This is a genomic window from Streptomyces sp. NPDC051555, from assembly GCF_044454405.1.
Taxonomy (GTDB): domain Bacteria; phylum Actinomycetota; class Actinomycetes; order Streptomycetales; family Streptomycetaceae; genus Streptomyces.
The window spans coordinates 648,287-763,629 of the sequence record NZ_JBITDP010000002.1 but is presented as its reverse complement, the minus strand read 5'-3'; the positions used below and the strand labels follow the sequence as shown (position 1 = coordinate 763,629).

Annotated in this window: 53 protein-coding genes (1 of these 53 cut by a window edge); 36 read left to right on the top strand and 17 right to left on the bottom strand. The window is 71.6% G+C overall.

What is annotated here, in order from left to right:
* The 13 genes from ACIBEA_RS07405 to ACIBEA_RS07345 form a co-directional block, all read left to right on the top strand.
* On the top strand, positions 1–8,244 hold the 3' portion of the coding sequence (locus ACIBEA_RS07405; RefSeq protein ID WP_399259059.1) for a type I polyketide synthase. 2,844 nt of this gene lie to the left of the window's left edge; the window shows 8,244 of its 11,088 coding nt (coding positions 2,845–11,088); its start codon lies off the left edge, out of view; it ends in the stop codon at positions 8,242–8,244.
* 77 nt (positions 8,245–8,321) lie between these two features.
* Positions 8,322–18,590 carry a type I polyketide synthase gene (locus ACIBEA_RS07400; RefSeq protein WP_399258847.1) on the top strand — a complete coding sequence of 3,423 codons (10,269 nt, stop codon included), beginning with the start codon at positions 8,322–8,324 and terminating at the stop codon, positions 18,588–18,590.
* Between the two features lie 48 nt (positions 18,591–18,638).
* Positions 18,639–35,408: a type I polyketide synthase gene (locus ACIBEA_RS07395; protein ID WP_399259058.1), complete on the top strand. Its 16,770-nt coding sequence runs from the start codon at positions 18,639–18,641 to the stop codon at positions 35,406–35,408.
* A complete protein-coding gene (locus tag ACIBEA_RS07390) occupies positions 35,405–41,191 on the top strand; it encodes an SDR family NAD(P)-dependent oxidoreductase (protein ID WP_399258846.1) in 5,787 nt (1,928 codons plus the stop codon). The genes ACIBEA_RS07395 and ACIBEA_RS07390 overlap by 4 nt, the downstream gene beginning before the upstream one ends.
* Before the next feature lie 75 nt (positions 41,192–41,266).
* A complete protein-coding gene (locus ACIBEA_RS07385) occupies positions 41,267–46,216 on the top strand; it encodes a type I polyketide synthase (protein WP_399258844.1) in 4,950 nt (1,649 codons plus the stop codon).
* A 69-nt stretch (positions 46,217–46,285) separates the two neighbouring features.
* The gene (locus ACIBEA_RS07380; RefSeq protein ID WP_399258843.1) at positions 46,286–56,452 is read left to right on the top strand and encodes an SDR family NAD(P)-dependent oxidoreductase; all 10,167 of its coding nucleotides are present in this window, start codon (positions 46,286–46,288) and stop codon (positions 56,450–56,452) included.
* A 167-nt stretch (positions 56,453–56,619) separates the two neighbouring features.
* Positions 56,620–57,822: a macrolide family glycosyltransferase gene (locus tag ACIBEA_RS07375; protein ID WP_399258842.1), complete on the top strand. Its 1,203-nt coding sequence runs from the start codon at positions 56,620–56,622 to the stop codon at positions 57,820–57,822.
* A 1-nt stretch (position 57,823) separates the two neighbouring features.
* Entirely contained in the window at positions 57,824–58,810 is a 987-nt protein-coding gene (locus tag ACIBEA_RS07370) for an NAD-dependent epimerase/dehydratase family protein (RefSeq protein WP_399258841.1), read from the top strand.
* A complete protein-coding gene (locus ACIBEA_RS07365) occupies positions 58,807–60,042 on the top strand; it encodes a glycosyltransferase (RefSeq protein WP_399258840.1) in 1,236 nt (411 codons plus the stop codon). Before ACIBEA_RS07370 ends, ACIBEA_RS07365 begins: the two co-directional genes overlap by 4 nt.
* A gap of 53 nt (positions 60,043–60,095) precedes the next feature.
* Positions 60,096–61,220: a DegT/DnrJ/EryC1/StrS family aminotransferase gene (locus ACIBEA_RS07360; RefSeq protein WP_399258839.1), complete on the top strand. Its 1,125-nt coding sequence runs from the start codon at positions 60,096–60,098 to the stop codon at positions 61,218–61,220.
* Between the two features lie 13 nt (positions 61,221–61,233).
* Entirely contained in the window at positions 61,234–62,298 is a 1,065-nt protein-coding gene (locus ACIBEA_RS07355; RefSeq protein ID WP_399258838.1) for a glucose-1-phosphate thymidylyltransferase, read from the top strand.
* The gene (gene rfbB / locus ACIBEA_RS07350; RefSeq protein ID WP_399258837.1) at positions 62,295–63,278 is read left to right on the top strand and encodes a dTDP-glucose 4,6-dehydratase; all 984 of its coding nucleotides are present in this window, start codon (positions 62,295–62,297) and stop codon (positions 63,276–63,278) included. The genes ACIBEA_RS07355 and rfbB overlap by 4 nt, the downstream gene beginning before the upstream one ends.
* Positions 63,275–64,666: an NDP-hexose 2,3-dehydratase family protein gene (locus ACIBEA_RS07345; protein WP_399258836.1), complete on the top strand. Its 1,392-nt coding sequence runs from the start codon at positions 63,275–63,277 to the stop codon at positions 64,664–64,666. Before rfbB ends, ACIBEA_RS07345 begins: the two co-directional genes overlap by 4 nt.
* 21 nt (positions 64,667–64,687) lie before the next feature.
* On the opposite strand, the gene ACIBEA_RS07340 is transcribed toward ACIBEA_RS07345, so the two are convergent.
* Complete coding sequence (locus ACIBEA_RS07340) at positions 64,688–65,293, bottom strand: acyltransferase (protein ID WP_399258835.1); 606 nt, start codon at positions 65,291–65,293, stop codon at positions 64,688–64,690.
* Between the two features lie 183 nt (positions 65,294–65,476).
* Between ACIBEA_RS07340 and ACIBEA_RS07335 the strand changes: the two genes are divergently transcribed.
* The 14 genes from ACIBEA_RS07335 to ACIBEA_RS07270 all read left to right on the top strand — a co-directional run bounded on the left by ACIBEA_RS07335 (position 65,477) and on the right by ACIBEA_RS07270 (position 78,994).
* Entirely contained in the window at positions 65,477–66,508 is a 1,032-nt protein-coding gene (locus ACIBEA_RS07335; RefSeq protein ID WP_399258834.1) for a ketoacyl-ACP synthase III family protein, read from the top strand.
* Positions 66,502–67,272, top strand: coding sequence for a thioesterase II family protein (locus ACIBEA_RS07330; protein WP_399258833.1), 771 nt, complete (start codon positions 66,502–66,504; stop codon positions 67,270–67,272). Before ACIBEA_RS07335 ends, ACIBEA_RS07330 begins: the two co-directional genes overlap by 7 nt.
* An 82-nt stretch (positions 67,273–67,354) precedes the next feature.
* On the top strand, positions 67,355–67,633 hold the full coding sequence (locus ACIBEA_RS07325) for an acyl carrier protein (RefSeq protein ID WP_399258832.1): 279 nt from the start codon (positions 67,355–67,357) through the stop codon (positions 67,631–67,633).
* A complete protein-coding gene (locus ACIBEA_RS07320; RefSeq protein WP_399258831.1) occupies positions 67,630–68,751 on the top strand; it encodes an acyl carrier protein in 1,122 nt (373 codons plus the stop codon). Before ACIBEA_RS07325 ends, ACIBEA_RS07320 begins: the two co-directional genes overlap by 4 nt.
* Positions 68,752–68,756: 5 nt before the next feature.
* Entirely contained in the window at positions 68,757–69,011 is a 255-nt protein-coding gene (locus ACIBEA_RS07315) for an acyl carrier protein (RefSeq protein ID WP_354384042.1), read from the top strand.
* The gene (locus ACIBEA_RS07310) at positions 69,008–70,186 is read left to right on the top strand and encodes an acyl-CoA dehydrogenase family protein (protein ID WP_399258830.1); all 1,179 of its coding nucleotides are present in this window, start codon (positions 69,008–69,010) and stop codon (positions 70,184–70,186) included. Before ACIBEA_RS07315 ends, ACIBEA_RS07310 begins: the two co-directional genes overlap by 4 nt.
* The gene (locus tag ACIBEA_RS07305; protein WP_399258829.1) at positions 70,179–71,261 is read left to right on the top strand and encodes an acyl-CoA dehydrogenase family protein; all 1,083 of its coding nucleotides are present in this window, start codon (positions 70,179–70,181) and stop codon (positions 71,259–71,261) included. Before ACIBEA_RS07310 ends, ACIBEA_RS07305 begins: the two co-directional genes overlap by 8 nt.
* Positions 71,258–71,950 (top strand): 4'-phosphopantetheinyl transferase family protein, encoded by a 693-nt coding sequence (locus tag ACIBEA_RS07300; protein WP_399258828.1) that lies wholly within the window; start codon positions 71,258–71,260, stop codon positions 71,948–71,950. Before ACIBEA_RS07305 ends, ACIBEA_RS07300 begins: the two co-directional genes overlap by 4 nt.
* Positions 71,943–72,908 (top strand): hypothetical protein, encoded by a 966-nt coding sequence (locus tag ACIBEA_RS07295; RefSeq protein ID WP_399258827.1) that lies wholly within the window; start codon positions 71,943–71,945, stop codon positions 72,906–72,908. Before ACIBEA_RS07300 ends, ACIBEA_RS07295 begins: the two co-directional genes overlap by 8 nt.
* The gene (locus ACIBEA_RS07290) at positions 72,898–74,478 is read left to right on the top strand and encodes an amino acid adenylation domain-containing protein (RefSeq protein ID WP_399258826.1); all 1,581 of its coding nucleotides are present in this window, start codon (positions 72,898–72,900) and stop codon (positions 74,476–74,478) included. Before ACIBEA_RS07295 ends, ACIBEA_RS07290 begins: the two co-directional genes overlap by 11 nt.
* Positions 74,475–76,037 carry an AMP-binding protein gene (locus ACIBEA_RS07285; RefSeq protein ID WP_399258825.1) on the top strand — a complete coding sequence of 521 codons (1,563 nt, stop codon included), beginning with the start codon at positions 74,475–74,477 and terminating at the stop codon, positions 76,035–76,037. Before ACIBEA_RS07290 ends, ACIBEA_RS07285 begins: the two co-directional genes overlap by 4 nt.
* On the top strand, positions 76,034–77,287 hold the full coding sequence (locus ACIBEA_RS07280; protein ID WP_399258824.1) for a type III PLP-dependent enzyme: 1,254 nt from the start codon (positions 76,034–76,036) through the stop codon (positions 77,285–77,287). Before ACIBEA_RS07285 ends, ACIBEA_RS07280 begins: the two co-directional genes overlap by 4 nt.
* Positions 77,280–77,744: a cobalamin B12-binding domain-containing protein gene (locus ACIBEA_RS07275; protein WP_399258823.1), complete on the top strand. Its 465-nt coding sequence runs from the start codon at positions 77,280–77,282 to the stop codon at positions 77,742–77,744. Before ACIBEA_RS07280 ends, ACIBEA_RS07275 begins: the two co-directional genes overlap by 8 nt.
* Positions 77,741–78,994, top strand: coding sequence for a methylaspartate mutase (locus ACIBEA_RS07270; protein ID WP_399258822.1), 1,254 nt, complete (start codon positions 77,741–77,743; stop codon positions 78,992–78,994). The genes ACIBEA_RS07275 and ACIBEA_RS07270 overlap by 4 nt, the downstream gene beginning before the upstream one ends.
* Positions 78,995–79,067: 73 nt before the next feature.
* On the opposite strand, the gene ACIBEA_RS07265 is transcribed toward ACIBEA_RS07270, so the two are convergent.
* Complete coding sequence (locus ACIBEA_RS07265) at positions 79,068–79,553, bottom strand: VOC family protein (RefSeq protein ID WP_399258821.1); 486 nt, start codon at positions 79,551–79,553, stop codon at positions 79,068–79,070.
* A gap of 321 nt (positions 79,554–79,874) precedes the next feature.
* Between ACIBEA_RS07265 and ACIBEA_RS07260 the strand changes: the two genes are divergently transcribed.
* Positions 79,875–81,407, top strand: coding sequence for an FAD-dependent oxidoreductase (locus ACIBEA_RS07260; protein WP_399258820.1), 1,533 nt, complete (start codon positions 79,875–79,877; stop codon positions 81,405–81,407).
* A gap of 140 nt (positions 81,408–81,547) precedes the next feature.
* Here the strand turns inward: ACIBEA_RS07260 and ACIBEA_RS07255 are convergent, their stop codons facing one another.
* Together ACIBEA_RS07255 and ACIBEA_RS07250 are read right to left on the bottom strand one after the other, a co-directional pair.
* Positions 81,548–82,405, bottom strand: coding sequence for a hypothetical protein (locus ACIBEA_RS07255; RefSeq protein WP_399258819.1), 858 nt, complete (start codon positions 82,403–82,405; stop codon positions 81,548–81,550).
* A gap of 150 nt (positions 82,406–82,555) precedes the next feature.
* Positions 82,556–83,617: a helix-turn-helix transcriptional regulator gene (locus ACIBEA_RS07250; RefSeq protein WP_399258818.1), complete on the bottom strand. Its 1,062-nt coding sequence runs from the start codon at positions 83,615–83,617 to the stop codon at positions 82,556–82,558.
* A gap of 130 nt (positions 83,618–83,747) precedes the next feature.
* Between ACIBEA_RS07250 and ACIBEA_RS07245 the strand changes: the two genes are divergently transcribed.
* Together ACIBEA_RS07245 and ACIBEA_RS07240 are read left to right on the top strand one after the other, a co-directional pair.
* Positions 83,748–84,212 (top strand): GNAT family N-acetyltransferase, encoded by a 465-nt coding sequence (locus ACIBEA_RS07245; protein ID WP_399258817.1) that lies wholly within the window; start codon positions 83,748–83,750, stop codon positions 84,210–84,212.
* A 76-nt stretch (positions 84,213–84,288) separates the two neighbouring features.
* The gene (locus ACIBEA_RS07240; protein ID WP_399258816.1) at positions 84,289–85,017 is read left to right on the top strand and encodes a GNAT family N-acetyltransferase; all 729 of its coding nucleotides are present in this window, start codon (positions 84,289–84,291) and stop codon (positions 85,015–85,017) included.
* A 6-nt stretch (positions 85,018–85,023) separates the two neighbouring features.
* On the opposite strand, the gene ACIBEA_RS07235 is transcribed toward ACIBEA_RS07240, so the two are convergent.
* Positions 85,024–85,425, bottom strand: coding sequence for a VOC family protein (locus ACIBEA_RS07235; protein WP_399258815.1), 402 nt, complete (start codon positions 85,423–85,425; stop codon positions 85,024–85,026).
* Positions 85,426–85,541: 116 nt separating this feature from the next.
* Here ACIBEA_RS07235 and ACIBEA_RS07230 point away from each other — a divergent pair, with 116 nt between their 5' ends.
* From ACIBEA_RS07230 to ACIBEA_RS07220, 3 genes are all read left to right on the top strand, one after another.
* The gene (locus ACIBEA_RS07230; protein WP_399258814.1) at positions 85,542–86,306 is read left to right on the top strand and encodes a TetR/AcrR family transcriptional regulator; all 765 of its coding nucleotides are present in this window, start codon (positions 85,542–85,544) and stop codon (positions 86,304–86,306) included.
* 176 nt (positions 86,307–86,482) lie between these two features.
* The gene (locus ACIBEA_RS07225) at positions 86,483–87,769 is read left to right on the top strand and encodes a ClC family H(+)/Cl(-) exchange transporter (RefSeq protein ID WP_399258813.1); all 1,287 of its coding nucleotides are present in this window, start codon (positions 86,483–86,485) and stop codon (positions 87,767–87,769) included.
* A gap of 185 nt (positions 87,770–87,954) precedes the next feature.
* On the top strand, positions 87,955–88,437 hold the full coding sequence (locus ACIBEA_RS07220) for a DedA family protein (RefSeq protein ID WP_399258812.1): 483 nt from the start codon (positions 87,955–87,957) through the stop codon (positions 88,435–88,437).
* Positions 88,438–88,567: 130 nt separating this feature from the next.
* Here the strand turns inward: ACIBEA_RS07220 and ACIBEA_RS07215 are convergent, their stop codons facing one another.
* The 3 genes from ACIBEA_RS07215 to ACIBEA_RS07205 all read right to left on the bottom strand — a co-directional run bounded on the left by ACIBEA_RS07215 (position 88,568) and on the right by ACIBEA_RS07205 (position 91,241).
* Entirely contained in the window at positions 88,568–88,975 is a 408-nt protein-coding gene (locus tag ACIBEA_RS07215) for an FKBP-type peptidyl-prolyl cis-trans isomerase (protein ID WP_399258811.1), read from the bottom strand.
* A 169-nt stretch (positions 88,976–89,144) separates the two neighbouring features.
* A complete protein-coding gene (locus ACIBEA_RS07210) occupies positions 89,145–90,215 on the bottom strand; it encodes a tetratricopeptide repeat protein (protein ID WP_399258810.1) in 1,071 nt (356 codons plus the stop codon).
* Positions 90,216–90,401: 186 nt separating this feature from the next.
* Positions 90,402–91,241, bottom strand: a complete 840-nt coding sequence (locus tag ACIBEA_RS07205; RefSeq protein WP_399258809.1) for an SDR family oxidoreductase — start codon at positions 91,239–91,241, stop codon at positions 90,402–90,404.
* A gap of 94 nt (positions 91,242–91,335) precedes the next feature.
* On the opposite strand from ACIBEA_RS07205, the gene ACIBEA_RS07200 reads away from it, so the two are divergent.
* Positions 91,336–91,707, top strand: coding sequence for a winged helix-turn-helix transcriptional regulator (locus ACIBEA_RS07200; protein ID WP_399258808.1), 372 nt, complete (start codon positions 91,336–91,338; stop codon positions 91,705–91,707).
* A 72-nt stretch (positions 91,708–91,779) separates the two neighbouring features.
* On the opposite strand, the gene ACIBEA_RS07195 is transcribed toward ACIBEA_RS07200, so the two are convergent.
* The gene (locus ACIBEA_RS07195) at positions 91,780–92,529 is read right to left on the bottom strand and encodes a TetR/AcrR family transcriptional regulator (protein ID WP_399258807.1); all 750 of its coding nucleotides are present in this window, start codon (positions 92,527–92,529) and stop codon (positions 91,780–91,782) included.
* A gap of 111 nt (positions 92,530–92,640) precedes the next feature.
* Between ACIBEA_RS07195 and ACIBEA_RS07190 the strand changes: the two genes are divergently transcribed.
* Complete coding sequence (locus tag ACIBEA_RS07190; protein WP_399258806.1) at positions 92,641–93,774, top strand: FAD-dependent oxidoreductase; 1,134 nt, start codon at positions 92,641–92,643, stop codon at positions 93,772–93,774.
* A gap of 46 nt (positions 93,775–93,820) precedes the next feature.
* On the opposite strand, the gene ACIBEA_RS07185 is transcribed toward ACIBEA_RS07190, so the two are convergent.
* From ACIBEA_RS07185 to ACIBEA_RS07150, 8 genes are all read right to left on the bottom strand, one after another.
* Positions 93,821–94,708, bottom strand: a complete 888-nt coding sequence (locus ACIBEA_RS07185) for a DUF4436 family protein (RefSeq protein ID WP_399258805.1) — start codon at positions 94,706–94,708, stop codon at positions 93,821–93,823.
* A 74-nt stretch (positions 94,709–94,782) separates the two neighbouring features.
* Positions 94,783–96,402: an alpha/beta fold hydrolase gene (locus ACIBEA_RS07180; RefSeq protein WP_399258804.1), complete on the bottom strand. Its 1,620-nt coding sequence runs from the start codon at positions 96,400–96,402 to the stop codon at positions 94,783–94,785.
* Positions 96,403–96,452: 50 nt separating this feature from the next.
* On the bottom strand, positions 96,453–98,003 hold the full coding sequence (locus ACIBEA_RS07175) for an alpha/beta fold hydrolase (RefSeq protein ID WP_399258803.1): 1,551 nt from the start codon (positions 98,001–98,003) through the stop codon (positions 96,453–96,455).
* Positions 98,004–98,290: 287 nt separating this feature from the next.
* The gene (locus tag ACIBEA_RS07170) at positions 98,291–99,037 is read right to left on the bottom strand and encodes a thioesterase II family protein (RefSeq protein ID WP_399258802.1); all 747 of its coding nucleotides are present in this window, start codon (positions 99,035–99,037) and stop codon (positions 98,291–98,293) included.
* A gap of 52 nt (positions 99,038–99,089) precedes the next feature.
* Positions 99,090–100,343, bottom strand: a complete 1,254-nt coding sequence (locus ACIBEA_RS07165; protein WP_399258801.1) for a glycosyltransferase — start codon at positions 100,341–100,343, stop codon at positions 99,090–99,092.
* 77 nt (positions 100,344–100,420) lie between these two features.
* Positions 100,421–101,158 carry an NAD-dependent epimerase/dehydratase family protein gene (locus ACIBEA_RS07160; RefSeq protein ID WP_399258800.1) on the bottom strand — a complete coding sequence of 246 codons (738 nt, stop codon included), beginning with the start codon at positions 101,156–101,158 and terminating at the stop codon, positions 100,421–100,423.
* Positions 101,158–102,183, bottom strand: coding sequence for a Gfo/Idh/MocA family protein (locus ACIBEA_RS07155; protein WP_399258799.1), 1,026 nt, complete (start codon positions 102,181–102,183; stop codon positions 101,158–101,160). The genes ACIBEA_RS07160 and ACIBEA_RS07155 overlap by 1 nt, the downstream gene beginning before the upstream one ends.
* Complete coding sequence (locus ACIBEA_RS07150) at positions 102,180–103,685, bottom strand: NDP-hexose 2,3-dehydratase family protein (protein WP_399258798.1); 1,506 nt, start codon at positions 103,683–103,685, stop codon at positions 102,180–102,182. The genes ACIBEA_RS07155 and ACIBEA_RS07150 overlap by 4 nt, the downstream gene beginning before the upstream one ends.
* Positions 103,686–104,276: 591 nt before the next feature.
* Between ACIBEA_RS07150 and ACIBEA_RS07145 the strand changes: the two genes are divergently transcribed.
* Positions 104,277–115,295 (top strand): type I polyketide synthase, encoded by an 11,019-nt coding sequence (locus ACIBEA_RS07145; protein WP_399258797.1) that lies wholly within the window; start codon positions 104,277–104,279, stop codon positions 115,293–115,295.
* The last annotated feature ends 48 nt before the right edge of the window (positions 115,296–115,343 follow it).

Genomic DNA, 115,343 nt, shown 5'->3' with positions numbered 1-115,343 from the left:
TCGTACGTGGAACTGATCGAGGACGAGCTCGCGCAGGTGCTGGGCGGGACCTCTCCCGTGTCGTCGCGCGTGCCGTTCTACTCCACCGTGACCGGCGGGGCGATGGACACCGCGGAGGCGGATGCCGGGTACTGGTACCGCAACCTGCGCCAGACCGTGCGCTTCGAAGACACGGTGGGCGCTCTCGTCGAGGCGGGGAACACCGTCTTCGTCGAGGTGTCGCCGCACCCCGTGCTGGCCGTCGGGGTCCAGGACACGGCGGAGTCCCGTGGCGCCGAACAGACCTGTGTGGTCGGTTCGTTGCGCCGCGACGAGGGTGGCCCCGAACGCTTCCTCACCTCGCTCGCCGAGGTCTGGGTCCACGGTGTGGACGTGGACTGGGCGCGGGCCTTCGAGGGGACGGGTGCGTCCCGGGTGGACCTGCCGACGTACGCGTTCCAGCGGCGTCGCTACTGGCTGGAGGCCCCGGCGGCAGCCGCACGTCGTGCGGAGGCGGCCGTCGCCGGGTCGGTCGACGAGGTCGACGCGCGGTTCTGGGAGGCCGTGGAGAGCGAGGACCTGTCCGCGCTCCTCAGCACGCTCGACGTGTCCGGGGAGCAGCCCTTCAGCGCCGTCCTGCCCGCGCTCTCCGCCTGGCGCAAGGGCCGGCGGCAGCAGTCGGAGCTCGACGGCCGACGGTACGACGTCGCCTGGAAGCCGCTGTCCAGCGGATCGAATCGCGCATCGAATTCCGCATCGAATCCCGTGCTGACCGGGACCTGGCTCCTCGTGGTGCCGGCCGGTCCCGCCGACGACGCGTGGCTGACGGCCGTACTGGGCGGGCTCGCGGCGCGGGGCGTACGCACCCTGCGGCTCACGGTGCCCGCCGACACGGACCGGGCCGGTCTGACCCGGTCGGTGTTCGAGATCGTGGAGGGCGCCGCGGAGCCGGTCGCCGGCGTGTTGTCCTTCCTGGCGTTGGACGAGTCGCCGCACCCGACCCACGGGGGAGTGTCGGCCGGAGTCGCCGGGACCCTGGCCCTCGTACAGGCCCTCGCCGGTGCCGGCGTCGAGGCCCGGCTCTGGTGCGCGACGCGCGGAGCGGTGGCCGTGACGCGCACGGAGCGGCTCAGCGGTACGTCCCAGGCGCAGGTGTGGGGTCTGGGCCGGGTCGTGGCACTGGAGCACCCGCAGTCGTGGGGCGGTCTGGTCGATCTGCCGCAGGTCCTGGACGGTCGCGTGGTGGAGCGCCTGTGCGGCGTGCTGTCCGCGGCGGACGGCGAGGACCAGGTCGCGGTGCGGGCCTCCGGGGTCCGGGTGCGCCGTGTGGTGCGTGCCGCTCGTCCCTCCGGGGCGGCGGACGGTTGGTCCCCGCGGGGGACGGTCCTGGTCACGGGCGGTACGGGCGCTCTGGGCGGGCACGTCGCCCGCTGGCTCGCCGCTCGTGGGGCGGAGCACGTGGTGCTCGCCTCGCGGCGTGGGCCGCTGGCGCCGGGGGCCGACGTCCTCGGGGCCGAGCTGACGGATGCGGGTGTCGGGGTCTCGGTGGTCGCGTGTGACGTGGCCGACCGCGATGCGGTGGCCGGGCTGCTCGCCTCGTTGGGCGAGCGGTCGGCGAACGGTGAACTGCCGCCCCTGGCCGGTGTCGTGCACACCGCGGGCGTCCTCGCCGACGGTGTGATCGAGACGCTGACGCCGGAACACCTGGCGCACGTACTGCGCTCGAAGGTGGACGGCGCACGGCACCTGGACGAACTGACGCGGTCCCTGGACCTCGACGCCTTCGTCCTCTTCTCCTCCGTCATCGGCGTATGGGGCAACGGCGGCCAGGCCGCCTACGCGGCGGCCAACGCCACCCTCGACGCACTCGCCCACGAACGGCACGTCGACGGGCTGCCCGCGCTGTCCCTCGCATGGGGCACGTGGAGCGGCGGCGGCATGGCCGACGCCGAGACCGACGAGCGGATGAGCCGGCGCGGACTGGTCGCCATGGCACCGGAGAGCGCCGTGACGGCCCTCGCCGACGCGGCCGGGCACGACACGCCGTTCCTCGCCTTCGCCGACGTCGAATGGGACCGCTTCGTCGCGCAGTTCTCCGCGACCCGGCGCAACCGGCTCTTCGACGAGATCCCCGAGGTGGCCCGCACGGCCGCCGGCACGACCGCGGGCGACACCACACCGGACACCGACCTGCCCGAAAGGGATCTGGCCCGGCAGCTCGCCGGGCTCGCCCCCGGCGAACAGGAGCGGATGCTCGCCGAGCTGGTGCGCACGCACGCGGCGGCGGTGCTCGGTCACTCCGGCGTCGACGCGATCGCGACGGGACGCGCCTTCAAGGAACTCGGCTTCGACTCCATGCGGGTCATGGAACTGCGCAACCGCCTGAACGCGGCCACGGGGCTACGGCTGGCCACCGGGGCGGTCTTCGACCACCCCACGGTCACGCTCATGGCCCGCCACCTGCGCGCGGAACTCGTGGGGACACACGAGGACGCGGCCTCCGAGTCGCTCGCGGCGCCCCTTGCCGCCCCCCTTGCCGCACCGCAGCTCACCGCGGCCGACGATGACGACCCGATCGCGATCGTCGCGATGGGTTGCCGCCTGCCGGGGGACGTACACACACCGGAGCAGCTCTGGCAGCTCCTCGACGAAGGACGGGACGTCGTCTCCGGCTTCCCGACGGACCGCGGCTGGGACCTGGACAACCTCTACGACCCCGACCCGGACCGGCCGGGACGGAGCTACGCGCGGGAGGGCGGCTTCCTCCACGAAGCCGCCGCATTCGACCCGGCGTTCTTCGGGATCTCGCCGCGCGAGGCCCTGGCCATGGACCCGCAGCAGCGACTGCTGCTGGAAACGGCCTGGGAGACCTTCGAGCGGGCCGGGATCGACCCCGCACGCCTGAAGGGCAGCATGACCGGCGTCTTCGCCGGCATGACCTACCAGGACTACGGCGCGCGACTGCACGAAGCCCCGGAATCGGTGGAGGGGTACCTCCTCACGGGCAAGTCCTCCAGCGTCATCTCGGGCCGCATCTCCTACACCCTGGGCCTCCAGGGCCCCGCGGTGACCGTGGACACGGCCTGCTCCTCGTCCCTGGTGGCCATGCACCTGGCAGCGCAGGCGCTGCGCTCGGGCGAGTGCACCCTGGCCCTCGCGGGCGGCGTGACGATCATGCCCGCGCCCGGCATGTTCATCGAGTTCAGCCGACAGCGCGGGCTGGCGGCGGACGGACGCTCCAAGGCGTTCTCCGACGCGGCCGACGGCACCTCGTGGGCCGAGGGCGCCGGCCTGCTCCTCCTGGAGCGGCTGTCGGACGCGCGGCGCAACGGGCACCCGGTCCTCGGACTGCTGCGCGGCTCGGCGGTGAACCAGGACGGCGCGAGCAACGGTCTCACCGCGCCCAACGGGCTGTCCCAGCAGCGGGTGATCCGCGCCGCGCTGGCCAGTGCGGGGCTGTCGACGGCCGATGTGGACGTCGTGGAGGCGCACGGCACGGGCACGTCGCTGGGCGACCCGATCGAGGCCGAGGCGCTGCTGGCCACCTACGGGCAGGACCGTCCGGCCGATCGGCCGCTGTGGCTCGGCTCGCTGAAGTCCAACATCGGGCACACGCAGGCCGCCGCAGGCGTGGTCGGCGTGATGAAGATGCTCGTCTCCATGCAGAACGGGGTGCTGCCGCGGACGCTGCACGTGGGTGAGCCGTCGTCGAAGGTGGATTGGTCGGCGGGCGCGGTGGAGCTGCTGACGCAGGCGCGCGAGTGGGCGCAGGACGAGGGGCGTCCGCGTCGTGCGGGCGTGTCGTCGTTCGGTGTGAGCGGTACGAACGCCCACGTCATCCTTGAGCAGGCGCCGCAGGGCCAGGAGGCGGCCGAGGAATCGGAGCCCGTGGCTCCGGCCGTGGTGCCGTGGGTGGTCTCCGGCCGCGGCGTCGACGGACTGCGCGCGCAGGCCGCGCGGTTGGTGTCCCGGGTCGAGGGTGACGCGGAGCTGTCACCGGTGGACGTGGGCTGGTCGCTGGCTTCGGGGCGGTCGGAGTTCGAGAACCGCGCCGTGGTGACGGCCGCTTCGTCCGACGAGCTGACGGACGCCCTGAGCGCCCTGGCACGGGGCGAGTCGGCGCCTGGTCTCGTCGAGGGTCCGGGTGGCGTCGTCGGTGAAGGCCAACTGGCCGTGTTGTTCTCGGGTCAGGGTTCGCAGCGGGTTGGTATGGGGCGGGAGTTGTACGAGCGTTTCCCGGTGTTCGCGGGGGCGTTCGACGAGGTGTGTGCCGTGTTGGACCGGGAGTTGTCCGGTCATGTGGTGGGTGGGGTGCGTGAGGTCGTCTTCGGTGAGGGTGGCGCTGAGGGTGCGCTGGACGAGACGGTGTTCACCCAGGCGGGCTTGTTCGCTGTGGAGTGGTCGCTGTTCCGGCTGATCGAGTCGTGGGGTGTGCGGCCCGAGTTCGTGGGCGGTCACTCGATCGGTGAGCTGGTTGCCGCGTGTGTGGCGGGGGTGTGGTCGTTGGTGGACGCGGCGCGGCTGGTGGCTGCGCGTGGGCGTCTGATGCAGGCGTTGCCTGCGGGTGGCGCGATGGTGGCGGTGCAGGCTTCGGAGGCGGAGGTTGCGGAGCTGCTGGTCGATTGCGCGGATCGCGTGTCGATCGCCGCGGTGAACGGTCCTTCGGCGGTGGTGCTGTCCGGTGACGAGGATGCCGTGCTGGAGGTGGCGGCGGTCCTGAAGGCCCGGGGTGGTAAGACGAAGCGGCTGGTGGTCTCGCACGCGTTCCATTCGCCGCTGATGGACGCGATGTTGGAGGAGTTCCGCGAGGTCGCGGCGGGTTTGACGTATGGCGCGCCGGTGATTCCGGTGGTGTCGAACGTGACGGGTGCGGTGGCGTCGGCGGAGGAGTTGTGTGCGCCGGAGTACTGGGTTCGGCACGTGCGGGGTGCGGTTCGTTTCGCGGACGGTGTCGAGGCCCTCGCGGGCCAAGGCGTCTCGGTGTTCGTGGAGTTGGGTCCTGATGGTGTGTTGAGCGCGATGGGTGCGCAGTGCGTGTCGGACGGTGTGTTCGTTCCGGTGCTGCGTGCGGGTCGCGATGAAGAGCGTTCGTTCGTTGCCGGTGTGGCGCGTGCGTGGACGCACGGCGTCGCGGTCGACTGGGCCCGGGCGTTCGAGGGGACGGGTGCGTCCCGGGTGGACCTGCCGACGTACGCCTTCCAACGCCAGCGATACTGGCTGGAGACGGGAGCCGGCACGTCCGACTCGGTCTCGGTCCTCGGGATGGAGCCGACCGCGCACCCCTTGCTGGGTGTGGCCGTCGAGCTGCCGGACTCGGGCGCGGTCGTGTTCGCGGGTCGGTTGTCGCTGCGCACGCATCCCTGGCTGGCGGACCACGCCGTCTCGGACACCGTGCTGCTGCCGGGAACCGGCTTCGTGGAGCTGGCCGTGGCCGCCGGTGACCAGGTCGGATGCGACACCGTCGAAGAGCTGACCCTCCAGACGCCGCTGGTCCTTCCGGAGACGGGGGGCATCCGCCTGCGGGTCGAGGTCGGCGGTCCGGACGACTCCGGCCGACGCGACGTGACCATTCACTCGCGGACGGACGACTCCGAATTCGGCGAGGAGTGGACGCGCCACGCGACCGGTGTGCTCGTCGTGGCCGAGGGGCGGACGCCTCCCGCGCACGACCTGACGGTATGGCCTCCGGAGGGTGCGCTGGCCGTCGCGACGGACGACCTGTACGAGGACTTCGCCGACACCGGCTACGACTACGGCCCGGTGTTCCGGGGCGTACGGGCGGCATGGCGACGCGGCGACGAGGTCTTCGTCGAAGCCGCACTGCCCGAGGAGCAGCAGGCCGAGGCGGCCGCCACGGCGCTGCACCCGGCGCTGCTGGACGCGGCACTGCACGGGCTCCGGCTCGGCGACTTCTACCCCGACCGGACCACGGTACGGCTGCCGTTCGCGTGGCGCGGAGTGTCCGTGCGCGCCGTCGGCGCGTCGAGGGTGCGTGTGGCGCTGGCCCCGGCGGGCGGTGACGCCGTCTCGGTGACGGTGGCCGACCACACGGGTCAGCCCGTGGCGGGAATCGACTCACTGGTCCTGCGACCGGCCGAGCCGGGTCGGCTCGATGCCGGCCGGCGCGGCGAGGACCTGTTCCGCGTGGAGTGGGCACCGTCGCGACGGACCCCGACGACGGCGAACGGGACCGGGACGAGCGGGACCGGGACGAGCGGGGCGGTCGCCCTGGTCGGCCCCGACGAGTTCAAGCTGTGCGTCGAGCTCGGGGAAGCAAGTGGCCCGTACGCGGGTCTCAAGGCCCACGCCGACCTCGCCTCGCTGGTCGAGGCGGTCGAGGCGGGTACGGCGACCGTGCCGGACGTGGTGCTGCTCGCCTGCGTCAGCGGGCACGGCGCCGGTCACGGCACCGCACGCGGCACCGCAGCGGACGGCGAGCGGACGGCGGCGGACGTGCGTACGGCCGTGGCCGACACCCTGACGGCCATGCGGGGGCTGCTGGCGGACGACCGCTTCTCGGAGACCCGACTGGTCCTCCTCACCCGGCACGCCGTCGTGGCGCGCCCGGGCGAGCGTCCTGACCTGACGAACGCCCCGCTGTGGGGTCTGGTCCGGTCGGCACAGGCGGAGAATCCCGGCCGCTTCGTCCTCGTCGACTTCGACGACGCCGAAGCGTCCTACCTGGCCCTGCCGGGTGCGCTGACGACCGACGAGCCGCAGTTGGCGGTGCGTGACGGCGAAGTGCTGCTCCCGCGAGTGGCCCGGATGACCCCGTCGCCGGCACAGCAGTCCCCGGCCCAGGGGGCACGGGGTGCCGGGAACGGGGGCCTCGCCCTCGATCCGCTGGGCACCGTCCTGATCACCGGAGCCACCGGTGCGCTCGGGGCGATGTTCGCACGGCACCTGGTCTCCGAACACGGCGTACGGCAGCTCCTGTTGCTCAGCCGTCGCGGCCTCGCGGCCGACGGCGCCGCCGAACTCCGGGCGGACCTGACAGCCCGGGGCGCGGCGGTGACGTTCGCCGCCTGCGACGTCGCCGACCGCGAGGCGCTCGCAGACGTGCTCGCCGCGATTCCCGCCGAGCATCCGCTCACGGCGGTCGTGCACGCGGCCGGGGTGCTGGACGACGGGGTCATCACGACCATCACCCCGGCGCAGATCGAGCGGGTGCTGCGGCCCAAGGTCGACGCGGCCCTCCACCTGCACGAGCTGACGCAGGGCATGGACCTGTCCGCGTTCGTCCTGTTCTCCGGCGCGGCGGGCACGCTGGGCACGGCCGGCCAAGGCGTCTACGCCGCGGCCAACGTGTTCCTCGACGCCCTGGCCCACCACCGCCACACGCTCGACCAGCCGGCCCAGGCACTCGCCTGGGGCCTGTGGGCGGAGCGGAGCGGCATGACGGAGCGGCTCGGCGAGGGCGCCGTCCAGCGCCTGGCCCGCATGGGCATCGGCGCGCTCGACTCCGAACGGGGGTTGGCGCTGTTCGACGCGGTCGCGGGGGCGAGCGACCCGGTGGTCCTGCCGATGCGACTGGACATGGCCGCACTGCGCGCAGGCGCGCAGGGGCAGTTGGTTCCGGCGGTCCTGCGGGACCTGGTGCGCCGGCCCGGCGTGTCCGGGTCGGCCGCGAACGGCGACGGCCGCGCCGCCTCCGGTGCCGGTTCAGCTTTCGGTGCGGTTCCGAGGACGGGTGCCGGGGCGGCAGCGGGAGGCGCGGACGGCTTGAAGCAGCGGCTCGCGGAGCTCGGTGAGGACGAGCGGCGACGCGTACTCCTCGACCTGGTACGGACCCACGCGGCCTCGGCCCTCGGCCATGCCACACCGGCCGGGGTCGAGGCGGGACGGCACTTCAAGGACCTCGGCTTCGATTCGCTGACGGCGGTCGAACTGCGCAACCTGCTGAACGGAGCCACCGGGCTGCGGTTGCCCGCGACCCTGATCTTCGACTACCCGAACCCGGGAGCTCTGGCTTCCTACTTGACGGCAGAGCTCAGCCCGCCCGACGCGATGACGCCGGCCGAACTCGGACTCCGAGAACTCGACGAGCTGGAATCCGTACTGACGGCGCTGACCGAAGACGATCCGTTCCGAGGGCGCATCCAGTCCCGATTGCAGGACCTGCTGGCGCGGTGCGGCGCCGGCACGACGGGTGGTGGAAGCCACGCCACCGCGGTGACGTCGGAGCCTTCCGCCGCGTCCGTGGCCGATCAACTCGACTCGGCGAGCGACGACGACCTGTTCAGCTTCATCGACGAACAGATGTGAGCTCCGGCGTTGCTGGGCCGCTCGGGTCAACTTCCGGCGCGGCATCAAATCTTGAAACACTGAGAGGGACGACGGGGATGTCGAACGAGGAAAAGCTTCGGACCTACCTGAAGCGCGTCACAGGGGATCTGCACCAGGCCCGGCAGCGACTGCAGCAGATGGAGGAGGAGAGCACCGAACCCATCGCGATCACCGCGATGAGCTGCCGCTACCCGGGCGGCGTGGAGTCGCCCGGTGACCTCTGGGACCTCGTGGCCGCCGGCGGCGACGCCGTGACCGGATTCCCGGACAACCGCGGCTGGGACCTCGACGGCCTGTACGACCCGGACCCCGAGCACAAGGGCACGTCCTACACCCGCGAGGGCGGCTTCCTCCGCGACGCGGACCAGTTCGACCCGGCGTTCTTCGGCATCAGCCCCCGCGAAGCCATGACCATCGACCCGCAGCAGCGACTGCTCCTCGAAACCTCCTGGGAGGTCCTCGAACGGGCCGGGATCGACCCGGTGTCGGTGCGCGGAAGCCGGGCGGGCGTGTTCGCGGGAGTGATGTACGACGACTACGGCGCGGCGCGCATCTACGGCGGCACCGCCGACGAGTTCGAGGGCTACCTCATCAACGGCAGTGCCGGCAGCATCGCTTCGGGCCGGGTCGCGTACACGTTGGGCCTCGAGGGCCCCGCGGTGACGGTGGACACGGCGTGTTCGTCGTCGCTGGTCGCGCTGCACCTGGCGGTGCAGGCCCTGCGGAGCGGTGAGTGCACGCTCGCGCTCGCGGGTGGCGTGACGGTGCTGTCCACGCCGTCGGTGTTCGTGGAGTTCAGCCGGCAGCGCGGGCTGGCCGTCGACGGCCGCTGCAAGTCCTTCTCCGACGGCGCGGACGGCACCGGTTGGGGCGAAGGCGTCGGCATGCTGTTGCTGGAGCGGTTGTCTGACGCCCGGCGCAACGGTCACCCTGTGCTGGCCGTGATCCGTGGCTCTGCGGTGAATCAGGACGGTGCGAGCAACGGTCTGACGGCGCCGAACGGTCCTTCGCAGCAGCGTGTCATCCGGGCGGCCCTCGCGAATGCGGGTGTGTCCGCGGTGGACGTGGACGTGGTGGAGGCGCACGGTACGGGTACGACGTTGGGCGACCCGATCGAGGCGCAGGCGCTGCTGGCCACCTACGGCCAGGACCGTCCGGCCGAACGGCCCCTGTATCTCGGCTCGTTGAAGTCGAACATCGGTCACTCGCAGGCCGCGGCCGGTGTGGGTGGTGTGATCAAGATGGTGCAGGCGATGCGCAACGGCGTGCTGCCGCAGACCCTGCATGTGGGTGAGCCGTCGTCGAAGGTGGATTGGTCGGCGGGTGCGGTAGAGCTGCTGACGGAGTCGCGGGAGTGGTCGCGGGACGAGGAGCGTCCGCGTCGTGCGGGCGTGTCGTCGTTCGGCGTGAGCGGTACGAACGCCCACGTCATCCTTGAGCAGGCGCCGGAACCCGCGGCTGCGGTGGAGCCGGGCGAGCCGGTGGAGCTGGTCGTGCCGGTGGCGGTGCCGTGGGTGGTCTCCGGGCGCGGGGACGACGCGTTGCGGGGGCAGGCGGCGCGTCTGCTGTCGTGCGTCGAGGGCGACGACGGGCTGTCGCCGGTCGATGTGGGGCGGACGCTGATATCGGGCCGGGCCGCGCTGGAAGACCGCGCTGTCGTGGTGGCCCCCGGCCGCGAGGGCCTGATCGAGGGCTTGGGCGCGCTGGCCGGCGGCCTGCCGAGCTCCGGTCTGGTCGAGGGCTCCGTCGCTGCTGGTCGTGACCGGGTGGTGTTCGTGTTCCCGGGTCAGGGATCGCAGTGGGCTGGGATGGCGGTGGATCTGCTGGATTCCTCGCCGGTGTTCGCCGGGCGGATGGCCGAGTGCGGTCGGGCGTTGGCGGAGTTCGTGGACTGGGATCTGCTCGATGTGGTGCGCCAGGTTGAGGGCGCGCCGTCGTTGGAGCGGGTGGATGTGGTCCAGCCGGTTTCGTGGGCGGTGATGGTCTCTCTCGCGGAGTTGTGGCAGTCCTTCGGTGTGAAGCCGTCCGCTGTGGTGGGTCATTCGCAGGGTGAGATCGCTGCGGCTTGTGTGGCGGGCGGGTTGTCGTTGCAGGATGGTGCTCGTGTGGTGGCGCTGCGGTCGCAGGCCATTGCGGGAAGCCTGGCCGGGTTCGGCGGGATGATGTCGGTGGCGTTGCCGCTGGTGGAGGTCGAGTCCCGTCTGGTGCGTTGGGCGGGTCGGTTTGAGGTCGCGGCCCTGAACGGCCCCACCTCCACCGTCGTGGCCGGTGAGCCGGAGGCGTTGGACGAGCTCCTCGCCGAGTGCGAAGCGGAAGGCGTGCGGGCCCGCCGGGTTGCGGTGGATTACGCCTCGCACACCTCCCACGTGGAGCGGATCGAGGGCGAGCTCGCGGAGGTGCTGGCGCAAGTGCGGCCCATGGCTGCGCGGGTGCCGTTCTTCTCCACGGTGAACGGTGACTGGCTGGACACGACGACGCTCGATGCCGGGTATTGGTATCGGAACCTGCGTCAGACGGTTCGCTTCCAGTCGGCTGTGGAGGCGTTGGGTGAGCAGGGTTTCGAGGCGTTCATCGAGGTCAGTGCGCATCCGGTGCTGACGATGAGCGTGCAGGACCAGGCGGAGTCCGCTGTTGCGGTGGGCACGTTGCGCCGTGGTGAGGGCGGCCTGGACCGCTTCTACGCGTCGCTCGCCGAGATGTGGGTTCAGGGTGTGGAGGTGGATTGGGCGCGGGCGTTCGAAGGGACGGGTGCGTCGCGGGTCGAGTTGCCGACGTATGCGTTCCAGCGGCGTCGCTACTGGCTCGACGCCCCGGCCGGAGCCCGCGGTGACATGGGATCGGTCGGCCTGCTGTCGACGGAGCACCCCATGCTCGGAGCGGCGATGGACCTTCCCCATTCCGAGGGAGCCGTCTTCACCGGTCGGCTGTCGCTGCGCACGCACCCGTGGCTCGCCGATCACGCGGTCGGTTCCACCGTGCTGCTGCCGGGGACGGGCTTCCTGGAGCTCGCCGTCCGGGCGGGCGACGAGGTCGGTTGCGGGGTCGTGGAGGAGCTGACGCTCGAAGCCCCGCTCACCCTCCCGGAGAGCGGTGGCCTACACCTGCGGGTGACCGTCGCGGAGCCGGACGGGTCCGGACGACGTGCGGTGAGCGTGTACTCGCGCGGCGATTCGGCGTCCTTCGAGGAGACGTGGACCTGCCACGCCACCGGTGTCCTGGCGGCGGGCGGTTCGCAGCCCTCGGTGGATCTGGCGACCTGGCCCCCGGCCGGTGCCGTCCCGGTGGACACCGCGACGCTGTACGACGACCTGGCCGAGGCCGGGCACGGATACGGCCCGGTGTTCCGGGGCGTACGGGCGGCGTGGCGGCGCGGGACCGAGGTGTTCGCCGAGGTCGCGCTCCCGGAGGAGGCACAAGGGGACGCCGGTCGGTTCCGACTGCATCCGGCGCTGCTGGACGCGGCGTTGCACGGTCTGCGACTGGGCGGATTCTTCCCCGACGGCCTGGCACGGCTGCCGTTCGAGTGGCGCGGTGTGTCGCTGTACGCGGCCGGCGCGTCCGCCCTCCGCGTCCGTCTGGCGCCTGCGGGCGCCGGCGCCGACACGGGCGCCGTGACCGTGGCGGTGGCCGACGGCGCCGGCCACCCGGTGGCATCGGTCGATTCGCTGCTCACCCGGTCCGTCGACCCCCAGCAGCTCGCCGCCGCGCAGAGCGCGCAGCGCGACGCGTTGTACCGGGTCCAGTGGACCCCGGTGCAGCAGGGGGTGCCGGCCGGCGCCGGGGCCGGGAGCCGCGCAGGATGGGTCTTCATCGGTGCTGCCGCGTCCGGGACGAGTGCGTCGTACGGAGACTTCGCCCTGCTGGCCGAGGCGGTGGGAGCGGGCGCCGCGGTGCCCGACACCGTCGTGGCACGTCTCGGAGCCCCGGCCGGCGAAGCCGGCGCTTCGGCCGGCTCGGCCCGCACCGCCCTGCACCACGCGCTGGCGCTGACGCAGGCGTGGCTCGCGGACGAGCGGTTCGCGGTCTCCCGGTTGGTCCTGGTCATGCGTGGCGCGGTCACCACCGGGCCCGACGACATCGCACCCGACCCGGCGACCGCCGCGGTGTGGGGCCTGCTGCGCGTGGCGCAGACGGAGAACCCGGGCCGGTTCGTGCTCGTGGACGCGGACACGGACACGGACACGGACGGGGAGGAGCTCTTCGGCGACGTCCTGGAGCAGGTGCTCGCCGCTGACGAGCCGCAGGTCGCCGTGCGCCGCGGGGCGGGGTACGCGCCCCGCCTCGTGCCGGCCTCGCTGCCCGCGCGGGAAGCCCTCGAAGACGAAGCCCCGTGGTGGGGCGCGTCGGACGGAACGGTCCTTCTCACCGGTGCCACCGGAACCCTCGGTGGTCTGGTCGCCCGGCACCTCGTCGCGGAACACGGTGTCCGGCACCTGCTGCTCGTCAGCCGCCGCGGCGATGCGGCTCCGGGCGTGGCGGACCTGGTGGCCGACCTGTCCGGGCTGGGGGCGGACGTCTCCGTGGCCGCGTGTGACGTGGCGGACCGTATCGCCCTGGCCGACCTGCTGGACCGGATCCCGTCCGAGCATCCGCTGACCGCGGTCGTGCACGCGGCAGGTGTGCTCGATGACGGACTGGTCCCCGCGCTGACTCCCGAGCGGGTCGACCGCGTATGGGAGCCGAAGGCCGACGCGGCGTGGAACCTGCACGAGCTGACGCGCGGCATGGGCCTGTCGGCCTTCGTCCTGTTCTCCTCGGCGTCAGGTGTGCTGGGAACCGCGGGGCAGGCCAACTACGCCGCTGCGAACGCCTACTTGGATGCGTTGGCCGCCGTACGGCATGCCGAAGGGCTGCCTGGCACGTCGCTGGCGTGGGGCTTCTGGGGACAGCGCAGTGCGATGACGGGCCGGCTCGCCGAGACGGACCTCGCCCGCATCGCACGCTCCGGCCTGGTCGCCCTGTCCTCGGAGGACGGACTCGCGCTCTTCGACGCCGCGGTGGTGACCGGCGAGCCGCTGCTGTTGCCCGTGCGCTTCGACGTGGCCGCGTTGCGCGCCGCGGACGCCCCCGTGCCTCCGGTGCTGCGTGATCTGGCCCGGGGACCGGTGCGCCGACGCCGGGCCGCGGAGGCCGGCGAGGCCGCCACCGGCTTGGCCCGGCGGTTGTCGGGGCTCCCGGAGGACGAGCGAGAGCGCGTGCTCGCAGAACTCGTGCACGGGCACGTCTCGACCGTGCTGGGACGGGGCCCGTCGGACGCGGTGGCGCAGGACCGCCCGTTCAAGGAGCTCGGATTCGATTCGCTGATGGCCGTCGAACTCCGGAACCGGCTGAACGCGGCGACCGGGCTGCGACTCCCGGCCACGCTGGTCTTCGACCACCCCACGTCGGCTGTTCTGGTGCGCCATCTGCTCGCCGAACTGGCGGAAGTAACGGACGGAACATCAACTCCCTCATATGTGAGTGCTGTTACCTCCTCGGGGGTCGCCGCGGATGACGACCCGATAGCCGTCGTCGCGATGAGCTGCCGATTCCCCGGTGACGTCGCGACGCCCGACGAGCTGTGGGACCTGGTCATGGCGCGTACGGACGCGATCACGCCGTTCCCGATGGACCGCGGCTGGGACCTGGAGAACCTGTACGACCCCGACCCGGACCACCAGGGCACGAGCTACGTCCGTGAGGGCGGCTTCCTGCACTCCGCAGCGGAGTTCGACCCGGGGTTCTTCGGGATCTCGCCGCGCGAGGCCCTCGCCATGGACCCGCAGCAGCGGCTGCTCCTGGAGACCTCGTGGGAGGCCTTCGAGCGGGCGGGGATCGCCCCGGGCTCCGTGCGGGGCAGCCGGGCGGGCGTCTTCGCCGGCGTGATGTACAACGACTACGGCTCGCGGATCCGGGTCGCCCCCGAAGGGTTCGAGGGCACCCTCGGCGCGGGCAGCGCCGGCAGCGTCGCCTCGGGTCGTGTCGCCTACACGTTGGGCCTTGAGGGCCCCGCGGTGACGGTGGACACGGCATGCTCGTCGTCGCTGGTGGCGCTGCACCTGGCGGTGCAGTCGCTGCGCAACGGTGAGTGCACGCTCGCCTTGGCGGGCGGCGTGACCGTGATGTCCACGCCATCGGTCTTCGTGGAGTTCAGCCGGCAGCGCGGGCTGGCGACGGACGGGCGCTGCAAGTCCTTCTCGGACACGGCCGACGGTGCCGCTTGGGCCGAGGGTGCGGGAATGCTGCTGCTGGAGCGGCTGTCGGATGCCCGGCGCAACGGGCACCCGGTGCTGGCCGTGATCCGCGGCTCTGCGGTGAATCAGGACGGTGCGAGCAACGGTCTGACGGCGCCGAACGGTCCTTCGCAGCAGCGGGTGATCCGGGCGGCCCTCGCGAGTGCGGGTGTGTCCGCGGCTGATGTGGACGTGGTGGAGGCGCACGGTACGGGTACGACGTTGGGTGACCCGATCGAGGCGCAGGCGCTGCTGGCCACCTACGGCCAGGACCGTCCGGCTGAACGGCCGCTGTATCTGGGGTCGTTGAAGTCGAACATCGGTCATACGCAGGCTGCTGCGGGTGTGGCCGGTGTGATCAAGATGGTGCAGGCGATGCGCAACGGCGTGCTGCCGCAGACCCTGCATGTGGGTGAGCCCTCGTCGAAGGTGGATTGGTCGGCGGGTGCGGTCGAGCTGCTGACTGAATCCCGCGAGTGGGTGCCCGGTGCTGTTGACCGGGTCCGTCGTGCGGGTGTGTCGTCGTTCGGTGTGAGCGGTACGAACGCCCACGTCATCCTTGAGCAGGCTCCAGAGGTTGAGGTTGCCGAACGGGTGGCGCCGGTGGCGCCGATGGCGGTGCCGTGGGTGGTGTCCGGCCGTGGTGTCGAGGCGCTGCGCGGCCAGGCGGCGCGCTTGTCGGCGCTCGTCGAGTCCGGCGGTGCGGGTCTGTCGCCGGTGGCCGTGGGCTCGTCGTTGGCATCCGGACGGAACGCGTTCGAGGAGCGCGCCGTGGTGATCGGTCGTTCCCTCGCTGAACTCAACTTCGACCTCGGCGCGTTGACTCGGGGCCTGCCGGCTTCGGGTCTGGTGGAGGGTGTGGTTTCAGGGTCCGGTGGCCGGGTGGTGTTCGTGTTCCCGGGTCAGGGTTCGCAGTGGGCTGGGATGGCGGTGGATCTGCTGGATTCCTCGCCGGTGTTCGCCGGGCGGATGGCCGAGTGTGGTCGGGCGTTGGCGGAGTTCGTGGACTGGGATCTGCTCGATGTGGTGCGCCAGGTCGAGGGCGCGCCGTCGCTTGAGCGGGTGGATGTGGTCCAGCCGATTTCGTGGGCGGTGATGGTCTCTCTCGCGGAGTTGTGGCAGTCGTTCGGTGTGAAGCCGTCTGCGGTGGTGGGTCATTCGCAGGGTGAGATCGCCGCGGCTTGTGTCGCGGGCGGGCTGTCGTTGCAGGATGGTGCTTGCGTGGTGGCCCTGCGGTCGCAGGCGATCGCGGGAAGCCTGGCCGGGTTCGGCGGGATGATGTCGGTGGCGTTGCCGCTGGCGGAGGTCGAGTCCCGTCTGGTGCGTTGGGCGGGTCGGCTGGAGGTCGCGGCCCTGAACGGTCCGACCTCCACCGTCGTGGCCGGTGAGCCGGAAGCGTTGGACGAGCTTCTCGCCGACTGTGATGCGGAGGGTGTTCGGGCCCGCCGGGTTGCGGTGGATTACGCCTCGCACACCTCCCACGTGGAGCGGATCGAGGGTGAGCTCGCGGAGGTGTTGGCGCAAGTGCGGCCGGTGGCTGCGCGGGTGCCGTTCTTCTCCACGGTGAACGGTGACTGGCTGGACACGACGACGCTCGATGCCGGGTATTGGTATCGGAACCTGCGTCAGACGGTCCGTTTCCAGGGTGCGATCGAGGACCTGGTCGCGCAGGGGCACGGCACCTTCATCGAGGTCAGTGCGCACCCCGTGCTGACGATGAGCGTGCAGGACCAGGCCGAATCCGCCATCGTGGCGGGCACGCTGCGCCGCAATGAGGGCGGTCTGGACCGCTTCTACGCCTCGCTTGCCGAGGTGTGGGTCCAGGGCGTTGACGTGGACTGGGCGCGGGCGTTCGAGGGGACGGGTGCGTCGCGCGTCGAGCTGCCGACGTACGCGTTCCAGCGGCGTCGCTACTGGCTCGACGCCCCGGCAGCTGCTGAGGTGGTCGTGGACCAGGCGGAGGCCGCCTTCTGGGAGGCGGTCGAGGGCGGGGACCTGACGGCATTGGCATCTGCGCTGGAGGTGTCCACCGACGAGCCCTTGAGCGCCGTGTTGCCCGCGCTGTCGTCGTGGCGGCAGCAGCGACGCGAGCGATCCCGGCTGGACGGCTGGCAGTACCGGGCCGATTGGCAGCCGCTGTCGAAGGAGTTGCCGTCGCGTACCTCGGGGGACTGGCTGCTGGTGGTGCCCGCAATCGGGGACGAGGCAGCCGAGCTGGTGACGCCCGTGGTGGAGGAGCTGACCCGGCGCGGCGCCCGTGTGAGGACGATGCAGTGGGACACGGCCGGCGTCGACCGGGCGGAAATGGCCCGGTCGCTCTCCGAGGCCGTGCGCTTCTGCGACGGCCGGCTCACCGGTGTGTTGTCGTTGTTGGCGTTGGACGGGTCGTCGTCGGGTGGGGTGGGTGGTGGTCTGGCGGGTTCGTTGGCTTTGGTGCAGGTGTTGGTGGGTGCTGGGGTCGAGGGGCGTTTGTGGTGTGTGACGCGTGGTGCGGTGGGGGCGGGTGAGCGGGTTTCGGCTCCGGTGCAGGCGCAGGTGTGGGGTTTGGGGCGGGTGGTGGCGTTGGAGCATCCGGAGTTGTGGGGTGGTCTGGTGGATCTGCCTGTGGTCCTGGATGGGCGTGTGGTGGAGCGTTTGTGTGGGGTGTTGTCGGGTGTGGATGGTGAGGATCAGGTCGCGGTGCGGGCTTCTGGGGTTCGTGTGCGGCGTGTGGTGCGTGCGGGGCGGGTGTCGGGGTCGTCGGGTGGTTGGTCGGGTGGTGGGACGGTTCTGGTCACGGGTGGTACGGGTGCGTTGGGTGGGCATGTGGCGCGTTGGTTGGCTGGGCGTGGGGTGGAGCATGTGGTGCTTGCGTCGCGTCGTGGGCCTTTGGCGCCGGGAGTTGATGTTCTTGGTGGTGAGCTGACGGATTTGGGTGTTGGGGTCTCGGTGGTTGCGTGTGATGTGGGTGATCATGGTGAGGTGGCCGGGTTGCTCGCCTCGTTGGGTGAGCGGTCGGTGTCGGGTGAGTTGCCGCCGTTGTCGGGTGTGGTGCATACGGCCGGTGTTCTTGATGACGGTGTGATCGAGTCGTTGACGCCGGAGCGGTTGGCTTTCGTTTTGCGGTCCAAGGCGGATGCTGCGCGGCACTTGGATGAATTGACGCGGGGTTTGGACCTGTCGTTGTTCGTGATGTTCTCGTCGATGGCGGGGGCTGTGGGTGGCGCTGGGCAGGGTAACTATGCCGCGGCCAATGCGTTCTTGGACGCGTTGGTGGAGCAGCGTCGCGGGCTCGGACTCCCCGGCACCTCCATCGCCTGGGGCGCATGGTCCGACGGCGGTCTGGCCGCGGGCGTGGGCGAGGAGCGACTCCAGCACGGCGGCATCCTTCCGATGGCGCCGGATGACGCGGTGACCCTCCTGGGCGAGGCCCTGGAGCGGGACGAGGACTACCTCATCGTGGCGGACGTCGACTGGAAGCGGTTCGCTCCCAGGCTCGCGACGGGCCGGCCGGCACCACTGATCACCGGGATTCCCGAAGCCCACAGCACCCTGCAGGCGATGGACGCCCAAGGCGCCGTCACCGATGCGGAACCGAGCGGGGCGCTCCGCGCCGAACTGGCCGGCCTCACGTCCGCCGAGCAGGACCGCAAGGTGCTCAACCTCGTGAGCGCACAGGTCGCAGACGTACTCAGCCATCCCAACTCCGATGCGATCACGGCCGATCGGGCCTTCAAGGACCTCGGCTTCGACTCCCTGGCCTCCGTCGAACTCCGCAAGCGCCTCAACCGGGTGACCGGACTGCGACTGGCGGCCACGATCGCCTTCGACCATCCCACCCCGCGAACCCTTGCCGACCACCTGCGGAGCGAACTGAAGCTCGGCGGTGGCCCCAAGCGCTTCGACACCGTGCTCGGGGACCTCGACCGGCTCGCCTCCGAGCTGACCGAGCTCGTCCCGGAATCCGAGGAGTCCGCCCGTGGCGAGATCTCGCTCCGGCTGAAGGCACTGCTCCAACTGTGCAGCGGTGCGACGGACGAAACCGTCACCGATACCTCAGCGGCGGAGAAGTTCGCCTCGGCCTCGGACGACGACGTCTTCGACTTCATCAGCAATGAGCTCGGCATCTCCTGACCTCGATCGAGGTCACCCCTTTGAACTGCGTGAAGACTTTCTGAACCCCTGGAGTGGTACGGCGTGACGAACAGCAGCGAGGACAAGCTTCGGTATTTCCTGAAGCGAGTGACCGGTGAGCTCCACGAGGCACGACAGCGCCTCCAGGAAGTGCAGTCGGGAGAGCACGAGCCGATCGCGATCATCGGCATGGGCTGCCGGTACGCCGGAGGAGTGACCTCCCCCGAGGAGCTGTGGGACCTCGTGGCGTCGGGTGGCGACGCCTTCACCCAGTTCCCCACCGACCGGGGCTGGGACACCGAGGGCCTGTACGACCCGGAGCTGTCGAGGCCGGGTACCTCGTACGTCCGCGAGGGCGGATTCCTGCATGACGTCGGCGAGTTCGACCCGGCGTTCTTCGGGATCTCGCCCCGCGAGGCACTGGCGCTCGACCCGCAGCAGCGGCTCCTGCTGGAGACGTCCTGGGAGGCGATCGAGAGGGCGGGCATCGACCCGTCGTCGCTGAAGGGCAGCCGTACCGGTGTGTTCGCCGGCACCAACGGGCAGGACTACGCGGCCCTGCTGCGCCGGGCGCCCAAGCAGTCCGAGGGCTACCTGGCCACCGGTATCGCGGCCAGCGTGGTCTCGGGTCGGCTCTCCTACACCCTCGGCCTCCAGGGGCCCGCGGTCAGCGTGGACACGGCCTGCTCGTCGTCCCTGGTGACCCTGCACCTGGCGGCGCAGGCGCTGCGGAACGGTGAGTGCACGCTCGCCCTCGCGGGTGGCGTGACGGTGATGTCCACGCCGGAGATCTTCGTCGAGTTCAGCCGGCAGGGCGCACTGTCCCGCACCGGCCGGTGCCGGCCGTTCGCGGACGGCGCCGACGGGACGGCATGGGGCGAGGGGTCGGGCGTACTGCTGCTGGAGCGGCTGTCGGACGCGCGCCGCAACGGCCACCCGGTCCTCGCGGTGGTCCGTGGTTCGGCCGTCAACCAGGACGGTGCGAGCAACGGCCTCACGGCGCCCAACGGCCCCTCCCAGCAGCGTGTCATCCGCGCCGCACTGGCGAGCGCCGGACTGACCACCGCCGAGGTCGACGCGGTGGAGGCGCACGGCACGGGCACGTCGCTCGGCGACCCGATCGAGGCCGACGCGCTGCTCGCCACTTACGGACAGGGCAGGCCCGAGGACCGGCCGCTGCTGATCGGCTCCTTGAAGGCGAACATCGGCCACACCGCGGCGGCCGCGGGCGTGGCGGGCGTGATCAAGATGGTGCAGGCGATGCACCACGCCACACTCCCGAAGTCGCTCTACGTGGACGAGCCGTCGTCCGAGGTCGACTGGTCCGCGGGTGCGGTCGAGGTCCTCGCCGAGGCGCGGGAGTGGCCGGCGGTCGAGGGACGTCCGCGTCGTGCGGGCGTGTCGTCGTTCGGCGTGAGCGGTACGAACGCCCACGTCATCATCGAGCAGCCGGTGGAGCAGCCGGCCGAACAGCCGGCGGAGCGCCCGGCCCCGCAGAGCAGCCCCTCGGTGACGCCGTGGGTGGTCTCCGGCCGCGGGGTCGACGGATTACGTGCGCAGGCCGCGCGCCTGGTGTCCCGGGTCGAGGGTGACGCGGACTTGTCGCCGGTGGATGTGGGCTGGTCGCTGGCTTCGGGGCGGGCGGAGTTCGAGAACCGCGCCGTGGTGACGGGCGGTTCGTCCGATGAGCTGATGGCCGCGCTGAACGGTCTGGCCCGAGGGGAAGCCGTCCCGGGGCTCGTCGAGGGCCCGGAGGGCGGCGTCTCCACTGGTGGTCCTGCCGTGTTGTTCTCGGGTCAGGGTTCGCAGCGGGTCGGTATGGGGCGGGAGTTGTACGAGCGTTTCCCGGTGTTCGCGGGGGCGTTCGACGAGGTGTGTGCCGTGCTGGACCGGGAGTTGTCCGGGCATGTGGTGGGTGGGGTGCGTGAGGTCGTCTTCGGTGAGGGCGGTGCTGAGGGTGCGCTCGACGAGACGGTGTTCACCCAGGCGGGTCTGTTCGCTGTGGAGTGGTCGCTGTTCCGGCTGATCGAGTCGTGGGGTGTGCGGCCCGAGTTCGTGGGCGGTCACTCGATCGGTGAGCTGGTCGCGGCGTGTGTGGCGGGGGTGTGGTCGTTGGAGGATGCGGCGCGGTTGGTGGCTGCGCGTGGGCGTCTGATGCAGGCGTTGCCTGCGGGTGGCGCGATGGTGGCGGTGCAGGCTTCGGAGGCGGAGGTTGCGGAGCTGCTGGTCGATTGCGCGGATCGCGTGTCGATCGCCGCGGTGAACGGTCCTTCGGCGGTGGTGCTGTCCGGTGACGAGGATGCCGTGCTGGAGGTGGCGGCGGTCCTCAAGGCCCGGGGTGGTAAGACGAAGCGGCTGGTGGTCTCGCACGCGTTCCATTCGCCGCGGATGGACGCGATGTTGGAGGAGTTCCACGAGGTCGCGAAGGGTTTGACGTATGGCGCGCCGGTGATTCCGGTGGTGTCGAACGTGACGGGTGCGGTGGCGTCGGCGGAGGAGTTGTGTGCGCCGGAGTACTGGGTTCGGCACGTGCGCGGCGCGGTTCGTTTCGCGGACGGTGTCGAGGCCCTCGCGGGCCAAGGCGTGTCCGTGTTCGTGGAGTTGGGTCCTGATGGTGTGTTGAGCGCGATGGGTGCGCAGTGCGTGTCGGACGGTGTGTTCGTTCCGGTGCTGCGTGCGGGTCGCGGTGAGGAGCGTTCGTTCGTTGCCGGTGTGGCGCGTGCGTGGACGCACGGCGTCGCGGTCGACTGGACGCGGGCGTTCGAGGGGACGGGTGCGTCTCGGGTGGACCTGCCGACGTACGCCTTCCAACGCCAGCGCTACTGGCTGGAACCCTCCGGTGACCTCGCGGGCGCCGGCTCCGTGGCCGGCCTCGGACTCGGGTCGGCGGAGCACCCCCTGCTGGGCGCCGCCGTGGAGCTGGCCGGCGCCGACGGACTGCTGCTGACGGGACAGCTGTCGCTGCGGACCCACCCCTGGCTGGCGGACCACGCGGTCGCGGGCACGGTGCTGTTCCCGGGCACCGGCTTCGTGGAGCTGGCCGTACGGGCCGGTGACCAGGTCGGATGCGACACCGTCGAGGAGCTGACCCTCCAGACGCCGCTCGTCCTGGCCGAGGGCCGCGTCGTACAGCTCCAGATCATGGTGGGCGAGCCCGACGAAGCGGGGCGCCGCACGCTGACCGTCCACTCTCGTGACGAGGAGACGTCGGCGGCCGGAGAGTGGACCTGCCACGCCATGGGTGTGCTGGCGGCCGGCGGTGTGCAGCCGGCTGCCGACCTCGTGGAGTGGCCGCCGGCAGGCGCCGAGGACGTGCCCGTCGACGACATGTACGAGCGTTTCGAGGCCGACGGCTACGGCTACGGCCCGGCGTTCCAGGGCGTGCGCGCGGCATGGCGGCGCGGCGACGAGGTCTTCGTCGAGGTGGCGCTCGACGCGGAGCACCAGGAAGCGGCCGGTCGCTTCGGCATGCACCCGGCACTGCTGGACTCGGCGCTGCACGGAGTGCAGCTGGGCAGCTTCTTCGCCGACGGACGCGCACGGCTGCCGTTCGAGTGGCGCGGTGTGTCGCTGCGGGCGGCGGGTGCGTCGATGCTGCGGGTCCGCCTGGCACCGGCCGGTACGGACACCGTCTCGGTGACGGTGGCCGATGGTACGGGGCAACCGGTCGCGACGGTGGAGTCGTTGGTCTGCATGCCCGTGGACCGCGAACAGCTGGCAGCGGCCGCGGGCAAGCTGCCCGAGCACGACGCGCTGTTCCGCATCGATTGGACCACGGCGGCCACCGGGACCCCGGCGCCCCATGACGCCACCCGTGCCCCCGGCATCGCTCGGATCGGCACCTCCGTGGAGGTCCAGGGCGCAGCCGCGTACCCGGACCTGGCAGCCCTCGGCGAGGCGGTGACGGCCGGCGCCGAGCTGCCGGACGTCGTCGTGGTAGCGGTTCAGGATCCCGCGGACCCGCCGCAGCAGACCGACGGGCCGGCGACGCCGTCGGCCGCGCACGCGGCGAGCCATCGCGCGCTGGCGCTGGTCCAGGCGTGGCTGGGGGACGAGCGGTTCACCGGTGCCCGGCTGGTGGTGCTGACGCGGGGCGCGGTGGCGGCCGGCTCCGACGGCGACGTGACGGACCTGACGGCGGCCCCCGTCTGGGGACTGCTGCGATCGGCGCAGACCGAGAACCCCGGCGCGTTCGTGCTGATGGACTCGGACGGCACACCCGAGTCCCGAGAGGTGCTGGCGACGGCACTCGCCTGGGCGGCGACCCACGACGAACCGCAGCTGGCACTGCGGGCCGGCGAGGTGCGGGTCCCGCGCGTGGCACGCCTGGCGCACGGCGACGGAATGCTGGTTCCGCCGGCGGGTGCGTCGGCGTGGAGCCTGGAGATCCCCCAGAAGGGATCCTTCGCCAACCTCGAACTGCTGGAGAGCCCGGCGGCCGAGCAGCCGCTCGAAGCCGGCCAGGTGCGGGTGCAGATCCGCGCGGCCGGCATGAACTTCCGGGACGTGGTGCTGGCCCTGGGCGTCGTTCCCGACCAGCAGGTCATGGGCAACGAGGGCGCCGGCGTCGTCACCGAAGTCGGTTCCGGCGTGACCGATCTGGCGCCCGGCGACCAGGTCATGGGCGTCTTCTCCGGCTCGTTCGGCCCCTTCGCCGTCACCGACCGGCGGATGCTGGCGCCGATGCCCAACGGCTGGTCGTACGTGCGGGCCGCCTCCGTGCCGGTCGTCTTCCTGACCGCCTACTACGGCCTGCGCGACCTCGCCGGAGTGCAGCCCGGGGAATCCGTGCTCGTGCACAACGCCGCGGGCGGCGTCGGCATGGCCGCCGTACAGCTCGCCCGGCACTGGGGAGCCGAGGTCTTCGGCACGGCCAGCGAGGGCAAGTGGCACGCCCTGCGCGGCTCCGGGCTGGACGATGCGCACATCGCCTCCTCCCGCACGCTGGACTTCGAGGACACGTTCCGCGACGCCACCGGTGCCCGGGGCATGGACGTGGTGCTCGACGCGCTCGCCGGTGAGTTCGTGGACGCGTCGCTGCGGCTGCTGCCGCGCGGCGGGCGGTTCCTGGAGATGGGCAAGACCGACAAGCGCGACCCCGCCGAGGTCGCCGCGGCGCACCCGGGCGTCGCCTACCAGGCGTTCGACCTCAATGAGGCCGGCCTGGACCGCACCCAGGAGATCCTGCTGGAGCTCCTGGACCTCTTCGAGCAAGGGGTGATCACACCCCTGCCCGTCGCCACGTGGGACATCCGACGGGCCCCCGACGCCTTCCGCTACGTGAGCCAGGCCCGCCACATCGGCAAGGTCGTGCTGACCGTACCGGCCCCGCTGGCCGGCGCCGGGAACGGCACCGCCCTCGTGAGCGGAGCGACCGGAACGCTCGGCAGGCTCGTCGCCCGTCACCTCGTGGAACGACACGACGTGCGGGAACTGCTGCTCGTCAGCCGCCGCGGGCCGGAAGCCGACGGCGCGGCGGAACTGGTCGCGGAGCTCGCCGGGCTCGGCGCCCGGGCGCGCGTGGTGGCCTGCGACGTCGCCGACCGAACGGCGCTGCAGGGGCTCCTCGCCGGCATCCCGGCCGAACACCCCCTGACCACGGTCGTCCACACGGCCGGCGTGCTCGACGACGGAATGATCCACGCGCTCACCCCCGAGCGGATCGACGGAGTGCTGAACCCGAAGGTCGACGCCGCGTGGAACCTCCACGAACTGACGCGTGACCTGGACCTGTCGGCCTTCGTCCTCTACTCCTCCGTCTCCGGTGTCCTCGGCAATGCCGGACAGGGCGGCTACGCGGCGGCGAACGTCTTCCTCGACGCCCTGGCGGCGGTCCGTCGCACCGAGGGCCTGCCGGCCACGTCGCTGGCATGGGGCCTGTGGGAGCAGAGCAGCACGATGACCGGCGAGCTGGGCGAAGCGGATCGCACCCGCATCGCACGCTCCGGACTGACCGCGCTCTCGTCCGACGAGGGCCTGGCGCTCTTCGACGCCGCCGTCGCGACCGCCGAGCCGCTCCTGCTGCCGGTGGGGCTCGACCCCGCCGCACTGCGGACCTCCGGCACGCCCGTACCCGCGCTGCTGCGCGGCCTCGTCCGGGGCCCCGTACAGCGCGCCCGGGCCACGGCGTCCACCGGCACCTCGGCCGCGCCCACCGGGCTGGCCCGGCAGCTGGCCGGCCGGTCCGAAGCCGAACAGCTCGTGGAACTCTCGGAGTTCGTGCGCGGCCACGTCGCGGTGGTCCTCGGCCACGGATCAGCGGCAGCGGTCGAGGAGAGACGCGCCTTCAAGGAGCTCGGCTTCGACTCCCTGACCTCGGTGGAACTGCGCAACCGGTTGAACGCGGCGACCGGGCTGAGGCTGCCCGCCACGCTCGTCTTCGACCACCCCACGCCGGCCGCGCTCGCGCGACACCTGCGCGAGGAACTGCTCGGCGCCCGGTCCGGGGCCGACGCCACAGCGGTCCTGCCGTACGCGTCCGCCGCGCGGGCGGACGACCCGATCGCCATCGTCAGCATGAGCTGCCGCTTCCCGGGCGACGTCGCGTCCCCGGAGGCGCTGTGGGACCTGCTGGCCGCGGGCGGCGACGGCATCACCGACTTCCCGACCGACCGCGGCTGGGACCTGGACGCGCTGTACGACGCCGACCCCGATCGTCCCGGCAAGTCGTACGTCCGCAGCGGCGGCTTCCTGCACACCGCCGCCGACTTCGACGCGGGCTTCTTCGGGATCTCGCCGCGCGAGGCCCTCGCCATGGACCCGCAGCAGCGGCTGCTCCTGGAGACCTCGTGGGAGGCCTTCGAGCGGGCGGGCATCGACCCCGCCGCCGTGCGCGGATCCCGGGCGGGCGTGTTCACCGGAGCCGCGGCACAGGGCTACGCCTTCGGCATGGAGCAGTCCGGCGAAGGCAGCGAGGGGTACTACCTGACCGGCAGCACCACCTCGGCGATCTCGGGTCGTGTCGCCTACACGCTGGGTCTTGAGGGCCCCGCGGTGACGGTGGACACGGCATGCTCGTCGTCGCTGGTCGCGCTGCACCTGGCGGTGCAGTCGCTGCGCAACGGTGAGTGCACGCTAGCCCTCGCGGGCGGCGTGAACGTACTGGCCACCTCGATGGTCTTCGTGGAGTTCAGCCGCCAGCGCGGACTCGCGCCGGACGGCCGCTGCAAGTCGTTCTCGGACGGCGCGGACGGTACGGGCTGGGCCGAGGGCGCCGGCGTGCTCCTGTTGGAGCGGCTGTCGGACGCGCAGCGCAACGGCCACCCCGTCTTGGCGGTGGTGCGTGGTTCCGCGGTGAATCAGGACGGTGCGAGCAACGGTCTGACGGCGCCGAACGGCCCTTCGCAGCAGCGCGTCATCCGTGCGGCCCTGGCCGATGCCCGGGTCTCCGCGGCGGACGTGGACGCGGTGGAGGCGCACGGCACCGGTACGACGCTGGGCGACCCGATCGAGGCGCAGGCACTGATCGCGACGTACGGCCAGGACCGTCCGGCCGAACGGCCTCTGTACCTCGGGTCGTTGAAGTCGAACATCGGGCACGCGCAGGCCGCGGCCGGTGTGGGTGGCGTGATCAAGATGGTGCAGGCGATGCGCCACGGGCTGCTGCCGGAGTCGCTGCATGTGGGTGAGCGGTCGTCGAAGGTGGATTGGTCGGCGGGTGCGGTCGAGCTGCTGACGGAGGCGCGCGAGTGGGTGCCGGGTGCTGTTGACCGGGTCCGTCGTGCGGGTGTGTCGTCGTTCGGTGTGAGCGGTACGAACGCCCACGTGATCCTTGAGCAGGCTCCTGAGGTTGAGGTTGCCGAACCGGTGGCGCCGGTGGCGCCGGTGGCGCCGATGGCGGTGCCGTGGGTGGTGTCCGGCCGTGGTGTCGAGGCGCTGCGCGGCCAGGCGGCGCGCTTGTCGGCGCTCGTCGAGTCCGGCGGTGCGGGTCTGTCGCCGGTGGACGTGGGTTGGTCGTTGGCCGCCGGGCGGGCGGAGTTCGAGAACCGTGCCGTGGTGATCGGTGGTGCGCTGGGTGAACTTGCCTCTGGTGTGGGTGCGTTGAGGGATGGTCTGCCGGCTTCGGGTCTGGTGGAGGGTGTGGTTTCGGGCTCTGGTGGCCGGGTGGTGTTCGTGTTCCCGGGTCAGGGTTCGCAGTGGGCTGGGATGGCGGTGGATCTGTTGGATTCTTCGCCGGTGTTCGCCGGTCGGTTGGCCGAGTGTGGTCGGGCGTTGGCGGAGTTCGTGGACTGGGATCTGCTCGATGTCGTGCGCCAGGTTGAGGGCGCGCCGTCGCTTGGGCGGGTGGATGTGGTCCAGCCGGTTTCGTGGGCGGTGATGGTCTCGCTCGCGGAGTTGTGGCAGTCCTTCGGTGTGAAGCCGTCTGCGGTGGTGGGTCATTCGCAGGGTGAGATCGCCGCGGCTTGTGTCGCGGGTGGGTTGTCGTTGCAGGATGGTGCTCGTGTGGTGGCCCTGCGGTCGCAGGCCATCGCGGGAAGCCTGGCCGGGTTCGGCGGGATGATGTCGGTGGCGTTGCCGCTGGCGGAGGTCGAGTCCCGTCTGGTGCGTTGGGCGGGTCGGCTTGAGGTCGCGGCCCTGAACGGCCCCACCTCCACCGTCGTCGCCGGTGAGCCGGAAGCGTTGGACGAGCTCCTCGCCGAGTGCGAAGCGGAAGGCGTGCGGGCCCGCCGGGTTGCAGTGGACTACGCCTCGCACACCTCCCACGTGGAGCGGATCGAGGGTGAGCTCGCGGAGGTGTTGGCGCAGGTGCGGCCCATGGCTGCGCGGGTGCCGTTCTTCTCCACGGTGAACGGTGACTGGCTGGACACGACGACGCTCGATGCCGGGTATTGGTATCGGAACCTGCGTCAGACGGTCCGTTTCCAGGGTGCGATCGAGGACCTGGTCGCGCAGGGGCACGGCACCTTCATCGAGGTCAGCGCGCACCCCGTGCTGACGATGAGCGTCCAGGACCAGGCCGAATCCGCCATCGTGGCGGGCACGCTGCGCCGTAACGAGGGTGGCCTGGACCGGTTCTACGCCTCGCTCGCCGAGGTGTGGGTCCAGGGCGTGGACGTGGACTGGGCCGGTGTGTTCGAGGGGACGGGTGCGTCGCGCGTCGAGTTGCCGACGTATGCGTTCCAGCGGCGCCGGTACTGGCTCGACGCCGGTGGCGCCGGGGACGCCGGGCTGTCGGGCCTGGGTCTGGGCCTGGCGGTGGCGGGCCATCCGCTGCTCGACGCGGCGGTGGAGCTGCCGGATTCCGCGGGTGTGGTGTTCACGGGGCGGTTGTCGCTGCGCACGCACCCGTGGTTGGCGGACCACGCGGTCGCGGGCACGGTGCTGCTGCCGGGAACCGGCTTCGTGGAACTCGCGGTCCGCGTGGGCGACGAGGTCGGCTGCGACGTGGTCGAGGAGCTCACGCTCCAGGCCCCGCTGGTGCTGCCCGAGAAGGGTGGCGTCCAACTGCGCATGACCGTCGCCGAGTCGGACGAGCAGGGTCGGCGTACGTTCAGCGTGTACTCGCGAGTGGCCGATGCGTACACCGACACGGAGTGGACCTGCCATGCGACGGGTGCGCTGACGACCGGTGCCGCCCAGCCCGTGGCCGATCTGGCGGTCTGGCCGCCGGAGGGTGCCGTGGCGCTGGACACCGACGGCATGTACGAGGACTTCGAGGCCGACGGCTACGGCTACGGGCCGATGTTCCAGAACGTACGGGCGGCCTGGCGCCGCGGCGACGAGGTGTTCGCCGAAGCGGTGCTGCCCGAGGACGCGCAGGAGGACGCCGCCCAGTTCGGGCTGCACCCGGCGCTGCTGGACGCGGCGTTGCACGGTCTGCGGCTGAGCGGGATCTTCTCCGACAGCCGGCCGAGGCTGCCCTTCGCGTGGCGCGGTGTGTCCCTGTACACGAGCGGCGCGGCGGCCCTGCGGGTGCGCCTCGCGCCCGCCGATGCCGACGATTCGGTGTCGGTGACGGTCGCCGACAGCACCGGGCAGCCCGTCGCGGCGGTCGAGTCCCTCGTCCTGCGGCCCATGGACCCCGACCAGATCGCGAACGCGGCCCGTAGCGGGACGGACGAAGCGCTGTTCCGGGTCGACTGGGCACAGGCACCGCAGGTGACCACGCACGAAGCCGCCTTGGCGGCCCGGCGCGGACCGTGGGCGGTGATCGGGGCTCCGGGTACGGAGACCGGACTCGGAGTTCCCGGGGCCGAGGTGCACGCCGATCTCGCGGCGCTGAGCGCGGCCGTCGAGAACGGTGCTGCGGTCCCCGACGTCGTGCTCGTCCCCTTCCTCTCACGGACCGGCGAGACCGGCGGGACCGGCGGGACGGACGGGACCGGCGGGACCGCTCGGGCCGCCCACGAGGCCGTGCACCGCGCCCTGGCGCTGGCGCAGGCGTGGCTCGCGGACGAGCGGTTCGAGGAGGCCGGATCGCGCCTGGTGCTGGTGACGCGCGGTGCGGTGGCGGCCGGCCCCGAGGAGACGGTGACCGATCTGGGCGCGGCTCCGGTCTGGGGGCTGTTGCGCTCGGCGCAGACGGAGAACCCCGGTCGGTTCGTGCTCGTCGACACCGATGGAGCCACCGGGCTGCCGGATGGGCTGCTGTCCTCCGACGCGCCGCAGCTGGCCGTGCGCGACGGTGTCGTGCGCGTGCCGAAGCTGCTGCGGGCGACCCCGCCCGCACCGCAGGAGGCGCGGGAATGGGACCCGGCCGGCACGGTGCTGCTGACCGGTGCCACCGGGACGCTCGGCGGCGTGGTGGCCCGGCACCTGGTGGTGGAGCACGGAGTGCGGCACCTGCTGCTGGTGAGTCGCAGTGGGGGAGACGCCCCCGGTGCGGCGGAGTCGGTGGCGGAGCTGGAGGCGCTGGGCGCGCGGGTGTCGGTGGCCGCGTGCGACGTGGCCGATCGGGACGCGCTGGCCGGGGCACTGGCGGGAGTCGCGGCCGAGCACCCGCTGACCGCGGTCGTGCACGCCGCGGGCGTGCTGGACGACGGGCTGATCACGGGCCTGGACGTCGAGAGCGTGGAGCGGGTGCTGCGTCCGAAGGTGGACGCGGCGTGGAACCTGCACGAGCTGACCCGTGACCTCGACCTGTCGGCGTTCGTGCTGTTCTCCTCGGCCTCGGGCGTGCTGGGCAGCGCGGGCCAGGGCGGATACGCCGCGGCGAACGTGTTCCTGGACGCGCTGGCGACCGTACGGCGTGCCGAGGGCCTGCCGGCCACCTCGCTGGCATGGGGGCTGTGGCAGCAGAGCAGCGGGATGACCGGTGAGATGGGCCGGGCGGATCTGGCGCGCGTGGCGCGTTCGGGCCTGGTGGCCTTGTCCTCGCAGGACGGTCTGGCGCTCTTCGACGCCGCTCTCGCGGCGGACGAGGCGCTCCTGCTGCCGGTGCGCTTCGACCAGGCGGCGCTGCGCGAGCTGGGCGCCGAGGTGCCGGGCGTACTGCGCGGGCTGGTCCGCGGGCCGGTGCGCCGGGCACGAGCGGCGGAGCAGGGCGGGGCCGCGAAGGAGCTGGTCCAGCGGCTGTCCGGGATGCTCGAAGGCGACCGGACGCGTGCGCTGTCGGAGTTCGTGCGCGGACTGATCGCGACCGTTCTCGGGCACGGTTCGGCGGACGCGATCGAGGACGGGCGGGCCTTCAAGGAGCTCGGTTTCGACTCGTTGACGGCAGTGGAACTGCGCAACCGGCTCAATGCGGCGACCGGGCTGCGGCTCCCCGCCACGCTCGTCTTCGACCACCCGTCACCCGGTGCTCTCGTCACCCACCTGAACGCCGAACTCTTCGGTGCGGGACACTTCTCGACCGCATCGGCGGGCGTGCTCGTGCCGTCCTCGGCGAGCGACCTCGACGACCCGATCGTGATCGTGGGAATGGGCTGCCGCTATCCCGGCGGCGTCGACTCTCCCGAGGCGCTGTGGGACCTGGTCGACGGTGGCGTGGACGCGATCTCGGAGTTCCCGACGGACCGGGCATGGGACTCGGACCTCTACGACCCGGACCCGGAGCGGCAGGGCAAGACGTACACCCGGGAAGGCGGCTTCCTGCACGCGGCAGCGGAGTTCGACCCGCAGTTCTTCGGGATGTCGCCGCGCGAGGCACTGGCCACCGACCCCCAGCAGCGACTGCTCCTGGAGATCGCGTGGGAGGCGATCGAACGCGCGGGCGTGGACCCGAAGTCGCTGCGCGGCAGCCGGACCGGTGTCTTCGCCGGCGTGATGTACAACGACTACGGTTCGCGGCTGCGGACCGTGCCGGAAGGGTTCGAGGGCTTCCTCGGCAACGGCAGTGCGGGCAGCGTGGCTTCCGGCCGCCTCTCGTACACCTTCGGCCTGGAGGGCCCGGCCGTCACGGTCGACACCGCGTGCTCGTCGTCCCTGGTCTCCCTGCACCTGGCCGCCCAGGCGCTGCGCGCCGGTGAGTGCACGCTCGCCCTGGCCGGCGGCGTGACGTTGATGTCCACGCCGATGACGTTCGTCGAGTTCAGTCGGCAGCGGGCGCTGTCCCCGGACGGCCGCTGCAAGTCCTTCTCGGACGGTGCGGACGGCACCGGATGGGCCGAGGGCGCGGGCATGTTGCTGCTGGAGCGGCTGTCGGATGCCCGGCGCAACGGGCACCCGGTGCTGGCGGTGGTGCGTGGTTCCGCGGTGAACCAGGACGGTGCGAGCAATGGTCTGACGGCGCCGAACGGTCCTTCGCAGCAGCGGGTGATCCGGGCTGCGTTGGCGAGTGCGGGTGTGTCCGCGGCCGATGTGGACGTGGTGGAGGCGCACGGTACGGGTACGACGTTGGGTGACCCGATCGAGGCGCAGGCGCTGCTGGCCACCTACGGCCAGGACCGTCCGGCCGAACGCCCGCTGTGGCTCGGCTCGTTGAAGTCGAACATCGGGCACGCGCAGGCCGCCGCGGGTGTGGCCGGCGTGATCAAGATGGTGCAGGCGATGCACCACGGCGTACTGCCGGAAACGCTCTACGCGGATGAGCCGTCGTCGAAGGTGGACTGGTCGGCGGGCGCGGTCGAGCTGCTGAGCAAGCCGCGGCAGTGGGCGCAGGACGAGGGGCGTCCCCGTCGTGCGGGTGTGTCGTCGTTCGGCGTGAGCGGTACCAACGCGCACGTGATCCTCGAACAGCCCGCGGAGCAGCCCGTGGAGTCCCCCCGGGCGCCCGCGGCGGGTCCGGCCGACCAGGCCGACCAGGCCGATCAGGCCGAAGGGGCGGCGACTTCCGCCCGTCCGGTGACCGTGCCGTGGATCGTGTCGGGCCGGAGTGCGCAGGCCCTGCGGGGTCAGGCGGCGCGGCTGGGGTCGCTCGTGCGGGGCGACGCGGAGCTGTCGCCGGTGGACGTCGGCTGGTCGCTCGCCACCAGCAGGTCGGTGTTCGAGCACCGCGCGGTCGTCGTCGGCAGCGGGGACGACCTGGACATGGGCCTCGCGGCCCTCGCCCGCGGGGAGTCGGTTTCCGGCCTCGTGGAGGGCGCGGCTTCCGGGTCCGGTGGCCGGGTGGTGTTCGTGTTCCCGGGTCAGGGTTCGCAGTGGGCGGGCATGGCGGTGGATCTGATGGATTCCGCTCCGGTCTTTGCCGTGCGGATGGCCGAGTGCGGCCGGGCCCTGGCCGAGTTCGTGGACTGGGACCTGGAGGCCGTTGTCCGTGCGGCGCCTGGCGCCCCGTCACTTGAGCGGGTGGACGTGGTCCAGCCGGTCTCGTGGGCGGTGATGGTTTCACTGGCCGCGCTGTGGCAGTCGTTCGCCGTGGAGCCGGCTGCCGTGGTGGGACACTCGCAGGGCGAGATCGCCGCCGCCTGCGTCGCGGGCGGGCTGTCCTTGCAGGACGGTGCTCGGGTGGTGGCATTGCGGTCGCAAGCCATTGCCGGGAGTTTGGCCGGGCACGGAGGGATGGCATCGGTGCAGTTGTCTGTTGAGCAAGCGACCGAGCGCATAGCCGGGTGGGACGGCCGACTTTCGATCGCCACCGTCAACGGCCCCACCTCTGTCGTGGTGGCCGGTGACCCGGCCGCGCTGGACGAGTTGACGGATTCCTGCGCGGCGGACGGGATCAGGGTCCGACGGATCCCCGTCGACTACGCCTCGCACACCTTCCACGTGGAGCGGATCGAGGACGAACTCGCCCAGGTGCTGGCGGCCGTACGGCCGAAGGCCTCGCGGGTGCCGTTCTTCTCGACCGTGAAGGGGGAATGGCTGGACACCACCGGCCTCGACGCCGGGTACTGGTACCAGAACCTGCGGGAGACGGTCCGGTTCCGGAGCGCGATCGAGACGCTGGCCGAGCAGGGGCACGGCACCTTCGTCGAGGTGAGTTCCCACCCCGTCCTCACCGTCAGCGTGCAGGAGACGCTGGAGGTCTCCGGGCAGAGCCCGACGGCTCCTCCCGTGGTCTGCGGCACGCTCCGGCGCGAGGACGGCGGCCTGGACAGGTTCCTGACGTCCCTGGCGGAGGTCTGGGTCCAGGGCGCCGACGTCGACTGGGAGCAGGCGTTCGCCGGTTCCGGGGCGCGCCGGGTGGACCTGCCGACGTACGCCTTCCAGCGGCGCCGGTACTGGCTGGAGGCACCGGCCGCGGAGGCGGCCGGCGGTGCGGGCGCGGCGGCGGACACGGCCGCCGGCCGGCTGGACGCCCAGTTCTGGGAGGCGGTCGAGAACGGGGACCTGCGGTCGCTGTCCACGACCCTCGCGGTCGAGGACGAGGACCAGCAGTCGTCGCTCGGCAGCCTGCTCCCCGCGCTCTCCTCGTGGCGCCGGCAGGGACGTACCCGCACGACGCTCGACAGTTGGCGCTACCGCGTCACCTGGAAGCAGGTGCCGGAGAACCCGGCGGCGGCCGCGACGTCCGCGACCGGCACGTGGCTGCTCGTCGTCCCCTCCGGGGACGCCGATTCGCCGTGGGCCGCAGCGGCCGCCCAGGCGCTGACCGACGGCGGCGCGTCCGTCGTCACGCTCCTCTGGGACCCGACGGTAGGGGACCGGTCGCGGCTGGCCGAGCGCGTACGGGAGACCCTGGCCGGGCACGGCGGGGCCGACGGGATCAGCGGCGTGCTGTCGCTGCTCGCGCTCGACGAGGACCCGCACCCGGCGCACCCGGCGGTTCCGTCGGGCCTGGCCGGCACCCTGCACCTCGTGCAGGCACTCGGCGACACGGAGCCGGCGGCGCCCCTGTGGCTGGCGACGCGGAGCGCGGTGTCCACGGGGCGTGCGGACGGCGCCGCCGTCAGCGCGGCGCAGGCCCAGACCTGGGGGCTGGGCCGGGTCGTCGGTCTGGAACACCCGCAGCGTTGGGGTGGCTTGATCGACCTTCCCGAGAACCCCGACCCGCGTGTCCTGGCGCGACTTTCCGGCGTGTTGAGCGGCGCGGCGGGTCCTGAGGACCAGCTCGCACTCCGTACGGCGGGCCTCTTCGCACGGCGGCTCGTGCACGCACCGCTCGGTGACGTGCCGGCCGCGCGTGGGTGGAAGCCGCGGGGCACGACCTTGATCACTGGCGGAACCGGTGCGCTGGGCGGGCAGGTCGCCCGCTGGCTGGCGCGGGGCGGAGCGGAACACCTCGTCCTGACCAGCCGTCACGGCATGGCGGCCACGGGCGCCGAGGAGCTTTCGCGGGAGCTGACGGAGGCGGGCGCCCGGGTGACGATCGCCGCGTGCGACGTCGCGGACCGCGGCGCGCTGGCGGCGTTGTTGGAGCGACTGCGGGCCGACGGATCCCCCGTCCGGTCGGTGGTGCACACCGCGGGCGTGGCGCCGAGCGCGACGCTCGACGCGACCGACCTCTCGACGCTCTCCGACGCCGCCTCGGGCAAGGTGACCGGCGCCGACAACCTGGACGAGCTGCTGGAAGGCGAGGAGCTGGACGCCTTCGTCCTCTTCTCCTCGAACGCGGGTGTGTGGGGCGCCGGCGGGCAGGGCGCTTACGCCGCCGCCAACGCCCACCTCGACGCACTGGCCGAGCGGCGCCGCTCCCGCGGCCTGCCCGCGACGTCCGTCGCGTGGGGTGCCTGGCGCGGAGCGGGAATGCTGGTCGACAACGGGGCGGAGGAGCACATGGCCCGCCTCGGGGTGCTCGCGATGGACCCGGACCTGGCGATCGCGGCGCTGCAACAGGCCCTGGACCACGACGAGACCTGCGCCGTGGTGGCGGACGTGGACTGGTCGCGCTTCGCGCCCGGATTCACCGCGGCCCGGCCGCGGCCGCTGCTCGACGACCTGCCGGAGGCCCAGCGGGCGCTCCAGCAGTCCGACGCGGCCGGCTCGACCGGCGCGCAGGACGGACCCGACGGGGGGTCGGCGCAATCGCCCGCCGACCGGTTCGCGACGATGAGCGGGCCCGAGCTCGAACGCACGCTGCTCGACCTGGTGCGCTCGGCCGCCGCTGCCGTACTGCGCTACGAGGGACCCGACGCGGTGGGCGAGGACAGGGCGTTCAAGGAGCTCGGATTCGACTCGCTGACCGCCGTCGAACTCCGCAACAGGCTGCAGAACGCCACCGGGCTGCGGCTTCCCACGGCGCTGGTCTTCGACCACCCGACGCCGCTGGGCCTCGCCGCCCACCTGCGGGCCCAGCTCGCGGGGACCGCGGCCGGCGCGCCCGGGTCGGCGATCGCCGAGCTCGACAAGCTGGAAGCGGCGCTCTTCTCCATCCCCTCGGAGGACGAGGACCTGCGGTCCACGCTCTCCGCCCGCCTGCACGTCCTCCTGTCGAGGCTCGACGGATCGACGGCGGGACTCCCCGACACAGCGCAAGGCGGGCCCGCGGAGAGCCGGCTCGACGCGGTCACGGACAACGAACTATTCGACTTCATCAACCAGGAGTTCGGTAAGTCATGACGGAGAACGAGGACAAGCTCCGGGAGTACCTCAAGTGGGTCACCACCGACCTGCAGAAGACGAGGGCGCGACTGCAGGAGCAGGAGGGGCGCGAGCAGGAGCCCATCGCGATCGTCTCGGTGAGCTGCCGGTTCCCCGGAGGCGCGAACTCACCCGAGCGGCTGTGGGAGTTGCTCGCCCAGGGCACCGACGCCGCCGGCGCCCTCCCGGGTGACCGGGGCTGGGACATCGAGGCGCTGTACGACCCCGACGGGTCGTCGGGCCGGACGGGCACCACGTACGTGAACGAAGGCAGCTTCGTCCGCGACGCTGCCGAGTTCGATGCGGGCTTCTTCGCGATCGCGCCCCGCGAGGCGCTGGCGATGGACCCGCAGCAGCGGCTGTTCCTCGAAGCCTCGTGGGAGCTGATCGAGCGCGCCGGGATCGACCCGACGTCGCTGAAGGGCAGCCAGACGGGCGTCTTCGTGGGCGGCACGCCCTCCCACTACGGCCCGGGCGCCGGAGCGGTGACCGAAGACGTCGCCGGCTACGTGGTCACCGGCGGTTCCGGCGCGGTGCTCTCGGGTCGCCTCTCCTACTTCCTCGGCCTCGAAGGCCCCGCGGTGACCGTGGACACGGCCTGCTCGTCCTCCCTGGTCGCCCTGCACGAGGCGGTGCACTCGCTGCGCCGCCGGGAGTGCTCCCTGGCCGTGGCCGGTGGCGTCTCCGTGATGTCCACCCCGGTCGCCTTCGTGGAGTTCGCCCGCCAGCGCGGCCTGGCGGCGGACGGGCGCTCGAAGGCGTTCGCCGACTCGGCCGACGGCATGGGCTGGGGCGAGGGCGCGGGCGTACTGCTGCTGGAGCGGCTCTCCGACGCGCGCCGCAACGGGCACCCGGTGCTCGCCGTGGTGCGCGGCTCGGCCGTCAACCAGGACGGCGCCAGCAACGGCCTCACGGCGCCGAACGGTCCCGCCCAACAGCGGGTGATCCGGGCGGCACTCGCCAACGCACGGGCCTCGGCCTCGGACGTGGACGTCGTCGAGGCACACGGCACGGGCACCTCGCTGGGCGACCCGATCGAAGCCGATGCGCTGCTCGCCACCTACGGACAGGTCCGTCCGGCCGACCGGCCCCTGTGGCTGGGCTCGATGAAGTCGAACATCGGCCACACACAGGCAGCCGCCGGTGTGGCCGGCGTGATCAAAATGGTGCTGGCGATGCGGCACGGCGTACTGCCGCAGACGCTCCACGCGGCCGAGCGGTCGACGAAGGTGGACTGGTCGGCGGGCGCGGTCGAGCTACTGACCGAGCAGCGCGCGTGGCCGAAGACCGAAGGACGCCCGCGGCTCGCCGGTGTCTCCTCCTTCGGCGTGAGCGGTACGAACGCGCACGTGATCCTGGAAGAGGCCCCGGCGTACGAGGCCCCGGCCGAGCCGGCCGGGGCGCCGGACCAGGACCGCGCGTCCGGTGCCGCGCCCGCGGCCCGGCCCGTCGCCCTGCCCGCGCTCCCGTGGGTGGTGTCGGGCCGCGGCGCCGCCGCGCTGCGCGAGCAGGCGGCGCGCCTGCTGGACCGGGTGCGCGACGGCGCGGAGCCGTCCCCCCTGGACGTCGGCTGGTCGCTGGCGTCCGGGCGGGCGGCCCTGGAGAACCGCGCCGTGGTCATCGGGGGCTCGCGCGACGACCTCGTCGCGGGGCTGGGCGCGCTGGCCGAGGGCGGACCGACGGCCCCGGGCGTGGTGGCCGGTCCGGCCACCTCCGGCCCCGGCCGCCGGGTCGCGTTCGTCTTCCCCGGGCAGGGCTCGCAGTGGGTCGGCATGGCCCGCGAACTGTGGGAGTCCTCGCCGGCCTTCGCCGCGCAGATGGACGAGTGCGAGCGGCTCCTGGGCGGGCTGGTCGACTGGTCGCTGCGCGAAGTACTCCAAGATGAAGCGGAGTTGGCGCGCGTCGACGTCGTACAGCCCGCACTGTTCTCGATGATGGTGTCGCTGGCGGCGATGTGGCGCGCGGCCGGTGTGCGGCCCTCCGCCGTCGTGGGCCACTCGCAGGGCGAGGTCGCCGCCGCGTACGTGGCCGGCGTGCTGTCCCTGGAGGACGCGCTCCGCGTCGTCGCCCTGCGCAGCCGCGCTCTGCTGGCCATCGCCGGACGCGGCGGGATGCTGTCGATCGTGGCGTCCGAGGAGTGGGTGCGCGAGCAGATGGAGCCCTTCGGCGACGCGATCTCCATCGCCGCCGTGAACGGCCCGAAGGCCGTGGTGATCTCCGGCGACGCCGACGCGCTGACCCGCTTCCAGGCCGTCCTGGCCAAGGCCGGCGTCATGCGCTGGATCGTCCCCGGCGTGGACTTCTCCGCACACTCGGCCCATGTAGAGGTACTGGAGCAGGAGTTGGCGGAGCTGCTGCGCGGCGTCGAGCTGCGCGCCTCCGAGGTGCCCTACTACTCGGCCGTGACGGCCGGGGTCCTCGACACGGTGAAGCTGGACGCCGGGTACTGGTACCGCAACCTGCGCGAGCCGGTCCGCTTCGAGGAGAGCGTGCGCGCGCTGGCGGACGACGGACACCACGTGTTCGTCGAGATCAGCCCGCACCCCGTCCTGACGATGGGCGTCCTGGAGACGCTGGAGAGCCGCGAGCAGGCCGCGTCCGCCGTCGTGACCAGCACGCTGCGCCGCGACGACGGCGGCCTGGACCGCTTCCTCACCTCGCTGGCCGAGGTGTGGGTCCAAGGCGTGGACGTGGACTGGGCCGCCCTGTTCGAGGGGACGGGCGCCGCGCGCGTCGAGCTGCCGACGTACGCGTTCCAGCGGCGCCGCTACTGGCTGGATGCCGGTGGCGTCGCGGAGGGCGGGCTGTCCGGTCTGGGCCTGGCGGTGGCGGGTCATCCGCTGCTCGGGGCGGCGGTCGAGCTGCCCGAGTCCGCGGGCATGGTGTTCACGGGTCTGCTCTCGCTGCGCACGCACCCGTGGTTGGCGGACCACGCGGTCGCGGGCACGGTGCTGCTGCCGGGGACCGGCTTCGTCGAGCTCGCGCTCCGTGCGGGGGACGAGGTCGGCTGCGACCTGGTCGAGGAGCTCACGCTCCAGGCCCCGCTGGTGCTGCCCGAGAAGGGCGGCCTCCAACTGCGCGTGAGCGTCGCCGGCGCGGACGACTCCGGCCGGCGCGGGGTGAGCGTCCATTCGAAGCCGCAGGACACCGAGTACGACGAGGCGTGGACCTGCCACGCCACCGGCGTGCTGGCTGTCGCCGCGGACGGGGCGCCCGCTACCGGGGCGTCCGCCCAGGACCTCGCGGTGTGGCCGCCCACCGGGGCGACCCCGGTCGAGTGCGCCGACGTGTACGAGAAGTTCGCCGAGCTCGGTTACCACTACGGCCCCCTCTTCCAGGGGCTGCGGGCGGCCTGGCGGCGCGGCGACGAGACCTTCGCCGAGATCGCGGTGCCCGAGGAGTGGCAGGCCGAGGCGCAACGCTTCGGCATCCACCCGGCCCTGCTCGACGCCGCGCTGCACGCCGCGGGACTGACCGCGGTGACCGCGCACGCCGAAGGCACCGCCCCCGCACCGCAGGCGCGGCTGCCCTTCGCCTGGCGCGGCGTATCGCTGCACGCGGCCGGGGCCACGGCCCTGCGGGTGGCCATGAAGCCCACGCCGGGCACGGACGCCCTGTCCCTGACCCTGACGGACGACACCGGCCGCCCGGTCGCCTCGGTGGAGTCGCTGGTCATGCGACCGGTGGACACCGAGCGGCTCGGGAACGCCGGCGACCCGGGACGGCTCCACGACGCGCTCTTCCGCATCGAGTGGGAGAACCGCCCGGTCCCGCACGAGCGGGCCGGCTCGGGCACCGTCCCGTGGGCCATCGTGGGCGGCGACGCGCTCGGCGCGGCCTCCGCGCTCGGCGACAGCCGTACGGACGTGAAGCCCTTCGAGGACCTCGACTCGCTCAGCGGTGCGTTCGCCGCCGGCGACGCGCTCCCGCCCGTCGTGCTCGTCGACTGCTCCACCGACACCGACACCGACACCGACACCGGCCGGACCGGCGACGACACGGCCGCGGCCGTCCGCGCCGAGCTGCGCAGGGCGCTCGCACTGACCCGGGCATGGCTGTCCGACGAGCGGTTCGCGGCGGCCGGATCGCGCCTGGTACTGGTGACGCGCGGTGCGGTGGCGACCGGACCGGACGGAGAGCTGACGGACCTGGCGGCAGCCCCGGTGTGGGGCCTGCTGCGTTCGGCGCAGACCGAGAACCCGGGCCGCTTCGTCCTGGTGGACACCGACGGCGCGCAGGCCTCGTGGGACGCCCTGCCGGGCGCGCTCGCCTGGTCGGCCGCCCAGAACGAGCCGCAGCTCGCCCTGCGGGCGGGCGACGTGCGCGTCCCGCGGCTGGCCCGCGTGAGTGCGCCCGGCACGGGCACGGTGGACGGCGCGCCCGCCTTCGGGACCGGCACCGTCCTCGTGACCGGTGCGACCGGAACCCTGGGCGGTGTGGTGTCCCGGCACCTGGTGGTCGAGCACGGTGTGCGGCACCTGCTGCTGGTGAGCCGCAGCGGGGCGGGCGCCCCGGGCGCCACCGAACTGGTGGCGGAGCTGGAAGCGCTGGGCGCGCGGGTGTCGGTGGCCGCGTGCGACGCGGCCGACCGGGACGCCCTGGCCGGTGTACTGGCGGGAGTTCCGGCCGAGCACCCGCTGACCGCGGTCGTGCACGCCGCGGGCACCCTCGACGACGGCGTCGTCTCCTCCCTCACGCCGGAGCGCCTCGACACGGTGCTGCGTCCCAAGCTCGACGCGGCGATCCACCTGGACGAGCTGACCCGCGACCTGGACCTCTCGGCGTTCGTGCTCTTCTCCTCCGCCTCCGCCACCTTCGGCAGTCTCGGACAGGCCAACTACGCCGCCGCCAACGCCTTCCTCGACGCGCTGGCCCAGCAGCGGCGCGCGCAGGGCCGTCCGGCCCTGGCCCTCGGCTGGGGGTTCTGGGCCCAGACCACCGGTCTGACCGAGAGCCTCACCGAAACCGACATCCGCCGGCTGTCGCGCGGCGGCATGACCGCGCTGGCGACCGACCGGGCGTTGGAACTCCTCGACGCCGCCCAGCAGTCGGGCGAGATCGCGCTCCTGCCGATCCAGTTCGACCGCGCCGCGCTCAACCGCCCGACGAACCCGGACGCCGTTCCGCCGGTCATGCGCGGCCTGGTGCGCCTCCCCGCGCGGCGCACCGCCGCGGCGGGCACGGGGGCGGCCACGACGGCGGCGCCGGAGGGGGAGGCCGAGCTGAAGCAGCGGCTGACCGCTCTCGACGAGCCCGGCCGCAGGCACACGCTCCTGTCGCTCGTGCGCAAGGACGCGGCGGCCATCCTCGGCCACCCCACCACGTCCACCGTCGAACCGGACCGCGGATTCATGGAGCTCGGCTTCGACTCGCTCATGGCCGTCGAATTCCGCAACCGCCTGAACGCGGCCACCGGGCTGCGACTGCCCGTCACCCTCATCTTCGACTACCCCACCCCCGCCGCGCTCGCGACGTACCTCCGTACGGAGATCGAGCTCGACGAGGAGGGCAGCGGGAACGCGGGCCGGGCGGCGGCCTCCATCGCCGCGGAACTGGACCGGATGGAGGGCATGCTCGAAGCCCTCGCCGGGGACGAGATCAAGCGGCTGGACGTCATGGTGCGGATGAAGTCCTTCCTCGCCAGGCTCGGCGACGCCGCCGGCGCGAGGTCGGACCACGACACCCACGCGGACAGCGACATCGAATCGGCTTCGGACGACGAATTGTTCAGCGCCCTCGAGAACGAGCTGGGGAAATCCTGAAACGAGGCATGCAGGACCTGGCCGATTTTCCTTTCGCGTCTTCTTTTCGCGACATGCACGGGGAGCTGAATTCGAATGTCCAATGAGGACAAACTCCGCACCTATCTCAAACTGGCGACCACGGACCTCCGGCAGGCCCGCCGGCGTCTCGAGGAGCTGGAGGCCAAGAACCACGACCCCATCGCGATCGTGGCGATGAGCTGCCGCTATCCCGGCGGCGTCACCTCGCCCGACGAGATGTGGGACCTGGTCGCGAACGGCTCCGACGCCGTCTCGGTCTTCCCCACCGACCGGGGATGGGACGTGGAGAACCTCTACGACCCGGATCCGGACCAGCAAGGGAAGAGCTACACCCGCGAGGGCGGATTCCTCTACGGAGCGGCGGAGTTCGACCCCGAGTTCTTCGGCATGTCGCCCCGCGAGGCACTGGCCACCGACCCCCAGCAGCGACTGCTCCTGGAGACCTCCTGGGAGGCGCTGGAGCGGGCGGGCATCGAACCGAAGTCGCTGCGCGGCAGCCGGACCGGCGTCTTCGCCGGCGTGATGTACAACGACTACGCCGCCCGGATGCAGTCGGCTCCCGAAGGCTTCGAGGGCCACATAGGCAACGGCAGCGCGGGCAGCGTCGCCTCCGGACGGATCTCCTACACGCTGGGCCTCGAAGGCCCCGCGGTCACCGTGGACACGGCGTGCTCGTCGTCGCTGGTGGCGCTGCACCTGGCGGTGCAGTCGCTGCGCACCGGCGAGTGCACGATGGCCCTGGCCGGCGGCGTGGCGATCATGTCGTCCCCCACCATCTTCGTGGAGTTCAGCCGACAGCGGGCCATGTCACCGGACGGCCGCTGCAAGTCCTTCTCGGACGCGGCGGACGGTGCGGGCTGGGCCGAGGGAGTGGGAATGCTGCTCCTGGAGCGGCTCTCGGACGCCCGGCGCAACGGGCACCCCGTACTGGCCGTCGTACGCGGCTCCGCCGTCAACCAGGACGGCGCGAGCAGCGGGCTCACGGCGCCGAACGGCCCGTCGCAGCAGCGGGTGATCCGGGCTGCGCTGGCGAACGCGGAAGTCTCCGCGGTGGACGTGGACGTGGTGGAGGCGCACGGTACGGGTACGACGCTGGGTGACCCGATCGAGGCGCAGGCGCTGATCGCGACGTACGGCCAGGACCGCCCGGCCGAACGGCCGCTGTACCTGGGGTCGTTGAAGTCGAACATCGGTCACACGCAGGCTGCTGCGGGCGTGGGCGGTGTGATCAAGATGGTGCAGGCGATGCGCAACGGCGTGCTGCCGCAGACCCTGCATGTGGGTGAGCCCTCGTCGAAGGTGGATTGGTCGGCGGGCGCTGTCGAGCTGCTGACGGAATCCCGCGAGTGGGTGCCCGGTGCCGATCGGGTCCGCCGTGCGGGTGTCTCCTCGTTCGGCGTGAGCGGTACGAACGCCCACGTCATCCTCGAACAGGCTCCGGAGGGCCAGGAGGCGGCCGAGGAGTCGGAGCCCGTGGCTCCCGCGGCGGTGCCGTGGGTGCTGTCGGGCCGGAGCGACGCGGCCCTGCGGGGTCAGGCGGCGCGCTTGTCGTCGCTCGTCGAGTCCGGCGGTGCGGGTCCGTCCCCGGTGGACGTGGGCCTCTCGCTCGCCGCGGGCCGCGCCGCCTTCGACCACCGCGCGGTACTGGTCGCCGGTGACCGGAACGGCCTGACCGCGGCGACGGCTGCGGTGGCGCGTGGCGAGGAGGCTCCGGCCGGAGTGGTCACCGGCACCGCTCACGGGATGCGCGACCGGGTGGTGTTCGTGTTCCCGGGTCAGGGTTCGCAGTGGGCTGGGATGGCGGTGGATCTGTTGGATTCCTCGCCGGTGTTCGCCGGTCGGTTGGCCGAGTGTGGTCGGGCGTTGGCGGAGTTCGTGGACTGGGATCTGGAGGCGGTGGTTCGTCAGGCTCCTGGTGCGCCGTCGTTGGAGCGGGTGGATGTGGTCCAGCCGGTTTCGTGGGCGGTGATGGTCTCTCTCGCGGAGTTGTGGCAGTCCTTCGGTGTGAAGCCGTCCGCTGTGGTGGGTCATTCGCAGGGTGAGATCGCCGCGGCTTGTGTCGCGGGTGGGCTGTCGTTGCAGGATGGTGCTCGTGTGGTGGCCCTGCGGTCGCAGGCCATTGCGGGAAGCTTGGCCGGGTTCGGCGGGATGATGTCGGTGGCGTTGCCGCTGGTGGAGGTCGAGTCCCGTCTGGTGCGTTGGGCGGGTCGGTTTGAGGTCGCGGCCCTGAACGGCCCCACCTCCACCGTCGTGGCCGGTGAGCCGGAGGCGTTGGACGAGCTTCTCGCCGAGTGCGAAGGGGAGGGTGTTCGGGCTCGGCGGGTTGCGGTGGATTATGCCTCGCACACCTCGCATGTGGAGCGGATCGAGGGTGAGCTTGCGGAGGTGTTGGCGCAGGTGCGGCCGGTGGCTGCGCGGGTGCCGTTCTTCTCTACGGTGGAGGGTGATTGGTTGGACACGTCGGGTCTCGATGCCGGGTATTGGTATCGGAACCTGCGTCAGACGGTTCGCTTCCAGTCGGCTGTGGAGGCGTTGGGTGAGCAGGGTTTCGAGGCGTTCATCGAGGTCAGTGCGCATCCGGTGCTGACGATGAGCGTGCAGGACCAGGCGGAGTCCGCTGTTGCGGTGGGCACGTTGCGCCGTGGTGAGGGTGGCCTGGACCGCTTCTACGCGTCGCTTGCCGAGGTGTGGGTTCAGGGTGTGGAGGTGGATTGGGCGCGGGCGTTCGAGGGGACGGGTGCGTCGCGGGTGGAGTTGCCGACGTATGCGTTCCAGCGGCGTCGCTACTGGCTCGACGCCCCGGCAGTTGCTGAGGTGGTCGTGGACCAGGCGGAGGCCGCCTTCTGGGAGGCGGTCGAGGGCGAGGACCTGACCTCGCTCCTCACGACCCTGGATGTATCGGGAGACGTGCCGTTCAGCGAGGTCCTGCCTGCGCTGTCGGCTTGGCGGACGGAGCGGCGTCGGGGAGCGGGGACGGACGGCCGCCGATACGACGTGGTGTGGAAGCCGGTGTCCACCGCCTCGGATCCGGTGCTGAGCGGAACGTGGCTCGTCGTGGTTCCGGAGGGCCTCGCCGAAGACGCGTGGGTGGCGGACCTGGTCCAGGGGCTGGCAGCGCGGGGAGTTCGCCCCGTCCGGCTTGTGGCTCCTGCGGACGCGGACGCGAACGCGGCCGCGTCGGCCGGCTTGGCCGGCCTGGTGTCGGGCGCTCTGGCGGCGGAATCCGGTCCCGTCGCCGGTGTGTTGTCGTTGTTGGCGTTGGAGGGGTCGTCGTCGGGTGGGGTGGGTGGTGGTCTGGCGGGTTCGTTGGCTTTGGTGCAGGTGTTGGTGGGTGCTGGGGTCGAGGGGCGTTTGTGGTGTGTGACGCGTGGTGCGGTGGGGGCGGGTGAGCGGGTTTCGGCTCCGGTGCAGGCGCAGGTGTGGGGTTTGGGGCGGGTGGTGGCGTTGGAGCATCCGGAGTTGTGGGGTGGTCTGGTGGATCTGCCTGTGGTCCTGGATGGGCGTGTGGTGGAGCGTTTGTGTGGGGTGTTGTCGGGGGTGGATGGTGAGGATCAGGTTGCGGTGCGGGCTTCTGGGGTTCGTGTGCGGCGTGTGGTGCGTGCGGGGCGGGTGTCGGGGTCGTCGGGTGGTTGGTCGGGTGGTGGGACGGTTCTGGTCACGGGTGGTACGGGTGCGTTGGGTGGGCATGTGGCGCGTTGGTTGGCTGGGCGTGGGGTGGAGCATGTGGTGCTTGCGTCGCGTCGTGGGCCTTTGGCGCCGGGAGTTGATGTTCTTGGTGGTGAGCTGACGGATTTGGGTGTTGGGGTCTCGGTGGTTGCGTGTGATGTGGGTGATCATGGTGAGGTGGCCGGGTTGCTCGCCTCGTTGGGTGAGCGGTCGGTGTCGGGTGAGTTGCCTCCGTTGTCGGGTGTGGTGCATACGGCCGGTGTTCTTGATGACGGTGTGATCGAGTCGTTGACGCCGGAGCGGTTGGCTTTCGTTTTGCGGTCCAAGGCGGATGCTGCGCGGCATTTGGATGAATTGACGCGGGGTTTGGACCTGTCGTTGTTCGTGATGTTCTCGTCGATGGCGGGGGCGGTGGGTGGCGCTGGGCAGGGTAACTATGCGGCGGCCAATGCGTTCTTGGACGCGTTGGTGGAGCAGCGTCGCGGGCTCGGACTCCCCGGCACCTCCATCGCCTGGGGAGGCTGGGCAGGAGACGGCCTCGCGGCGGGGGAGACGCGGGGGAAGTGGGCCCACCGCAGTGGGTTCGAGGCGATGGCGCCCGAGGACGCCCTCGCCGCACTGGACCAGGTCCTCGACCGGGGCGACGAGTTCGCCATGGTCGCGGACGTGGACTGGGCACGGTTCGCGTCATCGTTCACCACCGTCCGCCGCTCGCCGTTGATCTCGGACCTTCCCGAGGTCAACCGCCTCCCGGAGACCTCCGGCGAGGTGTCCGATCCGACCGGAGCGGGTGCGGGCGGGTCCTCCTCCGCTTCACTGGGCGAGCGACTGGCGGGACTGTCCCCCGCCGATCGGGCGCACGAGCTGCTCGTGCTCGTACGGACCCACGTGGCACGGGTGCTGGCGCACCCGAACGCCGACGCCGTGGATCCTGACCGGGCGTTCAAGGAGCTCGGGTTCGACTCGCTCACCGCGGTCGAGCTGCGCAACAGGCTGAAGGCCGCCACCGGCCTTTCGCTCCCCGCGACGCTCGTCTTCGACTACCCGAGTCCGGCCGCCCTGGCGGACAACCTGCGTACGCGCCTGGTCCCGGAGGTCGAAGGGAACGCCGGGGAGCAGCCGGGTGACTCCCGGGTGCGCGAAGCACTGGCGTCCATTCCGCTCGCCCGCATCCGGGACGCGGGACTCATGGACATCCTGCTGCGGCTGGCGGAGTTCGAGAGCAATGAAGCCCTTTCCGGAGGTGAGGGCGAGCAGGGACCGGTCGACGAGGAGTCGATCGACTCGATGGATGCGGAAGCCCTGCTCCGAATCGCCTTCGAAAATTCTGATGTCTGATTGATGAACATGAATTCTTCGAAACGCCTCATACGTTCCTGAATCGCCTGTACCTGCGTGGAGTTGGCAATGAGTAATACGTCTCCTGAGAAGATTCTTGAAGCGCTACGCACTTCGCTGAAAGAAACCGAACGCCTCCGCAAGGAGAACCGTCGGATCGCGGCGGCTTCTCGGGAGCCCATTGCCATCGTCGCCATCGGCTGCCGTTTCCCCGGGGGTGTGACGTCTCCCGAGGGGCTGTGGTCGCTCCTGGATTCCGGCACCGACGCCGTCTCCGGGTTCCCCACCGACCGCGGCTGGGACGAGGACCTGTACGACCCGGATCCCACGCGCCACGGGAAGACCTACGTGCGCGAGGGCGCCTTCCTGGAGGGCGTCACCGACTTCGACCCCGGCTTCTTCGGCATCTCGCCGCGCGAGGCACTGGCGATGGACCCCCAGCACCGGTTGCTGCTGGAGACGTCCTGGGAAGCCCTGGAGCGGGCCGGCATCTCGCCGCAGTCGCTCAAGGGAAGTCGTACGGGCGTCTTCGCCGGTACGAACGGTTCGGACTACGGCGCCCTGCTGCAGCAGACCCCCGAGGGGCTCGAAGGCTACCTGGGCACCGGCAGGTCCGGAGCGGTGCTGTCCGGTCGGGTCTCGTACTTCCTGGGCCTCGAAGGCCCCGCGGTGACCGTGGACACGGCCTGCTCGTCGTCCCTGGTGACCCTGCACCTGGCCGCCCAGTCCCTGCGCAACGACGAGTGCACGCTCGCGCTCGCCGGCGGTGTGACCCTGATGACCACTCCCGGCGCGTTCGTGGAGTTCAGTCGCCAGGGCGCCCTGTCGCCGAGCGGGCGCTGCCGACCGTTCTCCGACGCGGCGGACGGCACGGCGTGGGGCGAGGGCGCCGGAGTCCTGGTGTTGGAGCGGTTGTCCGACGCCCGGCGCAACGGTCACCCCGTGTTGGCGGTGGTGCGTGGTTCCGCGGTGAACCAGGACGGTGCGAGCAACGGTCTGACGGCGCCGAACGGTCCCTCGCAGCAGCGCGTCATCCGTGCGGCCCTGGCCGATGCCCGGGTCTCCGCGGCGGACGTGGACGCGGTGGAGGCGCACGGCACCGGTACGACGCTGGGCGACCCGATCGAGGCGCAGGCGCTGCTGGCCACCTACGGCCAGGACCGCCCCGCCGACCGGCCTCTGTGGCTGGGTTCGCTGAAGTCCAACATCGGTCACTCCGCGGCCGCCGCCGGAGTGGGCGGTGTGATCAAGATGGTGTTGGCCATGCGGCACGGCGTACTGCCGCAGTCGCTGCATGTCGGCGAGCCGTCGTCCGAGGTCGACTGGTCCGCGGGTGCGGTCGAGGTCCTCGCCGAGGCGCGGGAGTGGCCGGCGGTCGAGGGACGTCCGCGTCGTGCGGGCGTGTCGTCGTTCGGCGTGAGCGGTACGAACGCCCACGTCATCATCGAGCAGGCTCCGGAGCTCGAACCCGCACCCGAGGCGGCGCCGGCGGTCGCGGTTCCGGCGGTGGTGCCGTGGGTGCTCTCCGGGCGCGGCACCGAGGGGCTGCGTGGGCAGGCGGCGGGGCTGTCGTCGTGGGTCGAGGGCGATGCGGCCCTGTCCCCGGTGGACGTGGGCTGGTCGTTGGCGGCCGGGCGCGCCGAATTCGAGAACCGCGCCGTGGTGATCGGCGGTGGGCGCGAGGAACTGGCGTCCGGCGCGGCCGCGTTGGCGCGTGGTGAGTCGGTCCCGGGTGTGGTGGTGGGTCCGGGTGCTGTGGCGGGTGGCGGTCGGGTGGCCGTGTTGTTCTCGGGTCAGGGTTCGCAGCGGGTCGGCATGGGACGGGAGTTGTACGAGCGTTTCCCGGTGTTCGCGGCAGCGTTCGACGAGGTCTGTGCCGTGCTGGACCGGGAGTTGTCCGGTCATGTGGTGGGTGGCGTGCGTGAGGTCGTCTTCGGCGAGGGCGGCGCTGAGGGCGCTCTGGACGAGACGGTGTTCACCCAGGCGGGCTTGTTCGCTGTGGAGTGGTCGCTCTTCCAGCTGATCGAGTCGTGGGGTGTGCGGCCCGAGTTCGTGGGTGGTCACTCGATCGGTGAGCTGGTTGCCGCGTGTGTGGCGGGTGTGTGGTCGTTGGAGGATGCGGCGCGGCTGGTGGCTGCGCGTGGTCGTCTGATGCAGGCGTTGCCTGTGGGTGGCGCGATGGTGGCGGTGCAGGCGGCCGAGGCGGACGTGGTCGAGCTGCTGGCGGACTACGGCTCGCGGGTGTCGATCGCCGCGGTGAACGGTCCGTCGGCGGTGGTGCTGTCCGGTGACGAGGACGCCGTGCTGGAGGTGGCGGCGGCACTGAAGGCGCAGGGTCGTAAGACGAAGCGGTTGGTGGTGTCGCACGCGTTCCATTCGCCGCGGATGGACGCGATGTTGGACGAATTCCGCGAGGTCGCGAAGGGTTTGACATACGGGCCTCCGCGGATGCCCGTGGTGTCGAACGTGACGGGTACGGTGGCGACGCCGGATGAGTTGTGTGCGCCGGAGTACTGGGTGCAGCACGTGCGCGGAGCGGTTCGCTTCGCGGACGGCGCCCAGGCGCTCAGGACTCAAGGCGTGTCCGTATTCGTCGAGTTGGGTCCTGAGGGGGTGCTGAGCGCGATGGGAGCGGAGTGTGTGCCGGACGGCGTGTTCGTCCCCGTCCTGCGCTCGGGTCGCGGCGAGGAACGCTCGTTCATAGCCGGTGTGGCGCGTGCGTGGACGCACGGTGTCGCCGTCGACTGGGCCCAGGCGTTCTCGGGCACGGGCGCCTCCCGGGTGGACCTGCCGACGTACGCCTTCCAGCGCCAGCGCTACTGGCTGGAGAACGGCCCGCAGAGCGGGGGCGACGTGACCTCCGTCGGCCTGGCCTCCGCCGACCACCCCCTGCTCGGGGCGGCCGTGGACCTCGCGGGACGGGACGGGGTCGTCTACACCGCCAGGCTGTCGCTGAAGACGCACCCGTGGCTGGCGGACCACCGCATCGGTGACGTGGTCGTACTTCCCGGATCGGCGCTCGTCGACATGCTCACCCATGTGGGCGAGAACGCCGGCGCTCCGGTCGTCGACGAGCTCGACATCAGTGCACCGATCACCTTCCCGGCCGCGGGGAGCACGACGATCCAGCTGAGCGTGGACGCCCCCGACGCCGACGAGCGGCGCCGGCCGGTGCGGGTCCACTCCCGGATCACCACCGAGGCCGGCACCGGCACCGGCACGGGCCCCGGAATCGACCAGGACGGCTGGACCGAGCACGCCACCGCCGCGCTGGCCGTCCGGGACGGCGCGTGGGACGAGAGCGAGGCGCACACCGCCTCGGACCTCGCTTCCTGGCCGCCGCGGAACGCGGTCGAAAGGACGGACCTGACACTCCCCGGCGTACGGGCGGTGTGGGAGTCCGAGGGCAAGGCGTACGCGGACCTGTGCCTGCCCGAGTCCGCCGAGAGCGGTGACTCCGATCGGTACGGGGTCCACCCGGCGGTCCTGGAGACGGCACTGCGGCTGACCGTGCGGCTCGGCCTTGTACCCGACCTCTCCGAAGTCCTCGACCCCGACGCGAGCTGCCTGGCGCACACGTGGTCCACCGTACGGGCGTACGCGAAGGGCGCGAGTTCACTGCGCGTACGGCTCACGCCCACGGGCCCGGACACCGTGGCCATCAGCGCCGCGGACGACACCGGGGCTCCGGTGCTCGACGTCGGCGCGGTCGCGCTGCGCACCTTCTCCCCGCAGGCACTGCCCACCGACAACCCCTACGGCCGCGACGCCCTGTTCGAGGTCGAATGGGTACGGGCCGCGAGCAGCTCGGCAGCGGCCGCGGACGACCGGTGCTCGTACGGAGACCTGGCGGACGGCCGGGCGGTACCGCCCGTCGTCGTCTTCGAACCCGGGGCCGACGATCCGGACGGCTCCCTGCCCGAGCGGGTGCACGCCGTCGGGCAGCACGTCCTGGGGGTCCTCCAGCAGTGGCTGGCGGATCCGAAGGCGGCGTCGTCCCGTCTGGTCGTGGCCACCGCGACGTCGCCGGGAACGGACGGCGAGCTCGTGGCCGAGTCGATCCGCGGTCTCGTCCGCTCCGCCCAGTCGGAGAACCCGGGACGGTTCGTCCTCCTGGAAACCGACCGGCTCGACGAGGAGACGCTTCGTACGGGCCTGGCAGCGGCCGGAGCGGCCGGATCGGACGAGCCGCGGATCGCGGTCCGCGAGGGGCGTGCCCACGTCCCCCGCCTGCGCCGCGCCGTGGTGCCCGCCCTGCCCGCCACCGACCTCGGCCTCGCCGACGGGGCGGTGCTGGTGACCGGAGCGACCGGGGGACTGGGACGCCTGGTGACCCGTCACCTCGTCGAGACCCACGGCGTGACCGAACTGGTGCTGGTGTCCCGCTCCGGCCGGGACGAGCAGTGGGCCGACGAACTGGAGGCGCTGGGCGCCTCCGTACGGATGGTCGCCGCCGACGTCGCCGACCGCGAGGCCATGGCGGACGTCGTGGGCTCGCTCGGCGACCGGCTGATCGGCGTCGTCCACACCGCGGGCATCGTCGACGACGCGGTGGTCGCCACCATGGAGGAGGGGCAGTGGCACGCGGTGCTGCGGCCCAAGGTCGACGCGGCCTGGCACCTCCACGAACTGACGGCCGGCCTGGACCTGCGCGCCTTCGTGCTCTTCTCCGCGGCCGCCTCGCCCTTCGGCGGCGCCGGGCAGGGCAACTACGCGGCGGCCAACGCCTTCCTCGACGCCCTGGCCGCACACCGCCACACCCTCGGACTGCCCGCGGTCTCCATGGCCTGGGGGCTGTGGGGACCCGAGATCGGCGGCATGGGCGGACGGCTGGGCGACACCGACCTGACCCGGATGGCACGCCTCGGCATCCTGCCCATCTCCGCCGAGCAGGGCCTGGCCCTGTTCGACGCGGGCCTCGTCAGCACGCGGCCGACACTCGTCCCCGTACGCCTCGACCTGCCCGCCCTCCGCGACAACGGCCAGACGCCCGCCCTGCTGCGCAGCCTGGTGCCGTCCCCGGTCCGGCGCGCGGTGACCAGGGGCGACGCCGCGGCGAGCACCCGCACGGGAACCCCGGCGGACGCCCTCGCCCACCAGCTGACCGGACTGGCTCCGGCCGACCGGCACAAGCACCTGCTCGACCTGGTGCGCGACAGCGCCGCGACGGTGCTGGGCTACGCCTCGGCCCACGCCATCGACGCCCACCGGCCCTTCAAGGACGTCGGATTCGACTCCCTGACCGCCGTCGAACTGCGCAACCACCTCGCCGCCTCGACCGGTCTCGCGCTCTCGGCCACGCTGGTCTTCGACTACGCGACGCCCACCGCACTCGCGCAGCACCTGAGCACCGAACTCCCCGGCGCGACGGACGGCGACGCTGGTGCGGGGCGGGCCGTGGCCGGGACCCCGTCGGCGCCGGCCGCCGCGACGGACGACGATCCGATCGTCATCGTCGGAATGGGCTGCCGCTTCCCGGGCGGCGCGAACTCCCCGGAGGAGCTCTGGCAGCTGCTGGCCTCCGGAGGCGACGCGGTGACCGAGTTCCCGCAGGACCGGGGCTGGGACATGGCGACCCTGTTCGACCCCGACCCCGACCGGATCGGCAAGAGCTACGTCCGGGAGGGTTCCTTCCTGGAGGGCGTGGCCGACTTCGACCCCGGGTTCTTCGGAATCGCACCGCGCGAGGCCCTCGCCATGGACCCGCAGCAGCGGCTGCTCCTGGAGACCTCGTGGGAGGCGATCGAACGGGCCGGCATCGACCCGTCCACGCTGCGCGGCAGCCGGACCGGCGTCTTCGCCGGAACGAACGGCCAGGACTACAGCGCCCTGCTGTTCCGCTCGCCCAACGAGTCGGACGGCTACCTCGCCACCGGAATCTCCGCCAGCGTGGTGTCGGGCCGCCTCTCGTACACCTTCGGCCTCGAAGGCCCGGCGGTGTCGGTGGACACGGCCTGCTCCTCCTCCCTGGTCACCCTGCACCTGGCCGCCCAGGCGCTGCGTGCGGGGGAGTGCACGCTCGCCCTGGCGGGTGGCGTCACGGTCATGTCCACTCCGGGCCTGTTCGTGGAGTTCAGCCGCCAGCGGGCCCTCTCGTCGGACGGCCGCTGCAGGGCGTTCTCCGACGCGGCGAACGGCACGGGCTGGGGCGAAGGCGCCGGCATGGTGCTGCTGGAGCGGTTGTCGGACGCTCGGCGCAACGGTCACCCCGTGTTGGCGGTCGTCCGTGGTTCCGCGGTGAATCAGGACGGTGCGAGTAACGGTCTCACCGCGCCGAACGGTCCGGCGCAGCAGCGGGTGATCCGCGCTGCGTTGGCGAATGCGGGTGTGTCCGCGGCCGATGTGGACGTGGTGGAGGCGCACGGAACGGCTACGACGCTGGGCGACCCGATCGAGGCGCAGGCGCTGCTGGCGACGTACGGCCAGGACCGTCCGGCCGAACGGCCGTTGTATCTCGGCTCGTTGAAGTCCAACATCGGTCATACGCAGGCTGCTGCGGGAGTGGCCGGTGTGATCAAGATGGTGCAGGCGATGCGGCACGGGATCATGCCGGAGTCGCTGCATGTGGGTGAGCGGTCGTCGAAGGTGGATTGGTCGGCGGGTGCGGTCGAGCTGCTGAGCGAGGCGCGTGAGTGGGTGCCCGGTGCTGTTGACCAGGTCCGTCGTGCGGGTGTGTCGTCGTTCGGCGTGAGCGGTACGAACGCCCACGTGATCCTTGAGCAGGCCCCGGACGTCGACCTTGAGGTCGAGGTTGTCGAGGCGACGCCGGAGGCGGTGGCGCCGGTGGCGGTGCCGTGGGTGGTGTCCGGCCGTGGGGCCGAGGCCGTGCGGGATCAGGCTGGTCGGCTGGCATCGCTCGTCGAGTCCGGCGGTGCGGGTCTGTCGCCGGTGGACGTGGGTTGGTCGTTGGCCGCCGGGCGGGCGGAGTTCGAGAACCGTGCCGTGGTGATCGGTGGTGCGTTGGGTGAACTTGCGTCTGGTTTGGGTGCGTTGAGGGATGGTCTGCCGGCTTCTGGTCTGGTGGAGGGTGTGGTTTCGGGCTCTGGTGGCCGGGTGGTGTTCGTGTTCCCGGGTCAGGGTTCGCAGTGGGCCGGGATGGCGGTGGATCTGTTGGATTCTTCGCCGGTGTTCGCTGGGCGGATGGCCGAGTGTGGTCGGGCGTTGGCGGAGTTCGTGGACTGGGATCTGCTCGATGTGGTGCGCGAGGTTGAGGGTGCGCCGTCGTTGGAGCGGGTGGATGTGGTCCAGCCGGTGTCGTGGGCGGTGATGGTCTCCCTCGCGGAGCTGTGGCAGTCCTTCGGTGTGAGGCCGTCCGCTGTGGTGGGTCATTCGCAGGGTGAGATCGCCGCGGCTTGTGTGGCGGGCGGGCTGTCGTTGGCGGATGGTGCTCGTGTGGTGGCCCTGCGGTCGCAGGCCATTGCGGGAAGCCTGGCTGGTCTGGGCGGGATGATGTCGGTGGCGTTGCCGCTGGTGGAGGTTGAGTCCCGTCTGGTGCGTTGGGCGGGTCGGCTGGAGGTCGCTGCCCTGAACGGCCCCACCTCCACCGTCGTCGCCGGTGACCCGGAGGCATTGGACGAGCTTCTCGCCGAGTGCGAGGCGGAAGGTGTTCGGGCACGCCGAGTTGCGGTGGACTATGCCTCGCACACGTCGCATGTGGAGCGGATCGAGGGTGAGCTCGCGGAGGTGTTGGCGCAAGTACGGCCCATGGCTGCGCGGGTGCCGTTCTTCTCCACGGTGGAGGGTGATTGGTTGGACACGTCGGGTCTGGATGCCGGGTATTGGTATCGGAACCTGCGTCAGACGGTCCGCTTCCAGGGTGCGATCGAGGACCTGGTCGCGCAGGGGCACGGCACCTTCATCGAGGTCAGCGCGCATCCGGTGCTGACGATGAGCGTGCAGGACCAGGCCGAGTCCGCCATCGTGGCGGGCACGTTGCGCCGCAATGAGGGTGGCCTGGACCGGTTCTACGCGTCGCTGGCCGAGGTCTGGGTCCAGGGCGTGGACGTGGACTGGGCGCGGGCGTTCGAGGGGACGGGTGCGTCGCGGGTCGAGTTGCCGACGTATGCGTTCCAGCGGCGCCGGTACTGGCTCGACGCCGGTGGCGCCGTCACCGGCGACATGGCTTCGGTGGGTCTGCTGCCCGCCGACCACCCCTTCCTCGGCGCCGCGATCGAGCTGCCCGGCTCGGACGGGATCGTGCTCACCGGACGGCTGTCGGCGCAGGCACATACGTGGCTGCCCGCACAGGGCGCCGAAGGGGCCGCGCTGCTGCCCGCGACGGCGTTCGTGGAGATGGCGCTGAGGGCCGGCGACGAAGTCGGCTGCGACGTGGTCGACGAGCTGACGCTCCAGGAACCCCTCGTACTGCCCGCGCAGGGCGGTGCCCAGCTCCGGGTGCGGGCCGCGGAGCCGGACTGGACGGGGCGCCGCAAGTTCAGCGTCCATTCGCGGACCGAGGCCGGATCGGCCGACGCCCCGTGGGTGTGCCACGCCACGGGCGTGCTGGCGACCGGCGACGGTTCGGTGCCGGCATGGGACCTGGTGTCCTGGCCGCCGGCAGGAGCCGTGGCAGTGGAGAACGAGGAGTTGGACGGCCTCTGGCAGGGGGCCGACGGTGACGTGTTCGCCGAGGTGAGCCTGCCCGGAGCGGACGAGCAGCAAGGGGAGGCGGCCCGCTACGGTCTGCACCCGGCACTGTTCGACGCCGCTCTGGACGCCGCTCGGGTCCTCGCGGGTGCGGGGGAGGACACGGGCACGAACGGGCCGTGGCTCCCCTCCTCCTGGCAGGGCGTTTCGCTGCACGCCGTCGGCGCTGCGACGCTGCGGGTACGGATCACCGCCACCGGACGACTCGGCGCGTTCTCGATCGCGCTGGCCGATGCGACCGGTGCCCCCGTGGCGTCGGTCGAGGCGCTCGCGCTGACCCCGCCGGACGCTGCCCGGCCCGGTGGTGACGCCGTGGGCTCCCCGGAGCAGTCCGGGCGGCCCGCCGCGCGTCGGAGCGGGCCCCGGCGGACCGCGGCACCGCCCGGTGCGACCGGCACCGCCGGTGGAGCGGACCTGCGGCGGCGGCTGGCCGGGCTCGCGGACGCGGATCAGATCCAGCTGCTGTCCGACCTGGTGCGCGCCGAGACGGCCGTGGTCCTGGGGCACCCCGGACCCGAGACCGTGGACCTCCACCGGGGGTTCTTCGAGCAGGGCTTCAACTCGCTGATGTCGGTGGACCTGCGCAACCGGCTCGGTGCGCGGACCGGGCTGCGCCTGCCGACCGGGTTCCTCTTCGAGTACACGAAGCCGACGTCGGTGGTGGCCCACCTGCAGAAGGTGCTGACCGGCCCCGACGCGTCCGACACTTCCGGCGGCCCGACGATCTCCGGTACGCGGGCCCCGGCGCCGGCCGCAGGCATCGAGGCGATGTTCCGTCAGGCGCACGCCAGTGGGCAGCACACGGCGGGCAACGAGCTGATCATGGCGGCGTCGAGCCTCCGGACCGCCTTCGACAGCGGGTCGGTCGCCGAGCACCTGCCGGAGCCCGTGCGGCTGGCCGTCGGGCCGGCGCGGCCCACGCTGTTCTGCCTTCCCGCCGTGGTGGCGACCGCTGGTCCCCAGCAGTACACCCGCTTCGCCGAGCACTTCCGTGACCGGCGCGACGTGACGGTCGTACCGCAGCCCGGATACCTGGAGGGCGAGAGCATTCCGGCCGACATGGCGGCGCTCGTCGAACTCCACGCGCAGGCACTGGTGCAGGCGGCCGGGGACGATCCGTTCGTGCTCGTCGGCCACTCGGCCGGCGGTCAGATCGCCCACGCCGTCACCGCGCACCTGGAGCAACTCGGCTCCGCACCCGCGGCGCTGGTCCTGCTGGACGTGCCCTGGCCCGACGACGACGAGGTCAACAACGACGTCGGCGTGGCGATGCTAGGCGTGGTCTTCGACCGCGAGGCGAAGCTGGGCGGCGGCATCATGAACGACACCCGGCTGAGTGCCATGGGCGGATACCACCGGATCCTCGGTGGGTGGCGCCCCGAGCCCATCAAGACGCCCACGCTGCTCGTCCGTGCCACCGAGCCGATGTGGACCTCCTCCGGCGACCCGGAGCACGCACACGTGCTGCACATCGACTGGAAGCTGGAGCACACCGCCAGGGAAGTGGCGAGCGACCACTTCGGCATCGTGGAAGAGCACGCGGAAGCCACGGCGCGCATCGTCGAGGCATGGCTCGACGAAATGGCCTGAGGGTTCGTTCCGGCGCCGGCCAGCAGTACGAGAAACCCTTTCCATCGCCGGTCCCCGACCGTCGATCCCTCACCTCTGACCTCTGACCTCTGATCGCACATTCGCGTATTCGCACATTCTCACATTCGCGTACTCGCGCTTTCGTGCAGTGAACTGGAGTCATTCCCTTGAAGAAGCACATAGCCGTACTCGGCGCCCCCTACCAAGGACACGTGAACCCCACCCTCGCGGTGGTCGCCGACCTGGTGGGACGAGGACACCGGATCACGTACATCACGACGGAGCAGTTCTCCGGAGCGGTATCGGCGGCCGGCGCCAAGGCCATCACGTACGAATCGGTCTGGCCCGCCAACCGCAGCGTGCCGGCGGAGATGACGGCCGAAGAAATGGTGAAGGGTCCGCTCCAGCTCCTCCGCGAGAACATCGCGGTCGCGACCGCCGCCGAGGACGAACTCGCCGCCGATCTGCCCGATCTCGTGCTGTACGACACGCTCATGAACTTCGGTGCGCGGGCCCTCGCCGAGAAGTGGGAGACGCCGGCCGCGCAGATCATTCCGCTGCTCGCGTCGAACGAGCACTTCTCCGTGATCCAGGCACTGTCGGAGGAATTCCCCGCCATCGACCCGCAGCACCCGGCGCTGGTCGAATTCGGCATGAAGCTCGTCGAGTTCCGGGCCGGACACGGCCTGCCCGCACCGGGCCCCGGTGACTTCCTCGCCGCGTCGGAGGACCTCAACCTGGTCTGCGTCGCCGCGGACTTCCAGCCCGCCGCCGAGACCTTCGACGACCGCTACGTCTTCGTCGGCCCGGGCCTCGCGGCCCCCGCGACCCGGCCGACGTGGACCCCGCCGCAGGGCGGCGCGCCCGTGCTGCTGATCGCACTCGGCACGCTGTTCAACGAGCGCCCGGACTTCTACCGCGCGTGCGCCGAGGCGTTCGCGGACCTGCCCTGGCACGTGGTGATGGCGACCGGCGCCCACGTCGACCCGTCGGACCTCGGTGACCTGCCCGCCAACTTCGAGGTGCACCGGCAGGTGGCGCAGCTCGCCGTGCTGGAGCACGCCGACGTTTTCGTGACGCACGCGGGCATCCGCAGCACGATGGAGTCGCTGGCCGCCGGCACGCCCCTGGTGGCCGTCCCGCAGTCGGTGGAGCTGGACTTCAACGCGCGCCGGATCGCCGACCTGGGCATCGGTGTCCGGATCGCCTGGCAGGAGGTCACGCCCGAAGCCCTTCGCGAGGCCGTGCGCAAGGCGGCCGAGGACCCGGAGATCCAGCAGCGGGTGGCCGACATGGCGGAGCGGGTCCGTGCGGCCGGCGGCGCGACCCGCGCCGCCGACGAGGTCGAGGCGTACCTTGCTCGACGCTGACATGGCACCGGACTACTGGGCCGACCGGACCGTCATGGTCACCGGCGGACTCGGCTTCGTGGGCTCGCACGTCGTCGAGGAGCTGCTCGGCCGGGGCGCGCGCGTCCTGTGCCTGTACCGCAGTGACAAGCCGGACGTGCGGGCCGAGTTACCCGCGACCGAGGCCCTGTCGACCGTGTGCGTCGACATCCTCGACTACGAGGCGCTGCTGGCCGCCGCCGAGACGGTGCCGCACATCGACGCCGTCATCAACTGCGCCACCCTCGACGGCAACATGGCATTCCTGCTGGAGCACTCGGGCCGGATGTTCGACGAGAACGTCCGCATGGTCTCCAACGTGCTGCAACTGGCCCGTCACTGCAAAATGCAGGACGTGGTGCTCATCAGCTCGGCCGAGATCTATTCGTACGAGAGCGAAAAGCCGATGCGGGAAGAGGACGACCACCGCCGGCACATGGAGTTCTCGCCCAACGGCTACCGGATGTCCAAGATGTTCACCGAAGTGGCCGCGGATCTCCACCGCGAACAGTTCGGAATGCGCATCTACACGCCCCGCCCCACCAATGTGTACGGCCCGCGGGACGATTTCGGTACGACCACCAATCACGTCATTCCGAATATGCTGATGAAGCTGGCGTCCGGTGAGGACGTCGAAATCTGGGGCGACGGAAGCCAGACCCGGACCTTCATACACGTCAACGATCTCGTGCGCGCGATCCTGTGTATGGTTCAGTCCGCAGAGCACAAAACGCTCAACATCGGTACTCCGGAATCCATTTCGATCCGCGATCTGGCCCATCTTCTGGCCGCGGCGACCGGGCGCACGAACGGCGTCCGATTCGATCTGGACAAACCAGTGGGAGCCGCCCGTCGCGCGCTCGACCTCGAGAGATTCCACAGCGTCGTCGATTTCACTCCGAGGTCGTTGAAGAGCGGCATAGCCGACACCGTCCAGTGGTACCAAAAGAACTTGCAGAGGGTCCGATGAAGGTTTCATTGCAGACGTTCGGGACGCGAGGCGACGTCCATCCCTTCGTGGCACTGGGGATCGGGATGCGCGAGCGCGGACACGACGTGTCCGTGGCCACGTCCGTGGACTTCCAGCCGATGGTGGAAGAGGCCGGGCTGGAGTTCCGGGAGATTCCCGGCAACAGCGCCGACTACTTCGCGGCCCCCGCCGTCATCAAGGCGATCCGCAAGAGCCCGTCGTCGATCCGTACGGCGATGGCCATGGAGCGTCCCACGATGGACGAGGTGACGAACTCCCTGGAGAAGATGCAGGAGGCGGCGGAGGGCGCCGACTTCCTGCTCACCTCGCTCATCCCGCGCGGCGCCGGTTACGCCGGTCCCGGGCTCCCCTGGGGCACCGTCTCCTGGTGGCCGATCACCGAGACCCGCGAGTTCCGCGCGTACAAGACGCCGGACCTGCCGCTGGGTCCGGCGTACACCAAGCTCACCCACACCCTGTCCGCGCAGATGGAATGGGCCTGGCAGCGCCCCGCGGTCAACAAGCTCCGCGCCCGCCAGGGCCTGTCGCCGGTGAAGAAGTCGCCCGTCGGCCGGCTCGGTGTCGAGCAGCCCATCCTCTATCCCTACAGCCCGGCCTTCATGCCCCCGCCGGCCGACTGGCCCGCGCACGCGCACGTCACCGGTTACTGGGTCCGGGAACGCCCCGACCAGGAACCCCCGGCCGGCCTGGCCGACTTCATCGACGGCGGCTCGAAGCCGCTGGTGCTCGCCCTCGGCAGTGCCTGGCCGGTGTACGGCGAGGAGACCTTCGCCCTGGTGCGCGACGCGGTGCGCCGGGCCGGGCGCCGGCTGATCGTGGTCGGCGGACCGGAGGGCACCGGGTCCGACGACGTGTTCCGGGTGCAGGAGGTCGACTACGGCTGGCTCTTCCCGAAGGTGGCCGCCGTCATCCACGGCGCCTCGTTCGGTACGACGGCCGACGTGCTGCGCGCCGGCGTTCCGCACGTGACCCTGCCCTGCTGGGCCGACGGCCCGTACTGGGCCGACCGGCTCGCCGAGTTGGGCCTCTCCACCACGCCGGTGCCGTTCCAGAAGATGACCGCCGAGAAGCTGCGCCAAGCCGTCGCCACCGTGATCGGCGACCCCGGCCTGGCCGAGCGGGCCGCCGCGATCGGTGAGCGCGTGCGCGCCGACCGGGGCGTGGAGACGGCCTGCGACGTCATCGAGACCTGGGGCGAACGGGCGCTCTGACAGCGCTGTCCACGCACCCCCCTTTCACCACCGCCTTGGAGGCTGACCCACCCATGACCACGTACGTCTGGGACTACCTGCCGGAATACCACGAGGAACGCAAGGACATCCTCGACGCGGTCGAGACGGTCTTCGACTCGGGCCAGCTGGTGCTCGGCGCGAGCGTCCGCGGCTTCGAGGAGGAGTTCGCTTCCCACCACGGCGTCCGCCACTGCACCGGCGTGGACAACGGCACCAACGCCATCAAGCTCGCCCTCCAGGCGGTCGGTGTGGGCCCCGGCGACGAGGTGATCACCGTGTCCAACACGGCCGCCCCGACCGTGCTCGCCATCGACGGCGCCGGCGCCACCCCCGTCTTCGTCGACGTCCGGGCCGACGACTTCCTGATGGACACCGACCAGGTCGCCGCCGCCATCACCCCCCGCACCAAGGCCCTGCTGCCGGTGCACCTGTACGGCCAGTGCGTGGACATGGCGCCCCTGGAGGCCCTCGCCGCCGAGCACGGCCTCGCCCTCGTCGAGGACTGCGCGCAGGCGCACGGCGCCCGTCACCACGGCAGGATCGCCGGATCGATGGGCGACGCCGCGGCCTTCTCCTTCTACCCGACGAAGGTCCTGGGCGCCTACGGCGACGGCGGCGCGGTCCTCACCAACGACGACGACGTCGACCTCGCCATGCGGCGGCTGCGCTACTACGGCATGGACAAGGTCTACTACGTCGTCCAGACCCCCGGCCACAACAGCCGGCTGGACGAGGTGCAGGCGGAGATCCTGCGGCGCAAGCTCACCCGCCTCGACGCCTACGTCGACGGGCGCCGCGCCATCGCCCGCCGCTACGAGGAGGGCCTCGCCGACCTCACCGGCCCGGGCGGCCTGCTGCTGCCCAAGGTCAACCCCGGGAACGACCACGTCTACTACGTGTACGTGGTCCGCCACCCCCGGCGCGACGAGATCATCGAGCGCCTCAAGAACGAGCACGACATCGCGCTCAACATCAGCTACCCCTGGCCGGTGCACACCATGACCGGCTTCGAGCACCTCGGATACGGCAAGGGGTCCCTGCCGGTCACCGAGGAGCTGGCCGGGGAGATCTTCTCGCTGCCCATGTACCCGTCGCTGCCCTCGGACCTCCAGAGCACCGTCATCGGTGCCCTGCGCGACGTCCTCACGACCCTCTGAGAAGGAGTCACCGGTGAAAGCGCTGGTACTGTCCGGCGGTATGGGGCTGCGGCTGCGGCCGTTCAGCCACTCCCTGCCCAAGCAACTGATCCCGCTCGCCAACAAGCCCGTCCTGGTGCACGTCATCGAGGCGCTCAAGTCCCTCGACGTCACCGAGATCGGCATCGTGGTCGGCGAACGCCCCGAGAAGATCGCCGCGGTCCTCGGCGACGGCGCCGAGCTGGGCGTCCGACTCACCTACATCCAGCAGGACGAACCGCTCGGCCTGGCCCACTGCGTCGCCATCGCCCGCGACTTCCTGGGCGACGACGACTTCGTCATGTACCTCGGCGACAACGTCCTCACCAACGGCGTCGTCGAGATGGCCCGTGAGTTCCGCGCCCAGCGCCCCACCGCACAACTGGTGGTGCACAAGGTGGCCGACCCGCGTGCCTTCGGTGTCGCCGAGGTCGACGAGGACGGGCGCGTGCTGCGCCTCGTCGAGAAGCCCGAGGACCCGGCCAGCGACCTGGCGCTCGTCGGCGTCTACTTCTTCACCCCGGCCATCCACGAGGCCGTGGCCGCCATCGGAGCCAGCGCCCGCGGCGAGCTGGAGATCACCGACGCCATCCAATGGCTGGTGGAGAGCGGGGCCGACGTACAGGCCCGCACCTACACCGGCTACTGGAAGGACGCCGGTCGGATCGACGACGTGCTGGCCTGCAACCGCGAACTCCTCGACGGGATCAAGCCCTGCGTCGACGGCGAGGTCGACTCGGAGAGCGAGCTGATCGGCGCGGTCGTGGTCGAGGCGGGTGCCCGCATCGTCCGCTCGCAGATCATCGGCCCCGCGGTCGTCGGCGCCGGGGCCCTGATCGAGGGCAGCTCCATCGGCCCGCACACCTCCATCGGCGAAGACTGCCTGCTGCGCGGGGCCGAGGTCAGCGACACGATCGTGCTGGCCCGTGCGAGCGTCCAGGGAGTCCGGTCCATCCGCGGCTCGGTCATCGGCCGGGAGGCCACCGTCACGGCGGCGGGCACCGACGGCTCCCACCGACTGATCGTCGGGGACCACGCGAGCGTGGAGGTGGCGGCGTGAAGCTCCTGGTGACCGGCGGCGCCGGCTTCATCGGGTCCTGTTACGTGCGCACCCTGCTCGACGGCGGCTACGCCGGGTACGAGGACGCCCGCGTCACCGTCCTGGACAAGCTGACCTACGCCGGTGACCGGACCAACCTCCCCGCCCGGCACGAGCGGTTGACCTTCGTCGAGGGCGACGTCTGCGACCAGGAGCTGCTGCGGGACCTGCTGCCCGGGCACGACGCCGTGCTGCACTTCGCGGCCGAGTCGCATGTGGACCGCTCCATCGCGGACCCGTCCGTCTTCGTCCGCACGAACGTCGTCGGCACGCAGAACCTGCTGGAGGCGTGCCTGCGCACGGGAGTCGAGCGGGTGGTGCACGTGTCCACCGACGAGGTGTACGGCTCGATATCCAGCGGTTCGTGGACCGAGGAGTGGCCGCTGGCCCCCAACTCGCCCTACGCCGCCTCCAAGGCGAGCAGTGACCTGATGGCCCGCGCCTACGCGCGCACCCACGGCCTCGACGTGTCCGTCACGCGCTGCTCCAACAACTACGGGCCCTACCAGCACGTCGAGAAGCTGATCCCGCTGTTCGTCAGCCGGCTGCTCGCCGGCGAGACCGTGCCGCTGTACGGGGACGGCTCCAACGTCCGCGAATGGCTGCACGTCAGCGACCACTGCGAGGCGCTGCAGCTGGTCCTCACCAAGGGGCGCGGCGGCGAGGTCTACAACGTCGGCAGCGGCGGCGAGCTGACCAACCGCCGGATGACCGAGCTGCTGCTCGACCTGTGCGGTGCCACGTGGGAGAGCGTGCGCCAAGTGACCGACCGCAAGGGTCACGACCTGCGCTACGCGCTGGACGACAGCAAGATCCGCGAGGAACTCGGCTACGCGCCCGCCGTCGACTTCGCGCGGGGGCTCGCCGACACCGTCGCGTGGTACCGGGCCCACCCGGAGCGGTGGAGTGCGGCCACGGCCGAGCGGGGAGCGGCGGCGTGACGGCGGTCCTGACGCACCCGGGCGTCCTGCGCGGCTGCGAGGACGCGGCCCTGCCCGGCCGACTGGCGGCCTCGCAACGGGCCCGCGAGGGCGTCCAGTTGCCCCTGGAAGCGTTCGACGCCTGGCTGGAGGAGCGCCGGCAGGCGCATCCCTTCCGGGTCGAGCGGGTCCCCTTCGCGGCCGCGGAGGGCTGGAGCTTCGATGACGCCACGGGCAACCTGGTGCACCGCAGCGGACGGTTCTTCAGCGTCGAGGGACTGGCGGTACGGTCCGCCGACGGGCCGGTGAGCGAGTGGCACCAGCCCATCATCCGGCAGCCGGAGATCGGCATCCTCGGCATCCTGGTCAAGGACTTCGGCGGAGTGCCGCACTTGCTGATGCAGGCGAAGATGGAGCCGGGCAACCCGAACCTGCTCCAGCTGTCGCCCACCGTGCAGGCCACGCGGAGCAACTTCACGGGAGTCCACCGCGGTGCGCCCGTCCGTTACCTGGAGTACTTCGCCGGGGCGGGGCGCGGCCGGGTGATCACCGACGTGCTGCAGTCCGAGCACGGCGCGTGGTTCTACCAAAAGCGCAACCGCAACATGGTTGTGGAGGTCGACCCGGAGACCGAGGTCCCCCTCGCCGACGACTTCTGCTGGCTCACCCTGGGCCAGCTGAACGACCTGCTGGCGCGGGACAACGTGGTCAACATGGACTCCCGTACGGTGCTGGCCTGCCTGGCCCCGCTGTTGCCCTCCGCCGAGCGGGCGGACGGCGCCCTGACGCCGACCGCCGAACTGCTGGGCTGGCTCACCGGGCAGCGCAGCGAGCGCGAGATCGAGGCGACCCGCATCCCGCTGCGCGAGACGCGGGGCTGGCACCGGAGCGCGACGGAGATGGCCCGCGAGGACGGCCGCTACTTCAGCGTGGTGGCCGTGTCCGTCCGGGCCGGCAACCGGGAGGTGACCGGCTGGCACCAGCCGCTCTTCGCCCCGCGCGGGCCGGGCGTGGTCGCGTCGGTGGTGCGCGAGGTCGGCGGAGTACCGCACGTGCTGATGCGGGCCCGCGCCGAACCCGGCTTCCGCAGCGCGGTGGAGCTCGGCCCCACCGTGCAGTGCGTGCCGGAGAACTACGACCCCGCCGACCGGCCGCCCCTGCTCGACTACGTCCTGAACGCCGATCCGGCCAGGGTGCGTTACGACGCCGTCCAGTCGGAGGAAGGCGGACGGTTCCTGAACGCGGTCTCCCGCCACCTCGTCGTCGAGGCGGACGACGCCCTCCCGGGCCACCTGCCGCCGGACTTCGCGTGGTTCAGCGTGCCGCAGCTGAACGCACTGCTGCGGCACGACCACTACGTCAGCGTGCAGGCCCGTACCCTCCTGGCCTGCCTGAACTCCTTGTCCTGACGGGGCCGTCGGCCTCCCGGATCACGCGGGGTCGGCGTCCCGGCGCAGTACGTCGGTGGCGACCTCGGTGTACGCCTCGCCCGTGACCGGGCAGTGGAAGCGGCCGTCGCCCTGGTCCTCCAGGGGCACACCGGCCCGCCCCACCCACTTGATCCGGCGGGCGGGCGAGCCGGCCACCAGGGCGTGGTCCGGCACGTCGCGGGTCACCACGGAACCGGCCGCGACCAGGGCCCAGCGTCCGACGGTCACCGGGGCGACGCACACGGCCCGGGCACCGATCGAGGCGCCGTGGCGGACGGTCACCCCGACCGGCGTCCAGTCCTGCGGCCCCTTGGCCGCACCGTCGGGGGTGAGGGCGCGCGGGTGCGGGTCGTTGGTGAGCACCGCGGCGGGGCCGATGAACACGCCGTCCTCGACCCGGGCCGGCTCGTAGATCAGGGCGTAGTTCTGGACCTTGCAGTCGGCCCCGAGCGTCGCTCCGGGGCCGACGTAGGCGCCGCGGCCGATGGTGCAGCCGCGGCCCACCACGGCGTCCTCCCGGATGTGGGCCAGGCCCCAGACGGTCGTTCCGTCGCCCACCGTCGCGTTTACGTCGACCTCGGCGCTGGGGTCAATATGGGGGGTCATCGATCCACCTTCAGTAGAAATCCGCAATGCTCTATGGATAGCCGAAAGACTGTCACAATTTCGCCGTGACGAAGGTCACGTCAACACTGTATGGCCCCCGTATGTCAAGTCGGCTTGACAGGATGATCCACTCTCGATTTAGGTGGACGTTGTACAAGCGGGGAGACAGGGGAGGTTTTCGTCATGAAAATAAATGGTGTCTTTATCGATTCGCTCGGGGTGCACCTTCCGGAATGGGTGGCCTCCGCCGAGGCCGAGGGTGCGAGCGATTACGCGCGCGGAGAGTTCGCCGCGGCCGGCCTGAAGGGCACGCACGTGGCCGGCGACGTACCGGCCGCCGACATGGCCGTCCTCGCTGCCCGGAGCGCCGTCACGCGCTCGTCGGCGCAGCTGGAGGCGATCGACTACCACGTCCACGGCAGCGTCTACTACCAGGTGCCGGAAGGGGCTTACGCGCCGGCCTACGTGCTGCGCGAGCTGGGCGCCGGGGAGATTCCCTCGCTCGACGTGCAGCAGGGCTGCAACAGCATGCTCGGTGGCCTGGAGGCGGCGATCGGTCAGGTCACCGGTGTGGCCAAGCGGAACAACGTGCTGATCACCACCGCGACGAACTTCAGCACTCCGCTGATCAACCGGTGGGGCGATTTCGGCACCTCTTCCATTTTCTCCGACGGAGCCGTGGCCGCGGTCGTCAACGGGCGCGGCGGATTCGCCGAGGTGCGGTCCCTGGCGTCCGGCACGCTGCACAGCCTGGAGCAGTGGCACCGTGGTGAGGAATCGCTTCTGCCGCCCGACGGAAGTGACCGCAAGTATTTCAACATGGGCGAGCGGTCGCAGTATTTCGTCGACAATGTCATGGGATTCGCCGAGCTCTTCGAGAAGTTCGGTAAATTCGATCTCGGAATCATCAACGAGGCCATTGTCGACGCGGGTCTGACCAGCGAAGAGATTTCGAAGGTCATTTCCATCAACGTGGACAAGAGGATGACCGAGCACGCGCTCATGCGTCCCCTCGGCATTCCCATGGACCGGCTGGTCTGGGAGTACGGCAGCTCGGTCGGCCACGCCGGTGGCGCCGACATCTTCATCACGCTGGAGCACGCCGTGCGCACCGGCGAGCTGGTGCCCGGCGATCACGTCCTGATGACCTCTCAGGGTCCGGGCTGGGTCTGCTCCGCCACCGTGCTCACCATCGGGGAACTGCCGGCGTGGTAAGCGTGGACACCGGCGCGTGGATCCACCGGTACGCCCCGGCCCCCGACGCGCCGACGCGGCTCGTGTGCCTCCCGCACGCCGGCGGCTCCGCGTCGTTCTTCCTGCCCGTCGCCCGGGCGATGTCGCCGCAGACCGACGTCCTGTCCATCCAGTACCCGGGGCGCCAGGACCGGCGCCACGAACCGTGCGCCGACTCCATCGAGGAGCTCGCCCACGGAGTGGTCGAAGCGCTGGCCCCCTGGCTGGACCGGCCGGTCACCCTCTTCGGGCACAGCATGGGCGCCATGGTGGCCTTCGAGGTCGCCCGGCTCCTGGAGGACGCGGGAACGGTACCGCTCGGGGTCATCACCTCCGGCCGCCGCGCCCCCTCCCGCACCCGCCCGCAGCCGGACCTCGTGCACCTGCGCGACGACCGAGGGCTGATGGAGGAGATCCGGCAGCTGGAGGGCACCGACGCCCGACTGCTGGAGGACGAGGAACTGCTCAGGATGATCCTGCCGGCCATCCGGGGCGACCACCGGGTGGTGGAGACGTACGTCTACCGGCCCGGTCCGCCGCTGACCTGCCCGGTGCTCTCCCTCATCGGTGACACCGACCCGCAGGTGACGGACGACGAGGCGGCTTCCTGGTCCGAGCACACCACGGGACCGTTCACGAAGACCGTGTTCCCCGGTGGCCATTTCTACCTCAACTCGCAGGCCGCGGACGTGATCCGACTGATCTCCGAACACATCCGCACGACGCGCGCCGCGGTGGCGCGCTGAGCGGTACGGCTCCGCCGGACCGCCCCCTCGCACTGCCCTCACGATCGGGGCCGAGCACATACGACGGAAGGTCGATCGAGAAGTGAATCCCGACCGGGACAGCATCGCCGAGGAAGTCAAGCGCGTGGTCATCGCCGAGCGCGGGCTCTCCCTCCAGCCGTCCGAACTGGCCGACGGAGAACCGCTGGACGGCGAGCTCCTCAAGATCTCGTCCATGGCGCTGCTCGGCATCCTCACGCGGCTGGAGGACGAGCTCAGCGCCGGCCTCCCGGACGACCTCTTCGCAGGCCGCTCGTACAAGACCGTCGACGACCTCATCGCCCTGGCCGCCGATGCCGCCGAGGAGGCCGGGTCCCGGTGAGCGACTTCCCCGTCCACGCGGACCGGCTGGACTGCCTGCAGGCCAACCTGGCCCTGCTCGCCGACCGGTACCACGGTGCGGGCACCCACCTGCGCCTCGGCGCGGCGCTCCGCTTCGCGCCGCGTCCGGCGCCGGAGGGCTCGCCCACCGGCCTGGCGACCGTCGAGCCCACCCTCGACCAGCACCTGGACGACGCCGCGGAACTGCTCGGCCTCGCCGTGGCGGAACGCCGGCGGCACGCGCCCGGCTCCCCGGTGGAGGTCGACGCCCCGCTCTACGTGGTCGCCGACGCCTACCACCTGCCGTGGGTGCCGTACCACGGGACCAAGCACGTGGAACACAGCTTCCTGGTCGAACCGGACGGCGACGGCCTCGCCATCGGCGACGCCTATCACAACGACACCCAGTGGGGCCCGGCCCGGCCCCTGCGGCTCGGCTACTCCCGGACCGAATTCGCCGCGCTGATCGCAGCGCTCCCGGAAGGGGCCGAGAGCGTGCGCTTCGCCCCACGGGCGCTCGCGACGCCGCCCGAGCCCCGCTACGCTCCCGGCCCGGTCACGGCGACGGAGTACCTGCGCGGCTACGCCGAACACCCCGACCGGCGGGCGGCGCTCGAAGCCTTCACGCTGGAGACCTGGCTGCTGGCCCGCTCCCGGAGGCTGCACGCCCTGTACGCCGCCGAACGCGCCGGGGAGCCGCTCGGCGAGGACGTGCGGCTGCACCTCGGCGCCTGGGACGCCCTCGTCGAGCACGCCTACCTGGCCTTCCGACGGGTCGACCGCGGCCGGGCCGAGCCCGGCGGCCTGTGGGAGCGGGCGGCGCAGGCGCTGCACGCGGACACCGCGGCCTTCGCGGTGCGCGGCGCGGTGCGGGCGACGGTGTCCTCGGTGCTCGGCATCGCGGAAGAGGCGCTGGAGACCGATGTGCTGACGGTGCATCCGGAATTCAATTCCCTCCGCATGGTCGAGATCGTGGAGACCCTCGAAGACCGGTTCGCCGTGGAGTTCGAGCCGGCCGATCTGGTGCCCGAGAACCTCCAGCACATCGAGAGCCTGTCCGCGCTGGTACGGCGCGCGCTCGGCGATGCAAAGAACGACCTCACCACGAAAAGGAATTGATCCTCATGGATGCCCGCTTTGCCGAGATGCTCACGCCCTTCCTGCCCTTTCTCGGTGACCAGGAGATCACTCCCGACACGCAGCTCCGGGAGCTGGGGCTCGATTCCATGCAGGCCATCGAGCTGATGTTCGCGCTCGAAGACACCTTCGGCGTGGAGCTCCCCGACGAGGCCCTCACCGAGGAGACCTTCACCACCGCGGGCAGCCTGTGGAACGCGGCCCTCGGCGCGATGCCCGCCGGTGCGGCGGAGTCGGCATGAGCGACTTCGACGGTCAGGCCCTGACCGAGGCGCTGCGCCGCGTCGGCGAAGTGGCGGAGAAGGAGGCCGGCCCCTGTGACGAGGCCGCCGCGTTCCCGACCGCCGTCCTCGACGCGCTGCGCGACACCGGGCTGCTCGGCCTCGCCGTACCCACCGCGCACGGTGGCATGGGCGGCGGCGTGGACCAGGTCCTGGACGCGGGCATCGCCCTGGGCCGGGTCGACATGTCGGTGGCCATGATCTTCACCATGCACTGCCAGCAGGTCGCCGCCCTCGTGCGCCACGCGAGCCCCCGACTCGCGGAGGAACTGCTCCCGCAGATCGCCGCCGGGCGGCTCTACCTGGCCTCGGTGACCACCGAGGCCGGCAAGGGGGGCCACCTGCTGACGGCCACCTCGGAGCTCACCGCAGAGCCGGGCCGGCTGGTCATCGACCGCTTCGCGCCCATCGTGACGGGCGGCGCCCACGCGGACGGCTTCCTGATCACCATGCTCAGCCCCACCGCCCGCTCCCCGCACGAGGTCTCCCTCGTCTTCGCCCACCGCGACCAGCTCGACATCGAGGTCTCCGGCGACTGGGACCCGCTCGGCATGCGGGCCAGCCACAGCGTGGCCATGCGGCTGACCGGCCAGGTGCCGGAGCACCAGGTCATCGGCGAGCACGGCCAGTTCCGCAAGATCGTGCTGGACACCTTCGGCCCGCTGGCCCACCTCGGCTGGGCGGCGAGCTGGCTCGGTACGGCATCGGGCGCCTTGTCCCGGGTGCTGCGCCTGCTGCGCAGCCCCGCCGGCCGCAAGAGCACCAACCTCGACTCCGAGCTGCTGCTGACCAGGCTCTCGACCGCCCGGCAGCGTCTGGACACCGTGCACGCGCTGCTGCGGCACACCGCCGCCACCCTGGCCCGCGCGGCCGAGGAGGGCGACGACCTGTCGCGCCCCAAGTACCAGATGCTCATCAACGCCCTCAAGATCACCGCCTCCGAGGAGTGCCACCGGACCATCGAGGACCTCGTCGACGCGGTGGGCCTGCGCCACGGCTACCTCAAGGGCTCGCCCACCGGTCTCGAACGGGCCCTGCGCGACCTGCGGTCGGCGGCGCTCAACTACAACAACGACCGGTTGCACCTCGCCGACGGCAGGCTCGCCCTGCTCGACCCGGAGGTCAACCTTGCCTGAACTGCCCACCGGGCCGGGGGGCGGCGTACGGGAGGTCCTCTCGACCCTCGCCGCCTCCGGCACGCTCCGCGAGCTGTACGGGAAGGAGCCCACCGGCCGCCTCGATCCGCTCCTGCTGCGGCGGCTGCTCGCCGACGCCGACGCGAGCGGCCCGCAGGGCACCGTCCTCGCCCTGCTGGTCCAACTGGCCACGGCGATACCGCTCCTCGCCGACGCGGCGGCCACCCCGGTCACCCGGGAGGTGCTGCGCGCCGCCCTGGAGGGCGAGACGCTGCTCGCGCTCGCCGCCACCGACGCGGCGGCCGCCGGTTCCGACCTGGCCGCGTTGGGGACGACCGTGGACCTGAGCGACCAGGACGGCGACCTGGTCGTCAGCGGGGTCAAGCGGTGGGTCACCTCCGCCCTGAGCGCCGACCACGCCCTGGTCCTCGCCCGGCACCGGCCCGGCCGCCACTTCACCAGCTTCACATGGGTCCTGGTCCCGCTCGACGCCCCCGGTGTCACCGTGCGTCCGGCGGACACCGACCTCTTCCAGGGCTCCGGCGTCGGTGACGTCCACCTCTCCTCCGTCACCCTGCCCCGCACGCACCTCCTCGGCCGCCCCGGCCGGGGGCTCGCCCTGTTCGCCCGGCACCTCGCGGTCGAACGCCTGGCCTCGGCGGCCTGGGCGATCGAGCTGTGCCGCCGGGTCGTCGGCGACACGGGACACCACCTGGCCGGCCGGCTGCTCGACGGCGTCCCGCTGCGGAACTCGCCGTCCGTACGCCAGCGCCTCGCCGCCTGCGCCGTACAGGTCAGCGCCCTGCACGCGCTGTGGATGCAATCCCACGAACGGATCGCCACGGACCGCGACGCCACCGCCGCCGCGGTGCTCAAGGCGCTCTCGGGCACCACCGTGGAACGCGTGCTGAACGAGTGCGGCCAGTTGCAGGGAGCGGACGGTTTCGGCCGTGGCGGGATCCAGCAACTGCGCGCGGAGGCAGCCGTGTTCGGCATCGGCGGCGGCGCCACCGAAGTCGTCCTCGACACCACGGCCGAGCGGCTCGACCAGGTACTGGCCGGGCTGACGCCGTGAACGCCCCGACCACCCTCCAGGAGAACACCCGCCTGGACATCGAGGCCGCACCCGGCATCCTGGTCACCCTGGAGATCGGCGGCGCCCCCGCCGCGGACCACCACGGCCTCACCGACCAGGACCTCGTGCGGGCCCCGGACATGCCCGACTGGCGGTACGCGGAGTACCTCGCCGGCAGGCGGGCACTGCGCCGGCTCCTGGCCGCGCACATCCCCGAAGCCCGCGAGGCCACCGTCGCGTACACGCCGCTGGGCCGGCCGCACCTTCCGCGGTGGCCCCGCATCGGCATCAGCGTCAGCCACGACGCGGACGCCGTCGCCGCCTGCGTCGGACTCGACCACGCGGTCGGCGTGGACGTGCAGTACCCGCCCACCACCGTGCACCCCGCCATGCTGCGCCACAGCGCCAAGGACCGCGCCGAGGAGCTGGCCCTCCTGCCCGTGGGGCCGCGGGCCACGGAGCTGGCCTGGATGTGGACGGTACGGGAAGCCGTCCTCAAGAGCGCGGGGACGGGGCTCGCGGGCGGCGTCTGGTCCGCCGACGTCGCCCCGTACGCCCCGCACGGCGCCTGGGGGCCCTACCGGTGGGTGGCCCTGCGGGACCGCTCGCCGATCCCGCTGAGCTGCGCCTTCACGGCGCCTTCCGGACCAGACCCACGAACGACAGCACCAGGAGAACCGCGTGAGTGAGACCCCAGCAGCGACGCCGGACCGGGCGGAGCTGAGCTGTTACACCGCGAGCCTGGTCGCCTACCTCGAACCCGGCACGCCCGACATCAAGGACAGGCTCGCGCGGTCCGTCCGGCTGTCGGTGCGCACCGACTCCCCGGACGGCGGGCTGGCGTTCTCGCACCACGCGCGGGTCGACATCGACGACCAGGGACGCGGCCTCGCCTACCGGGGCGCGCAGGACTGGGAGGCGGCGCGCACCGCGCTGGACGCGGAGTCGGCGCTCCACGGCCGCGTCCTCGCGGTCGGCAACACCCGCCACCTGCCCTGGTCGCCGATGTACGAGACGGTCGGGACACCGCACTGGGTGGTCGTGAGCCGCCGCGCCGAAGGGCAGTGGTCCGTCAGCGACGCCTTCGAGGCCCTCACCCCGCACGGCAGCCAGACGCCCTACGCGGGGATCCTCGACGACCGGGAACTGCGCGGCGCCCTGACCCCGCTCGGCCACGCCGCACCGCAGGCCGTCAGCCGCGACCGGCACGCCCTCGGCGAGGAGGTCGCCCTGCCCCCCTACACCGGGTACCGCTGGCTCGAACTCGACGCGGCGCCGCGCCCCGCCGCCCCCGAAGGCACCTGGGTGCACGGCCTGCTGCCCGCGTTGCGCCACGTCGCCGACCAGGTCTGCGCCGACCCCGACGCGTTGGCGCGCTATGCCGACGACATCTGGACCGCCGCCCGCCACCAGCGCTTCCGCCTGGCATCCGTGCGGGGCGCCGAGGAGGCGTCCGCCGCCTGGGGCGCCCTGCCGCAGGCCGTGCGCTTCGGCATCGCCTCGGCCGAGCGCGGCCGGTTCCGCGCGGGCGCGGTCGAGAAGGCGTTCGCCCAGGTCATCGCCATGGTGGAGCAGCTGGAGGCGGCGGGCGCGGCGGAGCCGCAGTACGCCGGCGCGCGGCAAGGAGGAGCGGACCGTGACGTCTGACCGCGGACTCTACGGGCGGTTCGCCGCGACGGCCCGGCGGCACCCCGATGCCGTGGCACTGGACATCGACGGAGCCCGCCTCACCTACGCCGAACTGGAAGCCGTCGCGGGACGGTTGGCCGGCGCACTCGTGAGCGCCACCGGCGGCCGGGTGCCCCGCCGGGTGGGCCTGCTCGCCCTGCGCAGCCCGACCGCGTACGCCGGCTACCTCGCCGTCCAGCGGCTCGGCGCCACCGTGGTGCCGCTCCACCCGGACTTCCCCCCGTCCCGCACCGAGACCGTCGTGGCGGCGGCCGAGCTGGACTGCGTACTCGCGCAGCCGCAGTACGCCGACGTCGCCCTGCCCGTCCCGGTGGTGGCCCCCGACGCCGTCGCGACGGGCGGGGACCGCACGGATGCGACGGACCCGACGGGCCACGCGCCGCTCGCACCGGTCGTCGAAACCGACCCCGAGGACGTCTGCTACATCCTGTTCACCTCCGGGTCGACCGGCACCCCCAAGGGCGTGCCGATCCAGCAGCGCAGCATCGCCGCCTACCTGGACCACGTGATCGACCGCTACGGCATCGGCGTCGGCGACCGGCTCTCCCAGACCTTCGACCTCACCTTCGACCTCTCCGTCTTCGACCTGTTCGCGGCCTGGGGGGCGGGGGCCACCCTCGTCGTGCCCGGCCCGGGCGAACTCATGGCCCCCACCCGCTTCGTGGCCCGGGAGCGCATCACCCACTGGTTCTCCGTCCCCTCCGTGATCTCGCTCGCCCAGCGGCTGCGCGGGCTGAGCCCCGACAGCATGCCCACGCTGCGCTGGAGCCTCTTCTGCGGCGAGCCGCTGACCACGGCCCAGGCCGGGGCCTGGCAGGCGGCCGCACCCGCCAGCGTGCTGGAGAACCTGTACGGCCCGACCGAACTGACCCTGAGCTGCACCCAGTTCAGACTCCCGGCCGAAACGGACCCGCAGCTGCCCGCGGGCGGCACCGTACCGATCGGGGCGCTCCTGCCCGGCCTGGAGCAGCTCGTCGTCGGTGAGGACGGCCGCCCTGCGGACGAGGGCGAGCTCTGCGTGCGCGGCGTCCAGCGCTTCCCGGGCTACCTCGACCCCGCCGACAACACCGCACGCTTCTACCGGTACGAGGCCGGGGACGACCACGCCGTCCTCGCCGACCCGTCGGGACGGCCCGACGCGGACCTCTGGTACCGCACGGGGGACCGGGTCCGCCACGGTGAGGACGGCCTCGGCCACCTGGGGCGCCTCGACCACCAGGTCAAGGTGCGCGGCTACCGCCTCGAACTCGGTGAGGTGGAGAGCGAGTTGCGCGCCCACCCGCTGGTCGCGGACGCGATCGCGATGGTCCTTCCGGGCCGCCGCGGCGAGACGCGGCTGGAGGCCGTCTGCACGGGGGAGGGCGTCGACGCGGCGGACGTGCTCGCGACGCTGCGCGCCCGACTGCCCGAGTACATGGTCCCCGCGGCGCTGACCGTGCTGACGGACCTACCACTGAACGCCAACGGGAAGGTGGACCGCAGCGCCCTGCGGGACCTGCTCGTCACGACCACCACCCACGCAAGGTGAACGGGGAAGAGAGCTTGAACAGCCAGGCCACGAGCCACACCATCCACTCGCTACTGGACGCCGCCGTCGCCGAGGTGCCCGGGTCCGCGGCGATCCGGGACGCCACCGGCACCTGGACCTACCGCGAACTCGACGCCGCGAGCCGGGGGTTCGCCGCCTGGCTGCGGGGCCAGGGCATCGGCCGGGGGGACCGCGTCCTGGTCCAGCTGCACAGCAGCCGCGAACTGGCCGCCATGTTCTACGGCACCTCGCGCGCGGGCGCCGTCTTCGTCCCGCTGAACCCGGCGATGAAGGAGTTCCACCTCACGTCGGTCCTCGACAACGCGGAGCCCGCCCTCGTCATCACCGACGCCCCGCGGGCCGCGCTCCTGCGGCGGATCAGCTCCGCCCCCGTGCACGACCTGGCCGACGTGTGGCCCAAGGCCGAAGGCTCCCACGACGACTACGGCGACGGCGACGACGTCGACGGCCGCTCGACGTCGGACGCGGAGCCGGATCCCGTACGCGCCGACGACCTGGCCGTCCTGATCTACACCTCCGGGAGCACCGCCGCCCCGAAGGCGGTGATGTGCCCGCAGTCGCAGGTGGCCTTCGCCTCCCGCGCCCTGACCGAGGGGCTGGGCTACCGGTCGGACGACGTCGTCTTCTGCCGCTTCCCCATGTCCTGGGACTACGGCCTCTTCAAGGTCCTGATGGCGTGCATCGCGCGCTGCCAGATCGTCCTGGCCGACGGCGAGTCCGACTTCGTCCTCCTGAAGCGCATGCGCGAGACCGGGGTGACCGTCGTCCCGATCGTCCCCTCGCTCGCCAGCATGATCACCCGGCTGGCCGGCCGCGACACCGAACCGGTGTCCACCGTACGGATGTTCACCAACACCGGCGCCGCCCTGCCCCAGGCCACCATCGACGCCCTGCGCCAGTACTTCCCCGGCGCGAGCGTGGTCCGGCAGTACGGCCAGACCGAGGCCAAGCGCATCACGATCATGCCTCCCGCGGAGGACCGGGAACGCCCCGAATCCGTCGGCCTGCCGCTGCCGGGCACCCGGGTGCTGATCCTGGACGCCGACGGCGATCCCGTTCCCACCGGGGAGATCGGCGAGATCGTCACCGCAGGCCCCCACGTGATGGCCGGTTACTGGCGCAACCCCGAGGACACCGCCAGGTCCTTCCGCCGCGACCGCAGCAGCGGCGAGCCGCTGCTGCACACCGGCGACTACGGACACCTCGACGCCGACGGATACCTCTACTTCAACGGCCGCCGCGACGACATGTTCAAGCACAAGGGCTTCCGCATGAGCACCGTCGAGATCGAGAGCGCCGCCATGGACATCCCCGGCGTGCGCGCCGCGGCCGTACTACCACCCGGCGACGGGCACGGACTCGCGCTGTTCGTCGAGAGCGACCTCCAGGCCCAGGAGGTCACCGCCGAACTCACCAAGCGCCTCGAACTGCCGAAGGTACCCACGACCTGCCGCGTCCTGACCGAGTTCCCCCTCACCCTGCACGGCAAGAACTCCCGCGCCGCACTGACGGCCCTGCTCCAGGGAGGGGCCCAATGAGCACCGACACCCCGTTCGATGAACTGGCACGGACGCACGGCACCCCGCTGTACGTCTACGACATGGACCGGCTCGACGCCGCCCGCCGTGACCTCGTCAGCTGGCTGCCCGACGGGTGCGAGGTCTTCTACGCCCTCAAGGCCAACCCCCACCCGGAGCTCGTCCGGGCCCTGCGCGGGCCCGACGGGCGCGGCTGCCGGGCCGAGATCAGCTCGACCGGGGAACTGGCCGCCGCCCTGGAGGCCGGGCACGCCCCCGAGGACGTCCTCTACACCGGTCCCGGCAAGACCGCCGGCGAGCTGTGCGAGGCGATCGGCCTCGGCGTGCGCCTCTTCTCCGCCGAATCGCTCACCGACCTGGAGCACATCGGTGCGGCCGCCCTGGACCAGGGGACCGTCGCCGACTGCCTGCTGCGGATCAACAGCGTCACGGCCAGCGCGGCCAGCGGCGTCAGGATGACGGGCAAGCCCACCCAGTTCGGCATCGACAGCGAGACGATCGAGGACCTGGCGCCCCGGCTGCTCGCCGTGCCGGGCACCACCATCGCGGGCCTGCACCTGTTCTCCCAGAGCAACGCGGCCGACGAGGCGGCGCTGATCGGCGAGTTCCTGCACACCATCGAGCTGGCCGCGCACATCGAGCGCCAGCTGGGGATCCCGCTGCGGCTGCTCGACATCGGCGGCGGTTTCTCCGTCCCCTACGGACAGCACGGCGAGCGGGCGGCCTACCCCGAGCTGCGCGCGGAGCTGGAATCCGGCCTCGACGCGCACTTCCCGCGCTGGCGCGAGGGCGCTCCCCGGCTGGCCGTCGAATCGGGCCGCTACCTCGTGGGCGACTGCGGCACCCTGCTGGCCTCGGTCAGCAACGTGAAGGTCAGCCGCGGACGGACCTTCGTCGTCCTCGACGCCGGCATCAACACCTTCGGCGGGATGTCGGGCATCGGACGCATCCTGCCGGTGTCGGTCCGGCCGGCCCCCGACGAGCGGGACACGCAGCGCGCGTCGCTCGCCGGACCGCTGTGCACCCCCGGCGACATCCTCGGGCGGGAGATCGAACTCCCGGCCGGACTGGCCCCCGGCGACCTGATCGCCATCCCCAACACCGGTGCCTACGGGCCCACCGCCAGCCTGCTGATGTTCCTGGGCAGGCCCGCCCCCGGCGAGGCGGTCGTACGGGGCGCGGAGGTGCTCTCCGTTTCCCGCATCGAGCACGTACGTACCTATCGAAAGGTGGCCGAGACCAGTGGCTGACCAGCGGACGCGCGCCAGGCAGACGGTCATCGTGACGACGGTGGCCTCGGACTCCCACACCTGGAACCTCGTCTTCATCCAGCTGCTGCTGGAGGAGATGGGCTACGCCGTGGTGAACCTCGGCCCCTGTGTACCCGACGAGGTGCTGGTGGACCGGTGCGTCGAAGTCCGCCCCGCCTTCGTGGTGGTGAGCAGCGTCAACGGCCACGGTGCCCAGGACGGGCTGCGGGTCATCGGGAAGCTGCGGGCCGTCTCCGAGCTGGCCGACACGCCGATCGTGATCGGCGGGAAGCTCGGGGTGAAGGGAGCGGACGGCGCCAGCGCGCAGCAACTGCGGGCGGCGGGCTTCGACGAGGTCTTCCACGACGACACCGACCCGGCGAGCGCCCTGCGGCTCTTCGCCGCCTCGCTGCCCCTGGCGGAACCGGACCTGGACCTGGTCCAGAGCGCCCGGTGAGCGAGCGGCAGGCAGGGGGCTTCGGGGCGTTCGTCCAGGCCGCCGCGGCGCGCGACCAGCTCGTCGTGCAGCCCCGCATGGGCTTCAGCGACCCGGTGGCCATGCGCACCGGGCTGGCCGCGACGCGCGGGGTCGCCGGATGCAGCGTCGGCACGATCACGATCGACGCCCACACCCGGGTGGGGCACCTGGCCGCCGCGGAGAGCGCGCTGCGCGAGGGGACCGACCTCAACGGCTACCCGCTGGTGAGCCACTCCCTCGACACCACCACCCGGGTGCTGTCGGGCATCCGGGGCGACGACTTCCCGGTACAGGTCCGCCACGGATCGGCCAATCCGCTCGACATCTTCCGCGCCCTGCTCGCCGCAGGGCTGGAAGCCTCGGAGGGCGGCCCCGTCTCCTACTGCCTGCCCTACGGCCGGACCCCGTTGTCCGAGTCCGTCCGCAACTGGGAAAGGAGCTGCGACCTCTTCGCGCAGCTCCGCGACACCGGCCTGGAACCACACCTGGAAACCTTCGGTGGTTGCATGCTCGGCCAGCTGTGTCCCCCCAGCCAACTCGTGGCCATCAGCGTGCTGGAGGCCCTCTTCTTCGCCCAGCACGGAATCCGCAGCGTCTCCGTCAGCTACGCCCAGCAGACGAACCGGGAGCAGGACCACGAGGCCATCGTGGCCCTGCGCCGGCTGTGCGGCGAGCTGCTGCCCGTCGCCGACTGGCACGTCGTCGTCTACGCCTACATGGGCGTCTACCCCGAGACGCACGCCGGCGCCTACCGCATCCTGGGCGACGCGGCGGAGTTGGCCACCGCCGCGGGCGCCCAGCGCCTGATCGTCAAGACGACCGCCGAGTCCCGGCGCATCCCCACGATCGAGGAGAACGTACGCGCCCTGGAGTACGCCTCCTGGGCGTCCGCCCGGGTCTCCCCGCCCACCACGGACGAGCCCGCGGACTCCGCGACGTACGAGGAGGCGGCGACGCTGGTCCACGCGGTCCTGAACCTGGACCCCGACCTGGGCCGCGCCCTGCTGCTGGCCTTCCGCAAGGGATACCTGGACATCCCCTACTGCCTGCACCCGGACAACCGGGGCCGCACCAGGGCCTACATCGCCCCGGACGGCCGCCTCGAATGGGCCGAGACCGGCTCCCTCCCCCTCCCCGCCCCCTCCCGCCCCCGCGCAGCCACCCGCGTCACCGCGGCCGCCCTCCTCCAGGACCTCACGTACGTCCGCCGCAAGTTCGACGCCCAGTGACCCGGGCCAACCAGGTCGGGCCGGTAGCCCGGATGTCGGCCGGTCGGCGGGGTGGTCCGCCGGCCCGGTCCGGTCACCTGGCGGCGGCCAGGCGGCGCCGGAGCTCATCCTCCGGGACGTCTTCCAGGTGGGTCAGAAATACCCAGATGTGCCCCGAAGGGTCCTTGAGGATGACGGTGCGGTCGCCGTGGAACATGTCCGTCGGCGGCTGGAGGATCTCGGCGCCGGCAGCCTCGGCCCGATCCGCCAGGCTGTCGACGTCCGGCACGTAGACGTGCAAGGTGACGGACGTGCCTCCGCCGAGCGAGGTCGGCGCGGCGAAGGATCCGGCCTCCGCCGGATCCGCGCCGGCGTCGCCCAGCATCAGCGCCGACCGCCCGATGGTGACCTCGGCGTGCAGGATCCCGCCGCCCGGAGCATCGATCCTGATGTCCTCGCGGGCGCCGAACGCCCGCCGGTAGAAGTCGATCGCCGCGTCGGCGTCATCGACCATGATGTGCGGGATCACGGCGTAGCGGTAACGGTCGGGGGTCTCGATGGGGGCTGTGCGCTCGGTCATGGCGAAGCTCCTTGAAAGGGCGCCGCTGGGCGCTTCCCGCGGCTCTGGAACGAACCTAGAAGCTCATGTTTGGTTGAGGTCAAGCGCCGAACCCGGCCGCTGGCACTACTGCGGCGCTGGGCGGCCACCTGGAGTTCCGCTCAGGCTCTGGCCGGGCATCGGGCCTGGAAGCGGATCCGTGACACCGCCCGACTCTCCCGCTCCCGCGACGGTGTCGGTGGTTTGTCGGGGTTGTCGGAGGGATGTCGGCGGGAGTTGACACCTTGGAGAGGTCCTGCCGGACAGACCCGTCCGGTTCGGCGATCCAGGAGGAGATCTCTCGTGCATGACGTAGTGATAGTGGGAGCCGGTCCGGTCGGTCTGGCCCTCGCCTGCGAGCTCGGCCTCGCGGGCTGTTCCGTAGTGGTGCTCGAACGGGAGACGGAGACCGGCTCACCGTTCAGGGCGGCCCCCCTCGGCAGGCGCGGGCTGTCCGCCGCGTCGGTCGAGGCGTTCTACCGGCGCGGCATGCTGGAGTCGTTAGTGACGGCGTCGGGGACCCAGGAGATGTTCGGCGCGGCCCCCGAAGCGGGCGCGCCGCAACGCCCCCGGTTCGGCGGCCACTTCGCCGGCATGATGCTCGACGGTTCCCTGATCGACGCCGACTCCCTGCCGTTCCGACTGCCCAGCCCGGCACAGGAATCCCTGGCGACGGACCTCGAAGCGGTCGAGACGGTGCTGTCCGAGCAGGCGGCCAAGTTCGGCGTGGAGATCCGGCGCGGCGTCACGGTCTCGGCCGTCTCCCAGAACGGCGAAGGCGTGGTCGCCCGAGCCGGCGAGGACACCTACGAGGCGCGCTGGCTCGTCGGCTGCGACGGCGGACGCAGTACGGTGCGCAGGCTCGCGGGCTTCGAATTCGTCGGCACCGAGCCCCAGTTCACCGGATACACCATGCTGGCCGATCTCGCCGACCCGGAGCAGGTCAGCCCGGGATTCCACCTGACGCCGACGGGCATGTACATCCGGCTGCCCGGCGCCGGTTACTTCGCCATGATGGACTTCGACGGCGGCGCCTTCGACCGCTCCCGGCCGCCGACCCGCGAGCACCTCCAGGAGGTCCTGCGCCGCGTGTCCGGTACCGACGTGACCGTCGACGAGGTCCACATCGCCTCGTCCTTCACCGATCGGGCGATGCAGACGACGGCCTACCGCCGGGGCCGCGTGCTCCTCGCGGGCGACGCCGCCCACATCCATTCCCCCCTCGGCGGTCAGGGACTGAACACCGGCATCGGCGACGCCGTGAACCTGGGGTGGAAGCTCGGCGCGACCGTGCGGGGGCACGCGCCGGACGGGCTGCTCGACACCTACGCCGAGGAGCGCCATCCGATCGGTGCGGCGGTCCTCGATTGGTCGCGCGCCCAGGTGGCGACCATGCGGCCGGACCCCTACGCCCAGGCGATCCAGGCGGTGGTCCGCGATCTCATCGCCACCCGGGAGGGAGCGACCCACGTGTTCGAGAGGCTGTCGGGAGCCTGGATCCGGTACGACCTCGGCAGCGAGCACCCGTTGGTCGGCCGCAGCGCCCCCGACTTCGGCCTGGAGGACGGCACCCGTCTCGGCGACCTCATGGAGGACGGTCGGGGCGTCCTGCTCGACTTCAGCGCCGACCGGCGTCTGCACGCTTCGGCGACGGCCTGGGAGGACCGGATCCGGTACGCGGCCGGGACGGCGAGGAACGACCTCGGGTCGGGTGCCGTGTTGGTGCGGCCCGACGGTGTGGTCGCCTGGACCGGTGACCGCCACCCCGACGCGGAGGCCTTCGAGCGGGCCGCGACCCGTTGGTTCGGTGCTCCGGCCGCGGCGGGGCCGGCGTGACGCCTCCCCGCTGAGGGTGGGTTCCGCTCCGCGGGTGACGGTGGCGCCGCTGGTGTCCCCGGCTCCGGTCGGCGCACGCGGTACCGGTCCGGGCGGGGGAGCCCGGACCGGTACCGTCGGGAGCAGCGGGTCGGGACCCTTCAGCTCGCGCTCACCAGGACGCGGACCATGCCGCGCCCGGACGGCAGATCGGTGAGCGCCTTGCCCACGACGGCGCCGAAGGCCCGCTCCCGGTCGGTGACCCGGCACGCGTGACCGGTGGTCGCGGAGGTGGTGAGCAGGTCCCCGCAGTGGATGGGGGCCTTCGACGCGTCGGCCAGTACCCACAGCTTGCCCATCAGGGCGATGGGCGCTCCGCCCTCGTGGTCGTCGAGCACCATCGCCGGCTGGACTCCGCCGGCTCCGGAGACGATCCCGGCGACGCGGGCGTCGTACGCCCGGGAGCAGGGCGTGATCCGACCTCCGTCGTCGAGCACCACGACCATGCCCGGACTGACCGCCGCCGGGGCGGCGACGGTGAGGGCTTCTGCGTAGTCGGCGCCGGGATGGGTGATGCGGCCGGTCACGTGCACGTTGCCCTCGAAGTAGCCGGCCATCCCCTGCGAGAGGTTCACGCCGACCACGGCACCGTGTTCATAGGTGTGCGACACGCCGCGCACACCTTCGAACGTCTTGCTCTCGCCGTACACGCCCGCGCCGCTGCCCGGGTTGGGGTTGTCGTTGATGCCGACGACCCCGGCCGAGCCCAGCGCGTGGCTCACGCCGTGACAGCCTTCGCCCGCGCTGCTCTCGAACCAGCTCGCGTCTCCTCGGCCGTTGCTCTTGTCGTTGATGCCGACGACCGCCCCGTGTTCGGAGTGGCTCACCCCGCGGATGGCCTCGCCCTGGAAGCTCTCGCCCGCCAGCGCCTGACCGGGTCCGCGGTTGCTCACGGAGAAGGAGGTGTCGCCGCTCGCGGTTTCGCCCCGCGAGGGCTCGTTGAAGTTGATTTTCGTCATGGTGACTCCTGGGAAGGAGGGGAGGGGGGAGGGACCCCCGGTGGGGATCCGTGGATCCGGAGATCCGGGGATCCTTCTTCCACGGCTTCCATAGTGGGCCGGGCCGCCGGTGCCGCGACCCCCTGAAATCAGGGATGGACGGGCCCGGGATCAGCGGGTCAAGGCGGCGATGAGTTCGTCACGGCCACCCGCGCCCGTCTTGCGGAAGAGGGCCTTGAGGTGGTCGTTGACGGTGTACGGGGAGAGCCCCAGGTGCCGCGCGATCTGTTTGACGGCTTCCCCGGTGCGGAGCGCGCCCAGGGTGTCGCGTTCGCGGGGCGTGATGCCGTACCAGGCGCAGAACGACGGGAGGACGAGGTCCGCGACGGTTCCCTGGACGACGAGGGCGACGTCACCGGCTCCCTCCTCGTCGAGCGGCTCGCCGAGGAACGTCATCCATCGGCCGCAGACGGCCGGCGGCGTACAGACCAGCGGTGTCCACGCGTCGCCGTCCCGGGCGCGGGCCCGTGCGGAGAGGGAGAGGGCGACGAGGAACGGTTCGGTGACCCAGCCCGGGATGGTGTGCCCTCCCCGCAGCTGGCCCAGCCACTCCTTCGCCTGCGGACTGATCGCCTTGATCCGGTGGTCGCTGCCGACCGTGACCACTCCGGCGGCGAGCGGGGGAGCGGCGGGACAGAGCGGTCCCGCGGTGGCGTACCGCCGCAGGGCCGCCACCAGCGCGGGCCGTAGGCGCACCGCCCGCTGGACGTCGTCCTGTGTGAAGGGGCAGGCGCCCGCGCAGCGCAGCAGCGCGAGGGAGCCCCACACGCCGTGGACGTCCTCGATGAGCAGCCGGAGCTCGGAGCCGGCCCCGTGCTCGGCGAGGACCCGGCCGATCCACGGGTCGGGCGGACCGCCACCGGTCGGACCCACGACGGCGGCCGGGGTCCGCAGCCCGGCCAGCGCGGCCGGTCGGTACGGATCGCCGTCCAGGTAGCGGTGCATGACCAGTGCGGTGACCAGCGCGGGCTCGTACTGGTGCCAGAAACTGAAGCAGCCGAGGCCCAGCCCCGTCGCGGGATCGGTGGCCACCACGCTGAGCGCGTCGTGCGCGATGATCGGGCGCAGCACCTGGGACATCGCGGCCCCCGCGCCCTCGGGCCCAGCCTTCTGACTCGCGGCGGCGTAGAGATCGCGCGCCACGCGTCCGGTGTCGAAGAACGTGAGGGCCACTGACTCCCACTATCCCAGCGGTCGACCCCCCGCACCCGCCGAGCCCCACGGACCGGGCACCGGGCCCGGCGCGCCACCTGACCTGCGCCCCGCGGGCGGACGCCCCGGAGCGATTGCGTAGGGTGCGGCCATGCCGGACGCACTCCACTTGCAAGAGCTCACCCCAGAGAACTTCGACGCCGCGGTCGACCTGAAGGTCCGCCCCGACCAGGAGCACCTGGTGTCCTCCGTGGTGAGGTCGATCGCCGAGGCGTACGTGCATCCCGGCGTCGCCTGGCCCCGGCTCGTCTGCGACGGCGACGAGATCGTCGGCTTCCTCATGGCCTTCTTCGACATCGACTGGACCGGCGAGGGGGTCGACTTCCGCTCCGGGCTCTGGCGCCTGAACATCGCGGACGGGAAGCAGGGCCGCGGCTACGGGCGCTTCGCGGTGGAGGCCCTGGCGGCCGAGATCCGGCGCCGCGGCGGTACGCGGCTGACGACCACCTGGCACGCCGAGGCGGACGGTCCCGGAGACTTCTACCTCGGGCTCGGCTTCCGACCGACCGGCGAGACCAGCGGGGGCCAGACGGTGGGCGCGCTGGAACTGGCCTGAGCCCGGCCGCAGCGACCGGCGGTCGTGCCCGCGCGTTCCGTACGCTGGCCTGCACACATCCAGGCCAGGAGCAGCCGTGACCGTCCGCAGCAATGAGTTCGACCAGCCCATCGGCGAGCCGGTGCCCGACTGGTCACCGCGTCCGCTGCCCGGCGCGGTGACCCTCGAAGGCGCGTACTGCCGGCTGGAGCCGCTGGATGCGGACCGGCACGCGGCCGACCTCTTCGCGGCCTACTCCAGCGCTCCGGACGACCGGGACTGGACGTACATGTTCACCGGGTCGATCCAGGACGCGCAGGGCTTCCGGCGCTACGCCGAGGAGGCGGCGGCCGCGAGCGACCCCAGGCACTACGCGGTGATCGACCTCGACCGGGGCACGGCCGTCGGCACGCTCGCGTTGATGCGACAGGACCCGGAGATGGGCGTCGTCGAAGTCGGCAGCGTGATGTTCTCGCCGCTGATGAAGCGCAGTCCGCTCTCGACCGAGGCCCAGTACCTGGCCATGCGGTACGTCTTCGACGCGCTCGGGTACCGACGCTACGAGTGGAAGTGCGACAGCCTCAACGCGCCTTCGCGCACGACGGCGGAGCGCCTGGGATTCACCTTCGAGGGGATCTTCCGCCAGGCCGTCGTCTACAAGGGCCGCAGTCGCGACACCGCCTGGTTCTCCGTCATCGACGGCGAGTGGCCCGCCAACCAACGGGTCCTGGAGTCCTGGCTGTCACCCGACAACTTCGACGCCCGTGGAATCCAACGCCGGTCCCTGGCAGAAGTCCGCGCCGCCGCGGCCGCCGCCCGCGCGTAGGTCCGCTCAGCTCGCCGGACCGTTCGGGGCGGCCGCGTTCCAGTCGACGAGCTGGACGATGACGCCGTTGGGATCCCGGACCTGGAAGGCGCGCTCCCCCCACTCCTCCTCGGTCAGCGGCATGGTGATGGCGACGCCCTCGGTGCGCAGGCGGGCCAGCTCGCCTTCGAGGTCGTCGACCACGAACGCCAGGATCACGCCGTGGGCATGGTCGTCGCGCTGGTCGGCGGGCAGCGACGGCAGGCCGCGGCGCAGAAAGATGACGTTCATGCCGGCGTCCGCGCGCGTCAGGGACGCGAAGCCGTCGGCCGCCATCTCCTCGTGGAATCCGAAGTGCGCGGCGAGGAAGGCGCTGGACGCCGCGACGTCGTCGACGTTCAACGTGACGGCCGAAGAAGTGATCTTCATCGAATGCTCCTTGAGGCAGAAGTGGCGCGGAAAACGGGAGGCGCACGGCTGGGTCACTTTTTCGTACGTCGTACACTGTACGACGTACGGAGTTCGAATGCGAGGTACTTTTGCGCGTGACCACTGAACGCACCGGCGCTGGCGACCCGGCCCGCACGCTGCAACTGCTCTGGCGCGACGAGGCGACGCTCTCCCGGCGCGGCCCCCGTCAGAGGTTGACCATCGACGCCGTGGTGTCCGCGGCGACCGCCCTCGCCGACGCCGAGGGGCTCGCGGCGGTGACCATGCGCAGCGTGGCGAAGGCGCTCGGCGTGGCCGCGATGACGCTGTACACCTACGTGCCGGGCAAGGAGGAGCTGCTCGACCTCATGCTCGACGCGGCGTACGCCCGCATGCCCCGCACCGACACCTCGGGCCGGCCGTGGCGGGAGCGGGTGTCGGCCGTCGCCGGGGCGAATCGACAGCTGTTCGAGTCCCACCCGTGGGCGGCCACCGCTTCCACGGTCCGCCCGCCGCTGGGCCCCGGGCAGATGGCCAAGTACGAACACGAGCTGTCGGCACTGGACGGCTTGGGGCTGGGCGACGTCACCATGGACGCGGCGCTGACCTACCTGCTCGGCTTCGTGCAGGGATGGGCCCGCACAGCCGCGGACGCCCGCGCGGCGCGGCGGGACAGCGCGATGGACGACGAGCAGTGGTGGGCCGCCCACGCCCCCCTGCTCGCGCGCGTCCTCGACGAGCGCGCCTACCCGCTCGCCTCGCGCGTCGGCTCCGCCGCGGGTGCCGCGCAGGGCGGCGCCTACAGCCCCGAGCACGCGTACGCCTTCGGCCTGGAACGCGTCCTCGACGGTCTCGCCGCGCTCGTCGACGCCCGCGGCTGAGCCGATCGGTCGCTCTGCCGCCGGTGTTCCGGGAAGCGCGGGGTGACTCCGCGAGAGCCTGATCCGCTCGCCCGGTCGGGTCGCCGGTGGCTCCGTCACGGCGAGGTGCGCCGCGACGGTCGGGCGGGGGATGCAGGCTCGGCGGACGTCCTCGTGCGGCTCGGTGGAGGCAGTCCATGTCCATTGCCAGCCCCGGCCGCCGTCACACCGGCCGGGCCTTCGCGGTAGCGGCGGTGGCCGGTTCCCTGGTCGGCCTGGTCGGCGGCGGCTTCCGGTGGTGCCTCGCGCACGCCGAGGACCTGCGCGCTTCGATCCTGGAAGCCGCCGGTCCGGGCCCCGCGGGAGTGCTCGCCCCGGTGGCGCTCACCGCGCTGGGGGCGGCGCTGGCGTGCGCGATCGCCCAGGGCGTTCCGCACGCGGCGGGCAGCGGGATCCAGCACGTGGAGGCAGTGTGGCGCCGTGAGTCCGAGGCGCACCCGCTGTGGCTGCTGCCGGCGAAGTTCTTCGGCGGCCTCGTCGCGATCGGCTCGGGCCTGGTCCTGGGACGCGAGGGGCCGGTCGTCCACATGGGTGCGGCGATCGGGTCCGTGGCCGGCCGTCGTGCCCGGTTGGACCCCGGGGACGCCCGCCTGCTGTACACCGCGCTCGGTGGAGCCGGCCTGGCGGCGGCGTTCACGGCCCCGCTGGGCGGGTTGCTGTTTGTCTGCGAGGAGGTGACCCGCTCGATCAGGCCGCGCCTGGTGCTGTTGACGCTCGTCGGCACCGTCAGCGCGGTGGCCTGCTCCCGGTTCATCGTGGGGGGCGGCGCCGCGTTCCCGGTGCCGGACCTCGCGGCCCCACCGGTGTGGATGCTCGGGGTGTTCCTGGTGTTCGGCGTGACGGCGGGGGCGCTGGGAGCCGCGTACAGCGCGCTGGTCGTGGGGGCGCTGGCCGCGTGCGACCGCCTGACCAGGGTGCCGCTCACCGCCCGGGCCGCCTTCATCGGAGCCGTCGTCGGAGCGCTGATGGCCGTCGACCCGTTGCTGGCGGGCGGTGGCGACCCGCTGAGCGAGCGCCTGCTGGCGGGCGGCGGCATGACGATGGCGGCGCTGCTGGCATACCTGGCCGTCCGGTTCGTGGCGGGTCCCCTGAGCTATGCGGCGGCGACGCCCGGCGGGCTCTTCGCCCCGTTGCTGGCCCTGGGCGCACTGTGGGGGACGCTGGCCGAGGCCCTCGTCTCCCCGCTGCTGCCCGCCGGCGCGGCGAGCCCGGTGGCCTTCGCGGTGGTGGGGATGGCCGCCCTGTTCACGGGGGTCGTACGGGCCCCGCTCACAGGTGTCGTCCTGGTCGCGGAGATGACGAACGCCGGCTCCCTCGCCCTCCCGCTCCTCACCGCGTGCTTCGCCGCGCACGTGACCGCGGACCGCTGGGGGAGCGAGCCCATCTACGACAGCCTGCGCCGCCGGATGCTGCAACGCCCCTGAAGGGGTACGTGCCGCACTGATTCGGTTAGGGTTGCCTTGCCTGATGTGCGGGCAGGTAGGTTCGAGTTTCGGTGCGCCGGTGGCAGCCCGATGGGACGGAACGGGCAGGGGCAAGGTGCAGGTGCAGGTGCAGGTGCAGGTGCGAGACGGTGACAGGGACGGCGCGGAGCCCGCGAAGAGGCGTCGTGGATAAGATCGCGCTCACCGCCGGAGCCCTCTATGTCATCGTCCTGCTGCGCGCCGGAGGGACGTTCGCCATCGGATGGCTCGCCGCAGCCGGCGCCCGACGGAGCAGGTTCGCCGGGCGGACGTCCTCGGCGAAGTTCCAGCGCGCCGAGCGGGCGATCCAGCGGTGGGGCGCGCCGGTGGTGGCCGTCTCCTTTCTGACCGTCGGATTCCAGACCGCCGCCAACTTCATCGCGGGCAGCATGCGCATGCCGCTGCCGCGCTACCTCCCCGCCCTCTTCGTGGGCGGAGCGGCCTGGTCACTGATCTACGCGACCGCGGGGGTCGGCGTACTCGAAGTACTGGGAAGGCTCTTCGCGGAGCGGACGGCCCTCGGGGTGTCCGGCGTGGCCGTCCTCCTCCTCGTGGTGTGCGGGGCGGTGCTGTACCGCAGGCGAAAGGCCGTCCAGACCGCCGGCGACACCGCGGCCGACGACGCCTGATCTCGTTCCACGGGGGTGGACCGAGGGCGGGGCCGGCCGCCCCCGGGTCCCCACCGTCCACCTGCGCCACGACGCCCGGCCGCCCACCGCGGCGCGACGAAGGGGAGGCGAAGGGGAGGCGACGCCAGGGTCACTCGGCCTTGCTCCACCCGCCCGTGCTGGAATACGAGTTGAGCAGGTCCACCACGAAGACCAGGGTCGAGCCCGGCGGGATCAACGGTGAGGGCGACTGCTTGCCGTAGCCGAGGCGCGGGGGAACGATGATCTCGCGCCGACCGCCGACCTTCATGCCCTTCACCCCACGGTCCCAGCCCTTGATGACCTTGCCGCCGCCCAGGGCGAACTTGTACGGCTCGCCCCGGTCCCAGGAGGAGTCGAACTCCTTCCCGGACTCGAAGGTCACCCCGACGTAGTGGACCCTGACCACCATGCCCGGCTTCACCTCGGCCCCGTCGCCGACGACCAGGTCCCGGATGGTCAGCTCCGTAGGGGCCGCACCCTCCGGAACGTCGACCTCGGGCTTCGTCAGTTCACTCATCGCAGCCTCATCACTCTCCGTCGGCGGCCCCGCACGGACCGGCCGGACATAGGGGAACCCCCGTGCGGCGAAGGGTCACGCTACCGAGAATGCCGATCCCGGAGCGAGTCGGCGGAGGCGATGAGCCGTGCGTCGACCGCCGTCGCCGAAAGAGCCCACGAGCGGAGCCCTACTGCTTGGGCGCCCGCTGCTGGAGGGTGGTACTGCCGGCCACGGACGTGACGATCACGAAGAAGAACAGCGGAATCGCGAACGCGCTGAAGAGGGCGCTGCGCCACAGCACCAGCCCCACGGCCGTGTGGACGACGAGCAGCACGAGGGGGACCGTCATCCCGATGACCGGCCGGCAGCCGCGCGCCACCAGCAGGAGGGTGCGGCGCAGGTGGGGCGGGACGCGCCGGGCCTGCCACGCCAGCCAGCCTCCCCAGCCGCCGACGAGCACGGCCGCGCACGTCAGGTGGGTGACGAGGGCGTCGGCGCCGTCGGCGCCCGCACGCAGGTGGGCGGAGCCCAGCGCCACCGCTATCGATCCGACGAAGGCCACCCAGCGGGAGCCCATGAGCGTTCCCCAGGCCATCCTCTCCAGGTTGTAGCGGCCGTGGCGGTCGTCCCGGTCGAGGGCGGCGGACTGGACGAAGCCCTCGGCGGCCCGGGTCCACGAGCCGGGACGGAGCCATCGGCGACGCAGCAGGAGCAGCGAGAGGTTGTTGTGGGCCGTGCTGTTGTCCGGGTCCAGGCGCAGCGCCGTCTCGTAGGCCTGCTGGGCGACGCGGTAATCGCGGGTGTGGTGGGCGGTCACGCCGACGAGGACGTGCGCGTCGCTCTCCTCGGGGGCGAGGGCGACGGCCGTGCGGGCCGACTCGTGCGCGGCCCGCTTGTGCTTCCTGCGGACGCCGCGGTCCAAGGCGATGCCGAGGGTGTAGTGGCTCGCCCAGAGTTGCGGGGCGAGTTCGACGGCGCGCCGGGCGGATCCCTCGGCCCGCTCGTACTCCGTCAGGGCGAGCAGGACGTGGGTGCGCAGCAGCCAGGCGCTCACCGACTCGGGTGCGACGCGCAGGGCGTGCTCGACGGTGGTGAGCGCCTGCTGTTCATCGCCGAGGCGATGCCGGCAGCGGGCGAGCAGCACGAGGGCGGTGGCGTCGTCGGGGGCGCCGGCGAGGTGCTCCGCGGCGAGTGCGGCGGCCTGCTCGTGGCGCCCCAGCTCGAAGAGGGCGTCGGCCTGTTGCAGGGCCCGGCTCATCAGATCCTCTTCCGGTCGTGGGCGATGCCGAGCAGGTGCGGGACGAGGGCCCTGCGGAGACATCTGCCTGGAGGCTACGCTGCGCGGGCCGGCGCGCGGCGGCCGGGTGAAGCCCTGACCCGATGGCCTCCCACTCCTCGACGATGTCCAGGTCGAGCCGCGAAGTGCTGCTTGCCTACCGGTGGTTCAGCGGAAGGCGGTGACATTGCGGGCGGCCCAGTCGGCGAAGGGGCGCGGGGCGCGGTCGAGGACGCGCTGGACGTCCGGGCTGACGCGCTGTTCCTCCGGGCTCGGGGAACCGAGGATGTCCAGGGTGTCGTCGGCGAGTTCCGCCGGCATGCTCCGGGTCATGGCGGCCTTGGCCTCGTCGCGGGTGAGCTCGTGGAACCTCACGGGCGAGCCCAGTGCGGAGGCGATGGCCCGCGCCTGCTGGCGCGGAGTGATCACCTGCGGACCGGTCAGCTCGTAGATGCCGCCGATGTGCCGGTCGTCCAACAGGCAGGCCGCCGCGACGGCTGCGATGTCCGTCGGGTCGATGATCGGCACCCCGACGTCCCCGAAGGGTGCGGCGACGACCTGATGCGCACGGACCGATTCGGCCCACCACAGGGCGTTGGAGGCGAAGCCGCCCGGCCGCAGGATGACCCACTCCAGGCCGGATTCCCGCAGCGTGTCCTCCAACGAGCGCATCGCGATCCGCGTCGGGCCGGAGGGCCTGGTCACCACGCCCAGCGTGGAGAGCAGGACCACCCGGCGGACCCCGTGGGCCGCGGCTTCGCCGATGATGTCGGCAGCGTTGGCCGCGGTGGCGTGCAGGTCGCCGGACAGCAGGAGGAAGAGCGCCTTCGCTCCGGCGAGCGCGGGCGCGAGGCCCGTCGGCTCGGCCAGATCGGCCACCAGGTGGCGGACGCCCGGCGGTACCGCCGCCGTGTGCCGTGACACCGCCGTCACTTGCCGGCCCGCCTCCGCCAGCGCCCGCGTCAACGGTCGGCCGATGTTTCCGGTAGCTCCGGTCACCACGATCATGATCAGTTCCTTCGTCGGAGGGCCTGCTTCTGGCCGTCACGCTAGGAGAGGGGCTTACTTTTGGTAAGGACATACCTCTGGGTAAGCTCATGGCATGGCGGGAAGCGCGCAGGACAGGCAGGGCGAGGCGGTGCGGCGGTATGACGTGTTTCACACCGACTGCCCCGCGCGCGATGTGGTCGACCATGTGACCAGCAGGTGGGGCATCTGGGTGCTGATCTCCTTGCGGAGCAGCGACCTCCGGTTCTACGAGCTGCGCGAGAGCATCCAGGGCATCAGCGAGAAGATGCTCGCCCAGACGCTTCGCGCGCTGGTCCAGGACGGCCTGGTCTGGCGGGAGGTCGAGCCGACGACACCGCCCCAAGTCACCTACGGGCTGACCGCGTTCGGCCGGGACCTCGGCGCACCCCTGACGGAGCTGTTCGACCGGATCACGCGCCAGCTGTCGCCGCGCAGCGAGGGGTAGCGGGGTTGCGGCCGGGCCGGGCCGAGCCGGTGGCGGGGTCTCCGAGCGGCCGGCTCGTGGGCCGGCCCGACCTCAGTCCGCGCTGCCGGATCGGCGGGGCCGGGCCGGGAGGTTGGCCTCCCAGCCGTCGAGGAGCCGTTCGAGCCCCAGTTGGAAACCGCGCTCGGCGCTGTCGGCCGCGTGGGGAAGTTCGGCATCGCGGATGACCCGGGCGAGCAGCGGGTGGCGCCCGGCTTCGACGATCTCGTCGAGGTAGGGCGCGTGGGCGTCCATCCATTCCTGGTTGCCGACTCCGGAGCGTCGGACGGCCTCCTGCTGGGCGAGCTCGCCGATGGCGTAGCCGCGGACGAAGGCGTGCAGCGTGTTGACCACGGTGAGCATGACGTCGATGTCGAAGCCGAGGGGGTCGAGCGCGGCGAGTGCGTGTTCGGTGGCGTCGAGGGAGTTCGGTCCGAGTGAGGGGCGTCCCGCCGCGAGGGAGGTCATCCAGGGATGCCGGTGGATGGTGGCCCGGGAGCGATGGGCCAGCGTCCGCAGGTCACCGCGCCAGTCGCCGGTGGGGGCGGGCGGGCCGCCGTCCTCGGCCGCTACGGCGTCGAGCATGAGGTCGAGCAGGTCGTCCTTGGACGTCAGGTAGCGGTAGAGCGAGGCGGTGCCCGCTCCCAGTTCCTTGGCCACGCGCCGCATGGACAGTGCGTCGATGCCTTCGGCATCGGCGATCGCGATGGCGGCGCTGGTGATCTCCGCCCGGGTGCGCGAGGGCGCGGGGCCTTTCGCGGCCCGCTCGGGCCGGTTCCAGATCACCGTGTGGGCGTCGTCCATCGGGTTTCCCTCCCACTACTGCGTTCAGTGTTCGCAGTGGTGCTATCGTGGCGCCAGTACTGCGAACACTGTATCGCAGTAGAGCGGTGTTCGGCCGAAAGGGAAACCATCATGACCAGTCCCGTCACGATCATCGGCGCCGGCCTCGGCGGCCTGACCCTCGCCCGGGTCCTGCACCTGCACGGCATCCCCGCGACCGTCTACGAAGCCGAGATGTCGGCGGACGTTCGCACGCAGGGCGGCCAGCTCGACCTCCACGAGTACAACGGGCAGCTCGCCCTCGAAGCGGCCGGCCTCACCGACGAGTTCCGCGCGATCATCCACGAGGGCGGCGAGGCCGTGCGCGTGCTCGACCGGCACGGCGCGGTCCTGCTGGACCAGCCCGACGACGGCACCGGCGCTCGCCCCGAGGTGCTCCGCGGAGACCTGCGCCGGATCCTGATCGACTCGCTGCCCGGCGAGACGATCCAGTGGGGAAGCAAGGTGAGCGGTGTCCGCCCCCTCGGGGAGGGGAGGCACGAGTTGACGTTCGCCGACGGGTCGACCGTGACGACCGGCCTCCTCGTCGGCGCGGACGGCGCCTGGTCGAGGATCCGACCGCTGCTCTCCGACGCGCAGCCCGAGTACATCGGCACGTCGTTCATCGAGACGTACCTGTACGACGCCGACCGGCGCCACCCCGCGGCGGCCAAGGCCGCCGGCGACGGTTCCCTGTTCGCCGTCACCGCCGGCAAGGGGATCCTCGGCCACCGGGAGGCCGGCGCCGTCCTGCACACCTACGTCGCGCTCGCCAAGCCGCAGGAATGGATCGCCGCCGTCCTCGCCAGTCCCGAAACGGCGGCGGCCCGGGTCGCGGCGGAATTCGCCGGATGGGCGCCGGAACTCACCGCACTCATCACCGACGGGGAGACCGCCCTCACCCCGCGCCCGATCAACGCCCTGCCGATCGAGCACCGTTGGGACCGCGTTCGCGGTGTGACCCTGCTGGGCGACGCCGCCCACCTCATGTCACCGTTCGCCGGAGAGGGCGCCAACCTCGCCATGCTCGACGGCGCCGAACTCGGCGAAGCCATCGCCGCACATCCCGGCGACATCGAAGCCGCCCTTGCGGAGTACGAGCAGGCTCTCTTCGTCCGCAGTGCCCACTTCGCCGCCGAATCCCACAAGAACCACCAGCTCATCTTCGGCGACGACACCCCCGCGGGCCTGCTCGACCTGCTCACCGGCCACGAGCCGACCGAGTGAGCGAATTGCCGTGGGGAGTCCCCCGCTGACCGCCTACGAAGACCCTTCAGGTGGGGTCGAACTCGTCCGGGCGGAGGGCGGTGCGGACGCCGGTGACGACCACGGCGATCAGGCAGAGGGCGATGACGGTCTCGGCCCATAGGAAGGCGAACCAGTCCAGCACGCAGCCGATCGGAGGTGTGCCGGGAGCGGTGTTGCGGAACGCGGCGAGGGCGAACAGGGTGGCGGCCATCCAGGAGAGGGCGGGCCAGACCACGCCCTGGTTGCGGGTGATCAGGTACCAGGCCCCGATGAGCACGGACGCGGCCAGCGCCCACATCACGACCATCATGAAGCATGCGAAGAGGAGGAGGCTGGCCGACCGGTTCAACTCCAGCTCCGCGACGGCGACTTGTTGGGAGGGCAAGGGGGTGGCGGAGATCGAGAAGAGCGTGTCGTTGTTGGCGAACAGCAGCTGCACCGGCACCTGCTCGCCACCCATCAGCGCCCTGAACCCGATGTCGGTCCCGTAGGTGTCGAACGGGTAGTCGCTGATCGATCCACCGGTGAGCGCGACCTTCACGTCCCTGGTCGTGAGCCGTTCGTGTGCCTTGAACGCCAGGTCGCCCAGGGTGGCCGTGGAGGTTTCGAGGCTGAGATCGGCCACGGGGGCGTTCCCCTCCTCCTCGCCGAGGGTCCCGCGAGGGGCGACCCGGATCCGCAGTACCAGCTCTCTGGCCGCGGCGTCGACGTATTGGACGTTGGCCTCCACGTCCACCCGGTCGGCGGCCGTGGATCCGACGGTGTGGACCGTGTCGACGGCCTGCCGCTCGGAGAACTGCAGCCACGATCCCACGGAGACCGCCACCACGATCAGGACCGCGAGGGGAAGCAGGACCGGCAGGAGCGACGTCCGGGGGCGGTGTGGGCGAGGTGGGTCCGAAGGCGCTGCCATGGTGACTCCGACGAGGTGGGAGGGGGAGCGGACTCCTTCGGGCCGAAGCAGGACCGCCTTCTCCGAGGGACCGTTCAGCCCGCCGGCGCGGGTCCGATCTCGAACGGTGGCGGTGTGAGCGCGGCGACGCAGCCGGTGCTCGGCGCTGTCGGGGAGTCGAAGAAGGAGAGGGTGATCTGCTGCGCGCACTTCGAGGTGGCGAACACCACGTGGGGTTGGTAGGGGACCGTGACCACGGTGGCCCTGCTCAACGTCCGTGCGACGTACGGTCCGTTGGCGGCGCCGGTCTGGGCGTCGAAGCCGCCCGAGATGGCCAGGGTGGGGATGTCGCTCGTCGTGACGTCCCGGATCGAGGCCGGCGCCGCGGGGACGTTCCAGGCGTCGCAGTCCTCCCGCAGGAAGGTCAGCTGCGGGGCCTGGGCCTGTACCGAGGCAGGGAACGACGGGAAGGCCTCCTGGCCTCCGCGCAGTGCCTGGGCCTCGGTCTCGTACGGCGTCCACTCGCTGCAGAAGACCCCGTAGACGAGCCCGTGGGACGTCCGACCGATGGCCTGGGGGCTGTACTTGGCGACCGCCCACTGCTGGGCGATCCGCTGGGGCTTGCCGTGGGCCAGCTCGTCGAGGGCGGCGGGCACCTGCTCCGCCACGTGGGTGGCGGAGGTCATCCAGTTCACCAGGGCTCCGCCGTCCAGGACGGCCTTCACCCGCTTGCCGTCGGGGAGCGCGACGGTGGTCGTGACCGGCTTGGCTTCGAGGTCGCGGACGAGGCGTTCGAAGGTGGCCGGCAGCTTCGGATAGCGGTTGTTGCAGGCCGGCTGCTCCGCGCAGGCTTTGAACAGGCCGTCGAAGCCCTGCTTCGCGGCGCTCCAGGTCAGGGCCGACCCCGCCGTGGACGGCGGCAGGATGCCGTCGATGCCGACCGACCGGACCCCCTCCGGGTGCAGGCGCATGTGGACGAGCGCCAGCTGGGTGCCGTAGGAGATGCCGAACACGTTCCACTGCCCGATGTCCAGCGCGGTGCGCAGGTCCGCGAGGTCGGCGGAGCTCTCGATGTCGTTGTAGGTGCCGAGGTCGGCCCCGGTCGCTGCCAGTTTGTCGCGGCAGGTCTTCGTGGCCGCGACGTGCTCGCGCCCGGTGGACGGCGCGTCGTAGACGAGCCCGGTCGCGCGTGCGTTGAACTCGTCGATGTTGGCGCAGGTGAGCGCCGGATCGGCCGAGTACGTGCCGCGCTGGGACATGAAGATCACGTCCCGGTCGCGGTTCAGCCCGCCGTCGATCGCCATCTTCGCCTCGCCGACCGCGTCGTCGCCCGGTCCGCCGGCGAGCCACACGATCGGGTCGGACTTCGGCTTGTCGGCGGCCGCCGCCACGATCGCGACACCGAGCTTGATCTTTCGACCGTCCGGTGTGGTGCGGTTCTCGGGCACGGTGAGCGTTCCGCAGCGGGCCCCTTCGAGCTCGGCGATCGGCTCCGGCGTCTTCGGGCAGGGTCCGGGCGCGAAGCTCGCGTCGCCCACTGCCCGGGCGACCGTTCCGATCGGCGCTCCGGACCCCGTGTCCGTGCCCGTGCCGAGCTGAGCGTGGGCGGGGACCGTGAGCAGGCCGGTGATGAGGACTCCGGTGGCCACCGCGGCCGACCTGGTGTGGCGCCGTCGGGCGTTGCGGCGACGACGGGGCGCGTGGTCGAGAGCCATCTGCCCTCCTAGTCACTTCAAAATGATGCGGTTGCTTCGAAATGATCCGGTCACTTCGGGACGATCGTGAACGGTTGCGGCGTCACACCCGCCACGCAACCGGTGTCGGGCTCGGTCGGACGGGCGAAGAACGAGGCCAGCACCTGCTGTGCGCAGGGCGATTGGGGGACCACCCAGTGCCCGATTCCGGGGATCACCACGGAAGTCGAGCGGGACAGCGTGCGGGCCGCGTCCTTGGACAGGCTCGCCCCGGTCTTGGTGTCGAAGGTGCCGTGGATGACGAGCGCCGGTACCGCGCTCCGGGTGGCGACCCGCTGGGTGGCGGTGCGGTCCGGAACGCTCCAGATGCGGCACACGTCGTACTGGAAGGGCAGTTGCGGTGCCTGGGCCAGGACCGTGTCGGGCCAGCCCGGGAAGGCCGCGCGCCCCGCCCCGAGCAGGTCGGACGGTGAAGACCCCGGCACCCACTCGCCGCACGCCACCGACTCGATCAGCCCATGGGCGACCGCGCCGACGTTCTGGACCGAGTCGGCCGCGCGGGCCCGCGCGACGCGCTCCGTACGGCCGTGGCCGAGCTCGTCGAGCGCCGCCGGAAGGTCGGCGGGCTTGATGGCGTTGGCGACCAGCAGGTTCAGCAGTGCGCCGCCGTCGATGTCGACCTCGACCGTGTCTCCGCCCTTGGGCGGCTTGGCGTTCAGCACCAGAGGCTTCGCCTCCAGCGTGCGCACCCGCTCGGTCAGCGTGCGGTCGACGTCGGGGTAGCGGCTCTTGCAGCGGGGCTCCGCCGCGCACGCGTCGAGGATGCCCTTGATCCCCTGCCGGGCGCTGCTCCAGGTCACCGGCAGGACGGTCTCCTTCGGCGGGGCGAGCGAGTCGAGCGCCACCGCGCGAATGCCCTCGGGGTGCTCGCGCAGGTAGGTGAGGGCCAGGTTGGTGCCGTAGGAGTACCCGTAGACGTTCCACTGCCCGATGCCCAGCGCCGTGCGCAGGTCGGCGAAGTCCGCCGCGTTCTCGGTGGTGTTGTAGGCGCTCAGGTCGACTCCGTCGGCCACCAGGCGGTCATGGCACTGCTTCACCGCGTCCAGCAGGGGCTTCGCCGACGCCTGCGCGTCATAACGCAGGCCCACGGCGGTGGCGTTGTACCGGTCGACTTCCGGGCAGGCGAGATTCGGCCGCGCGTACAGGTTTCCGCGCTGGCCCATGATGATCAGGTCGCGGTCCTTGTTCAGGCCCGAGTCGACCAGGAAGGGGATGTCGTCGAAGGTGTCGGCCCCCGGGCCGCCCGCCATGAACACGACGGGGTCCTGGCCGGGCTTCGGCTGCGCCGCGGCAATGACCGCCACGGGCAGCTCGATGGTCCGGCTGCCGGCGCGGGCGCGATTCTCGGGGACCTCCAGGAGGCCGCACTTCGCGGAACCCAGCGCCTCGATCGGTTCGGGCGGCTTCGGGCAGGGGCCCGGCACGAACCGCGGCGGAGCGGTCGGGCCGGGACCGGCAACGGGGGCGAGCGGTGACGCCGCGCTGCTCGAAGTCGTGCCGAATGCCGCCAGGCAGACCAGGGCCGCCGCGGCAGCCGCCGCGTTGATGCTGAGCTTCGCCATGCGATCGTTCCTCTGCGACATCCGCGGCCGCCCACTGGGCGATGCCGCAGCTGGTGGGGTGGAACGCACCTCTTCGACGGTACCGAGCGGCGCGGACCGGCGCATGTCGGACGGCTGGGGGCCCGGTGCGCGGCCGCGGAGCAGCCGTGACAGCCGTGATGCACCGGTCGTGCCTCCAGGCCCGGATCGGCCGCCCTACGCGCGAAGCCCCTGGCCCGCGACACCGTGGGCCAGGAGCTTCGTCATGACGTCCTCCCGTAGCGGCGACGAGCCGGACGGGCAGGCGTTCAGCCGTCCAGCCGGGAGCGGATCCTCCCCAACACGTGAGCGGCGTGCGCATCGAGGAAGAAGTGCCCGCCGGAGTACGTGTTCAGCTCGAAGTCGCCGGTGGAGAAGGCATCCCAGGCCTGCGCCCCCGCCACGGTGACCTGCGGATCCGCGTCGCCGGTGAACACCACCAGCGGGCAGGCCAGCGGCGGTCCCGGGGTGTGGCGGTAGGTCTCCACCGCCCGGTAGTCGTTGCGGATGGCGGGCATGAGCATCTCCACCACGTCCGGGTCCTCCAGCAGGGCGCCCGCGGTGCCGCCCAGCTCCCGCATCTTGTCGAGCAGCCCCTCGTCGTCGCGCAGGTGCACGCCCTCGTCACGCGAGAGCGAGGGCGCGCCGCGCCCGGAGGCGAAGAGGGCGACGGGCTTGATGCCCTCCTGCTCCAACCTGCGGGCGACCTCGTAGGCCACCAGCGCACCCATGCTGTGGCCGAACAGGGCCAGCGGCCGGTCGGTCCACTGGCGCAGTTCCGCCACCAGTACGTCGGCCAGTTCCGTGATGCCGGGGATGAACGGCTCCTTGCGCCGCTCCTGCCGGCCCGGGTACTGGACCGCCAGCACGTCGGCCACCGACGCCAACTGCCGTGAGACCTGGAAGAAATAGCTGGCGGCGCCGCCCGCATGCGGGAAGCACACGAGGCGGACGCCTGCTTCGGAGGAGTGGAAGCGTCGGATGGAACTGTTGGAGCGTTCCGTCGTCTCGGTCATGGTTGTGCTGACTCCCTGGTCGTCGGGTCTGCGGAGCGCGCCTGAGCCCCGGTCATACGACGTCGGACGCCTTCCGGCGGCCGTTCCACCGCTCCACCCAGTCCTCCAGGATGTCGACGGCCGTCTCGGTGCCCTTCTCGGCGCGTACGGCCTCCCCGACACTGGCCGCCCGTCGTGCCATGCCCTGGTCGGTCAGTGCCTTGCCGAGTGCCTCGTCGAGGCGCTCGGCGGTGAACTTCGAGAACGGAATGGGCTGCGGCGACACACCCATCCGGTGGACCTGAGCCGCCCAGAACGGGCTGTCGGCGAAGGTCGGCACGACCACCTGGGGAGTACCCGAGCGCAGCGCCTCGCCCGTGGTGTTGCAGCCGCCGTGGTGGATGACGACCGAGGAGCGGGGGAACAGCCAGGGGTAGTGCACATCGTCGACACGAAACACGTCGTCCGGGACGTTCTCCGGGCCACCGCCCACCAGCACCAGCCGCCGGCCGTGCGAGCGGACCACGCCGAGCACCTTCTCCAGCGTCTTCTCCGGCTGGTGCACCGGCCAGATGCTGCCGAAGGACAGTGACACCGGGGCGTCCCCCGACTCCACGAAGTCGACCAGCTCCGCCGACGGGCTCCATTTGCGGTCCCAGAACCAGTATCCGGTGAACTGCGACAGCGCGGGCCAGTCGGACGGCTCGGTGAACATCTCGCGGGTGACCGGGCACAGCAGCGGTACGTCGCGGCCCAGCTCGCGGTAGGGCGCACCGAAGGGCAGAGCGGGCATGTCCGCTTCCTTGCGGTAGCCCCGGATGGAGACCCAGTCCAGCAGCCCCGCCATCCGGTGCGTCAGCCGGTTGTAGAGCGGTCCGAGCTTGGACTGCGGGGCTATCATCGCCGGCCACTGCCCCGTCGGGTTCAGCGGCCACCACGTCAGGGATGCCCAGGGGGCCTTACCGTTGTCCTCGAACAGGATCCGGCTCAGCACGCTGTTGACCACCAGGTCGGCGCCCTTGCACGCCTCCTCGATGCGCGAGGCGAGCAGCCGGATGTGCTCCTGCGTCGCGCGCGGCACCTTGCGGGCCGCCGTGAAGAGCGAGGCGCCCTGCTGCAGTGCCTCGGTGAGCGCCGGATGTGCGAGGAAGTCCTTCGGGCTGCCCGGCAGTTCGGCGAAGTCCAGGCCGGACTCGCGCACCAGCTTCTCGAAGTCTCCGTGGGTGGCGAGAACGACCGAGTGCCCCCGGGACATCAGGGTGGTGCCCAGCGCGATGAAGGGCTGGACATCACCCCGTGACCCTGTGACAAGGAGTGTGACCTGCATGAGTTCTCCGTACGAAGGGGACGAGTGTGAGGGGGAGCCGCTCGGTTGCCGCGGTGTTTCCGTGGTACCGGGGTGTTTCAGTAGCAGGGGACGTAGCGGTCGAGCATGCGGTCGAGGTAGTCGGCGTCGGTCACCGACCGCATCTCGGGCAGCAGTTTGCAGAGCTTCTCGACCGACACCCGGGTGAGGGACAGGGGCCCCTCGACGATCTCGTGCCGTGCCGAGAGCCCCAGCCGCTTCTCGATGCCGTGGATCACCGCCTGGATGGGCAGCGGCCTGCCGGAGGCGACGTTGACCACCTCGTTCTCCACCTCCTGTGCGAGCAGTCCGTCGACGGCCCGGGTCAGGTCGGCCGCGTCGATCAGGTCGCGGTGCGCTCCCTGGTACAGCCGCACGCTGCCGCTGCGCACCTGCTGTACGAACGAGGGGAGCAGCTGGTGCGGGCGCTGCCAACGGCCCATCGCGTGACTCACCCGCAGGATGAGCCAGGGCGCGCCGGATTCGGCGACGATGTGCTCCAGCCGGAGCTTCTGCCTCCCGTACGGCGAGGTCGGCAGCAGCTCGACGTCCTCGGCCATCGCGGTGTCCCCGGTGCCGTACAGGGCGTGGGACGCGCTGGACAGGTACACCACGAGGCGGCCGTCGGCGCGGCACCTGCGGGTGACCTCTTCCACCAGGGCGGCCTCGCGGGCGAATTCGGCCTCCGCGAGAACGCTGGTGCTGGACACACCGGCGGCCACCACCGTGGCGTGCGGATGGCGTTCGCTGACGCCGGCCAGGTTGCGGGCGATGAAGCCGTTACCGACGATCTCCATCAGATGTCCTCCGTGGCGGTGACACGCAGCGCCGACTTCGCTATGGCGTCGAGCAGTTCGGCGGTCCGTATGGTGGTGGCGGCCCAGCTGTCGTGGTCCCGGTCGGCTCCTGTGGCGACGGTCCGTCGTACGGCGTCGGCGAACGCGGCCACCGAGCGGGCGAACTGGTGCTCGGCGGGCAGGACGAGCTCCTCGGCGTGGTTCTGCCCCTCGATGCGCAGCAGGGGCGCCGCCGTCGGTGGCGGGGTGAAGGCACGGTCCACGGAAAGCCGCGCGTCGCTGCCCCACAGGACGTAGCGGGAGCCGTAGGTGTGGAGGAAGCCGAAGCTGAGCGTGGCGATCTGTCCGGTGGCCGACGCGAGCACCGCGCTGCCTGCGACATCGACGTCCGACGCCGGGTCGTGGCGCAGCACGGCCCCGTCGACGGTGAGGTCGTCGCCGAGGAAGTACTGGGCGAGGCGCACCGGGTAGATGCCCGCGTCCAGCAGGGCGCCGCCGCCGAGCTCGGCCCGGTAGCGGACGTCCTGCGGGGGCAGCGGCGGGAAGCAGAACGCCGCTTCGACGTGCCGCAGTCGACCGATCCGCCCCTTCGCGACCATGTCGGCCACGCTCCGGTGGAAGCCGTGGTGGACGAAGGCGAGGTTCTCGCGCAGCACCAGGCCGCGCTCCCGCGCGAGCTCGGTCAGTGCGGTGGTGTCCGCCGCGCAGGTGGTCAGCGGCTTCTCGGCCAGGACGTGCTTGCCCGCTTCGAGCGCGGATCTCACCCAGGAGGAGTGCAGGGCGTTGGGAACGGACACGTAGACGGCGTCGATGTCGTCCCGTTCGAGCAGCCGGTCGTAGCCGTGCACGGCCTCGCTGTCGAACCGGGACGCGAAGGACTCGGCCTTCGCCTGCTCCCGGCTGGCGATGGCGGTGATGGTGGTGTCCGGTGTCTCGAGCAGCGCGGGCAGGGTGCGCCGCGCCGCGATCGAGGACGCGCCGAGCACGCCGACCCGCAGGGGGCCGGACGAGGGGGAAGTACTCAAGTGCATTCTCCTCCGGCCGAACCCAGCAGGCTGTGCAGACATGCGAGCAGGGTTCTGGCTTGGATGTTCAGGTAGTTGCTGTGCTGCACGAGGTTCGACAGCTGGTGAACGGTCAGCCAACGGAAGTCGTCCGGCTCCACGAGCTCGCGCTCCGCCGGGAGTTCGACGATCAGATAGCGGCTGCGCGTGTGGAAGAACCGGCCGCCCTCCTCGGACAGCACGCTGTCGAAGCGGACGGCGTCGGCGGGGGCCTGCAGCACCTCGTCCAGGAACGGGGGAGCGGCCTCGGCCGGAAGGACGGCGTAGTTCTCCGGAGTGCACTGCACGGTGGGCGCCAGCTCGATCGCGTCCATGAACCCGGGTTCGGAGGCGATCCGGGCCAGGACGTGCAGTACGCCGCCGATCCGCTGTACGAGGAAGGCCGCGACGCCCTGACCGCGCGCCTCGATCATCGGCTGGGTCCAGCTGGAGACCTCGCGGCTGCCGGTCCGTACGTCCACGGCCATCACGTCGAAGAACACACCGAGGTCGTGCGAGATGCGGTCGTCGGAGCGCTGCCAGTCGCGGACGCCGGCGAGATCGACCAGGTGCGCTTCGCCCGTGGAGCCGGCCCGCGCCCCGGTGAACCAGTTGCGGATGGAGCCGGGGGAGTGCAGTGAGCCGTATCCGGGATCCAGCGATCTGGCCAGTGCGGAGCCGATGCCAGGGCCCTCCACCGGCCAGGGGGCGGCCGTTGCACCGTCGAAGGCCCGCGGGCCGGACAGTGCAGGGGAGGTGAACGGGAAGCAAGCCATGACCGTGCGTGAGTCCATGTTCACCAGGTCGTGCTCCGACAGCAGGCTGTGCAGCTGCCCTACGGACAGCCAGTGGAAGCCGTCCAGCAACTCCACGTCATCGCACGTTTCGACGATGATGTTTCGATTTCGTTTCCGGTAGAACCAGGATCCCTGCTCCGACTGGAGCACATCGGCCAGTACCTGGTGCCGGGAGGCGTTCCGGAAGAAGTCGAGATAGGGCACCGGTCGGCCGCCGTGCACGCGAGTGTAGTTACTCCGGGTCGCCTGCACCGTGGGCGATAGCTGTACCTTGTTGTGGTTGCCCGGTTCCATCTTTGCCTGCATCAGGCAATGTGGTATACCGTCGAATTCCTTGACGAGGATGCCCAGTACGCCGACTTCGGGCTGATGGATGATCGGCTGGTCCCATTCAGGCACCGCCCCGGGGGCGTTTCGTACCCGTAGACCCTGGACCGAAAAGAACTTTCCGCTCTCGTGGACGAGGTTTCCGTGCGGCTCCTCGAAACGCCAACCCTTCAGCTCATTGAAAGGGATGCGGCGTATCTCTGAACTTTCCGTTTCGAGGTACGCGGCAAACCATGCGTGAAAGTCCCGCAGGCTGGACGCGGCCCGTTCGGCTTCCCGCATGGAACGGGCTAACCCGGCCGCTAAGCGGGTCTCGGGCCTGGCTAAGACGTCGGCGCTGCCCTCCAGGGCGTGCGTCATCAGTAGTCGCTCCTCGTTCCCTGGCTGTTCTCTGGCTGTTAACTGGCGCGGATTGTTACCAGCGTGCAAATAGTGGAAGAAGGCATCCAGCGGGGACGGCTGCGGCGGCGAGCTTCTTCAGCCACTGTCCGGAAAAGTGTCCGGAAACAGGCCCTGTCAGGCAGGCGCGGGCAACTCCTGCTGTCACCCGAGTGTGGCTGGGCATGCGCTTTCTGAACCCTGCTAGTCCTACGTCTCAGGTGCTTGGCTGTCAACTCTTTCCGGAGCGTGCCGCGGCGAAAGAAACGCAGATCGTTCGGGGGTTTAGAGGCCCGCGCGGCCGTCCTCGTGCTTACAAGCACCCTACGTGGATGGCCAGATGTGTGTCCGAAAGTGATCCACATCACATTGCCTCGGTCTGGTGCCGTATGACAGAGTCGATCTTGCGCTTATCAACTGTTCTAATAAGTGCAGTGAATTGGAAAACCAACATCGATCGCCAGTTGTGTATTCGCGGGTGGGGATTGGGAGTTGGCCCGGATATTATTCGGGACCGCTTCGGCGAACTTCGAAGATTAGCGGGGGTTCACATTGTCCAGGAGTGCTCGTTCGGTGCGGCACGATGACGATGGAGATGTCGATCGGATTGCTGTGATCGGGCTCTCCTGCCGTCTGCCGCAGGCCGACTCTTCTGTCCGATTATGGGAACTTCTGCGCGATGGTGTCGACGCGATCACCTCACTGCCCTCGGGGCGGTGGCAACAACGCTCCTCCGAAGACGCGGAGTTAACCTCCGAACGAGGCGGTTTCCTCGACCGGGTCGATCAGTTCGACGCCGACTTCTTCGGGATCTCGCCGCGCGAGGCGGCGGCCATGGACCCCCAGCAGCGCCTCGCGCTCGAACTCGGCTGGGAACTGCTGGAGAACGGCGGCATCACCCCCGAGCGCATGGCCGCCCTGCGCGCCGGCGTCTTCGTCGGCGCGATGAACGACGACTACGCCACCCTCACCCGCCAGCGCAGCTCGCAAGCGGTCTCGCACCACACTCTCGCCGGTCTGCAGCGAAGCATGATCGCCAACCGGCTCTCGTACCTCCTCGGCGTGAACGGCCCCAGCCTCACCGTCGACTCGGGCCAGTCGTCCTCCCTGGTCGCCGTCCACATGGCATGCCAGAGCCTGCGCGCGGGAGAATGCGAGATCGCCCTCGCCGGCGGGGTGAACCTCAACCTCAGCTTCGACGGCACCCTGAGCGTCTCCCGGTTCGGCGGGCTCTCCCCCGACGGCCGCTGCTACACCTTCGACGCCCGCGCCAACGGCTACGTACGGGGCGAGGGCGGCGGCTTCGTCCTCCTCAAACCCTTGGCGCAGGCGCTGCGGGACGGCGACCACATCCACGGCGTGCTGCGCGGCAGCGCCGTCAACAACGGTGGCGGTGACAGCCTCACCACCCCCAGCCAGCAGGCCCAGGAGGACGTACTCCGCCGCGCGCACACCGCGGCGGGCGTACGACCCGAGGACATCCAGTACGTAGAACTCCACGGCACCGGCACAGCCGTCGGCGACCCCATCGAGGCCGCGGCGCTCGCCACGGTCATCGGCTCCGCCCGCCCGGCGGACGCACCCTTGCAGGTCGGCTCGGCGAAGACGAACGTCGGCCACCTGGAAGGCGCCGCGGGCATCGTCGGCCTGCTCAAGGTCCTGCTCTCCCTGGAAGCGGGGGAGCTCCCCGCCAGCCTCAACTTCGAAACGCCCAACCCGGCCATCCCGCTGGCCGACTGGCACCTCCAGGTCCAGACCGAGCGCTCGCCCTGGCCGCGTCCGGACGTACCGCTGGTGGCCGGTGTGTCGTCGTTCGGCCTGGGCGGCACGAACGCACATGTGGTGGTGGAGCAGGCTCCCGTGGTGGAGCCGGCCCCGGCGGCGAAGCCGGGATCGGTCGGCGTGGTGGCCGGTGGCGGTGTGGTGCCGTGGGCGCTTTCGGGCCGGTCGGCCGCTGGGCTGCGTGGGCAGGCGGTGCGGTTGCGGGAGTTCGTGACGTCGTCCGATGTATCGCTTGACGTATCGCTTGATGTATCGCTCGTGGATGTCGGTCATTCGTTGGTGTCGTCGCGGGCGGGTCTTGAGCATCGGGCGGTGGTGTTGGGTTCGAGTCGTGAGGAGCTGCTGGCCGCTCTGGAGGCGGTGGCGGCGGGGGAGCCTGCTGAGGGTGTGGTGTCCGGGGTGCGGCGCGAGGGTGCGTCGGATGTGGTGTTCGTGTTCCCGGGGCAGGGTTCGCAGTGGGCCGGGATGGCGGTCGGGCTGCTGGATTCCTCGCCGGTGTTCGCGGAGCGGTTCGGTGAGTGTGCGGCTGCGTTGGCGGTGTATGTCGATTGGGTTCCGGTCGATGTGCTGCGGGAGCGTGAGGGTGCGCCGTCGTTGGATCGGGTGGATGTGGTCCAGCCGATGCTGTGGGCGGTCATGGTGTCCCTGGCGCAGGTGTGGCGTGCTCATGGGGTGGAGCCTGCTGCTGTTGTGGGTCATTCGCAGGGTGAGTTGGCGGCTGCTGTGGTGGCGGGGGTGTTGTCGGTCGAGGACGGTGCGCGGATCGTTGCGTTGCGCAGTCAGTTGATCGGGCGGGAGTTGGCGGGTCAGGGTGGCATGGTGTCGGTGCCGCTGGGCGAGGTCGCGGCGTTGGAGTTGATCGAGCCCTGGGCGGGCCGGATCGGCGTTGCCACGATCAATGGTCCGCGTTCGACGGTGGTGGCCGGTGAGGCCGATGCGCTGGACGAGCTGATGGCCGTATGCGAGCGGGATGAGGTTCGGGCCCGTCGTATTCCGGTGGACTACGGGTCGCACACTCCGCAGGTCGAGCAGTTGCGTGAGGCTCTGCTGGAGCTGGCTGCTCCGGTGGTGCCGCGTGCGGGTGATGTGCCGATGTATTCGACGGTGACGGGTGGGCTCCTTGAGGACGGTGTGGCTGATGCGGAGTATTGGTTCCGTAATCTGCGGCAGCCGGTGCGGTTTGAGGAGACGGTGCGGGGGCTGATCGCTGATGGTCACCTCACATTCGTTGAGGTGAGTGCGCATCCGGTGTTGACGTCTCCGGTCGAGGAGACCGGTGAGGCGATGGGCGTCGAGGTGTTCGCCGGCGGCACCCTGCGCCGTGACCAGGGCGGTAGCCGTCGATTCCTGGCCTCACTCGGCGAGTTGTGGGTGCGGGGCGGTACGCCCGACTGGGCGGCGGTCTTCGAGGGAAGTGATGCCCGTCGGGTCGCGTTGCCGACCTACGCCTTCCAGACCGAGCACTACTGGCTGGACAGCGCGGTCGCTGACCCCGAGGCCGCGGGCGCCGTGTCGGCGGCAGGTGCGGCCGTCGGCACCTACAGCAGTGGCGCCGGCGGTGCACACGATGTGTCGCCGGACGTCTCGCACGCGGTGCGGGCCCACACGGCAGCCGTACTGGGGCACGCCACTGCGGAGGCGGTCGACGTACGGCGCTCGTTCAAGGACCTGGGCTTCGACTCGATCATGCTCGGTGATCTGCGCAGTCGGCTGAACACCGTCCTGGGCCTGCGGCTGACCACGGCCGCCCTCTTCTCACACCCCACTCCGGCCCGGCTGGCAGCACATCTGGAGTCCGTACGCGACGACAGTGCCGCAGAGCGGCGTCCTGCCGCCGTCACGGTGCGCGAGCCCGACCGCGATCGTGTGGTGGACGGTGCGGAAGACCCCATCGCCATCGTGGCCATGAGCTGCCGCTTTCCCGGCGGGGTGAGTTCTCCCGAGGACCTGTGGCGGCTCGTTTCCACGGGCCAGGACGCGATCTCGGACTACCCCGACGACCGCGGCTGGGACCTGGAACGGCTGCTGAGCCCGAACGGCCCGGGCCGGGTCACCACCGGAGTCGGCGGCTTCGTCGAGGGCGCCACGGACTTCGACCCTCGCTTCTTCGGCATATCCCCGCGCGAAGCGCTGGCCATGGACCCGCAGCAGCGGCTTCTCCTGGAGACCTCGTGGGAGCTGCTTGAGCGCGCCGGTATAGATCCGGAACTGCTGCGCGGCAGCAGGACCGGCGTGTTCGTCGGCGCGATGGACCAGGAGTACGGCCCCCGGCTGCACGAGGCCCCGGAGACGCTCGACGGGCTGATGCTCACCGGCAAGACGACCAGCGTCGCGTCGGGCCGCATCGCCTACGTGCTCGGACTGACCGGGCCCGCGCTCACCGTCGACACCGCCTGCTCGTCCTCACTGGTCGCGCTCCACCTGGCCGTGGCGTCCCTGCGGCGCGGCGAGTGCTCGCTGGCCCTCGCCGGCGGCGCCACCGTGCTGTCGACACCCGGCATCTTCACCGAAATGACCAGCCAGCAGGGGCTGGCGCTCGACGGTCGCTGCAAGGCCTTCGCCGGCGCCGCCGACGGGACCGGTTTCTCGGAAGGCGTCGGGATGCTGCTGGTCGAGCGGCTCTCCGACGCACGCCGCAACGGCCACCGGGTGCTCGCGGTCGTAAGCGGCTCCGCGATCAACCAGGACGGCGCGTCCAACGGCCTCACCGCGCCCAACGGACTCTCCCAGCAGCAGGTCATCAGGGACGCCTGGGCCAGCGCCGGGCTCGGCTCCGCCGACGTGGACATGCTGGAGGCCCACGGCACTGGCACCGCACTGGGCGACCCCATCGAGGCGGAAGCGCTGCTCGCGACGTACGGTCAGGACCGGCCCGAAGACCGGCCGCTGCTGCTCGGCTCGCTCAAGTCCAACATCGGCCACACGCAGGCCGCCGCGGGTGTCGCGGGCGTCATCAAGTCGGTACTGGCCATCCGGCACGGACTCGTGCCGGCCACGCTCCATGTCGACGGGCCGACGCCCGAGGTGGACTGGTCCACCGGAGCGGTGCGCCTGGCCACGGAGAGCACCCCGTGGCCCGAGGCCAGCCCGGTCCGGCGAGCCGGAGTCTCCTCATTCGGCATCAGCGGGACCAACGCCCACGTCATCGTCGAACAAGCACCCGTCGACGCTGCGGCACCCGCGGCGGCACCCCTGCCCGGGGCGCGGCTGCGCGAGGGTGGCCCGCTGCCCTGGATCGTCTCGGGCCGCACACCGGCAGGACTGCGCGCACAGGCCGCACGGCTGCGGCGTGCCGCCGCCGACAGCGGGGCGACGGACGAGGAGCTGGGACGCGCCCTGGCCACCACCCGCTCTGCGCTGGAACACCGCGCCGTCGTGGTGGCGGAGGACCGCGAGATGTTCCTGGCCGGACTCGACGCACTGGAGACGGGCGAATCAGCTGCCCATGTGTTCAGCGGCCAGGTGTCCGGCGAGCCGGCCGGCGTGGTGTTCGTGTTCCCGGGGCAGGGTGCGCAGTGGGCGGGTATGGCGGTGGGGCTGCTGGATTCTTCGCCGGTGTTCGCGGAGCGGTTCGGTGAGTGTGCGGCTGCGTTGGCGGCGTATGTCGATTGGGTTCCGGTCGATGTCCTGCGGGAGCGTGAGGGTGCGCCGTCGTTGGATCGGGTGGATGTGGTCCAGCCGATGCTGTGGGCGGTCATGGTGTCGCTCGCGGCGGTGTGGCGTGCGTCGGGTGTCCAGCCGGCTGCTGTAGTGGGTCATTCGCAGGGTGAGTTGGCGGCTGCTGTGGTGGCTGGGGTGTTGTCGGTCGAGGACGGTGCGCGGATCGTCGCGTTGCGCAGTCAGTTGATCGGGCGGGAGTTGGCGGGCCAGGGTGGCATGGTGTCCGTGCCGCTCGGCGAGGTCGCGGCGTTGGAGTTGATCGAGCCCTGGGCGGGTCGGGTCAGCGTTGCCACGGTCAATGGTCCGCGTTCGACGGTGGTGGCTGGTGAGGCCGAAGCGCTGGACGAGCTGATGGCCGTGTGTGAGCGGGATGAGGTTCGGGCGCGTCGTATTCCGGTGGATTACGGGTCGCACACTCCGCAGGTGGAGCAGTTGCGTGAGGCTTTGCTGGAGCTGGCTGCTCCGGTGGTGCCGCGTGCGGGTGATGTGCCGATGTATTCGACGGTGACGGGTGGGCTCCTTGAGGACGGTGTGGCTGATGCGGAGTATTGGTTCCGTAATCTGCGGCAGCCGGTGCGGTTTGAGGAGACGGTGCGGGGGCTGATCGCTGATGGTCACCTCACATTCGTTGAGGTGAGTGCGCATCCGGTGTTGACGTCTCCGGTCGAGGAGACCGGTGAGGCGATGGGCGTCGAGGTGTTCGCCGGTGGCACCCTGCGCCGTGACCAGGGCGGTAACCGTCGGTTCCTGTCCTCGCTGGGCGAGTTGTGGGTGCGGGGCGGTACGCCCGACTGGTCGGCGGTCTATGCCCCGGTCGCCGAAGGCGCCGAGCCGGTCGAGCTGCCCACCTATGCCTTCCAGCGCGACCGCTACTGGCTCGCGCCCTCGGCCGCCGGTGCACCCGTCCAGGTGGAGCTGCCTTCCGCTCCGGTCGCCGAACCGGTCGACGGTTTCCGGCAGAAGGTGCTCGACGCGCCCACTGCCAGCCGGCGCCTGCGCATCGTGCTGGACGAGGTGTGCACCCAGGCAGCGGCCGTACTCGGCTGGGCATCGGCGCACGAGGTCGAGGTGGGCCGGGCGTTCCGCGAGGCGGGATTCGACTCGCTGACCGCCGTGGACCTGCGCAACCGGCTGGGCATCGCGATCGGGCAGCCCCTCGCGCAGACGGCCGTGTTCGACTACCCGACGCCGCTGCGGCTCGCCGAGCACCTGCGCGACCGCCTACTCGGTTCGGACGGTTCGGACGGTTCGGACGGTTCGGACGGCGACGACGCGGAGGCCGCCGCCCTGCGTTCTCGTACGACATCCGGCGCGTCCGGTGACGAGCCCATCGCCATCGTGGCCACCAGCTGCCGTTTCCCCGGCGACATACGCTCGCCGGATGACCTGTGGCGGCTGCTGCTCGACGGGCAGGACGTCATCTCCGGCCTGCCGCAGGACCGTGGCTGGGACCTCGACGCGCTGTACGACCCGGACTCCTCGCGGGCGGGCACCAGCTACGTCGACCAGGGCGGATTCCTGCACGACGCCGGGCAGTTCGACGCGGGCTTCTTCGGGATCTCGCCGCGCGAGGCCGTCGCCATGGACCCGCAGCAGCGGCTCCTTCTGGAGACCTCCTGGGAGGCCGTGGAACGCGCGGGCCTCGACCCGGAGTCACTGCGCGGCAGCAGGACCGGTGTCTTCGTCGGCGCCGTCCCGCACGGCTACGGCGCCGACGCCACCAACGCCCAGGAATCCGGGGGCTATCTGTTCACCGGCGCCGCGGGCAGTGTGGCCTCGGGGCGCATCTCCTACAGCTTCGGGCTGACGGGCCCCGCCATGACGGTGGACACCGCGTGCTCTTCTTCGCTGGTCGCGCTGCACCTGGCGGTGCAGGCGCTGCGGCAGGGCGAGTGCTCGATGGCGCTCGCCGGCGGAGTGACCGTGATGTCGACCCCGGGCGTCTTCACCGAGTTCAGCCAACAGCGAGGACTCGCTCCCGACGGCCTGTGCAAGCCCTTCGCCGCGGCAGCGGACGGCACGGCCTGGGGCGAGGGCGTCGGGGTGCTGCTCCTGGAGCCGTTGGCCCGGGCACAGCGCAACGGTCACCAGGTGCTGGCCGTGATCCGCGGCTCGGCCGTCAACCAGGACGGCGCTTCCAACGGCCTGACGGCGCCGAACGGGCCTTCGCAGCAGCGAGTCATCCGTCAGGCGCTGGCCAACGCGCAACTCGAAGCGTCGGATATCGACGTGCTTGAGGCGCACGGCACCGGCACCACTTTGGGCGACCCGATAGAGGCGCAGGCGCTGCTGGCGACGTACGGCCAGAACCGGCCCGAGGACCGGCCGCTGCTGCTCGGCTCGCTGAAGTCGAACCTCGGCCACACCTCCGCCGTCGCGGGCATCGCCGGTGTGATCAAGATGGTGGAAGCGATGCGGCACGGTGTGGTGCCGGGGACCTTGCACGTGGATGAGCCGACGCCGAAGGTGGACTGGTCGTCGGGTGCGGTGGAGTTGGTGACCGAGGGCCGTGCGTGGCCGGAGACGGGTCGGGTACGGCGTGCGGGTGTGTCGTCGTTCGGTGTGAGCGGGACGAATGCGCACGTGATCGTGGAGCAGGCCCCGGCGGTGGGGCAGGAGCAGGAGCAGGTCCTGGGCGCGGAGCAGGCTGGGGGTGTGGTGCCGTGGGCGCTTTCGGGGCGGTCGGCCGCGGGGCTGCGTGGGCAGGCGGTGCGGTTGCGAGAGTTCGTGACGTCGTCCGATGTATCGCTCGTGGATGTCGGCCATTCGTTGGTGTCGTCGCGGGCGGGTCTTGAGCACCGGGCGGTGGTGTTGGGTTCGAGTCGTGAGGAGCTGCTGGCCGCTCTGGAGGCGGTGGCGGCGGGGGAGCCTGCTGAGGGTGTGGTGTCCGGGGTGCGGCGCGAGGGTGCGTCGGACGTGGTGTTCGTGTTCCCGGGGCAGGGTGCGCAGTGGGCGGGTATGGCGGTGGAGTTGCTGGATTCTTCGCCGGTGTTCGCGGAGCGGTTCGGTGAGTGTGCGGCTGCGTTGGCGGCGTATGTCGATTGGGTTCCGGTCGATGTCCTGCGGGAGCGTGAGGGTGCGCCGTCGTTGGATCGGGTGGATGTGGTCCAGCCGATGTTGTGGGCGGTCATGGTGTCCCTGGCGCAGGTGTGGCGTGCTCATGGGGTGGAGCCCGCTGCTGTAGTGGGCCACTCCCAGGGTGAGTTGGCGGCTGCTGTGGTGGCGGGGGTCCTCTCGCTGGAGGATGCGGCGCGGATCGTGGCGCTGCGCAGCCAGTTGATCGGGCGGGAGTTGGCGGGTAGGGGCGGCATGGTGTCGTTGCCGTTGGCGGAGGCTGCTGCGCTGGAGTTGATCGAGCCCTGGGCGGGCCGGATCGGCGTCGCCACGGTCAATGGTCCGCGGTCCACGGTCGTCGCCGGTGAGGCCGAAGCGCTGGACGAGCTGATGGCCGTATGCGAGCGCGACGGCGTACGGGCGCGTCGTATCCCGGTGGATTACGGGTCGCATACAGCGCAGGTGGAGCTGTTGAGGGAAGCGCTGTTGGAGCTGGCTGCTCCGGTGGTGCCGCGTGCAGGTGATGTGCCCATGTATTCGACGGTGACGGGTGGGCTTCTTGGGGAGGGTGTGGCTGATGCGGAGTATTGGTTCCGTAATCTGCGGCAGCCGGTGCGGTTTGAGGAGACGGTGCGGGGGCTGATCGCTGATGGTCACGTCACGTTCCTTGAGGTGAGTGCGCATCCGGTGTTGACGTCCCCGGTCGAGGAGACCGGTGAGGCGATGGGCGTCGAGGTGTTCGCGGGCGGCACCCTGCGCCGTGGTGAGGGCGGTCCGGAGCAGTGGTTGAGGTCCCTGGCCCAGCTGTGGGTGCAGGGTGGGGTGCCGGACTGGCAGGCGGTGTTCGCAGGTACCGGGGCCCGCCGGGTGGAACTGCCGACCTACGCGTTCCAGACCAAGCACTACTGGTTCGACACCGCGCCGGCCCGCGCCGCCGCGACCGCGGATCCGCACGCCGCCTTCTGGGAGGTGGTGGAACGCGAGGACCTGGAGGGACTCGCGAAGACCTTGCGGCTGAACGAGGCGCAGACCGGGCTGACGTCCGTACTGCCCGCGCTCGCCGCTTGGCACAAGCGGCACGCGGAAGCGGTCAGCATGGAGTCGTGGCGATACCGGGCCCACTGGAAGTCGCTGCCCTCCGGCCCCAAGGCCGCCCTGTCCGGCACCTGGCTGGTCGCCGTCACCCCGGACCAGCTCGACGGCGAGCTGTACGAGACGGTGGCCGGGGCCCTGCGCGCACAGGGGGCCCTGGTCGAACCGCTGGTCGTACGCGGCGCCGAGGACGCGGGGCAGGGTGGGAATCCGTGGGTCGAGACCCTGGCCGCGCACTCTGCGGCAGCCGGTGTGCTGTCGCTGCTCGCGCAGGACGAGAGTCCGCTCGCGGACGCGCTCGCCACCCCGACCGGATTCGCCCAGAACCTCGCGCTGCTCCAGCAGTTGGAGGCCGCCGACTCGGACGCCGCACTGTGGTGCGTCACCCAGGGCGCGGTGTCCATCGGTGAGCGGGACCCGCTCACCAGCCCGGCGCAGGCGCTGGTCTGGGGCCTCGGCAGGGTGGCGGCGCAGGAACTGCCGACCCGCTGGGGCGGTCTGGTCGACCTCCCGAGGGAGCCGGACGCGCGCGCCCTCGCGCGGCTCTGCGACGTGCTCGCGGCCGAGGCCGACGAGGATCAGGTCGCGGTCCGCTCGACCGCGACCTACGGGCGCCGGCTCGTCCGCGCGCCTCTCAGCGGCGCACTGGGCGATGGCTGGACGCCGGGCAAGGGCACGGTACTGATCACGGGTGGCACCGGCGCACTCGGCGGCGAGGTCGCCAGACGACTGGCTGCTCAGGGCGCCGAGCACCTGCTGCTCGTCAGCAGGCAGGGCGGTACGGCCCCCGGCGCCACCGACCTCGAAGCCGAACTGGCCGCCACCGGAGCCCGCGTCACCACGGTCGCCTGCGACGTGGCGGACCCGGAGGCCTTGCGCCACCTGCTGGACTCGGTGCCCGACGACTGCCCGCTGGCCGCTGTGGTGCACACCGCGGCAGTACTGGACGACGGGGCGCTCACCACGCTGACGCCCGAGCAGCTCGACCGGGTACTGCGGGTCAAGGCAGCTGCGGCTTTCCAACTGCACCTGATGACGCAGAACTTGGGGCTATCCGCCTTCGTGCTGTTCTCGTCGCTGGCGGGCACGGTCGGCATGGCGGGCCAGGGCAACTACGCGCCGGGCAACGCCTACCTGGACGCACTCGCCCAGTACCGCCGTGCGCAGGGGCTCGCGGCCACCTCCGTCGCCTGGGGTTCCTGGGCCAGGGGCGGCATGGCCGGCCGGGACGTGGTCGGCGACACCAGCATCCGGCACGGCGTACCGCTGCTCCAGCCGGAGCGCGCCACCGTCGCACTGGAGACGGCGCTCGCCCACGGCGACACCAGCCTCGTGATCGCGGACATCGACTGGGAGAGGTTCGCGTACTCCTACACCGCGGCCAGGCCCAGCCGTCTGCTCGACGAACTGCCGGAGGCCCGCGCCGTGCTCACGCGGGACGAACCCGCCGACGCGGCCACCACCCTCACGCTGTCCGAGCGGCTGGCCGACCTGGCGCCGGCCGAGCGCGAACGGCAGTTGCGCACGACGGTCCGTAAGCAGGTGGCAGCCGTACTCGGCCACGACTCCGGGGAAACGGTGGAACTCCGGCGCCGATTCCTGGAAATGGGCCTGGACTCGGTCACCGCCGTGGAACTGCGCAACCGGCTCAACACGGCGACCGGTCTGCGACTGCCCGCCACGATCGTCTTCGACTGCCCGACCGTGCATGAACTCGTGCGCTACCTCGGCGACGCACTGTTCGGAGACAAGGACGCGGCCGTGGGCTCCACGGACGCGCCGGCCCCCGGTACGGCCGAACTCGACCAGCTTGAGGCGCTCCTGGGGCAACTGCCCGACGGAGATCCCTCCAGATCCGAACTGGCGGCTCGGCTACGTCAGTTGCTGCGCACAGCATCCGGACCAGGTGTGGACGGCGAGGAAGCCCTCGATGCCGAAGACCTCGAATCCGCGAGCAACGACGACCTCTTCAAGTACATCGGCAAAGAGTTCGGGATCTCCTGAGCCGCTGATCGACGCCGCGGTTCCGACACGCGCCTCTCCGCGGGCGCA

What these genes read in the sequence shown, in the direction of transcription:
- ACIBEA_RS07400 (WP_399258847.1), top strand. Translation starts at nt 8,322, where the DNA reads ATGTCGAACGAGGAAAAGCTTCGGACCTACCTGAAGCGCGTCACAGGG.
- ACIBEA_RS07390 (WP_399258846.1), top strand. Translation starts at nt 35,405, where the DNA reads ATGACGGAGAACGAGGACAAGCTCCGGGAGTACCTCAAGTGGGTCACC.
- ACIBEA_RS07385 (WP_399258844.1), top strand. Translation starts at nt 41,267, where the DNA reads ATGTCCAATGAGGACAAACTCCGCACCTATCTCAAACTGGCGACCACG.
- ACIBEA_RS07380 (WP_399258843.1), top strand. Translation starts at nt 46,286, where the DNA reads ATGAGTAATACGTCTCCTGAGAAGATTCTTGAAGCGCTACGCACTTCG.
- ACIBEA_RS07370 (WP_399258841.1), top strand. Translation starts at nt 57,824, where the DNA reads ATGGCACCGGACTACTGGGCCGACCGGACCGTCATGGTCACCGGCGGA.
- ACIBEA_RS07365 (WP_399258840.1), top strand. Translation starts at nt 58,807, where the DNA reads ATGAAGGTTTCATTGCAGACGTTCGGGACGCGAGGCGACGTCCATCCC.
- ACIBEA_RS07360 (WP_399258839.1), top strand. Translation starts at nt 60,096, where the DNA reads ATGACCACGTACGTCTGGGACTACCTGCCGGAATACCACGAGGAACGC.
- ACIBEA_RS07340 (WP_399258835.1), bottom strand. Translation starts at nt 65,293, where the DNA reads ATGACCCCCCATATTGACCCCAGCGCCGAGGTCGACGTAAACGCGACG.
- ACIBEA_RS07335 (WP_399258834.1), top strand. Translation starts at nt 65,477, where the DNA reads ATGAAAATAAATGGTGTCTTTATCGATTCGCTCGGGGTGCACCTTCCG.
- ACIBEA_RS07315 (WP_354384042.1), top strand. Translation starts at nt 68,757, where the DNA reads ATGGATGCCCGCTTTGCCGAGATGCTCACGCCCTTCCTGCCCTTTCTC.
- ACIBEA_RS07310 (WP_399258830.1), top strand. Translation starts at nt 69,008, where the DNA reads ATGAGCGACTTCGACGGTCAGGCCCTGACCGAGGCGCTGCGCCGCGTC.
- ACIBEA_RS07280 (WP_399258824.1), top strand. Translation starts at nt 76,034, where the DNA reads ATGAGCACCGACACCCCGTTCGATGAACTGGCACGGACGCACGGCACC.
- ACIBEA_RS07265 (WP_399258821.1), bottom strand. Translation starts at nt 79,553, where the DNA reads ATGACCGAGCGCACAGCCCCCATCGAGACCCCCGACCGTTACCGCTAC.
- ACIBEA_RS07255 (WP_399258819.1), bottom strand. Translation starts at nt 82,405, where the DNA reads ATGACGAAAATCAACTTCAACGAGCCCTCGCGGGGCGAAACCGCGAGC.
- ACIBEA_RS07245 (WP_399258817.1), top strand. Translation starts at nt 83,748, where the DNA reads ATGCCGGACGCACTCCACTTGCAAGAGCTCACCCCAGAGAACTTCGAC.
- ACIBEA_RS07235 (WP_399258815.1), bottom strand. Translation starts at nt 85,425, where the DNA reads ATGAAGATCACTTCTTCGGCCGTCACGTTGAACGTCGACGACGTCGCG.
- ACIBEA_RS07225 (WP_399258813.1), top strand. Translation starts at nt 86,483, where the DNA reads ATGTCCATTGCCAGCCCCGGCCGCCGTCACACCGGCCGGGCCTTCGCG.
- ACIBEA_RS07215 (WP_399258811.1), bottom strand. Translation starts at nt 88,975, where the DNA reads ATGAGTGAACTGACGAAGCCCGAGGTCGACGTTCCGGAGGGTGCGGCC.
- ACIBEA_RS07210 (WP_399258810.1), bottom strand. Translation starts at nt 90,215, where the DNA reads ATGAGCCGGGCCCTGCAACAGGCCGACGCCCTCTTCGAGCTGGGGCGC.
- ACIBEA_RS07205 (WP_399258809.1), bottom strand. Translation starts at nt 91,241, where the DNA reads ATGATCGTGGTGACCGGAGCTACCGGAAACATCGGCCGACCGTTGACG.
- ACIBEA_RS07200 (WP_399258808.1), top strand. Translation starts at nt 91,336, where the DNA reads ATGGCGGGAAGCGCGCAGGACAGGCAGGGCGAGGCGGTGCGGCGGTAT.
- ACIBEA_RS07195 (WP_399258807.1), bottom strand. Translation starts at nt 92,529, where the DNA reads ATGGACGACGCCCACACGGTGATCTGGAACCGGCCCGAGCGGGCCGCG.
- ACIBEA_RS07190 (WP_399258806.1), top strand. Translation starts at nt 92,641, where the DNA reads ATGACCAGTCCCGTCACGATCATCGGCGCCGGCCTCGGCGGCCTGACC.
- ACIBEA_RS07185 (WP_399258805.1), bottom strand. Translation starts at nt 94,708, where the DNA reads ATGGCAGCGCCTTCGGACCCACCTCGCCCACACCGCCCCCGGACGTCG.
- ACIBEA_RS07180 (WP_399258804.1), bottom strand. Translation starts at nt 96,402, where the DNA reads ATGGCTCTCGACCACGCGCCCCGTCGTCGCCGCAACGCCCGACGGCGC.
- ACIBEA_RS07175 (WP_399258803.1), bottom strand. Translation starts at nt 98,003, where the DNA reads ATGGCGAAGCTCAGCATCAACGCGGCGGCTGCCGCGGCGGCCCTGGTC.
- ACIBEA_RS07170 (WP_399258802.1), bottom strand. Translation starts at nt 99,037, where the DNA reads ATGACCGAGACGACGGAACGCTCCAACAGTTCCATCCGACGCTTCCAC.
- ACIBEA_RS07165 (WP_399258801.1), bottom strand. Translation starts at nt 100,343, where the DNA reads ATGCAGGTCACACTCCTTGTCACAGGGTCACGGGGTGATGTCCAGCCC.
- ACIBEA_RS07160 (WP_399258800.1), bottom strand. Translation starts at nt 101,158, where the DNA reads ATGGAGATCGTCGGTAACGGCTTCATCGCCCGCAACCTGGCCGGCGTC.
- ACIBEA_RS07150 (WP_399258798.1), bottom strand. Translation starts at nt 103,685, where the DNA reads ATGACGCACGCCCTGGAGGGCAGCGCCGACGTCTTAGCCAGGCCCGAG.